Consider the following 110,963-nt stretch of genomic DNA (forward strand, 5'->3'; position numbering starts at 1 on the left):
AGCGATAATCCACAGGCCAAGCTGTCGGCCGTGATCAACTAAACGGCAAGCTCAATGGCCAAAGCCATGATGAGTTACACCACTTCCCGGGACACGATCTTGGGCCGCTTTATTCGGTGTTGGAGCAACTGTCTTGCACTGCCTGTACTGGCGTCATCGCTGGCAAGCCAGGCTCCCACAGGTACTGCACTAGGCTTTGGGCCGATGTATTCGGTGTGGGAGAAACTGTCTTGTACTGCCTGTACTGGCCTCATCGCTGGCAAGCCAGGCTCCCACAGGTACTGCACTAGGCTTTGGGCCGATGTATTCGGTGTGGGAGAAACTGTCTGGTACTGCCTGTACTGGCCTCATCGCTGGCAAGCCAGGCTCCCACAGGTACTGCACTAGGCTTTGGGCCGATGTACTCGGTGTGGGAGAAACTGTCTGGTACTGCCTGTACTGGCCTCATCGCTGGAAGCCAGGCTCCCACAGATACTGCGCTAGGCTTTGGGCCGATGTATTCGGTGTGGGAGAAACAGTCTTGCACTGCCTGTACTGGCCTCATCGCTGGCAAGCCAGGCTCCTACAGGGACTGCGCATGGCTTGAGGCCGATGCGGTCGGGGTGGGAGCTGGCTTGCCGGCGATGGGCTGCAAGGCAGCCCCGGCAATCTAACTGCTCCCCGGCCGGTACTGCAGGGCCTCGGCCAGATGCGCCCGACCAATTGCCTGGCTACCTTCCAGATCCGCCAGGGTCCGCGCCACCTTCAGCAACCGGTGTGCCGCGCGCAACGACAGGGTCAGCCGTTCACAGGCGCCCTCCAGCCAGGCCTGGTCCGCCGCTGCCAAGCCACAATGGCGGCGCAACCCCTCAAGGTCGAGAAATGCATTCGCACACCCTTGCCGCCGCTGTTGCAGTTCACGTGCCTCGGCTACCTTGGCCGCCACATCGGCACTGGTCTCGCCGCAGGGCTGGTTGTTCAGCGTGGTGCTCTCCCGGGCCACGGTCAGGTGCAGGTCGATACGGTCCAGCAATGGCCCGGACAGCTTGTTGCGATACCGCGCGATCTGCTCGGTGCTACAGCGGCAGCGGCCAGTGGGGTCGCCCAGGTAGCCGCAAGGGCAGGGGTTCATTGCCGCCACCAGCTGGAAACGTGCGGGGAAGCGCACCTTGTCGCGGGCCCGGGCAATCACGATCTCGCCCGACTCCAGCGGTTCGCGCAACACTTCCAGCACGCGACGCTCGAATTCAGGGAGTTCATCCAGAAACAGCACGCCATGGTGGGCGAGGGTGATTTCACCCGGTTGCGGCCGGCTGCTGCCGCCGACCAGTGCCGGGCCGGAGGCGGAGTGGTGCGGATGGCGGAAGGGCCGCTGCGGCCAGCTGCTCAGTGGCGTATGGCCGCTGACCGACTGTATCGCCGCCACTTCCAGTGCTTCGTGCTCGTCCAGTGGTGGCAGCAGCCCCGGCAAGCGGCTGGCAAGCAAGGTTTTGCCGGTACCGGGAGGCCCGGTGAACAAAAGGTTGTGCGCCCCGGCCGCCGCTAGCAGCAGCGCACGCTTGGCCGCCAGTTGGCCCTGCACCTCGCTCAGGTCCGGGTACGGACGTTGCTGCAGGATCAGGCCGTTGGCGGCATACGGTGGCAACGGCACCTGGCCGTTCAGGTGGGCGACCAGTTCCAACAGGTGCCCCACTGCATACACCACCAGCCCGCCTGCCAGGCTGGCTTCCTCGGCATTCTCCCGCGGCACCACCAGCGCCCGGCCTGCTTCGCGTGCCGCCAGTGCTGCGGGCAGCACGCCCTGCACCGGGCGCAACTTGCCAGACAGCGCCAGTTCGCCCAGGCATTCGACCTCGGCAAGGGTGGCCGTTGGTACCTGGCCATCGGCGGCGAGGATGCCCAGGGCAATGGCCAGGTCATAGCGCCCGCCATCCTTGGGCAGGTCGGCGGGGGCGAGGTTCTGGGTGATGCGCCGTTGCGGATAGTTCAACCCGGAGTTGACGATGGCGCTGCGTACCCGGTCCTTGCTCTCTTTGACCGTGGTTTCCGGTAGACCGACCAGAGTGAGATGGGGCAAGCCGTTGGCCAGGTGGGTTTCGACGCTGACCGCCGGTGCCTGCACGCCCACCTGGGCGCGGCTGTGGACGAGGGCTAGGGACATGGACGCTCCGTTGTCGCTGAAGAGGGCCGCTTCCTGCGGCTTTGCAAGAATAGCGAGCACGGCCCGGGCCGGCGAAAGAAGTGTGCGTCCTGGTTTTTCAGGCAGGGGGGTTCCCCTGCATTGTCACCCCGTCGGGTTCGTGCCTGCTGTGCGCCGGAAGGGCTCAGGCGCGTACATAAACCCAGGCGGTCAGGCCCGATGCGAGCGTTACGGCCACGCGCTTGTAGTCTGCGACTTCATAGCGATCCGCCGCTGCCAGCTCTTCTTCGCTGATCTGGAAGACCATGCCGGCCACGCTGTCGTCTGCCTGGCTGCTGGGAGCGACGATAGGGTGATGGGACTTGCCGCTGGCTGCCAGCACGGCCGGGTCGGTGATCTCGACCCAGTCCTGGCGGTAGCCCAGCATACAGTCGGCTTGGCCGCTCAGTTCGCGGCCGAAGTTGGCGAGCTGCACGGCCTTGTCCTGCAAGGTGCCGTAGGAAAACAACAGTACCGGGTATGCGCTGGAGGGTTGCATTCACTCATCCTGTGGGGTCGGGTTCAGCCGGGCTTCCAGCTCGGCCACTTGTTTTTCCAAAGCCTCCAGGCGTGCGCGGGTGCGCGCCAGTACGACCATCTGGCTGTCGAATTCTTCGCGGCTGACCAGGTCCAGCTTGCTGAAGGCACCTTGCATCAGCACCTTGAACTGGCTTTCCAGTTCGACGCGGGGCTGGGCGGTATCGCTGCTGAACAGGCGCGATGCCTGGTCGCTCAGGGCATCGAGAAGGGCTTTGGGCGCGAGCATGGGGCTGTCCACTGATACTGGGAAATGGCCGGCAGTGTAGCACGGGCGAACCTGGCCCTTGATTGCACATTGGTCCTTGTGGGAGCGGCCTTGTGTCGCGAAAGGGCTGCGCAGCAGCCCCGGGATATCGGTTGCGCAGCATGCATTGCCGGGGCCGCTGTGCGGCCCTTTCGCGACACAAGGCCGCTCCCACAAAAATCATTCGCCCTCGCCACGCGGTTGCACATTTTTCGAGCAACGCGCCAGGTCGGGATGCACCGAAATTGTGCATGTTACGCATGCTGGCGACTGGCCAATCCCGACTGATTCACATAACTCACTGTTTTCCCGTGCTTTGACGGAACTGGCAAGGTTTCTGCAAAGACCTCTGCGAGCCATGCACTGATGCAGTTCCTTGTGACCAGGCAGTGCGCACGCGGAGCCGGATGCCGACGACGCGTTACAAAGCCAAGCGCTGCGCTTAGACTTGAGACGGGTTTGTTTTCCTGGGGCAAGTCCACCAAATCGGGAGAGAGTTTCATGAAGCTAGTCACAGCCATCATCAAGCCGTTCAAGCTGGACGACGTGCGCGAGTCGCTGTCGGAAATCGGCGTGCAGGGCATCACCGTCACCGAAGTCAAAGGCTTCGGTCGGCAGAAGGGCCATACCGAGCTGTATCGCGGTGCTGAATACGTGGTCGATTTCCTGCCCAAGGTGAAGATCGATGTCGCCATCGATGACAAGGACCTTGATCGGGTAATCGAAGCCATCACCAAGGCAGCCAACACCGGCAAGATCGGTGACGGCAAGATTTTCGTGGTGAATCTGGAGCAGGCGATCCGTATCCGTACCGGCGAAACCGATACCGACGCGATCTAAGCAGCAACAAAGCCTCACCAAACCCAACGCCCCAGGAGAAAACAACATGACTCTGCGTAAGATCGCAGGGCTAGGAGCCCTATTGTCCCTCGTAATGCCCGGGCTTGCCCTGGCCGAGGAAGCTGCCCCAGCGCTGAACTCCGGCGACACCGCCTGGATGCTGACCGCAACGGCGCTGGTGCTGTTCATGACCATTCCGGGCCTGGCCCTGTTCTATGGCGGCATGGTGCGTTCCAAGAACGTGCTGTCGGTGATGATGCAGTGCTTTGCAATCACTGGCCTGATGAGCATTCTCTGGGTCGTCTACGGCTACAGCATGGCCTTCGATACCACTGGTATGGAAAAGGGCGTGCTCAACTTCAATTCCTTCGTCGGCGGCTTCTCCAAGGCGTTCCTCAGCGGCGTCACGCCCTCGAACCTGACCTCGGCTGCCGCGCTGTTCCCTGAGGCGGTATTCATCACCTTCCAGATGACCTTCGCCATCATCACCCCGGCGCTGATCGTCGGTGCCTTCGCCGAGCGCATGAAGTTCTCCGCGATGCTGGTGTTCATGGGCATCTGGTTCACCCTGGTCTACGCGCCGATCGCGCACATGGTCTGGAGCGGTGACGGTGCTCTGATGTGGGACTGGGGCGTGCTGGACTTCGCCGGCGGCACCGTGGTGCACATCAACGCCGGTATCGCGGGCCTGGTCTGCTGCCTGGTGCTGGGCAAGCGCAAGGGCTACCCGACCACCCCGATGGCCCCGCACAACCTGGGCTACACCCTGATGGGCGCGGCCATGCTGTGGATCGGCTGGTTCGGCTTCAACGCAGGCTCTGCCGCTGCCGCCAACGGCACCGCCGGCATGGCCATGCTGGTGACCCAGATTGCCACCGCCGCCGCGGCCCTGGGCTGGATGTTCGCCGAGTGGATCGGCCACGGTAAGCCGAGCGCCCTGGGCATCGCATCGGGCGTGGTCGCCGGCCTGGTCGCCATCACCCCGGCTGCCGGTACCGTAGGCCCGATGGGTGCCCTGGTGATCGGCCTGGTCTCGGGTGTGGTCTGCTACTTCTGCGCCACCAGCCTCAAGCGCAAGCTGGGCTATGACGACTCGCTGGATGCCTTCGGCGTGCACGGCATCGGCGGTATCATCGGCGCCATCCTCACCGGCGTGTTCGCAGCCCCGGCGCTGGGCGGCTTCGGTGCCGTCACCGACATCGGCATGCAGGTCTGGATCCAGGCCAAGGGCGTGATTTTCACCGTGGTCTACACCGCCATCGTCACCTACGTGATCCTCAAGGTGCTGGATGTGGTGATGGGCCTGCGGGTCAGCGAAGAAGAAGAGTCGGTCGGCCTCGACCTGGCTCAGCACAACGAGCGCGGCTACAACCTGTAACTGCGACGCGGTAAAAACTTGCCCGGCTTGCCGGGCATTTTTTTGCCAGATTTTTAGCATTTCCCGCACGGCAAACGGTTTATCCGACACGTTCGCGACGTAGGCGGAAATCTTACAAAACGCAGAGCATTCATGGTGCTTTGCTTTTTCTGCTGGCGCGCTAGAATGCGCGCCGAAGGGTGTTTGACGAGTAGTCCACACGCTTCGCCAGCCTTTGCTAGGCTTGCCAATAGCGTGTGGCCAGCAGGGGCTAAAGGATTTGTCAGGTCCTGCCAGGAGCAGGGCCTGCTGGGTGCCGCCTCCCATCAGGAGCGCCGACCCTAGGGCAGTGGCCTAACCCACGGCCAGTTGAATTTTCACTGGTGGCTGCCGGTCTACGGCTGCACTGGTCTATAACTAACCTGCTTTTCGCAAGTCATGAGGTAGAACATGAGCGACGACGATCTGGAAAATGATGACCTCGAAGTAGGCGACGAAGACGAGGGCGATGAAGGCCTCGAAGCGGCAGCTGATGACGGCGCCGAAGACGCTGGCGATGACGACAGCAGCCCGGCACCCGCTGCCAAGGGCAAATCCAAGGCCGCGGTCTCGGTAGACGAGATGCCGAGCATGGAAGCCAAGCAGAAGGAGCGTGACGCCCTGGCCAAGGCCATGGAAGAGTTCCTCGCTCGCGGCGGCAAGGTTCAGGAAGTCGAGGCCAATGTGGTCGCCGACCCGCCCAAGAAGCCGGACAACAAGTACGGCAGCCGCCCTATCTGAGTGGCTGATCGAAAAAAGCCCGCCGTCGCTGCGGGCTTTTTTGTGCCTGCGGGTTATGGGTTGCCTGTGCCGGCCTCTTCGCGGGCACGCCCGTTCCCACAGGGACCTGAGGGCGGTGGTGAAGCTGTGGGAGCGGGCGTGCCCGCGAATGGGCCGCGAAGCGGCCCCTGTCAGCGCCAGCGCGCGAGGATGTCGGGTAACTGCGACAGGCGCTGGATCTCGGCGTCCGGCGCCTGTTCGCCTACCCACGCCTTGCCCTGCGGGTTGAACCACACCGCACGCAGCCCGGCGCGCTGGGCGCCGGCGATATCATCGCCCGGGTGGTCACCGATGTGCACCGCCGCGCTGGCCTCCACGTCGCCGCGGCGCAGGGCTTCGAGGAACGGCGCCGGGTCCGGCTTGCCGATGCCGAGGTCCTCGGCACACAGGGCAAAGCGGAAATAGTCCGCCAGCCCCAGCCGGCTCACGTCGGCATTGCCGTTGGTGACCACGCCCAAGGTGTAGTGATGGCGCAGGATCTCCAGCACCGGCTGCACCTCCGGGAAAATCTCCACCTGGTGGCGGGCATGCAGAAATACTTCGAAACCTTCGTTGGCCAGCTCCTGCGCATGCTTTTCGCTGTAGCCGACTTCTTCCAGGGCATGGAACAGCACCCGTCGGCGCAGGGCGCTGATGCGGTGCTTCAGGCCGGGTTCGGCCTGCACCAGGCGCTCGCGAATGGCGAACAGGTGCTCCACCGGCACGCCGCCAAGGATTGGGGCGTTGGCTTCGAGCCAGTCGCGCAGCACGACTTCCGCGCTGGCAATCACCGGCGCGGTATCCCACAGGGTGTCGTCGAGGTCGAAGGTGATCAGCTTGATGCTCATGAGTCTGTGCCTTTGCTGCGTTTGGCCCGAGGGTGGGCGCTGTCGTACACCGCGGCCAGGTGCTGGAAGTCCAGGTGGGTATAGATCTGCGTGGTGCCGATGTCGGCATGGCCGAGCATCTCTTGCACTGCGCGCAGGTCCTGGGACGATTCCAGCACGTGGCTGGCGAAGGAATGGCGAAGCATGTGTGGGTGCAGGTGCTGGCCCAGCTCGCGCTCACCGGCCGCCTTCACCCGTTGCTGAACGGCCCGTGGGCTGATGCGGTTGCCCTGGCGGGTGATGAACACCGCGCGGTCGCGCGGGTTGCCGATGCCGCGCAGGCGGTACCAGGCCTGCAAGGCTTCGCGGGCCTTGCGGCCGACCGGCAGCACGCGAGCCTTGCCGCCCTTGCCCAGCACCTGCACCAGGCCGGCGGCGAGGTCCAGGTGATCGAGGTCGAGGTTGGTCAACTCGGACAGGCGCAGGCCCGACGAATAGAACAGTTCGAGGATGGCCTGGTCGCGACGGGCGATGAAGTCATCGTCGACACCGCCATCGAGCAGTTGCAGGGCGCGGTCGGTGTCCAGCACCTTGGGCAGCCGGCGTTCGCCCTTGGGCGCGCTCAGGCCGCTGGCCGGGTCGTGCTGGCACAGGCCTTCGCGGTTGAGATAGCGGTACAGGCCACGCACCGCCGACAGTAGCCGGGCCAGGCTGCGCGAGGACTGGCCGTGGTGGTGCTGGCGGGCGATCAGCTGGCGCAGCTGCTGGATCTGCAGCGCCTGCCAATCGGCAATGCCGTGCTCCTTGCAGTAGGCGACCACCTTGTCCAGGTCGCGACGGTAGCCCAGCAGGGTGTGCTCGGACACCTGGCGCTCGTTGCGCAGGTGTGCGCAATAAGCCTCCAGCTGGCGTTCCATCAGCGTACCGGGCGCAGGGTCTGGGTAACGCGTGGCACAACGCGGCCAAGCACCTCGGCAATGTAGCCAAGGAACAAGGTGCCGACGCTGCTCTTGTAGTGTTGCGGGTCGCGGCTGCCGATCGCCAGCACCCCGTGCAGGCCCTGGTATTCCAGGGCAGCCACGGCGCTGGAGCCCACTTCCCGGCGCTGTTCTTCACCGAACAGGAAGGCCAGCTCGTGTTCGCGCAGGTTGCCGCTGACCGTCTTGCCGCCGCCCAGCAGGGCACCGATGGCCTGCTGTGCTTCGGCGTTGCTGACCCAGCGCCCGACCGGCGCGACGTTTTCGCCGAACAGGATCAGGCTGACGAAGGGCACCTGGAATTCCTGGCGCAGGCTGTCTTCGACCGCCATCACCACTTCTTCCAGGCTGCCGGCGTCGAGCAGGTCAAGGATCAACCGGCGGGTCTTGTCGAACAGCCGGTCGTTGTCGCGGGCCACATCCATCAGTTGCGACAGGCGGTGGCGCATCTCGATGTTGCGGTCGCGCAGCAGCTTGAGCTGGCGCTCCACCAGCGACACGCTGTCGCCACGCTGGTGCGGGATGCGCTGTTCGATCAGCAGCTCGTCGTGCTCGGCGAAGAAGGTGGGGTGGGCGCGCAGGTACGCGACCACCGCTTCGGCATCGAGCTCGGCGGACTGCTGGGGTACAACCTGGGGCTGATCGGTCATGGCGGTTACTCGCTTAGAGACGAACCTGTCCTTCGTAGACGCGTACGGCCGGGCCGGTCATCAGCACGGGCTTGCCGGGGCCGGCCCATTCGATGTGCAGGCGGCCACCAGGCAGGTCGAGGGATACCGGGGAGTCCATCCAGCCCTGGCTGATCGCCGCCACGGCGGCGGCGCAGGCGCCGGTGCCGCAGGCCTGGGTTTCGCCCGCACCACGTTCCCACACGCGCAGGTTGGCGCGGTGGCGGTCGATGACCTGGAGGAAGCCGGCATTCACCCGCTGCGGGAAGCGTGGGTGGTTTTCGATCTTCGGGCCCAGCTGGTGCACAGGGGCGGTACGCACATCGTCGACACGCAGCACGGCATGCGGGTTACCCATGGACACGGCGGCAATCGAATGCACCTGGCCGTCGACTTCCAGTGGGTAGTTCAGCGCCTGCTCGTCGGCGACGAAGGGGATTTCGGCAGGGATGAAGCGCGGTGGGCCCATGTCGACACTGATCTGGCCGTCGTTCTGCACGTCCAGCTCGATGATGCCGCTCTTGGTTTCCACGCGGATGCGCTTTTTCGCGGTCAGGCGCTTGTCCAGCACGAAGCGGGCGAAGCAGCGCGCACCGTTGCCGCACTGCTCGACCTCGGAGCCGTCGGCATTAAAGATGCGGTAGCGGAAGTCCACTTCCGGGTTGTTCGGCGCCTCGACGATCAGCAACTGGTCGAAGCCGATGCCGGTGTGGCGGTCACCCCATTGCTTGGCGTGCTTGGGCTGGATGTGCGCGTGCTGGCTGACCAGGTCGAGGACCATGAAGTCGTTGCCCAGCCCATGCATCTTGGTAAAACGCAGCAGCATGGGCTTACTCCGGCAGCAGGCTTTCGCCAGCGTACAATTCGGCGATGGTCTCGCGGCGGCGTACTTCGAAGGCCTGGTCGCCGTCGACCAGGATTTCAGCGCAACGGCCACGGGTGTTGTAGTTGGAGCTCATGACAAAACCATAGGCGCCCGCGGACTGTACGGCCAGCAGGTCACCTTCGGCCAGGTTCAGCACGCGGTCCTTGCCGAGGAAGTCGCCAGTCTCGCAGATCGGGCCGACCAGGTCGTAGGCACGGCCTTCGCCTGCGCGTGGCTTGACCGCGCTGACACCCATCCAGGCCTGGTACAGGGCCGGGCGGATCAGGTCGTTCATCGCCGCATCGATGATGGCGAAGTCCTTGTGCTCGGTGTGCTTGAGGTATTCCACGCGGGTCAGCAGGACGCCGGCGTTGGCCACGATGTAGCGGCCCGGCTCGAACACCAGGGCCAGGTCGCGGTCGCCGACGCGCTCGCGGATCGCCTTGATGTAGTCGGCCACCAGCGGCGGCTCCTCATCGCGGTAACGCACGCCGACACCGCCACCCAGGTCCAGGTGGCGCAGGTGGATGCCGCACTCGGCCAGGCGGTCGACCAGCACCAGCAGGCGGTCGAGGGCATCGAGGAAAGGCTCGACGGTGGTCAGTTGCGAACCGATGTGGCAGTCGACACCGACCACTTCCAGGTTCGGCAGCTGCGCGGCGCGCACGTAGATGGCCTCGGCGTCGGCGATGGCGATGCCGAACTTGTTCTCTTTCAGGCCGGTGGAGATGTACGGGTGGGTGCCGGCGTCGACGTCCGGGTTGACCCGCAGCGAGACCGGGGCAACCTTGCCCATCTCGGCGGCCACCACTTGCAGGCGCTCCAGTTCGTCGGTGGATTCGACGTTGAAGCAGTGCACGCCGACTTCCAGGGCACGGCGCATGTCGTCGCGGGTCTTGCCGACACCGGAGAACACCACGCGGTCGGCACGGCCGCCAGCGGCCAGCACGCGCTCCAGCTCACCGCCGGAGACGATGTCGAAGCCTGCGCCCAGGCGCGCCAGCACGTTCAGCACGCCGAGGTTGGAGTTGGCCTTGACCGCGAAGCACACCAGGTGCTCGGTGCCTTGCAGGGCGTCGGCGTAGCTACGGTACTGGGCCTCGATGTGGGCGCGCGAGTACACGTAGGTCGGGGTGCCGTAGCGTTCGGCGATGGCCGACAGGCCCACGCCTTCCGCGAACAGCTCGCCGTCGCGGTAGTTGAAAGCGTTCATCTGGTTTCCTTACTGCGCTGGCGACTGCTCGGGCTCGAGCTCCGGCTCTGGCTGCTGCTCTTGTACCGGGGCCGGCTTGGCTTTTGGCTGGTGCTGGTGCGACTTGTGCGCTTTGCCGTTATCGCCGTCTTCTGGCAGATACAGCGGGCCTTTCTGGCCGCAGGCCGAAACGAGGCAGGCAACAGCGACCAGCGCCGCGAGGGAGGAAATCAGGCGCTTCATGGGTGAAATCCTTAGAAATATGCAGTATTGCGCCCGAGTATACCGAGCGACCGACGGCTTGCCTATGCAAGGGCCGGCCCGCCTGGCGGGCTATTCTTACCGCCTGCAAGGGCCCCTGTGGGAGCGGGCTTGCCCGCGAACACCGGCAAAGCCGGTGCCACACACCGCGGCGTCTGCTTCGCGGGCATGCCCGCTCCCACAGGCTTTGAGTTTATGCCAGTGAAGGTAGCGGCTAAACCTTTGCATTCGGCGGCAAGCGCCCGTATCTTGCCGGGCTTGCCTGTAACGCAGCCAATTTCGAGGTTCCTGCAATGAGTTTGAGTGAAGCGCGTTTCCATGATCTGGTCGACGCGACCCAACAGGCCCTGGAAGACCTGTTCGACGAGAGCGGCCTGGACCTGGACATGGAGAACTCCGCTGGCGTCCTCACCGTCAAGTTCGAAGGCGGCGCCCAGCTGATCTTCAGCCGCCAGGAGCCGCTGCGCCAGCTGTGGCTGGCCGACCGTTCCGGCGGTTTCCACTTCGACTACGACGAAGACAGCGGCAAGTGGGTGTGCGAGAAGAGCGAGGAGCTGCTGGGCGAAATGCTCGAGCGCATCGTCTGGGAGCGGGCCGGCGAGAAGCTGGACTTCGACGAGATCTGACATGAGCAGCACCCAGGCCCGGCCGCCCAAGCCGCTCTACAGCAACGTCAGCCCCGCAGTACCGTCGCCCTGCATCAGCGTTTGCCGGCTGGACGAACAGCGGGTCTGCACGGGTTGCCACCGGCATGTCGAGCACATCCGCGAATGGCGTTCGGCTGATGACGAACGGCGCCGGCAGATCTGCCGCGAGGCCCAGGCCCTGCGCGACCAGGCTAAGGCACACTGATCGCAGGGGCTTGAGTATTTACCCGGCTGTGGTAACGTCGGGTTCTGCGTCGGTGACGCCAAAGCCTTCACAAACCCCGCCCTTGGGCGGGGTTTTGCTTTATCTGCACGATGAAAACCGCCTGTTCAAAGGAGTCTGACTGGATCATGAGCACCAAGCCTTCCCTCATCCTCACCCGATTGGACGTACAACGTCTGGAGCGTCTGATCGACAGCCTCGACGAGAGTACGCCGGGTGTGCTCGCCCTGCAGGACGAGCTGGACCGCGCCGAGCAGGTGGTCGGTCACGAGGAAGTCCCGGCTGGCGTGGTGACCATGAACTCGCGCGTGCACTGCCGTGAGGAAGCCAGCGGCAAGGACTACCACCTGACCCTGGTGTACCCGAAGGATGCCGGGCCGGAAGGCAAGGTCTCGATCCTGGCGCCGATCGGTTGCGCCTTGCTGGGGTTGTCGGTGGGCGCGCAGATCGACTGGCCGGCCCCGGGGGGCAAGACCCTCAAGCTGAAGCTGCTGGAAGTGGAATACCAGCCGGAAGCGGCGGGCGATTTCGACCTGTAAGGGCCAGGGGGCCGCTTCGCGGCCCATCGCGACACAAGGCCGCTCCTACAGGATTACGCATTCCCCTGTAGGAGCGGCCTTGTGTCGCGAAAGGGGCGCAACGCGCCCCCGGCAATTCAAGCCTCTTGCGCCAAAACCTGCTCCAACCCCTCATTCAAAGCCTGCTCCAGCTCCCGCTTGTAGCGCAGGTACAGCTGCGTCGACCCCAGCTGGTCATCCAGCAACTCGGACAAATCCAGGTCAGTGATGTAGCAGCGGTACTGCCCTGCACCATGTCGCTGCCCGATGATCTGCCGGGCCGCTACCGCATACAGCTGTTCACCATGCTCCAGTTCGGAAAACTCCTGCTGATCGCAATACAGCGTCACGTGCGCCGCACCCGCCACCCCGGCCTGGATGATCGCCTGCACCTCATAGTAAGGCTGGTCGCTACCCTCGAGCGGGGCCTGGCGCGGCTCGACGCTGCGCGCCTTGCCTGGCCCGGAAGGCAACAGTTGCGCGTAGTGGATGTCCAGTGAGGCCGCGCGCTGGGTGTCCAGCGGCAGCCGGGCATCACGGCGCATCACCACCGAGCGCAGAAAGCGCTGCAGCGGCAACAGCAGGTGGGCTTCGTCGTGCAGGGGCAGGCGTTGCTGCCACAGGGCATTGTATTCATCCAGCACGTACAGCTCGGCCCAGCCACCCTGCAGGCGGTAGAACACCTGGGTGCAGGCCGGCCGGCCCTGCTCCAGCACCAGGTGCAGGTCATGGTCCTGCAGGGCGTTGGCGTCCAGGTACAGCGGGCTGTAGGCGCTACGCTCTTCGCCCAGGTGGTCCAGCAGTGCCTCGTGCTCGGCCAGGGTGGTGAGGTTGACATGCCCGGCCAGCAGCTCCAGCACATGGGTGTGCTGGGCCACCTGCAGCAGGTAGCGGTGGCTCAGGCCCTGGTCCAGCAGCAGCTGCACGGTGTCGAAGATTTCCTCCACGCGTTGGCCGATGGCCTGGGCGCGGCTCTGGCAGAAGCAGCGCACCCGCACCCTCGGCCGGTGGCCGCGCAGCACGGGGCTGTTGAGGAAGTCGCGCAGGCAGCGCACCAGCGCGTGCTCGCCGTCATAGCGCTGGACCAATACCTCGTTCCAGCTGTTGAGGGTGACCTGGTCCAGGGTCAGGACCAGGTTTTCGCGCACGCCTGCATAGCTCAGCGAGTCGGTACGCTCGGTGGTCATCAGGATGTTCAGGTCGCGGTGGTGGCGCAGCGGGTCGATGGCGACGTTGACCAGCAGCAGCACCTCGTCGGCAACGCTGGGTTGCAGCAGGCGCACTTCGCTGACGGTCGGCAAGGGCAGGGGGATGCTCTGCTGCAGGCAGCCGACCAGGTTGAACAGCTCGAATTCGCTGAGGTCGCTGACACCCGGGTGCAGCGCCAGACGCGTGCTGCTGTCGATCACCCCGTTGCGATGGGCCCAGGTCAGCAGCTCGAGCAGTTCACGGCAACGCTTGAGCGGGCTGAAGTGGTCCACCTCATGGGGGCTCAGGTTGCCGGTATACAGCTCCCAGTGGTGGCTGCCGGGCTCTTTGCGGTTAGGCGCCTGGACCAGGGTCAGGGTGCCTTCGGCCAGGTCCGGGGCGATACCGGGGTTGATCACTTCGACCTTGCCGGCGCGGCGCTCGAAGGCCGCGTAAAGGCGCCGGCCCAGCACATTGAGATCGCGCTGGTCGGCGCGGCTGCTGGCGTTCTGGGTGCGGGCGAACTGGCTGAGAAAGCGGTAGCTGTGGTTCAGTTCGGCCACCAGCTCGCGGCGCTCGACGGCAACCTGCTGCACTTTCCATTGGTTGCGACTGTCCAGCAGGGCCAGCTGGCGCTCGTCCCAGCCCCACTCGTCGGCCAGGCGCTGCAACAGCCGGCGTTGCCAGCCATTGGCCCGGGCCGGGTCGCTGAGCTTCTTGTTCACCTTCAGGTACAGGCTGCGCCGCACCAACTCCAGGCGCGCGTGTTCGCCACGCTGCAGCAGGTAGCGCTCGATGCGCCGGTACACCATCACGTAGGGGTCCAGCTCGTCGAGGTCGAGCTGGTTGGCGAACACTGCCTGCTTGTAGTCCAGGCTCAGGCAGCGTACTGCGGGGTGTTCGCTGGCATAGGCCTCGGTCAGCAGCAGCTTGAGCAGCGACTTGTAGGGCGAGTCGATGCCTTTGAACAGTTGCCACAAGCCGGCGCCGACGAACTCGCCGGGCGGAATGTGCGCCAGGTGGCCGAGGTCGAGGGCGTCCTGGCTGCGGATGAAACGCTTGGACAGCAGGGTCTGGGTATAGGTGTGGTAATCGTGTTCCTGGTAGACCGGCACCAGCCACCACAGTGGCGTGCGCCCGGCCAGCCAGATAGTAGTGCGGTAGAACTCGTCCAGCAGCAGGTAGTGCTGGGTGGTGCCGCAATCGTCGGAACCGAGCTGGCCCTCGCGTTGGCCCTGGGCGAAACCTTGCGTGTCGATCAGGAAGAAGTGTGCCTCGGCACCCAGGCTTTCCGCCCATGCCTCCAGCAGTTGGCATTTGCGGCGCAACTCGCCCAGCAGCTCGTCGGCCAGACCGGGTGCATGGCACACCCACATGTCCATGTCGCTGTGCTCGGCCTGGGCCAGCGAGCCCAGGCTGCCCATCAGGAACAGGCCGTGGATCGGCCGCGGCGGGTTGCCATGGCGGGCCTTGTAGGTGAACGAGCGGGCCAGGCGCTGGGCCTCGACTACCAGGTCGGCGCTTGGCTCGTAGCCCGATACGCCGGCGGGGGTGCTGCCGGAGACATAGCCCGGCAGCAACGGGTGGTTCACATGAAACAGCAGCGGCAGCAGCGTCAGCACCTGTTGCTGGCGCGTCGACAGGCCTTCCAGGGCCCGCTGCAGCCGGCCCTGGTTGAGCCGCAGGAAGCGCGCACGCAATGTCGCCAGGACCTTGCGGTCGATGCCTTCGTCCAGGTCGGGGCGGATTTCGTGGGGGTGGTTCATTGCGCACTCGGGCAGGCCAGCGGAGCTGTGGCGAGTGTAGCCTGAGTGGCGGGGTCGGATAAGCGGCAATTGAAATATTGGCGCCATTTTCCCAGCGCGCGTGGGCGGCGGCTGCAGCTTTCGTTGCGCTTGAGGCATGATGGGGGCCTCAAGCTGATTGCGAGGTTTTCCGATGCGTGTGTGGATCGATGCCGACGCCTGCCCCAAGGCGGCCAAGGATCTGATCGTCAAGTTCGCCCTCAAGCGCAAGTTCGAGGTAGTGATGGTGGCGGGCCAGGCTGTGGCCAAGCCGGCGTTCGCGATCGTGCGCCTGATCGTGGTGCCCAGCGGCATGGACGCGGCCGATGATTACCTGGTGGAGCACGCCGTGCCTGGCGAGCTGGTGATCTGCAGTGACGTGCCGTTGGCCGACCGCCTGGTGAAAAAGGGCGTGGCGGCACTGGACCCGCGCGGGCGCGAGTTCGACGAGCGCAACATGGGTGATCGGCTGGCGGCGCGCAACCTGTTCACCGAGCTGCGCGAGCAGGGCCAGGTGGGGGGAGGGCAGGCGCCTTATGGCGAGCGCGAGAAGCAGGCGTTTGCCAATGCGCTGGACCGGATCATTGCCCGACTGAGTAAAACCTGATGCGGGGGCTGCTTTGCAGCCCATCGCCGGCAAGCCAGCTCCCACCTCGATCGCGTTGGCCTCAAGCCATGCGCTATTCCTGTGGGAGCTGGCTTGCCGGCGATGGCCTGCGCAGCGGGCCCAAGGATTTACTGGTTACCCTCGTGCGTCAGCTCCAGCACCCGGTCCACCAGCTTGTAGATCCCGCCAGCCGCTTCACTGATCGACTTGGCCTCCATGTACGCCGGGGTGGTCACCAGCTTGCGCTGGGTGTCCTCGACAATATCATGTACATCGCACTCTTCATGGGTGCCACCCATCTTCGTCACGGCCGCCGCAGTGCCGGCGTCGGTACCGATGGTGCAGACCACGCCTGGTCCGTAGATCTTCGCCGCCAGCGCCGGCGAGATGCAGATCAGGCCGACCGGCTTGCAGGCGTCGGCAAAGGCTTCGGCCAGGGCCAGCACATCCGGGTGGACGCTGCAGTTGGCGCCTTCCACGGCAAAGTTGGACAGGTTCTTCGCCGCCCCGAAACCGCCCGGTACGATCAGCGCATCGAAGTCTTCGGCCTTGGCCTCGCGGATGTCCTTGACCTCGCCGCGGGCAATGCGCGCCGATTCCACCAGCACATTGCGCGATTCGGGCATTTCCTCGCCGGTCAGGTGGTTGATCACATGCATCTGCGCGATGTTCGGCGCGAAGCACTGCACCTGCGCACCACGCTGGTCGAGGCGCAGCAGGGTGATCACGCTTTCGTGGATTTCGGCGCCGTCATAAACGCCACAGCCGGAAAGAATCACCGCTACTTTTTTTGTCATGCTTTTTACTCCAGTGTCGAGGCGCTAAATGTCCTCTAGTTTGGCAGATGTAGCCATAGGGATTCCTGCAAGCGCGGCCTAATCTTGGCGGATAACGTCTGAGGTCGTACCCATGGACCTGATCCTGCTGGCCGTGCCGTTCTTCTTCGTGCTGATCGCCGTCGAACTGCTGGCCGACCGTGTGCGCGGCCAGCGCAACTTCACCCTGGCCGACTCGATCAACAGCCTCAGCACCGGCGCGCTGTCGACCAGTACCGGATTGCTGACCAAAGGGGTGGGGCTGGTGACCTATGCCCTGGCGTTCGAGCACATGGCGTTGCTGCGCCTGCCGCCGCAGGCCTGGTGGGTGTGGCTGCTGGCCTTTGTCCTGTACGACTTCTGCTACTACTGGCTGCATCGTCTTGGCCACGAGCGCAACGTGCTGTGGGCTGCGCACTCGGTGCATCACCAGAGCGAGGAATACAACCTCACCACGGCGCTGCGCCAGACCAGCAGCGGGTTCATCTTCTCGTGGCTGTTCTACCTGCCGCTGGCGTTGCTCGGTGTGCCGCCGCTGGTGTTCATCACGGTGGCGTCGCTCAACCTGCTGTACCAGTTCTGGGTGCATACCCGGCACATTCCCAAGCTGGGCTGGCTCGAGTGGGTGTTGATCACGCCATCCAACCATCGCGTCCACCATGCGCAAAATCCTGCTTACTTGGATCGCAATTACGGCGGCGTGTTCATTCTCTGGGATCGTCTGTTCGGCACCTTCAAAGAGGAAGACCCGGCCGAGCCGGTGGTGTTCGGGGTGACCACGCCGCTGGCCAGCTGGAACCCGCTGTGGGCCAATCTGCAGTTCTATGCCCAGCTCTGGCACGACGCCCGTCGCGCCGGCAGCCTGTGGGACAAACTGCGCATCTGGTTCATGCCCACCGGCTGGCGCCCGGCCGATGTGGCCGCACGCTATCCGCAGGCCAAGCAGGACCTGGCGTTGTTTCGCAAGTTCGAGGTTGCCCTGGGCCGTGCGCAGCAGGCCTATGTGGCGGCGCAATTCGTGGGTTACGTGGCGCTGGGCAGCTATCTGATGGAGGTGGCCGAACGCGTGCCAACCGCCGCCCTGGTACTCGGCTGGGCGCTGATGGCGTTTGGCTTGTTCGTGCTGGGCGCGTTGCTGGAGAACCGGCCATGGGCCGTGCGCCTGGAGCTGTTACGGCTGCTGGCGAATGCGCCGGCGCTGTACCTGGCCGGCGCGCTGGGCCTAGCGGTGGTCGTGCCGCTGGCCTGGTTGCTGCTCGTGGCTTACAGCCTGCTCAGCCTCTGGGGCCTGGGCCTTGCCCGCCGCCTTGCGCTCCGCGCGCAACGTGCGGAAGCGCCGGCGCAGCCACAGCAGGCCGCCCAGCGCCAACAGGCCACCGAGCACCCATAGCTCGTAGCGCTTCACGTTGCCCAGCAGGCCTTCGAGGATGGCGCCGAAGTGATACGCGGCCGCGCCCAGGGCCACTGCCCAGATGGCAGCGCCAAGACCATTCAGCAGCAGATAGCGGCGTGGCGGGTAGCCGGACAGGCCAATGGCCACCGGCATGACCGTGCGCAGGCCATAGACGAAGCGGAAACTCAGTACCCAGATGTCGGGGTGGCGACGGATGTGGTCCAGCGCCCGGTCCCCCATCGCCTGCCAGCGCGGTTTGCGTGCCAGGATCCTGCGCCCGTGGCGACGGCCCATGAAGTACCACAGCTGGTCGCCGGCATAGCTGCCGAAAAACGCCACCAGGCACACCAGGTTGATGTCCATGTAACCGCGGAACGCAAGGAATCCCGCAAGCACCAGAATGGTCTCGCCTTCGAAGAAGGTGCCTAGAAAAAGGGCGAAGTAGCCGAAATCCTGCAGGAATTGTTGAAGCATTTTCTGAGGTGCTGGCGAAATGAACGCGAAGCCTACCCCTTCGCGCGCGTTCGTGAAAGTGTCCAAATGTGTCTCGACATGAACAATTCCTGCTCGGAGAATGCCAGAAGCCACGCGCCATGGCTTGCCCTGGCATGTAACACAGGCGTCATAATGGGCGCTTATCTTGCCGCTCAATAGATGATAGGGCGTTAACGTCCTCAGGAACGCCAGATGAATAATGAAGTGCTAACCCCTGTCGCGATCAAGGATGCCCAGGAGCTCCCCGAAGAGATGGTGCAGACCCCGCCAGACCTGCCGCCGGCGCCTCTGCCAGCCGCGGAACCGGTGGCAGAGCCTGCGGCTCCGGCACCCGCGCCGGCCCCTGCAATCATCATCCCAGGCCTGGACGACAGCAGCCTGTACATTCATCGCGAACTCTCGCAGCTGCAGTTCAATATCCGTGTGCTGGAACAGGCGCTGGACGAGAGCTACCCACTGCTCGAACGCCTCAAGTTCCTGTTGATCTTCTCCAGCAACCTCGACGAGTTCTTCGAGATCCGTGTCGCCGGCCTGAAGAAGCAGATCAACTTCGCCCGTGAACAGGCCGGTGCCGACGGCCTGCAGCCGCACCAGGCGCTGGCTCGCATCAGCGACCTGGTGCACAGCGAAGTGGAGCGCCAGTACGCGATCCTCAACGACGTGCTGCTGCCAGAGCTGGAAAAGCACCATATCCGCTTCATCCGCCGGCGTTACTGGACACCCAAGCTCAAGACCTGGGTGCGCCGCTACTTCCGCGACGAAATCGCCCCGATCATCACCCCGATCGGCCTCGACCCGACCCACCCGTTCCCGCTGCTGGTGAACAAGAGCCTCAACTTCATCGTCGAACTCGAGGGTGTCGACGCCTTCGGCCGCGATTCGGGCCTGGCGATCATCCCGGCCCCGCGCCTGCTGCCGCGGGTCATCCGGGTGCCGGAAGAGGTGGGTGGCCCGGGCGCCAACTATGTGTTCCTGTCGTCGATGATTCATGCGCACGCCGACGACCTGTTCCAGGGCATGAAGGTGAAGGGCTGCTATCAGTTCCGCCTGACCCGTAACGCCGACCTGGCGCTGGACTCCGAAGAGGTCGACGACCTGGCCCGCGCCCTGCGCGGCGAGCTGTTCTCGCGCCGCTACGGTGACGCTGTGCGCCTGGAGGTGGCCGACACCTGCCCGAAACACCTGTCGGACTACCTGCTCAAGCAGTTCAGCCTCAGCGAAAGCGAGCTGTACCAGGTCAACGGCCCGGTCAACCTTACCCGCCTGTTCAGCATCACCGGCCTGGACAGCCACCCCGAGCTGCAGTACACGCCGTTCACCCCGGCGATCCCCAAGCTGCTGCAGAACGCCGACAACATCTTCAGCGTGATCGGCAAGCAGGACATCCTGCTGATGCACCCGTTCGAGTCCTTCACCCCGGTGATCGACCTGCTGCGCCAGGCCGCCAAGGACCCGCACGTGCTTGCCGTGCGCCAGACCCTGTACCGCTCCGGGGCCAACTCGGAAATCGTCGACGCGCTGGTGGACGCAGCACGTAACGGCAAGGAGGTCACTGCGGTGATCGAGTTGCGGGCGCGCTTCGACGAAGAGTCCAACCTGCAGATGGCCAGCCGCCTGCAAGCGGCCGGTGCGGTGGTGATCTACGGCGTGGTCGGCTTCAAGACCCACGCCAAGATGATGCTGATCCTGCGCCGCGAGCAGGGCGAGATCGTGCGTTATGCGCACCTGGGCACTGGTAACTACCACGCCGGCAACGCCCGCCTGTACACCGACTACAGCCTGCTGACCTCCGACGACGCCCTCACCGAGGACGTCGGCAAGCTGTTCAGCCAGCTGATCGGCATGGGCAAGACCCTGCGCATGAAGAAACTGCTGCACGCGCCGTTCACCCTGAAGAAGGGCATGCTCGACATGATCGCGCGGGAAACCCAGTTCGCCCTCGAAGGCAAGCCGGCGCATATCATCGCCAAGTTCAACTCGCTGACCGACGCCAAGGTCATCAAGGCGCTGTACAAGGCCAGCCAGTCGGGCGTGAAGATCGACCTGGTGGTGCGTGGCATGTGCTGCCTGCGCCCAGGCATTCCGGGGGTTTCGCACAACATTCAGGTGCGCTCGATCATCGGCCGCTTCCTCGAGCACACGCGGGTGTTCTACTTCCTCAATGGCGGCGAAGAGCAGATCTACCTGTCCAGTGCCGACTGGATGGAGCGCAACCTCGACAAGCGTGTCGAGACCTGCTTCCCGGTGGAAGGCAAGAAGCTGTTGCTGCGGGTGAAGAAGGAGCTGGAAGGCTACCTGACCGACAACACCCACGCCTGGACCCTGCAGCCGGACGGGCGCTACGTGCGCAGCACGCCGACCGGCAACCAGAACCCGCGCAGTGCCCAGGCGACCCTGCTGGAGCGCCTGAGCAACCCGGTCCTCAACGTACGCTGAGGACGAAGCCGACCCGGGCCAGCCACTCCGCCTCGTTGGCGAAGTCGGCCTGGGTCAGCTGGTTCTGTTCCAGCCAGCCCTCGGGGAAGGCCACATCGAGGCTGCTGTCGGCAGCCTTGAGTTCGACCTTCGGCATCTGCTGGTTGCCACGGATGTGGTGGAACAGGATGGCGAAGCGCAGCAGCACGCACAGGCGCAGCAGCTTGACCCCTTCCTCACCCAGCTCGGCGATCTTGTCCTTGGGGATGTTGCGGCGGTGGCCGCGCACCAGCAAGGCCATCATCTGCTGGTCCTCGCGGGAAAAACCCGACAGGTCGGAGTGTTCGATCAGGTAGGCGCCGTGCTTGTGGTAGTGGTAGTGGGCGATATCCAGGCCGATTTCGTGCACTTTCGCCGCCCAGCCCAGCAGATCGCGCCAATTCCCGTCTTTGAGGTCCCACGCTTCGGCCACTTGGTCGAAGGCGTGCAATGCCTTGCGCTCGACGCGCGCAGCCTGGCCCTGGTCCACGTGGTAGCGTTCCATCAGCGAGTTCAGAGTGCGTTCGCGCACGTCTTCGTGGTGGTGGCGGCCCAGCAGGTCGAACAGCACGCCTTCGCGCAGGGCGCCGTCGCAGTGGTCCATGCGCTGCAGTTCCAGGGCATCGAAGATCGCTTCGAGAATCGCCAGGCCCGCCGGGAAGATAGTGCGGCGGTCCGGCTTGACGCCTTCGAAGTCGATCTTGTCGACCTCACCCAGCTTGAACAGCTTGCGCTTGACCCAGGCCAGCCCCTCGGCGTTGACCTCGCCATTGCCCAGGCCACCTGCCTTGATGGCGGCGCCGATGGCACGAATGGTACCGGACGAGCCGATGGCCTCGTCCCAGGTCAGGCGGTGCAGGGCATTCTCGATGCTCATCAGCTCGAGGCGCGCGGCGGTGTAGGCCTGGGCGTAGCGGGCCGGGGTGATCTTGCCGTCGCGGAAGTAGCGCTGGGTGAAGCTGACGCAGCCCATCTGCAGGCTTTCGCGCAGCAGCGGCTCGAAGCGCTGGCCGATGATGAACTCGGTACTGCCGCCGCCGATATCGGCCACCAGGCGCTTGCCGGGTGTATCGGCCAGGGTGTGCGACACACCCAGGTAGATCAGGCGCGCTTCTTCACGGCCGGAGATCACTTCGACCGGGTGGCCAAGGATGGCTTCGGCGCGCTGGATGAATTCGTTGCGGTTGCGCGCTTCGCGCAAGGCGTTGGTACCCACGATGCGCACCGAGCCTGCCGGCATGCCGTTGATCAGTTGGGAAAAGCGCTTGAGGCAATCCAGGCCTCGTTCCATTGCCTCTTCACTGAGCTTGCGTTCTTCGTCGATGCCAGCGGCCAGCTGAACCTTCTCGCCGAGCCGCTCGAGAATGCGGATTTCGGTATGGTGGGCCTTGGCCACGACCATGTGAAAGCTGTTGGAGCCAAGGTCGATGGCGGCGATCAGGGACAGGTTCTTCGCGATGGTTTGCGGCATGATCTGGTTGTTCTCGGTCGTTAACCCGGCAATCGTGCCACGATAGCAGGCTGTCGCCAACGCGTGGTACATAGCCGTTGAGCTGGCCTTGATGCAAGGCAATGTGCCATTCGATGCTATGACGTTTGTATGACAGTTTCGATTCGTGGCGTCTTGCACAACTATAGTTACACTCAATCGTCCGCGGCTTCCTGTAGGAGACGGGTGCGGCTATGATGGGCAACGTTTTTTATTGCTTACGACCTTGGAGATTTCCATGAGCGACAAAATCAAACACGTCACCGACGCCAGCTTCGAAGCCGACGTACTGCAGGCTCAAGGCCCGGTGCTGGTCGACTACTGGGCTGAATGGTGCGGCCCATGCAAGATGATCGCTCCGGTTCTGGACGACATCGCTGCTACCTACGAGGGCAAACTGACCGTCGCCAAGCTGAACATCGACGAGAACCAGGAAACCCCGGCCAAGCACGGCGTGCGTGGTATCCCGACGCTGATGCTGTTCAAGAACGGCAACGTCGAAGCCACCAAGGTCGGCGCCCTGTCCAAATCGCAGCTGGCCGCGTTCCTCGACGCCCACCTGTGATATGAAAAAGCCCCGCAGATGCGGGGTTTTTTTTGCCTCTGCAAAGGCAGTCTTGCCCATGTAGGAGCAGCCTTGTGCTGCGAAAGGGCCGGTAAGGCTGACGTTGTCGCTGCGGCTGATGGCCTCTTCGCAGCACAAGGCTGCTCCTACTGACAGGTGTGTTGCAGCAGAAAATGGCAGGGCAAAACCACTAGACGTCGAAAAAAGCAAGTGTTACATTCGGCCTCGCACTGCTTCTCCAGTGCCCTCTACACGCCGTCGCCGAAGCATCCCTAATTCGAATCAGTACGCGATCCTGTCGCCATCTAGCGGCGCGGCCTCATTAAGCCAGAAGCTTAATTCTCCCTTCTTACATGATTACGTCACTCCCCTTATGAACCTGACTGAACTCAAGCAAAAGCCGATTACCGATCTTTTGGAAATGGCCGAACAGATGGGCATCGAAAACATGGCCCGTTCGCGCAAACAGGACGTGATTTTCGCCCTGCTGAAGAAGCACGCGAAAAGCGGCGAAGAGATCTCGGGTGACGGCGTGCTGGAGATTCTCCAGGATGGTTTCGGTTTCCTGCGTTCGGCTGATGCGTCCTACCTGGCCGGCCCTGACGATATCTACGTCTCGCCCAGCCAGATCCGCCGCTTCAACCTGCGTACCGGTGACACCATCGTCGGCAAGATCCGCCCGCCGAAGGAAGGGGAGCGTTACTTCGCCCTGCTGAAGGTCGACACCATCAACTTCGACCGCCCGGAAAACGCGAAGAACAAGATCCTGTTCGAAAACCTGACGCCGCTGTTCCCGAACAAGCGCCTGAAGATGGAAGCCGGTAACGGCTCCACCGAAGACCTGACCGGCCGCGTCATTGACCTGTGCGCCCCGATCGGCAAAGGCCAGCGTGGCCTGATCGTTGCTCCGCCGAAAGCGGGCAAGACGATCATGCTGCAGAACATCGCGGCCAACATCACCCGTAACAACCCCGAGTGCCACCTGATCGTCCTGCTGATCGACGAGCGCCCGGAAGAAGTGACCGAAATGCAGCGCACCGTGCGCGGCGAAGTGGTTGCCTCCACCTTCGACGAGCCGCCAACCCGCCACGTGCAGGTTGCCGAAATGGTGATCGAGAAGGCCAAGCGCCTGGTCGAGCACAAGAAGGATGTGGTCATCCTGCTGGACTCCATCACCCGTCTGGCGCGTGCCTACAACACCGTGATCCCGAGCTCCGGCAAGGTACTGACCGGTGGTGTCGACGCCCACGCCCTGGAGAAGCCAAAGCGCTTCTTCGGTGCCGCGCGTAACATCGAGGAAGGCGGTTCGCTGACCATCATCGCCACCGCGCTGGTCGAAACCGGCTCGAAGATGGACGAAGTGATCTACGAAGAGTTCAAGGGCACCGGCAACATGGAGCTGCCGCTGGACCGCCGCATCGCCGAGAAGCGCGTGTTCCCGGCCATCAACATCAACCGTTCCGGTACCCGCCGCGAAGAGCTGCTGACCGCCGACGACGAACTGCAGCGCATGTGGATCCTGCGCAAGCTGCTGCACCCGATGGACGAAATCGCCGCCATCGAGTTCCTGGTCGACAAGCTCAAGCAGACCAAGACCAACGACGAGTTCTTCCTGTCGATGAAGCGCAAGTAAGCGTTTCAGGCCAGGCAGTAATTGGGGCCGCTTTGCGGCCCTTCGCGGGCACGCCCGCTCCCACAGGCTCAGTGTGATCCTTGTGGGAGCGGGCGTGCCCGCGAAGGGGCGCGAAGCGGCCCCAATGCATTTTTGCCCCCAAACAAAGCCCGAACGGCGCTACACTCTGCACCCCCGACCGATACGGCCAACACGAGGCTCCTGCATGCAGTATCGCGACTTGCGCGACTTCATCCGTGGCCTGGAACAGCGCGGCGAGCTCAAGCGCATCCAGGTTCCGATCTCCCCCGTCCTGGAAATGACCGAGGTCTGCGACCGCACCCTGCGTGCCAAGGGCCCTGCATTGCTGTTCGAAAAGCCCACCGGCTTCGACATCCCGGTGCTGGGCAACCTGTTCGGCACCCCGGAGCGCGTTGCCATGGGCATGGGCGCCGAGTCGGTCGATGAACTGCGGGAAATCGGCAAGCTGCTGGCCTTCCTCAAGGAGCCTGAGCCGCCGAAGGGCCTGAAGGATGCCTGGTCCAAGCTGCCGATCTTCAAGAAAGTCGTGTCGATGGCGCCGAAAGTGGTCAAGGACGCGGTGTGTCAGGAAGTGGTGGTCGAGGGGGACGATGTCGACCTCGGCGCTCTGCCGATACAGCACTGCTGGCCGGGCGACGTGGCGCCGCTGATCACCTGGGGCCTCACCGTCACCCGCGGCCCGAACAAGGACCGCCAGAACCTGGGCATCTACCGCCAGCAGGTGATCGGCCGCAACAAGGTCATCATGCGCTGGCTCAGCCACCGTGGCGGGGCCCTGGACTACCGCGAATGGTGCGAGAAGAACCCTGGCCAGCCGTTCCCGGTCGCCGTGGCCCTGGGCGCTGACCCGGCCACCATCCTCGGCGCCGTGACCCCGGTGCCGGACACCCTCTCCGAGTACGCCTTCGCCGGCCTGCTGCGCGGCAACCGCACCGAACTGGTCAAGTGCCGGGGTAGCAACCTGCAGGTACCAGCCACCGCCGAAATCATCCTGGAAGGTGTGATCCACCCGGGCGAAATGGCCCCGGAAGGCCCGTACGGCGACCACACCGGCTACTACAACGAAGTGGACAGCTTCCCGGTGTTCACCGTCGAGCGCATCACCCACCGGCAGAAACCGATCTACCACAGCACCTACACCGGCCGCCCGCCAGATGAGCCGGCGATCCTCGGCGTGGCGCTGAACGAAGTGTTCGTGCCGATCCTGCAGAAGCAGTTCCCGGAAATCGTCGATTTCTACCTGCCGCCGGAAGGCTGCTCGTACCGCATGGCGGTGGTGACCATGAAGAAGCAGTACCCGGGCCACGCCAAGCGCGTGATGCTGGGTGTGTGGTCGTTCCTGCGACAGTTCATGTACACCAAGTTCGTTATTGTCACCGATGACGATATCAATGCCCGCGACTGGAACGATGTGATCTGGGCCATCACCACACGCATGGACCCCAAGCGTGATACGGTGATGATCGACAACACCCCGATCGACTACCTGGACTTCGCGTCGCCGGTATCCGGGTTGGGGTCGAAGATGGGCCTGGACGCCACGCACAAGTGGCCGGGCGAGACTACACGCGAATGGGGACGGGTCATCGTCAAGGACGAAGCCGTCACCCGCCGTATCGATGAGCTGTGGGATCAGTTGGGAATAGATTGATGCAGGTAACGTTGCAGCCGTCCGGGGCGGTGCTGGCGCTCGAACCCGGGGAACGGATCCTGGATGGAGCGCGGCGGCTGGGCTATGACTGCCCGAACAGCTGCCGCAATGGCAATTGCCATGTCTGCGCCGCGTTGTTGGTCGAAGGCCGGGTACGCCAGGACGGTGAAGTCCGCGACCATGGCGAGCTGTTCACCTGCATTGCCGAACCGCTGGAGGACTGCGTGTTGCTCTGGGATGGTGTGCTCGCCCTGGGCGAGTTGCCGGTGCGCAAACTGGCGTGCAGTGTCAGTGAGTGCGTCGAGGTCGGTGGCGACGTCTGGCGCGTGCGATTGCGCGCGCCGGCTGGCAGGCCGCCGCGCTACCACGCGGGGCAGTACCTGATGATCGAGCGCGAAGGCGGCAAGCAGGCGGCGTTTTCGCTGGCTTCCGCACCCCATGCCGGGCGCGAGCTGGAGCTGCATGTGCTGGCGCGCGAGCCCAGTGCGGTGCAACTTATCGAGCAGCTCAAGCGCGACGGCCTGGCGCGCATCGAAATGCCGTTCGGCGACACCCACCTGGCCGAGTTGCCCGACGGGCCGCTGGTGCTGATAGCTGCTGGCACCGGCATGGGCCAGATGCACAGCCTGGTCGAGCATTGCCGGGCTCAGGGTTTCAAGCACCCGGTGCACCTGTACTGGGGCGTGCGCCGGCCCGAGGACTTCTACCAGATCGAGCACTGGGACGAATGGCAGCGCCTGCCCAACCTGTTCCTGCATCAGGTGGTCAGCGACCTGTGCGGCTGGGAAGGCCGTTGCGGCATGCTGCATGAGGCGGTCTGCGAGGACATCGCCGACCTCAACAGCGTGCATGTATATGCCAGCGGCTCGCCGAACATGATCTATGCCACTCTCGACGCCCTGGTCGAAGCCGGCATGGATGCGCACCGCATGCGCGCCGATGTGTTTGCCTACGCACCACGCGGCTAATAACCGAAGTTTGAAAGTATGGGTATAAGGCGGTAATTGTTACCGCCTTGGCTAATAACTTTCACAGTTGCCGAAACAGTACTTTCCAGTCGTCGGGAGCGCGGATGAAACTCTGGCGCAAGGGCTTGAGTATTCCTGCATTTCTGTCCTATGGTTACTGCAAGCGCCCTTGGTACAGAGGCTGGGGGCGCATCGTAATCGAATCTCGCTACATCCGTAGTTCACAGGGATAATGGCGGCAGCTTATGTCGGCACTTGAAAGTATGTCCTGGGAAGTTTCATATCCACCGACACTCGACTTCGGTCAGCAACATACTCGCGAACAGTTGTTCAATTCCATGAAGACAACCATGTCTCGCCATCAGGGTGGGCCGGTGTGGCTGTTCGCCTATGGTTCGTTGATCTGGCGACCGGAGTGCAACTCGGTGGAGCGCCAACGCGCGCGGGTACATGGTTACCACCGTGGTTTGTACCTGTGGTCGCACGAACACCGCGGCACCCCGGAAACCCCTGGGCTGGTGTTCGGCCTGGACCGTGGGGGCTCCTGCAGTGGTTTTGCCTACCGGCTGGATGAAAGCAGCCTGGACGAGTCGCTGATGGCCCTGTGGCAGCGCGAGATGCCGTACCCGGCGTACCGGCCGCACTGGCTCAGTTGCCGGTTGGGTGATGGCAGCAAGGTGCAGGCCCTGGGCTTCGTGCTGGAGCGGCATCTGCCGTGCTATGCCGGGAACCTGCCGGACACCCTGCTCAGCCAGATCCTGGCCAGTGCCAAGGGGCGCTATGGCACCACGCGTGATTATGTCGAACAGACCTTGAATGCCCTGCGCAGCCACCAGATGCCCGATCGCAACCTGGAGGCGCGGTTCAGGCGCTGCCATAACCTGCGCGAAGTTTGATTAGTCTGTCAGGGCCCTATCGCCGGCAAGCCGGCTCCCACAGGTACTCCACTGGCCTTGGAAACTGTGGAGATCCTGTGGGAGCTGGCTTGCCGGCGATAGGGCCCTGACAGGCAACAGATTTCTCAATCCTTACCTGACCAGCACCACCAACTTACCCACAGCCTGACGCTGCCCCAACTTTTCAATGGCAGCCCCTGCCTCAGCCAGTGGATAAGTCTGCGACACCAGCGGCTTCAACTTGCCTTCGGCATGCCATGCAAACAGCTGCCGGAAGTTGGCCGCATTGTCCTCCGGCTGACGCTGGGCAAACGCCCCCCAGAATACCCCGAGCACCGCCGCGCCCTTGAGGAGCACCAGGTTGGCCGCCAGCTGCGGGATGGTCCCGCTGGCAAAACCCACCACCAGCAACCGGCCATTCCAGGCCAGCCCGCGCACTGCCTGCTCGAACAACTCGCCACCCACCGGGTCGTAGATCACATCCACGCCCTGGCCGCCGGTCAGGCGCTTGATCTCGTCACGCAGGCTGGCCTGGCTGTAGTCGATCAGTTCATCCGCGCCGGCTGCCTTGGCCACGGCCAGTTTTTCCGCACTGCTGGCGGCCGCGATCACCCGCGCGCCCATGGCCTTGCCGATCTCCACCGCCGCCAGGCCGACGCCGCCGGACGCGCCCAGCACCAGCAGGGTCTCGCCCGCCTGCAACTGGCCGCGCTGGCGCAGGGCGTGCATGGAGGTGCCGTAGGTCATGCCGAATGCCGCTGCGGTGGTGAAGTCCATGCTCGGCGGGATCGGCAGCACATTGTAGAACGGCACCGCCACCTGCTCGGCGAATGCACCCCAGCCGGTCAGCGCCATGACCCGGTCGCCGACCTTGAACGCGCCGGCCTTTTCCCCGACGGCGGCCACCACGCCCGCTGCCTCGCCGCCGGGGGAGAACGGCAACGGTGGCTGGAACTGGTACTTGCCTTCGATGATCAGGGTGTCGGGGAAGTTGACCCCGGCGGCCTGCACATCCAGCAGGATCTCGTTTTTCTTCGGCACCGGGCTGGCCACCTCTTCCAGCACCAGGTCGCGCGCCGGGCCCAGGGTTTTGCACAACACAGCTTTCATCGGGGCTATTCCTTTGCGGGTCGTGGCCGATAAGTGTAGGAGTGCCGCCTGCCCGGTCAACGAGCATGGGGCGCCCTGATGTGCAGGCATAAGTGGCGGCACAAGCCCGGGCTTGGGTTTGAGCGGCATGCTGGGTAAGCTGGCGCCAACTGTATTGAGGAGCAAATTCGTGAAAGCGTGGATCTTGATGGTGCTGGCGCTGCTGCTGCCGGCTGCGGCCATGGCCGAGGAAGCCAAGGAAGGGGCGCCGAAAGTCGCCTACATCAGCCTGAGCCCGCCCTTTGTCGGCAACTACGCCCTCGACGGCAGCCCGCGGCTGCGCGTGTACAAGGCCGACGTGGCACTGCGCGTGACCGGCGACGAAGCCGCCAAGGCGGTGAAGCACCACGAGCCGCTGATCCGCAACCAGCTGGTGGCGCTGTTCACCCAACAGTCGGTGGACAGCATGAGCAACGTCGAAGCCAAGGAGCACCTTCGCCAGGAAGCGCTGAAACAGGTGCAGCAGGTGATGGAAGCCGAAGAGGGCAAGCCGATCGTTGAAGACCTGCTGTTCAACAACCTGATCGTGCAGTGACCTGAAGCACTGTGAGGTCGATTGCTGGTGAGCTGGATTGAAGTCAGGCTTACCACGGTTGTAGGACCTTTCCGTCTTTCCTGTAAGCCCGCCAGTTTTCGGTTTCTGAAGCCAAGGCGAAGCTAAAATGAGCCTGTTCCCGTAAGGGGCTTGCAAGACTCTGCGGATCCTGGTTCAACCAGCAATTACAGAGCCGGGCAGGTGTATGGCGATGACAAGCCGACCTGTCTGTGAGTAGGGCGCCGAAAGGCGCCCTTTGTCTTTGTGCTAGATCCCAATTGGATCAGGACGCCAGGCTTCGGCGAAACCGCGCCAGCGCCACGCCGAAGAACACCAGCCCGATCACGGCCAGCGCCAGGATGTCCGGCCACACCACCGTCCAGCCGGCATCACGGAACAGGATTGCGGCGCCAAGGCTGACAAAGTGCGTCGACGGCGACCCTTGCATCACCCACTGCAGCCACTGCGGCATGCTGTCCAGCGGTGTGCTGCCGCCGGACAGCAACAGCATCGGGATGATCACCGGGATTGCCAGCAGGCCGAATTGTGGCGTCGAGCGCGCCAGGGTGGCGAGGAAGATGCCCAGTGCGGTGCTGGCGAACAGGTACAGCGCGGTCACGGCCAGGAACAGGCCCATCGAACCGGAGAGCGGCACGCCAAGCGCGCCCTTGACCACCACCACCAGCGAAATCCAGGTGCAGATCACCACCACCAGCGCGTTGCTGGCGATTTTCGCCAGCATGATTTCCAGCGCGGTCAGCGGCAGCACCAGCAGGTGGTCGAGGGTGCCGTGCTCGCGCTCGCGCAGCAACGCGGTGCCGGTGAGGATGATCGCCAGGATGGTGATGTTGTTGACGATCTGGATTACCGCCAGGAACCAGCCACCCTCCAGGTTGGGGTTGAACAGGGCCTTGGCGTTGATTAGCACCGGGCTCTGCGTGTTGTTGCGCTGGCTGTAGTCGAGCAACTCGCGTTCGAAGATGCGGCCGATATAGCCGGCCCCCATGAACGCCTGGCTCATGGCCGTGGCGTCGACATTGATCTGCAGTTCCGGCGAGCGCCCGGCCAGCAGGTCGCTTTGGAAATTCACCGGCACGTTGATCACGAAGGTGTACTGGCCGCTGTCCATGGCCTGGTCCAGGCGCCCCGGGGCCAGCGGCACGGCGGGCTGGAATTCGGGTGGTTGCAGGGCTTCGCCGAGCTTGCGTGACAGCAGGCTGTGGTCTTCGTCCACCACCGCGACGCTGGCGTTGTGCACGCCGATCACCGAGCCGGCTGCGGGCATGTAGATGGCCACGCTGAAGGCATACAGCAGGAACAACAGCAGCACGCTGTCATGGCGCAGGCTGGTCAGCTCTTTCAGGCCCAGGCGCAGGGTGTGGTTCAGGCGCGACATCTCAGGCCTCCTGCTTCTTCAGCATGGCCAGGCTCAGGCCGGTGAACACAACAAAGAAACTGAGCAGGATCAGGCACTGCGGCCACAGTTCGCGCAGGCCCAGCGCCTTGGTGAAGGTGCCGACCGCGATATCGAGGAAGTAGCCCGCCGGGAACAGCTGGCCCATCACCGCCGCCGCGCCGTCCAGCGAGGAGCGTGGCACGATCAGCCCGGAAAACTGGATGGTCGGCAGGCTGGTGATGATCATGGTGCCCAGGATGGCGGCGATTTGTGTGCGGGTGAAGGCCGAGATCAGCAGGCCCAGGCTGGTGGTCGCCAGCAGGTAAGCGACGCCACCACAGGCCAGGGCCAGCACGCTGCCCTTGAGCGGCACGGCGAACAGCCAGCGGTTCATCGCCACCAGCAGCGCCAGGTTGACCAGGCTCACGGCCAGATAGGGCATCTGCTTGCCGAGCAGAAACTCCAGGCGGGTGAGGGGTGTGGCGTAGAAGTTGGTGATGGAGCCGAGCTCTTTCTCGCGGACGATACCCAGCGCGGTGAGCATGGCCGGGATGAAGGCCAGGATCAGCGCCATTACTCCCGGGCCGATGGCGTTCACGCTGACCACATCCTGGTTGTAGCGAAAACGGGTTTCCAGACGCACCAGGTCCTGGCGCGGCTGCGGCTGTGGGTTGGCCTTGGCCAGTTGCTCAAGGTTGGCCTGATGCACGGCTTCCACGTAGTTGCGGCTGGTTTCCGCGCGGAACGGCATGCCGCCATCGAGCCAGGCAGCCACCACCGGTTGACGCCCGGCGTACAGGTCGCGGCCAAAGCCGGGGGGGATTTCCAGCGCCAGTTTGATTTCCGAGCGCTGCAGGCGCTGGTGCATTTCGCGGGTATCGCGGATGGGCGCCTGTTCGGCGAAATAGCGTGAACCACGGAAAGCTTCCAGATAGGCCCGGCTTTGTGGGCTCTGGTCCTGGTCGTGTACGGCGAAGGCGAGGTTTTCCACATCCAGCGAAATGCCATAGCCGAAGATCACCATCATGAACACTGCCCCCAGCAGGGCGAAGGCCAGGCGTACCTTGTCGCGCAGCAGCTCCTTGCCCTCACGGCTGGCCACCGCCAGCAGGCGACGCAGGCTGAAACCCTGGCGCAGCGCCGGCGCAGGCGTGGCGGCCTGTTCCAGCACGGCGTTGTCGGTGGCTTGCGGCGCCAGTTCCTGGGCCTGTTCCAGGCACCGTACGAACGCGTCTTCCAGGGTGTTGCCTTGGTACTGGCGTTGCAGGGTACCCGGCGTGTCGCAGGCCAGTACCCGGCCTGCATGCATCAGCGAGATGCGGTCGCAGCGTTGGGCTTCGTTCATGAAGTGGGTGGAAAGGAAAATGGTCACGCCCTGCTCGCGTGACAGCTCCACCAGCAGGCGCCAGAAGTCGTCACGGGCAGCCGGGTCGACGCCGGAGGTGGGTTCGTCGAGGATCAGCACTTCCGGGCGGTGCAGCACCGCCACCGCCAGTGACAGGCGCTGGCGCAGGCCGAGGGGCAGGGCGCCGGATGGCTGGTCGGCGATGGCACCCAGGTCGAAGCGCTCGATCAGTTCGTCGATACGCTGGGCGCTCTCGGCCTTGGGCAGGTCGAACAGGCGGGCATGCAGGGTCAGGTTCTGCCGGGTGCTGAGCTCCCCATACAGCGAAAAACTCTGCGACATGAAACCGACCCGCTTGCGCGTGGCCAGGTCGCTGGCATCCACCGGGCGGCCGAGCAAGCTGGCGCTGCCTTCGCTGGCCGGCATCAGGCCGGTGAGCACTTTCATGGTGGTGGTCTTGCCGCAGCCGTTGGAGCCCAGGAAGCCAAAGATCTCCCCGCGGCCAATGGCGAAGCTGACCTTGTTCACTGCCGTGAAATCGCCAAAGCGCAGGGTCAGGTCGTGGGCCTCGATGGCGACCGAGGTGTCAGTGGCCGAGCACGGTGGAATGATGAGCGGAGGGTGTTGTGCCTTGCCCGCACCTTGGTAATGGGTGAAGGCGTCGTCCAGCTTGCCACTGGGGGTGACTGCGGCAAGCTCATGGCTGGGGCCGGCGGCCAGCAGGCGGCCGCCATCGAGCATCAGGCAATGCTCGAATTGTTCGGCCTCCTCCATGTAGGCGGTGGCCACCAGCAAGGTCAGTTGCGGGCGTTGCGCGCGCACCTGTTCGACCAGCTCCCAGAAACGCCGCCGTGACAGTGGGTCGACGCCGGTGGTCGGTTCGTCGAGGATCAGCAGGTCCGGCTCGTGGATCAGCGCGCAGCACAGGCCCAGCTTCTGTTTCATGCCGCCCGACAGCTTGCCCGCCGGGCGCTGGGCAAAGCGCTGCAGGTCGGTGGCCTGCAGCAGGTTGGCCATGCGCTGTTCGCATTCGCGGCGGCCGAGACCGAACAGGGTGGCGAAAAAGCGGATGTTCTCGCTGATCGACAGCTCCGGATACAGGTTGTTGCCCAGCCCCTGCGGCATGAACGCCACTTTCGGGTACAGCGCCGCGCGATGGCGCCGCTGGCGGATCGAGCCACCCAGCACCTGCAGTTCGCCCTGTTGCAGGCGCTTGACGCCGGCGATCAGCCCCAGCAGGGTCGATTTGCCAGCCCCGTCAGGGCCGATCAGCGCGCAACGGGTGCCCGCCGGCAGGCTGAACCCGAGGGGATTCAGGGCCACCAGATCGCCGTAGCGATGGCTGATACCTTCGGCCAGCAGTGCCGGGGCGTTCATTGCAGGTTGGCCGGCCAGTCCACCTCAGCCGTGCGGACATAGCCGGCGCCTGGCATGCCCGGCTTGGCCTGCGGTACGGCGCCCGGGTCGGTCAGGCGCAACTTGACCCGGAACACCAGCTTCTGCCGCTCGTCGCGGGTTTCCACCTGCTTGGGGGTGAACTGGGCCTTGGCCGCGACAAAGGCCACCTTCGCTGGCAGCGCCCGCTCGGGCAGGGCGTCGAGCACGATCCGCGCCTGGTCGCCGACGGTCAGCCGGCCGCTGGTGGAGGCGGGCAGGTAGAGGTTCATGTACTGGTCGCTGGGGTCGATCAGCATCAGTACGCGGCCGCCGGCACCCAGCACTTCACCGGGCTCGGCCAGGCGCAGCTGGATGATGCCGTCGATCGGTGCGCGCAGGCTGCTGTCGTCGATCTCGCTGGTGAGCTGCGCCACCTGGGCCTCGGCGGCGGCGATGGCAGCCTTGATCGCCGCCAGTTGGGCGCGGGCGGCGACCACGGCGGCGTTGGCCGTGTCGAAGCGAGCCTGCTGTTGGTCGAGCAACTGCTGGCTGGCGTATTTGCGCTGGAAGATCTCGCGCACGCGCTTGAGCTCCTGGCTGGCCAGCAGCAGTTCGCTCTGGCGCAGCTGCACGCTGGCCTGGGCGGCGGCGTAGTTTTCCCGAGCGCGCAGCACTTCGGCTTCGGCCTGGCTGCGCTGGGCTTCCATGGTACGGGTGTCGATGCGCGCCAGCAGCTGGCCGCGAGTTACCTTGTCACCTTCGTCGACCAGCACTTCGGCCAGGCGGCCGGGGATTTTGCTGGCGATCTGCACTTCGGTGGCTTCCAGGCGGCCGTTGCCCATGCTCAGGCCTTCGGGCAGCTGGTCGTGGAGCGACTTCCAGTACCCCAGCCCACCGGCTGTTGCGAGTAGGGCGATCAGCGCGGTGGCGAAGATCCTTGGGGCGTATCGGTTCATCGGTCTGCATCCTTGCGGTCATGCACACTGCATCATGGCTTGCGGCCACGCGCGGCGTGTTGATATCAGTCAAATCCATGACTGGGTCTGCTACGCAGCCCATCGCCGGCAAGCCAGCTCCCACAGGGGCAGCGCATGGCTTGAGGTCAATGCGGTCGGGGTGGGAGCTGGCTTGCCGGCGATGGGCCGCAGGGCGGCCCCATTGGTTTATGACCTTAGCCGCAGTTTCAACGCAAAGCGACAATCACCGCCCATTGCTCTGGCGTCACCGGCATCACCGACAGGCGGCTGCCCTTCTGCACCAGCGGCAGTTCGGCCAGGCCTGCCTGCTGTTTCAGCCAGCCCAGCTCCAGCACCCGTGGCAGGGTTTGCACATGGGCCACATCCACCGCGCTCCACGGGTTCTTGTCGGCCGTGGCCTTGGCATCGTAGTAGTGGCTTTGCGGGTCCAGCGCGGTCGGGTCGGGGTAGGCGGCGCGGGTGATCCTGGCAATGCCGGCGATGCCCGGCTGCGGGCAGCTGGAGTGATAGAAGAAGAACTCGTCGCCAACGCTCATGGCCCGCAGGAAATTGCGCGCCTGGTAGTTGCGCACGCCGTCCCAGCGCGCTTCGCCGAGGCGGCCGAGGGCTTCGATGGAGAGCTCGTCGGGCTCGGATTTCATCAGCCAGTAGGCCATGGGTGCTGCTCCTGAAAAGGTTTGAAATAACCTGTTGCATGAAACCGACAGTCGGTTGGCGTCAAGGTTTGCGTGCAGACGCAGGTTGTCGGAAAATGCGCCCCGTTTAAAGCGCGATGCTCCGGCGATACCCAGAAAATTGCCGAGCCTGAACAGTTTGCCTGGGGGGCAATCTTCGATGAATCAACGTAAAAAGCCGGATCTGCTGTGGATCCTGGTGTTCATTTTCGGCCTGGGTGTGGTCACTACCGGTTATGCGCAAGGGATCTGGGAGCGCAAGCTGGACAACGCCTATCAGATGCCGGTCGACGCCAGCCAGCCGCAACGTTGATGCCCCCGCCGGCGCCGCTCAACGCGGCGCCAGGTACCAGCCACGGTCCGAGACCGTCCCCTGCAGCGGTACATCCCAACTGGCCTGAGCCAGCCGCTCGACCTTCTGGCATTCATGTGCCAGCCCCAACAGCAACGGCTTTTTCCAGGTCTGGCGACGCGCCTGGTAGGCCAGGCTGCGATCATAGAAACCACCGCCCATTCCCAGGCGACCGCCCACTTCGTCGAAACCGACCAACGGTAGCAGGATCAGGTCCAGCGACCAGATCGGGCGCTGGCGCTTGCGCTCGGTGACCGGCTCGGGAATGCGAAAGCGGTTGGGCTTGAGCTTCTCGCCCTGCTCGAAGCGCTGGAACACCATGCGCGTACGCGGCCAGGCGTGCAGCACCGGCAGGTAGGTGCGCTTGCCGCGGCGCTGGGCTTCGCGCAGCAGCAGGTAAGGGTCGATTTCGCCGTCGTTGGGCAGGTACAGGGCAATGTGCCGGGCGCGTCGGAACAGCGGGTGCTGCGCCAGCTGGCGGTACAGGCCAAGGGCGGCCTGGCGTTGCTGGGCAGGGGTAAGGGCGCGGCGGGCATTGCGGAGCAGGCGACGGAGCTGGGGGCGGGTGAGCTGCGCGGTGTCGGTCATGGCACGGGCGATCCCAGGTGCTGGCCGACATGGTCGGCCAAAACGAATTGCCCGCCGGAAGGGGCGGGCAAGAGAATTCAGGCTCCCCGATAAGACCGCTATCGGTGTAGCCCTTGAACCCGAAAGTTCAAGGTGGAGATTGCAGGGGGCGTTAAGGCTTTCCGTCGGGCGGACATGCACACCGGCCCCAGCGTGCAACCCCCGTGGTTGTGCGTATCGGCTCAGGGACATAACCGACTGGCGCATCCCCCAGGGAGTGGCGCCAGTATACCAATCTCAGCCGATTTTGGTATCCGCGTCGTCGGACAGTGCCTGGTCGACCCGTTCCAGCAGGTCGCGCACCTGTTCGCGGGTGGTGCCGCCTGCCGGGGCATCGTTGCGGTCCTCTTGGCGGTGCAGCATTTCGTGGGTGATGTTCAACGCTGCCATGACCGCGATGCGGTCGGCGCCGATCACCTTGCCGCTGCTGCGGATCTCGCGCATCTTGCCGTCCAGGTAGCGCGCGGCGCTGACCAGGTTGTTGCGCTCTTCCGGCGGGCAGATGATCGAATATTCCTTGTCGAGGATCTGCACGGTGACGCTATTGCTTGAACTCATGAGTCTTGCTCCAGAGCCTTGAGGCGTAAAATCATCGACTCGACCTTGCGCTTGGCGATCTCGTTCTTTTCGATGAGGTGGGCGCGCTCTTCGCGCCAGGATTTTTCCTGAGCTACTAGGAGTGCATTTTGCCGTTTTAGTTGCTCGACACGTTCGATCAGCAACTCGAATCGGCTCATCAGTGCCTGCAGGTCGTTCTCTTGCGTGGGTTGCACTCGATTCGCTCCGTCGTTGAGTCACCTGGCGATGATGCCTCTCCCTGGGCGGCGACGGCCAGTGCCGATGGTCTTGGCGCGCCTGCCGGTGCTAGGATACAAGGTCTCCATTCTAGTCATTGCGCCGTCTGGCGCCTAGCTGCCCATGCCCAATACCCAATCGCCCTACATCGCCTTCGCCATGCTGCTGTCCAGCAATGGTCATCCTGTCACCCCGGCCGAACTGCACGGCCTGCTGATCGGCCGCAGCTGCGCCGGTGCCGGCTTCGACGCCGACGGCTGGCTGGCCGATGCCGCCCAGCTGCTGGAAACCGAGCCCGGTGACACCGTGCGCAACGCCCTGGTCGGCCTGCAGGAAATGGTCAAGGGCGAGCTGACCAGCGACGACATGGCCATCGTCCTGCTGCTGCCTTCCGACGACGCCGCCCTGAGCGACCGCGCCACCGCGCTGGGCCAGTGGTGCCAAGGCTTCATCACCGGTTTCGGCCTGAATGCCGGTGGCAAGGACCTGTCCGACGAGGCCAAGGAAGTGCTGCAGGACCTGGTGGCGATTTCCCAGGTCCAGGAAGCCCTCGAGGAGTCCGAGGACGGCGAGAGCGACTACATGGAAGTCATGGAATACCTGCGCGTGGCGCCGTTGCTGCTGTTCTCCGAGCTGGCCAAGCCGGCCGCCCCCGCACCCAAGCCATCGCTGCACTGATCAACCGGGGGTAGTCTGCCCATGAGCCACATTCCCAAGGCCGAGTATGCCCGTCGGCGCAAGGCGCTGATGGCGCAGATGGTCCCCAACAGCATCGCCATCCTGCCCGCCGCCGCGGTTGCCATCCGCAACCGCGACGTCGAGCACGTTTACCGCCAGGACAGCGACTTCCAGTACCTCAGCGGTTTCCCCGAGCCGGAAGCGGTGATTGCGCTGATCCCGGGGCGCGAGCATGGCGAATACGTGCTGTTCTGCCGTGAACGCAACCCCGAGCGCGAGCTGTGGGATGGTCTGCGGGCCGGCCAGGAAGGTGCAGTGCGCGATTTTGGCGCAGACGATGCCTTCCCCATCACCGACATCGACGAGATCCTGCCGGGCCTGATCGAAGGCCGTGAGCGGGTGTACAGCGCCATGGGCAGCAACCCCGAGTTCGACCGCCGGCTGATGGACTGGATCAACGTGATCCGCTCCAAGGCCCGCCTGGGCGCCCAGCCGCCGAACGAGTTCGTTGCGCTGGATCATCTGCTGCACGACATGCGCCTGTATAAATCGGCAGCGGAAGTGAAGGTGATGCGCGCTGCCGCAGACATCTCGGCGCGGGCCCACGTGCGGGCCATGCAGGCCTGCCGGGCCGGGTTGCACGAATTCAGCCTGGAAGCCGAGCTGGACTATGAGTTCCGCAAGGGCGGGGCGAAGATGCCGGCCTACGGCTCGATCGTCGCGGCCGGGCGCAATGGCTGCATCTTGCACTATCAGCAGAACGACGCCCCGCTCAAGGATGGCGACCTGGTGCTGATCGACGCCGGCTGCGAGATCGACTGCTACGCCAGCGACATCACCCGTACCTTCCCGGTCAGCGGGCGCTTTTCGCCCGAGCAGAAGGCCATCTACGAGCTGGTGCTCAAGGCCCAGGCAGCGGCGTTTGCCGAAATCGCCCCCGGCAAGCACTGGAACCACGCCCATGAGGCGACCGTGCGGGTCATCACCGAGGGCCTGGTGCAACTGGGCCTGCTGACGGGCGAGGTGCAGGCGCTGATCGACAGCGAGGCCTATCGTGCCTTCTACATGCACCGCGCCGGGCATTGGCTGGGCATGGATGTGCACGATGTGGGCGAGTACAAGGTGGGCGGCGAGTGGCGGGTGCTTGAACCCGGCATGGCGCTGACCGTCGAGCCGGGCATCTACATAGGCGCCGACAATCAGGCCGTGGCCAAGAAATGGCGCGGCATTGGTGTAAGGATCGAGGACGACGTGGTAGTGACCAGGCAAGGCTGTGAAATCCTGACTTCGGGCGTGCCACGCACGGTCGCCGAGATCGAGGCGCTGATGCAGGCCGCCCGCAAGGACGCGGCATGAATCGGGTAAACCTGGCGATCATCGGTGGCGGCCTGGTGGGCGCGAGCCTGGCCCTGGCCCTGCAGGCGGGGGCCAAGGCGCGAGGCTGGAAGATCCTGCTGATCGAGCCGTTCGCCCCCGGTGACAGCTTCCAGCCCAGCTACGACGCGCGTTCGTCGGCACTGTCGTTCGGTACCCAGCAGATCTACCAGCAGCTGGGCCTGTGGCAGGCCATCGGCCATCGCGCCGAGCCGATCCGGCAGATTCACGTATCCGACCGCGGCCGCTTCGGCGCCACCCGCCTGGATGCCCTGGAAGAGGGCGTGCCGGCGCTTGGCTACGTGGTGGAAAACGCCTGGCTGGGCCAGTGCCTGTGGCAAGGGCTGGACAGCGAGGTGGTGAGCTGGCGCTGCCCGGCGGAGGTGACCGCGATGCAGGCCATCGAAGGTGGCTACCGCCTGCTGTTGAACGACGACACCCAGCTGGAGTGCGACCTGGCGGTACTGGCCGATGGTGGCCGCTCCGGCCTGCGCGAACAGCTGGGCATCCATGTGCGCCACACGCCCTACCAACAGAGCGCGTTGATCGCCAATATCACCCCGGGCGAGGCCCACGGTGGCCAGGCCTTCGAGCGTTTCACCGAAGAAGGCCCCATGGCCCTGCTGCCGCTGCCGGATAACCGTTGCGCGCTGGTCTGGACCCGCCAGGGCATGGACGCGCGACGCCTGGCCGACATCGACGAGCGCAGTTTCCTGCGCGAGCTTCAGGGCGTGTTCGGCTATCGCCTGGGCGCCTTGCGCCAGGTCGGCGCGCGGCACCTCTACCCACTGTCGCTGATCGAGGCCCAGGAGCAGGTGCGGCCGCATCTGGTGGTGCTGGGCAACGCCGCGCACAGTCTGCACCCCATTGCCGGCCAGGGCTTCAACCTGTCGCTGCGTGACGTGCAGGCGCTGGCCGAGGCGCTGCTGGCCGGGCCGCAGCAGCCTGGCGACCTGACCACGTTGCAGGGCTACCACCAGCGCCAGCGCCTGGACCAGGCCATGACCATCGGTTTTTCCGACCAGGTCACCCGCCTGTTCGGCAGCAGCCAGCCATTGCTGGCTGCCGGGCGCAACCTTGGCCTGCTCGGGCTCGACCTGCTGCCCCCGGCCAAAAGCTGGTTCGCCCGCCAGGCCATGGGCCTGGGCACCCGCCCCGATCCGCGAGGTCAGGCATGAGTGACGACACGCGCAGGCTGGCGCGCCGGGCGTGCCTGTTGCGCTGGCGGCTTAACCTGTTCCCGCCGCACCTCGGGGCTGGTATCCGCGTGCAGCACATCAGCCCGGACCTGCGCAGCGTCAAGGTGGCGATGAAACTGACCCGCTGGAACCGCAACTACGTCGGCACCCAGTGCGGCGGCAGCCTGTACGGGATGGTCGACCCGTTCTACATGCTGCTGTTGATCGAGCAGCTGGGGCGTGACTACATCGTCTGGGACAAGGCTGCCAGCATCGATTTCATTTCGCCGGGCAAAGGCCCGGTGTATGCCGAACTCCACGTCGATGACGCGCTGCTGGACGAAATCCGCCAGCAGACCGCCACCGGCAAGAAGTGCCTGCCGCGTTTGCAGGTCGATATCCGCGACGGCGCCGGCGAGCTGGTGGCGCGGGTCGATAAAACCCTATATGTGCGGCTCAAGCCGCAAGCGAGGCTGGCGTAAGGCATGGAAATGCGCGCAGATCTGTTGATTGTCGGTGCCGGTATGGTCGGCAGCGCCCTGGCCCTGGCGTTGCGCCACAGTGGCTTGCAAATCCTCTTGCTCGACGGCGGCCCGCTGACGGTCAAGCCGTTCGATGCCCAGGCCCCGTTCGAGCCGCGTGTCAGCGCACTGTCGGCAGCCAGCCAGCGCATCCTCGAGCGCCTTGGCGCCTGGGATGGCATTGCCAAGCGGCGTGCCACGCCATACTCGGACATGCATGTGTGGGATGGCAGCGGCACCGGGCAGATTCACTTCTCGGCTGCCAGCGTGCATGCCCAGGTGCTCGGCCACATCGTCGAGAACCGGGTGGTGCAGGATGGCCTGCTGGAGCGCCTGCATGACAGCGACATCGGCCTGCTGCCCAACGCGCGGCTCGAACAGCTGCGCCGCTCCGGCGACGAGTGGCTGCTGACCCTCGCCGATGGCCGCCAGTTGCGTGCGCCGCTGGTGATCGCGGCCGACGGTGCCAACTCGGCAGTGCGGCGCCTGGCCGGCTGCGAAACCCGCGAGTGGGATTACCTGCACCACGCCATCGTCACCAGCGTGCGTTGCAGCGTCGGGCACCAGGCCACGGCCTGGCAGCGCTTCACCGATGAAGGGCCACTGGCGTTCCTGCCGTTGACCCGCGATGGCCAGCAGGACTGGTGCTCGATCGTGTGGTCGACCACTCCGGAGCATGCCGAGCAGTTGATGGCGCTGGATGAAGCGGCCTTCCTGAAGGCCCTGGAGCGGGGTTTCGAGGGGCGCCTGGGTGATGTGCTGCAGGCCGACCCGCGGGTGTGCGTGCCGCTGCGCCAGCGCCACGCCAAGTGCTATGTGGACGAAGGCCTGGCATTGATCGGCGATGCCGCGCACACCATTCACCCGCTGGCCGGGCAGGGCGTCAACCTGGGCTTCCTTGATGCTGCGGTGCTGGCCGAGGTGCTGGTCAACGCCTGCGAGCGTGGCGAGCGGCTGGCGGATGTGAAGGTACTGAGCCGTTACGAGCGACGGCGCATGCCGCACAACCTGGCGCTGATGGCGGCGATGGAAGGGTTCGAGCGGTTGTTCCAGGCCAACCCGTTGCCGTTGCGCTGGTTGCGTAACAGCGGGTTGAAGCTGGTGGAGCAGATGCCGGAGGCCAAGGCGATGTTCGTGCGGCAGGCGCTGGGTTTGAGCGGTGACCTGCCGGATCTGGCCAAAGCCTGAGCTTGCTGGAGTCCTGTGGGAGCGGGCATGCCCGCGAAACAGGCAACGCGGTGTATGGCACCGGCTTTGCCGGTGTTCGCGGGCTTGCCCGCTCCCACAGGAACCTTGCAACTGTTATCCCTCTGCAACATCCGGTAACGCCTATGTAGATGAGTCGGAAAATGGGATTCACTACCATTTGCGCCTCTCATACGATCCGAGGAGTGCTTTCCATGTTGCCACGCAAGCCCCTACTGGCCGCCCTGGCCCTGACCCTGTTCGGCGGCACCGCCCACGCAGCGGACGAAGTGGTGGTGTACTCCTCGCGCATCGACGAGCTGATCAAGCCGGTGTTCGATGCCTATACCGCCAAGACCGGGGTAAAGATCAAGTTCATCACCGACAAGGAAGCCCCGCTGATGCAGCGCATCAAGGCCGAGGGCGAAAACGGCGTGGCCGACCTGCTGCTGACCGTCGATGCCGGCAACCTGTGGCAGGCCGAGCAGATGGGCATCCTGCAGCCGATCAAGTCCGACATCATCGACCAGAACATCCCGCCGCAGTACCGAGCCTCGTCCCACGACTGGACCGGCCTGAGCCTGCGCGCCCGCACCATCATCTATTCCACCGAGCGGGTCAAGCCGCAGGAGCTGAGCACCTACGAAGCCCTGGCCGACAAGCAGTGGGAAGGCCGCCTGTGCCTGCGCACGGCGAAGAAGGTGTACAACCAGTCGCTGACCGCCACCCTGATCGAGACCCACGGCGAGGCGAAGACTGAGCAGATCGTCAAAGGCTGGGTCAACAACCTGTCCACCGACGTGTTCTCCGACGACAACGCAGTGATCCAGGCCATCGAGGCCGGCCAGTGCGACGTGGGTGTGGTCAACACCTATTACTACGGCCGCCTGCACAACCAGAACCCGAAACTGCCGGTGAAGATCTTCTGGCCCAACCAGGGTGACCGTGGCGTGCACGTGAACCTGTCGGGCATCGGCCTGACCAAGCATGCGCCACACCCGGAGGCGGCGAAGAAGCTGGTGGAATGGATGACCGGTGAGGAGGCGCAGAAGCTGTTCGCCGACATCAACCAGGAGTTCCCGGCCAACCCGAAGGTCAAACCATCGGACGAAGTGGCAGCGTGGGGCAGCTTCAAGGCTGACAGCATTCCGGTGGAAATCGCCGGCAAGCGCCAGGCTGAAGCGATTCGCTTGATGGATCGGGCTGGCTGGAACTAAGCGCCAGGCTTTATCCTTCCGGGGCCTTTCAGGGCCTCTTCGCGGGCATGCCCGCTCCCACAGGATTACTCGATCCCTGTGGGAGCGGGCGTGCCCGCGAACGACCGCATAGCGGTCGCAAACCAGCCACAGAGACATTCAACTTGCCCCACGCCCCCCAACGCCGCTGGTACCTCCCGGTCACCATGGTCGCCGCCCTGGTGCTCCTGCCCCTGAGCGTCCTGCTGCTGTCCTGGCAGTCGATCGACCTGCAGATCTGGTCGCACCTGCTCGACACCCAGATGACTCGCCTGCTGGGCAATACCCTGACGCTGGTGGTGGGTGTGGGCATCGGCGTCACCGTGCTGGGCGTCAGCCTGGGCTGGCTGACCAGCCTCTGCGAGTTCCCTGGCCGGCGCTGGCTGGACTGGGCGCTGATGCTACCGTTCGCCATCCCGGCCTATGTGCTGGCGTTCGTCTTCGTCGGCCTGCTGGACTTCGCCGGCCCGGTGCAGAGTGCCCTGCGCGAGGTGTTCGGGCCGATGCGCCTGCCGCGGGTGCGCTCCACCGGCGGGGTGATCGTCGTTCTGGTGCTGGTGTTTTACCCCTATGTCTACCTGCTGGCGCGCAGCGCATTCCTGGCCCAGGGCAAGGGCCTGATGGAAGCGGCGCGGGTGCTGGGGTTGTCCCCGCTGCAAGCGTTCTGGCGTGTGGCCCTGCCCATGGCACGGCCCGCGATCGGCGCCGGTATTGCCCTGGCCCTGATGGAAACCTTGGCCGACTTCGGCGCGGTGGCGGTGTTCAACTTCGACACCTTCACCACGGCCATCTACAAGACCTGGTACGGCTTCTTCAGCCTGTCCAGCGCGGCCCAGCTGGCCAGCCTGCTGCTGCTGGCGGTGATGCTGGTGCTGTATGGCGAGCGCCGCGCAAGGGGGGCCAGCCGCAGCGGCAACGAGCGGCCGCGCGGGCAGGCGCTGTATCACCTGCGCGGGTTCAAGGCGTTGCTGGCCAGTGGCTGGTGCCTGCTGGTGTTCGCCTGCGCATTCGTCATCCCGCTGCTGCAACTGCTGGCGTGGTTCTGGCAGCGCGGCCGGCATGACCTGGACGAGCGCTATGTCGGCCTGGTGCTGCACACCCTGTACCTGGGCGGCATGGCGGCGCTGGTCACGGTGTGCGTGGCGTTGCTGCTGGCCTTTGCCCGGCGCCAGGCGCCGACGGGCGGTATCCGCGCCGGGGTAGGCCTGGCCAACCTGGGCTATGCCTTGCCCGGCTCGGTGCTGGCGGTGTCGATCATGCTGGCCTTCAGTTACCTCGACAACCACCTGGTCATCCCGCTGTCCAGCTGGCTGGGCGGTGCCGGCAAGCCGCTGCTGCTGGGCAGCCTGGCGGCGTTGCTGCTGGCCTACCTGGTGCGCTTCATCGCGGTGGCCTACGGGCCGCTGGAGAGCAGCCTGGAGCGGATCCGCCCGTCACTGCCCGAGGCATCCCGCAGCCTGGGCATCGGTGGCGCGGGATTGTTTTTCAAGGTGTATCTGCCGCTGCTGGTGCCTGGCGCGCTCAGCGCCGCCCTGCTGGTGTTCGTCGACGTGCTCAAGGAAATGCCGGCCACCTTGCTGATGCGCCCGTTCGGCTGGGACACCTTGGCGGTAAGGGTGTTCGAGATGACCAGCGAGGGTGAGTGGGCGCGTGCATCGTTGCCGGCACTGACCCTGGTGCTGGTGGGCCTGCTGCCGGTCATCGGCCTGATCCGCCGTTCGGCACGTCGACCCGGTCACAGTCACTGAGGGTGCCAGCCCGCGCCCTTGCGGCTACAATGCGCGGCATTCGCGCGGCGGGTCCTACACAAGAAGAGCTGACGACCCGACGTCATCGACCGCCGCCGCTTCGCCACGCCCGGAAGGAGAAACCCATGGGACAGCGCACGCTTTTGTATGACCTGCACCTGGCGCTTGGCGCCAAGACGGTCGATTTCGGTGGCTGGGACATGCCCCTGCACTATGGCTCGCAGGTCGAGGAGCACCATCAGGTGCGCAGCGATTGCGGGGTGTTCGATGTTTCCCACATGACCGTGATCGATGTCGATGGTAGCGACGCCACTGCCTGGTTGCAGCGTCTGCTGGCCAATGATGTGGCCCGCCTCGACGACACCGGCAAGGCGCTTTACAGCCCGCTGCTGCAGGCACAGGGCGGGGTGATCGATGATCTGATCGTCTACCGCACGGAAGATGGCTATCGCCTGGTCACCAACGCCGCCACCCGCGCCAAGGTGCTCGACTGGCTGCAGCTGCAGCGTGACGGTTTTGCCGTGGACTTCGAGGTCCGCCCAGACCTTGCCATCCTTGCCATCCAGGGCCCGCATGCCCGAGAAAAGGTTGCGGCCCTGCTCAGCTCCGCGCGTGCCGCGCTGATCCGCGAGTTGCGCCCGTTCGAAGGCGTTGCCGAAGGCGACTGGTTCATTGCCCGCACCGGTTATACCGGTGAAGACGGCCTGGAGATCATCCTCCCGGGCGAGCAGGCCGTGGCTTTCTTCAACGACCTGGTCGGTGCCGGTATCGCCCCCAGCGGCCTTGGTGCCCGCGATACCCTGCGCCTGGAAGCCGGCATGAACCTGTACGGCCAGGACATCGACGAAACCCACACCCCGCTTACCTCCAACCTGGGCTGGAGCATCGCCTGGGAGCCGGCCGAGCGCGACTTCATCGGCCGCGCCGGGCTGCTGGCGGAAATCGAGCACGGCGTGCAGGAAAAACTGGTAGGCCTGGTGCTGGAAGAGCGCGGCGTGCTGCGTGCCCACCAGGTGGTGCGTGTAGCCGGGATTGGCGAAGGGGAGATCACCAGTGGTAGTTTCTCGCCTACGCTGAGCAAGTCCATTGCCCTTGCACGCGTGCCCATGGCCACCGGCGACCGGGCCGAGGTGGAAATCCGCGGCAAGTGGTACCCGGTGCGGGTGGTCAAACCGACCTTTGTGCGCCACGGCAAGATCCTGATCTGAACAATTTTTAACCGGCGGGCGTACCGCTGAGCCAATCGAGGAATTCAAGACATGAGCAATATCCCCGCCGACCTGCGTTTTGCCGAAAGCCACGAGTGGGCTCGCCTGGAAGCCGACGGCACCGTGACCGTGGGTATCAGCGACCACGCCCAGCAAGCCCTGGGTGACGTGGTGTTCGTCGAGCTGGCTGAAGTCGGCAAGGTATTCGCCGCTGGCGACGCGGCCGGTGTGGTCGAGTCGGTCAAGGCCGCTTCGGACATCTACGCCCCGGTCGGTGGCGAAGTGATCGCGGTCAACGAAGAGCTGGCTGACAGCCCTGAGCTGCTCAACGAAGAACCTTACGAGTCGTGGATCTTCAAGCTGAAGCCAAGCAACCCGGCCGAGCTGGACAAGCTGCTGGATGCTGCTGGTTACGCAGCCGCTATCGGCGAATAAGGCTTCAGGCCTCATCGCCGGCAAGCCAGCTCCCACAGAGATAGCGCGCGCCTCAGGGCCTGTGGTTACCTGTGGGAGCTGGCTTGCCGGCGATAGGGCCGGTACTGGCAAAACAACTTTCCCCGCAGAATCGGCAATCCCTTCCTAGACTTGTAAGTCTCCATGAGAGCTGTTCCAGGAAGAGAGCGTCGTCATGTCCCAGTCGCCATCCCTGCATCAACTGCAAGAGCTCAACCCATTCCTGCGTCGCCACCTGGGCCCGGATGCCACGGAGCAGCAGGCCATGCTCAACGCGCTGGGTGTCGCCAGCCGCAGTGAGCTGATCGAGCAGACCGTACCGCCAGACATCCGCCTCAATCGCCCCCTCGATCTGCCGCCGGCACTGGACGAACAGGCCGCCCTGGCCAAGCTCGCCGGTTACGCCGGGCAGAACCAGGTCTGGACCAGCCTGATCGGCATGGGCTACCACGGCACCATCACCCCCACGGTCATCCTGCGCAACGTGCTGGAAAACCCGGGCTGGTACACCGCCTACACGCCTTATCAGCCCGAGATTGCCCAAGGCCGGCTGGAGGCGTTGCTGAACTTCCAGCAGATGGTCATCGACCTCACCGGGCTGGCCCTGGCCAACGCCTCGCTGCTCGACGAAGCCACCGCCGCCGCCGAGGCCATGGCCCTGGCCAAGCGGGTGGCGCGCAACAAGAGCAATGCCTTCTTCGCCGACGAGCACTGTCACCCGCAGACCCTGTCGGTACTCAAGACCCGTGCCGAGGGCTTCGGCTTCGAGCTGATCGTCGACTCTGTGGATAACCTTGGCAAACACGCGGTTTTCGGGGCCTTGCTGCAGTACCCGGATACCCACGGCGAGGTGCGCGACCTGCGCCCGCAAATCGACCATTTGCACAGCCAGCATGCCCTGGCCTGCGTAGCCGCCGACCTGCTCAGCCTGGTGGTGCTGGCACCGCCTGGGGAGCTGGGTGCCGATGTGGTGCTGGGCTCGACCCAGCGCTTTGGCGTACCGATGGGCTATGGCGGCCCCCACGCGGCCTATTTCGCCTGCCGCGATGACTACAAGCGAGCCATGCCGGGGCGCATCATCGGCGTGTCGCGCGATGCCCGTGGCAACACCGCGTTGCGCATGGCCCTGCAGACCCGCGAGCAGCATATCCGCCGCGAGAAGGCCAACTCCAACATCTGCACGGCCCAGGTGCTGCTGGCCAACATTGCCGGCTTCTATGCGGTATACCACGGCCCGGAAGGCCTGCAGCGCATTGCCCAGCGTGTGCACCGGCTGACCTTCATCCTGGCCGCCGGCCTCGAGGCCAAGGGCATCAAGCGCCTAAACCAGCACTTCTTCGACACCCTTACCCTGGACGTCGGCGGTGCCCAGGTGGCCATCATCGAAAGCGCCGAAGCCGCGCAGATCAACTTGCGCATCCTTGGCCGCGGGCACCTGGGCGTGAGCCTGGACGAGACCTGCTCGGAGCAGACGGTGCTGCGCCTGTTCGACATCTTCCTGGGGGTGGATCACGGCCTGGATATAGCCGCACTCGACCAGCTGGCCCTGCCCGAAGGCATCCCTGCCAGCCTGGTGCGGCGCACGCCGTTCCTCGCCCACCCGGTGTTCAACCTGCACCACAGCGAAACCGAGATGCTGCGCTACCTCAAGCAGCTCGAGAACAAGGACCTGGCGCTGAACCAGTCGATGATCCCGCTGGGTTCGTGCACCATGAAGCTCAACGCCACCAGCGAGATGATCCCCATCACCTGGCCTGGCTTTGCCCAGCTGCATCCGTTTGCCCCGGCGGCCCAGGCCACCGGCTACAAGGCGATGATCGACGAACTGGAAAGCTGGCTGTGCGCCATTACCGGCTTCGATGCCATCTGCATGCAGCCCAACTCCGGTGCCCAGGGCGAGTACGCTGGCCTGATGGCCATTACCCGCTACCACCGCAGCCGCCACCAGCCGCAACGCACGCTGTGCCTGATCCCGTCGTCGGCCCACGGCACCAACCCGGCGTCGGCGCAAATGGCCGGCATGGAGGTGGTGATCGTCGATTGCGACGACGATGGCAACGTCGACCTGGCCGACCTCAGGGCCAAGGCCCACTCGGCCGGGGATCGGTTGTCGTGCCTGATGATCACTTACCCGTCGACCCACGGCGTGTATGAAGAGGGGATTCGCGAAATCTGCGAAGTGGTCCACCAGCACGGTGGCCAGGTGTACATGGATGGCGCCAACCTCAATGCCCAGGTGGGCCTGGCGCGGCCGGCGGATATCGGCGCCGACGTTTCACACATGAACCTGCACAAGACCTTCTGCATTCCCCACGGTGGTGGCGGGCCGGGCATGGGCCCGATCGGCATTCGCGCGCACCTCAAGCCGTTCGTCGCCAGCCACCCGGTGGTGCCGGTACCCGGCCTGGACCCGAACAACAGCGCGGTCAGTGCCGCGCCCTGGGGCAGTGCGAGCATCTTGCCGATCAGCTGGATGTACATAGCCATGATGGGGCCGCAGCTGGCCGATGCCAGCGAGGTGGCGATCCTCTCGGCCAATTACCTGGCCAGCCAGCTGGGTGGCGCCTTCCCGGTACTCTACCGCGGGCGCAACCAGCGGGTGGCGCATGAGTGCATTCTCGACCTGCGGCCGCTGAAGGCGCTGACCGGCATCAGCGAAGAGGACGTGGCCAAGCGCCTGATGGACTATGGCTTCCACGCGCCGACCATGTCGTTCCCGGTGCCGGGCACGCTGATGGTCGAGCCGACCGAGAGTGAGTCGAAGGCCGAGCTGGACCGCTTCGTCGAGGCGATGCTGGCGATTCGGGCGGAAATTGGCGAAGTGCAGGAGGGCAACTGGCCGGCGGAGAACAACCCGCTCAAGCATGCGCCGCATACCCTGGCCGATGTGCTGGCGGTGTGGGACAGGCCCTACAGCCTGGAACAGGCGGTGGCGCCCAGTGCTCATGTGCGCCAGCACAAGTACTGGCCAGCGGTGAACCGGGTCGACAACGTGTATGGGGACAGGAATCTGTTCTGTGCTTGTGTGCCGGTGGAGGCTTATCGTTAGGGGTGAAGATGGGTGTTGGCTTCATCGCCGGCAAGCCGGCTCCCACAGGTACTGCACAGGCCTGGAGAATGGTGCAGTACCTGTGGGAGCTGGCTTGCCGGCGATCGGGGGCGAAGCCCCCGCCGTGGTTACTCGGCTACCGCATTCTTGGCCAGGATGGCATTGGCCAGTTCCATGTCGGAAGCCTGCATCCCCGGGTTTTCCGCGCGGGCCTGGCGAATCGCCGCTTCAAGGAACGGCCCGCGGATCGCGCCTTCGCTGGCCACGAAGCTGCCGGCGTCATCCTGCGCCGCCATCACCAGCTTGTGATCCCCGGAAGTCAGGTAGCTCGATGCCGTGGTAGCACCGGTAGTCATCACGTTACGCCAGAAGGTATCGGCCATGGCCGAGCCGATAGGCAGCGAAAGCAAGGCAGCGGCAGCGATGGCGGTTTTGAAACGCATGTTGAAACACCTCGAAGGGTGAGGGTTGAAGATGCGCGATTTGATCCTGTCACAGGGGGGCAAGTTCCTTGAATACAAAGGATTTTTGCTCAGGAACAGGCCCGTAGCACTTCCTCTTGGCGGGTCTGCCCGCAGGCTACCTTGGCTTCGCCGCAGCGGCGCAGATCGAGCAAGCCATCGGCCACGGCCTGGCGCCGCAAACTGGCCAGATCGCTGCCCGGGCCTATCAGGGCGCGCAGGCTGTCGCTGGGCACCAGCAGCTCGAACAACCCTGTGCGGCCATGGAACCCCGTGCCACGACAGGTACGGCACGGCTGGCCTTCGGGCAGCGCTGCACCATCCCGGCAATCCGCGCACAGTGTGCGCACCAACCGCTGGGCCATTACCCCTACCAGCGTTGCCTTGATCAGGTAGTCGGCCACACCCAGCTCCTGCAGGCGGGTGATCGCGCCACAGGCGTCGTTGGTATGCAGGGTCGACAGCACCAGGTGCCCGGTCAGGGCAGCCTGCACCGCCACCAGGGCGGTCTCGCGGTCACGGATTTCGCCGATCATGATGATGTCCGGGTCCTGGCGCAGCATGGCCCGCACACCGTTGGCGAAACCCAGGTCCAGGGCGGGCTGCACCTGCAACTGGTTGAAGGTGGGATCCAGGCGCTCGATCGGGTCTTCGATGGTGCACAGGTTGACCTGCGGCGTGGCCAGCAGCTTGAGGCTGGCGTACAGCGTGCTGGTCTTGCCGGACCCGGTGGGGCCGGTGAGCAGGATGATGCCCTGGCGCTGGCGCAGCAGGCCTTGCCACTGGTCCAGTTGTGGCCCATCCAGGCCCAGCCGGTCGAAGCCTTCTTGCAGCTGTTGCGGGTCGAACAGGCGCAGCACCAGTTTTTCGCCGAACGGGGTCGGCAAGGTCGACAGCCGCAGTTCCACCTCGCCGCCGCCAGGCAGGCGGCTTTGCAGCCGGCCATCCTGCGGCCGGCGTTTTTCCGCGACGTCCATGCGCCCCAGGTGTTTCAGGCGGCTGACCAGCGCCAGGGTCACCCCGGCGGGGAAGGCATAGACGTTGTGCAGCAGGCCGTCGATGCGGTAGCGCAGCTGGCCCTGCTCGCGGCGTGGTTCCAGGTGGATATCGCTGGCGCGTTGCTCGATGGCGTACTGCAGCAGCCAGTCGACGATATGCACGATGTGCGCGTCGTCCGCACTGGCCTCGGCCTGGCGCTTGCCCAGCTCCAGCAGCTGTTCGAGTTCGCCCAGGCTGGCTGACTGCTGGTGTTGCGCGCCCTTTACCGATTGGGCCAGGCGGTGGAACGACTGCCCTGCCTGGCGGACCTGCTGCGGGTTGGCCAGCACGCGACGGATCGGCCGGCCCAGGCTGCGGGTGAGGTCGGCCAGCCAGTCGTCCTGGTAGGGCTGGGCGCTGGCAACGGTGACGCTGGAAGCGTCGGCGGCGACGATAAGGATGCCGTGGCGCTGGGCGAAGGCCGGGGATATCAGGCCGGTGACCTGGGGCAGGTCCAGTTGCAGCGGGTCGATGCGCAGGTAGGGCTGGCCGACCTTGTTGGCCAGCCATTGGCAGAGGCGGTCCAGGTCCAGGGGCTGGCCAGGGTGTCGGCGGTCTTCCAGGGCGCAGGCGGCGATCTGTTCCAGCGGGTGGGCGGTGGGGTGAGTGGTGGCGTGCTCGAGTACCTGCAGGGTGTCGTTGGCGTGCAGGTGCTGGTCGGCGAGCAGGGCCTGGAGCAGGTGCTTGAGGTCGAGTGCCGGGTTGTCGGGGGTGTGCATGGTGGGCGTCCGTGCCTGATAGGGGAGTGCTGATCAAGGCTAGCCGGACGGCGGAAGGTTAACGGAAGTGAAAAGTTTCGGGAATTTACTGTGCCTGTACTGGCCCTATCGCCGGCAAGCCAGCTCCCACAGGATCACCACAGGCTCGAAGATTGCGCTGTACCTGTGGGAGCCGGCTTGCCGGCGATAGGGCCGGTAAATGCTTACACAACCGCCAGCTCCACCCGCTGCAGGTTGCTCAGGCTCACCTCACCCACACACACCAGGTTGCGCAGTTTTTGCGCAATCACCTCGGCCCGGTGCCAGCTCAGGCCGCCGATGCCGACCTCGATATCCAGCCAGTCATCCTGCTGGCTGACCTGCACGCTGTGCGGGGTCAGGAACTGCAGGGCAAACAGGTTGAGCACCCGGCACAGGCTGTCAGGCTCGGCCTCGGCCTGCAGGCGATAGTGCACGGTGCTGTGGGCGCTGCTGGCGGCCCAGGCGTCGGTACGGGGCTGTGCGTTCATGCTGGTCTCCGCAAATGTGGGAGAAATTCTTGCACGTTGGCGGCGGTATTTTTTCGCTATGATTTGATCATTTCGCTGTATTGGCGAATTGTTCTATTCATGAAGTGCTGTTCAGGAGAATTATTGATGCACAGCGAGCTGGACGCCTACGACCGCCGTATCCTCGAACTGCTGCAGGAGGACGCTTCGCTGTCCAGCGCGCAGATCGCCGAACGCGTGGGGCTGTCGCAATCGCCGTGCTGGCGGCGTATCCAGCGGTTGAAGGCGGAGGGGGTGATTCGCGGGCAGGTGACCTTGCTGGACCGCAAGAAGGTCGGCCTGAACACGCAGATATTCGCCGAGGTGAAACTGAACGCCCACGGGCGCTCCAACTTCACCGAGTTCACCGACGCAATCCGCGGGTTTCCGGAGGTGCTGGAGTGTTATGTGCTGATGGGGTCGGTGGACTTCCTGTTGCGCATCGTCACCCCGGATATCGAGGCTTATGAACGGTTCTTCTTCGAAAAGCTGTCGAACGTGCCGGGGATACAGGAGGTGAACTCGATCGTGGCGCTGTCGGAGATAAAATCCACCACCAGCCTGCCACTGTCGCGCTGAGGCATTCGCGGGTAAACCCGCTCCCACAGGGTTATCAGTGAGCCAGAGAGCAGCGCGACCCCTGTGGGAGCGGGTTTACCCGCGAAGAATGCGACGCGGTATCACGCCTTGAGCAAGTGCTTCCAGCCGCGGCTCTGGTCCACCGCACGAGCCTGTTCGATACGCGCTTCCAGCACTTCATCGCTGATCGGCTGTTCAGCCAGCTCATGCAGCTTCTTCAGGTCGCCATACAGGCGGTCCATCTGCGGCGCTTCCAGCACCTGACGGGCATGGTGCAGCCAGGCCAGCAGCTGCTCGATACGCGGCAGTTGCTCGGCCAGGTCTTCCGGACGCTGGGTATACAGCGGCAGCTTCAACGCTCGGCCTTCTTCGCCCAGCAGGTGCGCCAGCCAGCTTGCCAGCTGCGCCTTGCCCTGGCGCTCGCCACGGCCTTTGCGCTCCACGGTCCAGGCACGGGCCAGCAGCCAGCGCGAGGTTTCCAGCGAGAACTGGCCCCAGCGCACGTCCTCCAGCTCTTCGGCGAACTGCTCGGGGGCGGCGCGGCGGATATCTTCGTCTTCGTTGCCGGCCTGCACCAGCGGGCGCCAGTCTTCGAGCAGGGCGTCGAGGCTGCTGCGCAGGTCGCGGGTGGTGGCGCGCGGCGCGGCCTGGCCCAGGCTGGCGGTAATGGCACGCAGCTCGCTCAGGCACTCGACCCAGTCCTGCAGCAGGCGCCAGTGGCCGTTGTGGCGGTATTGCTCGGCCAGGCGCTGGCTGCTGCCCAGCAGTTGCCAGGCCAGTGCGGCGTAGGCGTCGTCCACGGCCATTTCGGCTTCCAGCTCGGTGTGCGGCAGGCCCAGCTCGTAGCTGTCCGGCTCCAGCAGGCGGTAACCACGCTCGGCCTTGCTGATGTCGCATGGCATCAACGGCAGGCTGGCGGCCAGCTCGGCGGCCAGTTCCAGCAGTGCCTGCGGCTCGCCTTCACGCAGTTCCAGTTCCAGCTCGCAGATTTCTTCCTTGCGCTTGCCGGCGATCACGAACCCCTGGTCCAGCGCGGCCTCGATCACCACCTTGCTCTTGCCACGGCCCCAGGCGATTTCGGCGTATTCACGGCTGAAGTCGGTGGTGAACAGCGGCTTGATGGTCTTTTTGTCCAGGTTGGCCAGTTGCGCGGGCCAGCAGCTGTCGTCGAGCTTCTTCAGGTCGAGCTTGACCTTGTCCAGCTGCCATTCGTGCTCGTTGCGCTCGGACAGGCCGGCCACGCTGGTGCCGCGGCACTTGAGGGTCTGGATGATGGCCTCGCCATCGCGGCGCAGGCGCAGGGCGACACGGGCGGCGGAGAGCTCGCGCTCGGGGGTGTCGAAGTACTGGTTGAGCAGTTCGCGGGTCTGCCAGCCGGACTTGTTGCGCTTTTTCAGCAGAGGGTGCTCGCGCAGGGCGGCAAGGGTCTCGCGGCTGGCGCGGAGCTTGAGTTCGGTTTCTTTGTGCATCACAGGCTCGAAGGAGGGGGCGTGGTTGCCCAGCAGTCTACAGGAGTCGGCTCTCGACTGTTGGATCGTGGTGGCCTTCTTCGCGGGTGAACCCGCTCCCACAGGTACTGTGTAGCCCTCAGGTGTAGCGCTTTCCCTGTGGGAGCGGGTTTACCCGCGAAGAAGCCCACACGGTTGGACGGCATTGCTATGATGGGCAACGCTTCCGAGGAGTACGCGCATGCCGTTGCCGACGCTGAAAGACCAGTTCGCCGCCCTGATCGCCGCGCCCTCGGTCAGTTGCACCCAGCCTGCGCTGGACCAGTCCAACCGCCAGGTCATCGACCTGCTGGCCGGCTGGCTGGGCGACCTGGGTTTCAAGTGCGACATCCAGCAGGTCAGCCCCGGCAAGTTCAACCTGCTGGCCAGCCGTGGCACTGGCCCGGGGGGCCTGGTGCTGGCGGGGCACAGCGACACCGTACCCTATGACGAACAGCTGTGGGCCAGCGACCCGCTGAAGCTGACCGAAACCGATGGCCGCTGGGTCGGCCTGGGCAGCTGCGACATGAAGGGCTTCTTCGCCCTGGTCATCGAGGCGGTCATCCCGCTGCTGGAGCACGATTTCAAGCAACCGCTGCTGATCCTCGCCACCTGTGACGAAGAAAGCTCCATGTCCGGCGCCCGCGCCCTGGCCGAGGCCGGCCAGCCACTCGGCCGTGCGGCGGTGATCGGCGAGCCCACCGGGCTGCGGCCGATCCGTATGCACAAGGGCATTCTCATGGACCGCATCGACATCCTCGGGCGCAGCGGCCACTCCTCGGACCCAAGCCTGGGCCGCAGCGCCATGGAGGCCATGCACGCAGTGATGGGCGAGCTGATGGGCCTGCGCCAGCAATGGCAGCAAACCTACCGCAACCCGCAATTCACCGTACCGACCCCGACCATGAACTTCGGCTGCATCCACGGCGGTGACAACCCCAACCGTATCTGCGGCCAGTGCGCCCTGGAATTCGACCTGCGCCCGCTGCCAGGCATGGACGTGGAGCAACTGCGCGCAGCCATCCGCGCCAAGCTGGTGCCGGTGGCAGAGCGCTTTGAGGTGCGCATTGACTATGCGCCGCTGTTCCCGGAGGTGCCGCCATTCGAGCAGGCAGCCGACGCCGAGCTGGTGCAAGTGGCGGAGCGCCTGACCGGCCATCGCGCCGAAGCGGTGGCGTTCGGCACCGAAGCGCCTTATCTTCAGCAACTGGGTTGCCAGACCATCGTGCTGGGGCCCGGCGACATCGCCTGTGCCCACCAGCCCGGCGAATATCTGGAAATGTCACGAATCGAGCCTACCGTGCGTCTATTGCGTGACCTGATCCGGCACTATTGCCTGGACTAAACGTCAACCGAACTGTTTCGTTCCTGCCTAGAGGAGACCGCGCGTGACCGCAAGCCTGTTCCGACGATGATCCTGAACGCCCCCTGTATCGCCGTTCTCCGTCCACTTATTCACAGGCCCTGTCATGCCCGACTACGTCAACTGGCTGCGTCATGCCTCCCCGTATATCAATGCCCATCGCGACTGCACCTTCGTGGTCATGCTCCCGGGCGATGGGGTGGAACACCCTAATTTCGGCAACATCGTCCACGACCTGGTGCTGCTGCACAGCCTGGGCGTGCGCCTGGTGCTGGTGCATGGCTCGCGCCCGCAGATCGAAAGCCGCCTGGCTGATCGCGGCCTGACCCCGCACTACCACCGTGGCCTGCGCATCACCGATGCCGCCACCCTGGATTGCGTGATCGATGCCGTCGGCGCCCTGCGCCTGGCCATCGAGGCACGCCTGTCGATGGACATCGCCGCTTCGCCCATGCAGGGCTCGCGCCTGCGCGTGGCGTCCGGCAACCTGGTCACGGCGCGGCCGATCGGCGTGCTCGAAGGCGTGGACTACCACCACACCGGCGAAGTGCGCCGGGTCGACCGCAAGGGCATCAGCCGCCTGCTCGACGAGCGCTCCATCGTGCTGTTGTCGCCGCTGGGCTACTCGCCCACGGGTGAAATCTTCAACCTGGCCTGCGAAGACGTGGCCACCCGCGCCGCCATCGAACTGGGTGCCGACAAGCTGCTGCTGTTCGGTGCCGAGCCGGGCCTGCTTGATGCCGATGGCAAGCTGGTGCGTGAGCTGCGCCCGCAGCAGGTTGCCCCGCATCTGCAGCGCCTGGGCAGCGACTACCAGGGCGAATTGCTGGATGCCGCGGCCGAAGCCTGCAAAGGCGGCGTGGCGCGCAGCCATATCGTGAGCTATGCCGAGGACGGCGCCTTGCTGACCGAGCTGTTCACCCGTGGCGGTGGCGGCACGCTGGTGTCGCAGGAGCAGTTCGAAGTGGTGCGCGAGGCGACCATCGAGGACGTGGGCGGTTTGCTGGAACTGATCAGCCCGCTGGAAGAGCAGGGCATTCTGGTGCGCCGTTCGCGTGAGGTGCTGGAGCGGGAGATCGAGCAGTTCAGCGTGGTCGAGCGCGAGGGCATGATCATCGCCTGTGCGGCGTTGTACCCGATTGCCGACTCCGACGCCGGCGAGCTGGCGTGCCTGGCGGTGAACCCGGAGTACCGCCATGGCGGGCGTGGCGACGAGCTGCTGGAGCGCATCGAAAGCCGGGCGCGGCAGTTGGGGCTGAACACCCTGTTCGTGCTGACGACGCGTACTGCGCACTGGTTCCGCGAACGCGGGTTTGCGCCGAGCGGGGTCGAGCGGCTGCCAGCGGCGCGGGCTTCGCTGTACAACTACCAGCGCAATTCGAAAATCTTCGAGAAGCCTCTGTAAGCCTGTACCGGCCTCTTCGCGGGCTCGCCCGCTCCCACAGGTACACCGCAGGCTTTAGACCTTGTGATGACCCTGTGGGAGCGGGCAAGCCCGCGAAGCAGGCGACACCAATCTCGAACAAAAACGCCGCCCTTGTGGGCGGCGTTTTTGTTTACACGGTATGCAGGTACCAGTTGTACTCGAGGTCGGAGATCGAGTGCTCGAACTCCTCCAGCTCGCTCTCCTTGCACGCGACGAAGATGTCGATGTACTTCGGATCGATGTACTTGTTCAGGATCTCGCTGTCGTCCAGCTCGCGCAGGGCATCGCGCAGGTTGTTCGGCAGGCTCTGCTCCAGCTGCTCGTACGAGTTGCCTTCGATCGGCTCACCCGGCTCGACCTTGTTGGTCAGGCCATGGTGCACGCCGGCCAGTACGGCGGCCATCATCAGGTACGGGTTGGCGTCGGCACCGGCCACGCGGTGCTCGATGCGCACGGCGTCCGGCGAGCCGGTCGGCACGCGCAGGGCCACGGTGCGGTTGTCCAGGCCCCAGCTTGGCGCGTTCGGCACATAGAACTGCGCGCCGAAGCGGCGGTACGAGTTGACGTTCGGGCAAAGGAACGCCATGGACGCGGGCAGGGTCTCGAGCACACCGCCGACAGCGTGACGTAGCGCGGCGTTCTGCTCGGGATCCTCGCTGGTGAAGATGTTGTTGCCATCTTTGTCCAGCACGGAAATGTGTACATGCAGGCCGTTGCCTGCCTGGCCCGGGTAGGGCTTGGCCATGAAGGTGGTGTCCATTTCATGGTCGTAGGCGATGTTCTTGATCAACCGCTTGAGCAGTACCGCGTAGTCGCAGGCCTTGAGCGGGTCGGCCACGTGGTGCAGGTTGACTTCGAACTGCGCCGGGGCGCTTTCCTTGACGATGGCGTCGGCCGGGATGCCTTGCTCCTTCGCGCCTTCCAGGATGTCCTGCAGGCAGTCGGCATATTCGTCGAGGTCGTCGATCAGGTACACCTGGGTCGACTGCGGGCGCTTGCCCGAAATTGGCGAGCGTGGCGGCTGCGGGCGGCCGTTCACGTTCTCCTGGTCGATCAGGTAGAACTCCAGCTCGAACGCGGCGCAGATGGTCAGGCCCATCTCGGTGAACTTGTCGACCACCTGGCGCAGCACTTCACGCGGGTCGGCAAAAAACGGCTCACCTTCGAGCTCGTGCATGGTCATCAGCAGCTGGGCGGTCGGGCGCTTCTGCCAGGGTTCGTTGGAGAGGGTGCCGGGGATCGGGTAGCAGATGCGGTCAGCATCGCCGATGTCCAGGCCCAGCCCGGTGCTTTCAACGGTGGAACCGTTGATGTCCAGGGCGAAGAGGGAGGCAGGCAGGTTGATGCCTTTCTCGTAAACCTTGTGGAGGCTGGTGCGCTCTATGCGCTTGCCACGCACCACACCATTCATATCTGCAATCAGAAGGTCAACGTAGAGAACCTCAGGATGTTCCTTAAGGAACGCGTTCGCTTCGTTAAGCTGAACGGCACGCGGGGGTACCGACATGATGCAACACCTTTGTTGTTAAAAATATCAATCAAGGGGGGCTTGCAAGACCAGTCAATCGAAAAGACAAACTGATGTCAAGCCAACCCCATGATGCCCTGAAATGGCACATCGACGGCAGATTTGCTGCATCTCGGGGCAAACCATTATCCGCTATTTCCCGCGCAAAGGGCTATCTCCGACCAACCGTGTTTTATTTTTTACGGAGGTGTTGTGTAAAAAAATGAACAAGGCTAAGCTCGGTCTCAACCCAGAACACAATAATACGAGGGTCACATGGTCCGCTTGCCGAGACCTGAAAGCACTGCCTGCGCAGTGCCATCGGGTACATCCGTCTTTTTTGCAAGCTTCGTCAATGGCGTGGCCGCCCTGGCCGCAATAATTGACGTTTGGCGCTCCCGGACCTGCCCTCGTAGCGGCTTGCCGCCCTTCGTTTCGTCTTCCTGCCCTTCGAACTCATTACGGACGCACCTGTTTTCAGTGTATCCACTGTGGCTCTGCGCGGGGGTTTTTGCTTTAGCAATGTACTCCATCCAGAATCAGTGCGCGGACCACCTTACCTCCTGAGGTATTTATGAGTAACAACCTCGACCAGCTCACCGATTGGTTGAAAGAGCACAAGATCACCGAAGTCGAATGCATGATCAGTGACCTGACCGGCATCACGCGCGGCAAGATTTCGCCTACCAACAAATTCATCGCCGAAAAAGGCATGCGCCTGCCCGAGAGCGTGCTGCTGCAGACCGTGACCGGCGACTACGTCGACGACGACATCTATTACGAACTGCTGGACCCGGCGGACATCGACATGATCTGCCGCCCCGACGAGAACGCCGTGTTCCTGGTGCCATGGGCCATCGAGCCGACCGCCCAGGTGATCCACGACACCTACGACAAGAAGGGCAACCCGGTCGAACTGTCGCCGCGCAACGTGCTGAAGAAAGTCCTCAAACTATATGCCGACAAGGGCTGGCAGCCGATCGTCGCGCCGGAGATGGAGTTCTACCTGACCAAGCGCAGCGAAGACCCGGACTTCCCGCTGCAGCCCCCGGTAGGCCGTTCGGGCCGCCCGGAAACCGGCCGCCAGTCGTTCTCGATCGAAGCCGCCAACGAATTCGACCCGCTGTTCGAAGACGTCTACGACTGGTGCGAACTGCAGCAGCTGGACCTCGACACGCTGATCCATGAAGACGGCACGGCGCAGATGGAGATCAACTTCCGTCATGGCAACGCCCTGCATCTGGCTGACCAGATCCTGGTGTTCAAGCGCACCATGCGCGAGGCCGCGCTCAAGCACAATGTGGCCGCCACCTTCATGGCCAAGCCCATGACCGGTGAGCCAGGCAGTGCCATGCACCTGCACCAGAGCGTGGTCGACGTGGCCACCGGCAAGAACATCTTCAGCAACGACGACGGCAGCATGAGCGAACTGTTCCTGCACCACATCGGTGGCCTGCAGAAGTTCATCCCCGAGGCATTGCCGCTGTTCGCCCCCAACGTCAACTCGTTCCGCCGCTTCCTGCCCGACACCTCGGCGCCGGTGAATGTGGAATGGGGCGAGGAAAACCGTACCGTCGGCCTGCGCGTGCCGGACGCCGGCCCGCAAAGCCGCCGGGTCGAGAACCGCCTGCCAGGCGCCGACGCCAACCCTTACCTGGCCATCGCCGCCAGCCTGCTGTGTGGCTACATCGGCATGGTCGAAGGCATCGACGCCAGCGCGCCGGTGCAGGGCCGTGGCTACGAACGCCGCAACCTGCGCCTGCCACTGACCATCGAAGATGCCCTGGAGCGCATGGAAAACAGCCGTGCACTGGTGCAGTACCTGGGCAAGAAGTTCATCACCGGCTACGTCGCCACCAAGCGCGCCGAGCACGAGAACTTCAAGCGAGTCATCAGTTCCTGGGAGCGTGAGTTCCTGCTGTTTGCTGTCTGATCAACTTGGTGCCGCAGGACGCGGCTGTCGAACAACGGAGAAGCACATGAGCGTCAACAACCCGCAAACCCGTGAATGGCAAACCCTGAGCGGGGAGCATCACCTCGCGCCCTTCAGCGACTACAAGCAGCTGAAGGAGAAGGGGCCGCGCATCATCACCAAGGCCCAGGGTGTGCATTTGTGGGATAGCGAGGGGCACAAGATCCTCGACGGCATGGCTGGCCTGTGGTGCGTGGCAGTGGGTTATGGCCGTGAAGAACTGGTGCAGGCAGCAGAAAAGCAGATGCGCGAGCTGCCGTACTACAACCTGTTCTTCCAGACTGCCCACCCGCCTGCGCTGGAACTGGCCAAGGCAATCTCCGATGTGGCGCCGCAAGGCATGACCCATGTGTTCTTCACCGGCTCCGGCTCCGAAGGCAACGACACCGTGCTGCGCATGGTCCGCCATTACTGGGCGCTGAAAGGCAAGCCACAGAAGCAGACCATCATCGGCCGCATCAACGGCTACCACGGCTCCACCGTGGCTGGTGCCAGCCTGGGCGGCATGAGCGGCATGCACGAGCAGGGCGGCCTGCCGATCCCGGGCATCGTGCATATCCCGCAGCCTTACTGGTTCGGCGAAGGCGGCGACATGACGCCGGATGAGTTCGGGGTGTGGGCGGCCGAGCAATTGGAGAAGAAAATCCTCGAAGTCGGCGAAGACAATGTCGCCGCCTTCATCGCCGAGCCGATCCAGGGCGCCGGCGGCGTGATCATCCCGCCGGAAACCTACTGGCCGAAGGTGAAGGAGATCCTCGCCAAGTACGACATCCTGTTCGTCGCCGACGAAGTGATCTGCGGTTTCGGCCGTACCGGCGAGTGGTTCGGTTCCGACTACTACGACCTCAAGCCTGACCTGATGACCATCGCCAAGGGCCTGACTTCCGGTTACATCCCAATGGGCGGTGTGATCGTGCGTGACACCGTGGCCCAGGTACTCAGCGAAGGCGGCGACTTCAACCACGGCTTCACCTACTCCGGCCACCCGGTAGCGGCCGCCGTGGGCCTGGTAAACCTGCGCATCCTGCGTGACGAGAAAATCGTCGAGAAGGCGCGCAGCGAAGCGGCACCGTTTTTGCAAAAGCGTTTGCGTGAACTGCAGGACCACCCTCTGGTGGGCGAGGTACGCGGCCTGGGTCTGCTCGGCGCGATCGAGCTGGTCAAGGACAAGGCCACCCGCAGCCGTTACGAAGGCAAGGGCGTGGGCATGATCTGCCGCACCTTCTGCTTCGAAAACGGCCTGATCATGCGTGCGGTGGGTGACACCATGATCATTGCGCCGCCGCTGGTGATCAGCCATGCAGAGATCGACGAACTGGTGGAAAAGGCACGCAAATGCCTGGACCTGACGCTCGAAGCGATTCGTTGACAGTTTGCTAGGCTGGAGAGGCCTGAATGGCTGTTTTGAATACTCAATTTCGGCACAAGGCTTTACTGGGCGGCGTTGGCACTCCTCGCCGTAGCTGGCTACGACTCGTCGTGCCGCCTTGCCCAGTAAACCCTTGCACTCGAACTTGAATATTCAGAACAGCCACTCAGGCCTCCGCGATGTGACATTAAGTCGTTACAAGGCCCTGCTTTCCTTGATACAGAGCCTTGTAACTTGCCAGACTAGCGACTGTTTCAGTCGCCGCGCGCTCTGCACCGTAGGTCCTGGCTGCTGAACAGATGGCTAAATAAAAAATTCTGGAGCATTACGCATGAATAAATTGGGCAAGACGTTGCTGGCCACCGCCCTGATGGGTGCCATGGCTACCGCTGTTCAGGCTGAAGACAAGGTGTTGAACGTCTACAACTGGTCGGACTACATCGCTCCGGACACCATCGCCAAGTTCGAGAAACAGTCGGGCATCAAGGTCAAGTACGACGTCTTCGACAGCAACGAAACCCTCGAAGCCAAGCTGCTGGCAGGCAAGTCGGGCTATGACATCGTCGTGCCTTCGAACAACTTCCTGGCCAAGCAGATCAAGGCTGGCGTGTACGAGGAACTGGACCGCTCCAAGCTGCCGAACTGGAAGAACCTCGACCCTGACCTGCTCAAGGCCGTTGGCGATGCCAGCGACAAGGACAACAAGCACGCCTTCCCGTACATGTGGGGCTCGATCGGCATCGGCTACAACCCGGAGAAGGTCAAGGCCGCGCTGGGCGTGGACAAGATCGACTCGTGGGACGTGGTGTTCAAGCCTGAAAACATCGCCAAGCTCAAGAGCTGCGGCGTGAGCTTCCTGGATGCCCCGACCGAAATGCTGCCAGCTGCGCTGCACTACCTGGGCTTGCCGAGCAACAGCACCAAGAAGGAAGACCTGAAGGCCGCCGAGGACCTGTTCCTCAAGATCCGTCCTTCGATCACCTACTTCCACTCGTCCAAGTACATCGGCGACATGGCCAACGGCAACATCTGCGTAGCCGTCGGTTACTCGGGTGACCTGGAGCAGTCCAAGGCTCGTGCTCACGAAGCCGGCGACAAGGTCAAGGTGGACTACGTCATTCCGAAGGAAGGTGCCGGTACCTTCTACGACATGGTCGCCATCCCCAAGGATGCCGAGCATAAAGACGCTGCCTACCAGTTCATGAACTTCCTGATGCAGCCGGAAATCATGGCCGAGATCACCAACGCCGTGCGCTTCCCGAACGGCAACGCTGCCGCCACCCAGTTCGTGGACAAGGAAATCACCAGCGATCCGAGCATCTATCCGCCAGCTGAAGTGAAGAAGCAGCTGTACGCGATCGCTGCGCCTGAAGCGTCTGCCCAGCGTGTGATCACCCGCAGCTGGACCAAGATCAAGTCGGGCAAATAAGCCCGATGCGGTACCTCTGGGCCGGGGAATCCCGGCCCAGAGCCAGTGAAAGGCAATTGATGATTGCGGCATCGAAGCTGCGAAGGTAAGTTGCGCGCCGGTTTTGCGTGTGCGGCAGCATTGTCGCTACCCAGGCACTGATTGTGAGGACCACCCACTTGTCCATTTCTGTATTCCGCAAGGCCTTGATGGCTGGAGCGGGCCTGACGCTGGCATGCAGCGTCCAAGCGGCGCCTACGGTGCACTTCTACAACTGGTCCGACTACGTCGGCCCGACCACACTCGCGGACTTCGAGAAAGCCACGGGCATCAAGCCCGTGCAAGACGTGTTCGACTCCAACGAAACTCTGGAAGGCAAGCTGCTGGCCGGCAACACCGGCTATGACGTGGTAGTGCCATCCAACCATTTCCTCGGCAAGCAGATCAAGGCGGGCGCGTTCCAGAAGCTCGACAAGAGCCTGCTGCCCAATTATTCCAACCTGGACCCGGCGCTGATGAAGCGCCTGGAAAGGAACGACCCGGGCAACCAGTACGCCGTGCCTTACCTGTGGGGCACCAACGGCATCGGTTACAACGTCGACAAGGTGAAGGCCGCGCTGGGCGTGGACACCATCGACTCCTGGGCAGTGCTGTTCGAGCCCGAGAACATGAAGAAGCTCGCCAAGTGCGGCGTGGCCTTCCTCGACTCGGCGGACGAAATGCTGCCGGCGGTGCTCAACTACATGGGGCTGGACCCCAACAGCACCAATGCCAAGGACTACCAGGCCGCCGAGAAGAAACTGCTGGCGGTACGCCCGTACGTGACCTACTTCCACTCGTCCAAGTACATCACCGACCTGGCCAACGGCGACATCTGCGTCGCGGCAGGTTTCTCGGGTGATGTGTTCCAGGCCAAGGCCCGCGCCGAAGAAGCGAAGAAGGGCGTGAACCTGGCCTACGCCATTCCCAAGGAAGGCGGCAACCTCTGGTTCGACGTGCTGGCGATCCCCAAGGACGCCAAAAACGTCAAAGAGGCGCATGCCTTCATCAACTATTTGCTGAAGCCTGAGGTTATCGCCCAGGTCAGTGATTACGTCGGTTACGCCAACCCGAACCCCAAGGCTGGCGACCTGATGGACCAGGCCGTGAGGACTGACGCCGCGGTTTACCCACCGCAGGAAGTGCTGGACAAGATGTTCGTGAACTCAGAGTTGCCACCCAAGGTGCAACGGCTGATGACCCGTAGCTGGACCAAGGTCAAGTCGGGCAAGTAAAAATCCAGGCCCGTGGCGGCACCTGTAGAACAGGGCTCGCGGGCACAAAAATCTTGTTGGGAGTTTCACTCATGGCAGTTGCCTCCGGTGCCTATAAAAAAGCCCTCGAGGGTGGCCAGCAACCCAAGCAGGTGCTGGTCAAGATCGACCGGGTCACGAAAAAGTTCGACGAAACGGTAGCCGTGGACGATGTGTCCCTGGAAATCCGCAAGGGCGAGATCTTCGCCCTGCTGGGTGGCTCCGGTTCCGGCAAGTCCACCTTGCTGCGCATGCTGGCCGGCTTCGAGCGCCCGACCGAAGGGCGGATCCTCCTCGATGGCGTCGACATCACCGACATGCCGCCCTACGAGCGGCCGATCAACATGATGTTCCAGTCCTACGCGCTGTTCCCGCACATGACCGTGGCGCAGAACATCGCCTTCGGCCTGCAGCAGGACAAGATGCCCAAGGCCGAGATCGACGCCCGCGTGGCCGAGATGCTCAAGCTGGTGCACATGACCCAGTACGCCAAGCGCAAGCCGCACCAGCTGTCCGGCGGCCAGCGCCAGCGCGTGGCCCTGGCCCGCTCGCTGGCCAAGCGCCCCAAGTTGCTGCTGCTCGACGAGCCGATGGGCGCACTGGACAAGAAACTGCGTTCGCAGATGCAGCTGGAACTGGTGGAGATCATCGAGCGCGTGGGCGTGACCTGCGTGATGGTGACCCACGACCAGGAAGAGGCCATGACCATGGCCGAGCGCATCGCCATCATGCACCTGGGCTGGATCGCCCAGATCGGATCGCCGGTGGACATCTACGAGACGCCTACCAGCCGCCTGGTGTGCGAGTTCATCGGCAACGTCAACCTGTTCGAAGGTGAAGTGGTCGACGACGCCGAAGGCCACGCGATCATTGCCAGCCCGGAGCTGGAGCGCAAGATCTATGTCGGCCACGGCATCACCACGTCGGTGGAAGACAAGCACATCACCTATGCGCTGCGCCCGGAAAAGATGCTGGTCACCACCCAGCAACCGACCTGCGAGCACAACTGGTCGCGTGGCAAGGTTCACGACATTGCCTACCTGGGTGGCCATTCGGTGTTCTACGTCGAGTTGCCGAGCGGCAAGGTCGTCCAGTCGTTCGTCGCCAACGCCGAGCGCCAGGGCACCCGCCCGACCTGGGGCGATGAAGTGTACGTGTGGTGGGAAGACGACAGCGGCGTGGTACTGCGGTCATGAAACTGCGCAAGCTCAAGCGAGCCTTCCAGCGTATTACCCCGGAGGGGCGGCACCTGGTGATCGGCGTGCCGTTCATCTGGCTGTTCCTGTTCTTCATGCTGCCGTTCTTCATCGTGCTGAAGATCAGCTTCGCCGAAGCCGACGTGGCGATCCCGCCGTATACCGAGATCTACAGCTACGTCGAAGACAAGCTGCAGCTGGTGCTCAACCTGGCCAACTATGGCCTGTTGACCGAGGATGAGCTGTATATCTCGGCCTACCTGGGCTCGCTGAAGATGGCCTTCTTCAGCACCCTGCTGTGCCTGCTGATCGGCTACCCGATGGCCTATGCCATTGCCAATGCCAAGAAGGAGACCCAGACGGTCCTGCTGTTGCTGATCATGATGCCGACCTGGACCGCGATCCTGATCCGCGTCTATGCCTGGATGGGCATTCTCAGCAACAACGGCCTGCTCAACGGCTTCCTGCTGTGGACCGGGTTGATCGACCAGCCGCTGCAGATCCTCAACACCAACCTGGCGGTGTACATCGGCGTGGTCTATTCGTATCTGCCGTTCATGATCCTGCCGCTGTTCGCCAACCTGGTGAAGCACGACCCGAGCCTGCTCGAGGCCGCTTCGGACCTGGGTTCGAGCACCTTCAACAGCTTCTGGAAGATCACCGTACCGCTGTCGAAGAACGGCATCATCGCCGGCTGCATGCTGGTGTTCATCCCGGTGGTGGGCGAGTTCGTGATTCCTGAACTGCTTGGCGGCCCGGAAACCCTGATGATCGGCAAGGTGCTGTGGCAAGAGTTCTTCAACAACCGTGACTGGCCGGTGGCCTCTGCGCTGGCGGTGGTCATGCTGGCGATCCTGATCGTGCCGATCCTGCTGTTCAACCGCAGCCAGGCCAAAGAAATGGAGGGCAGGGCATGAAGCGCTTCAGTTTCTCCAAGCTGATGCTGGTGCTCGGCTTGCTGTTCATCTACCTGCCGATGCTGATCCTGGTGATCTACTCGTTCAACGCCTCCAAGCTGGTGACGGTATGGGGTGGCTGGTCGGTGAAGTGGTACGTCGGCCTGCTCGACAACACCCAGTTGATGGGGTCGGTGATGCGTTCGCTGGAAATCGCCTGCTATACGGCGGTGGCGGCGGTGGCGCTGGGTACCTTGGCGGCGTTCGTGCTGACCCGGGTTACCCGCTTCAAGGGCCGCACGCTGTTCGGTGGCCTGGTCACCGCGCCGCTGGTAATGCCCGAGGTGATCACCGGCCTGTCGCTGTTGCTGCTGTTCGTGGCCATGGCGCAGATGATTGGTTGGCCGCAGGAGCGCGGCATCGTCACCATCTGGATCGCCCATACCACGTTCTGTGCCGCGTATGTGGCGGTGGTGGTGTCGGCACGCCTGCGTGAGCTGGACCTTTCGATCGAGGAAGCGGCGATGGACCTGGGTGCCAAGCCGTGGAAGGTGTTCTTCCTGATCACCATCCCGATGATCGCGCCGTCGCTGGCGGCGGGCGGCATGATGTCGTTTGCCCTGTCGCTGGATGACCTGGTACTGGCCAGCTTCGTGTCAGGCCCTGGTTCGACCACCTTGCCGATGGAAGTGTTCTCGGCGGTGCGCCTGGGCGTGAAGCCGGAGATCAACGCCGTGGCCAGCCTGATCCTGCTGTCGGTGTCGCTGGTGACCTTCTTCGTCTGGTACTTCAGCCGCCAGGCCGAAGAGCGCCGTCGCAAGGCGATACAGCAGGCGATCGAAGAGGGCGCTGCAGCGAATGCTTCGCAGCCACAGGTCAAGCGCCCGGCGCAGGTTGCGGCGTCGGCCTGATCCGGCCCTTTCGCGGGCACGCCCGCTCCCACAGGGACATCACAGCCTTCAGGCTTGTGGTGATCCCTGTGGGACAGGGGCACCAAAACCTTCAGGCATGTGGAAATCCCTGTGGGAGCGGGCAAGCCCGCGAAGGCCCCAACACCGACTCAAAGCCATACCGCATCCCAGTGTGGATAGTCCCTGACACTCCTGACCAATCCTGCCCTCAAGGGATTGGCAACAATGTACCGGGCTACATGCACCACACACTCTTCCCGCCGCAGCGCATGGTAATGGTAACCGGGTTGCCAGATCGGTTTGTGCCTGACACCTGCCTTGCGCAACGCAATGGCTGTGCGTGATTTGAACTTGCGCATCAACGTTCCCAATGCCACTTCCTTCAGCTCGACCAGCCAATGCAGGTGATCCGGCATCACTACCCAGGCCAGGGAATGGCAATCCTGGATGTCATTTGAAACCCGCAGATGTTTGACCACCAGGCGAGCATTGTCGAAGTCATGGAACAGTGGTTTTCGTTGGTGCGTGATGGTGGTCAGCAGGTAGAGCCTGCCTGGCTCGGAGTAGCGCCCACAACGCAGTCGGTGGGATTCGGCTAATGGCATTGTGATCTTCCTTGAAATTGAACCTCCTTTTGAAAGGTAGTGGCTGAAGCGGGGGTCACCGGGTAGCTGATGGTTTCTGAATATGGCAGAAGCTCATGCATTGCTGTGCCGGCCTCTTCACGGGCGCGCCCGCTCCCACAGGTACAGCACTGGCTTGGGGCTGGCGACTTTCCTGTGGGAGCGGGCATGCCCGCGAAGAGGCCCTGAAGGCGTACGACTTTTCATCAACTCAAACCAAAGGCTTCAGCTGGATCGGCTTGGGAATTATCCTACGAGCCGTGTGGAAGCTGCTCTGTTGTAGGGGAAATGCCCTAGGGATAACGTCGTCGGGACTGGGTGTGAGAACCCAACGATATAGTGCTTTCGTCATGGCAACCGTGCGCGGGCAGACTTACGTCTGGCTGCGTTCCTATATCCGCGGTTTCTCACCTCGCGTACGGTTGCCGCCCTGATCCGTGAGAAAGATGAAGGTGGCAACTCCTTGTCCAGATATAGGAGATCCACCATGACCAATTCTGCTCCAGGCACTTCCTATCCATCACACAGCAGCACCGTCGGCCGCGAAACCTGCATGGACCTGTTCCGCGTCCAGGCCAACATCCCCTTCAACCATGCCTTCTCCGAACTCTCCGTAATACTCGGGTGCATCAATCACCTGACGACCGAAGCCGAGATGGAAAATGACCGGCTGGCCGGTAGTGCCGCGAGAATTCTCAGTGGCTTTGCCAAAGCATTGATTGATGACTTAGAGCTGGGGTTGAACAGGGCCTCAGTTCAGGTCTGATCTGTACCGGCCTCTTCGCGGGCGCGCCCGCTCCCACAGGTACAGCGCAGGCTTGAGGCTGGCGACCATCCTGTGGGAGCGGGCGTGCCCGCGAAGGGGCCCGCGCAGGCGCCGAAAATGCCAGCTTGATCGCGGTCAGTGCCGTTTATCGAACCCTGATCTACGCTAACAGTCGCATCCCACGAATCATTTGCGCGCAAGCAAGGAGCCTGCATGACGTTGATACGTCCGCTGTTGGTCGTCTGCCTGGGGCTTGTGTCCCTGCTGTCGGGCTGTAGTAAGGAAGAAACCACCGAAACACTGCCACGCGTAGGCGTGCAACAGGTATCACCCACCGATTTCGCTGCCAGGGTCACCCTGACTGGCGATGTGCAGGCGCGGGTGCAGACCGACCTGTCGTTCCGTGTGGGCGGCAAGATCATTTCGCGCAGTGTCGATGTCGGCGACCACGTAAAGGCCAACCAGGTGTTGGCGCGGCTGGACCCGAAAGACCTGCAGAACAATGTCGACTCGGCCAAGGCCGAGGTGTTCGCCGCGCAGGCGCGGGTCACCCAGACCAGCGCTGCCTTCGTTCGCCAGCAAAAGCTGTTGCCCAAGGGCTACACCAGCCAGAGCGAATACGATTCCGCCGAAGCCGCGCTGCGCAGCAACCAGAGCGCGCTCAAGGCCGCGCAGGCGCAATTGGCCAATGCCAACGAACAACTGAGCTATACCGCGTTGGTCTCCGAGGCCGATGGGGTCATTACCGAGCGCCAGGCCGAGGTCGGCCAGGTGGTGCAGGCGACCATGCCAATCTTCAGCCTGGCCACCGATGGTGATCGTGATGCCGTGTTCAATGTCTACGAATCGCTGCTGGTGGCCCCGCCCAGCGATGCCGGCGTGATCGTCAGTCTGCTGGACGACCCCAAGGTCCAGGCCCGTGGCTTCGTGCGCGAAATCACCCCCACGGTGTCTGCGCAAAGCGGCACGGTACAGGTCAAGGTCGGGCTGAGGGATGTGCCGCCAGGGATGCAACTGGGTGCACCGGTGACGGCCACCACCAATGCCCAGGGCCGGCCTAGTATCGAGCTGCCATGGTCGGCACTGACCAAGGCCCTGCATGAGCCCGCCGTCTGGGTAGTGGGCGAGGGTGACAAGGTAGAGCTGCGCAAGGTCGAGGTCAGCCGTTACCTCACCGGCAGGATCGTGGTCGCCAGTGGCCTGAAAGGCGGCGAGACCGTGGTGGTCAATGGCGGGCAGTTGCTGCACCCCGGCATGCAGGTGCTGAAGATCGATGCCAAGGGCAACGGGGGTGAGCTATGAAGCGCCTGCTGCTGATGCTGTCGGCCGGCGTGCTGTTGGCTGGCTGCAGTAGCGAGGATGAAGTGCCGGAGCCGATTCGGCCGGTGCTGTCGGTCAAGGTCGAACCCCAGGTGCAGTCGCAGCTTGGCCGTTTCGCCGGCAGTATCCAGGCACGTTTCGAAAGCACCTTGGGCTTCCGGGTTTCCGGGCGTATTGCCCGGCGCTGGCTGGATGTGGGCGCCCAGGTGAAACCGGGCGACACCCTGGCCACCCTCGACCCGACCGACCAGCAGAACCAGTTGCGCGCCGCCGAAGGCGACCTGGCCAAGGTGCAGGCGCAGTGGATCAACGCCCAGGCCGATGCCCGCCGCCAGCAACAGCTGTACGACCGTGGCGTAGGCGCCCAGGCCCAGCTGGATATCGCCCAGACCAACCTGAAAACCACCAGCGCGGCGCTGGAGCAGGCGCGCTCTGCGCTCAGCCAGGCGCGTGACCAGCTCGACTACAGCACCCTGCGCACCGACCACGCCGCGGTAATCACTGCCTGGCAGGCCGAAGCCGGGCAAACCGTCACCGCCGGCCAGGCGGTGGTAACCCTGGCCAGGCCGGATGTGAAGGAAGCGGTGATCGACCTGCCGATCGGCCTGGCCGAGCAGTTGAGCAAAGGCCTGACCTTCACCGTTGCTTCGCAGCTGGACCCGACCATCAACACCACCGCCAGCCTGCGAGAACTGGAACCCCAGGCCGACGCCACCACTCGCACCCGCCGCGCGCGCCTGACCCTGGCCAGCACCCCGGCGGCCTTCCACCTGGGCACCGCCATCAGCGTGACCCTGAGTTCGGAGGTGTCGCCGCGCAGCGAACTGCCCTTGAGTGCCTTGCTCGAGCGCGACGGCAAGACCCAGGTATGGGTGATCGATACGCAGCAGAAGACCGTGGCCACTCGTGACGTGGCCCTGATCGGCCGCACCGCCGACAGCGTCGTCCTGAGCTCGGGCGTACAACCCGGCGAGCGGGTGGTGACTGCGGGCGTGAACAGCCTCAAGCCCGGCCAGAAGGTCACCTTCGACGAGGATGCGCAATGAAAGGAAGCTTCAACCTGTCCGACTGGGCACTCAAGCATCAATCGTTCGTCTGGTACCTGATGTTCGTTGGCCTGCTGATGGGGATCTTCTCCTACTTCAACCTGGGCCGTGAGGAAGACCCGTCGTTCACCATCAAGACCATGGTCATCCAGACCCGCTGGCCCGGCGCGACCCAGGACGAAACCCTGTACCAGGTCACCGACCGTATCGAGAAGAAGCTCGAGGAACTCGACTCCCTCGACTACACCAAAAGCTACACCCGCCCCGGTGAATCCACGGTCTACGTGTACCTGCGCGACACCACCAAGGCCAAGGACATCCCGGAAATCTGGTACCAGGTGCGCAAGAAGATCCAGGACATTCGCGGTGAATTCCCCGCGGGCATCCAGGGGCCCGGGTTCAACGATGAATTCGGCGATGTGTTCGGTTCTATCTATGCCTTCACCGCCGACGGCCTGACCCTGCGCCAGCTGCGCGACTACGTGGAACAGGCGCGGGCCGAAGTGCGCGATGTGCCCAACATCGGCAAGATCGAGCTGATCGGCACCCAGGACGAAGTGCTTTACCTGAACTTCTCCACCCGCAAGCTGGCAGCCCTGGGCATCGATCAGCGCCAGGTCATGCAGGCCCTGCAATCGCAAAACGCCGTGACCCCTGCTGGTGTGATCGAGGCCGGGCCGGAACGTATCTCGGTGCGTACCTCCGGGCAGTTCACCTCGGAAAAGGACCTGCAAACCGTCAACCTGAAGATCAACGACCGCTTCTTCCGCCTGGCCGACATCGCCGATATCGAGCGCGGCTACGTCGACCCCCCTTCGCCGATGTTCCGCTACAACGGCCAGACGGCGTTGGGCCTGGCCATCGGCATGAAGGCCGGCGGCAATATCCAGGTGTTCGGCGCGGCGCTGAAAAAGCGCATGGACAAGGTGATCGAAGACCTGCCGGTGGGCGTCGGGGTGCACACTGTTTCCGACCAGGCGGTGGTGGTCAAGCAAGCGGTGGGCGGCTTCACCAGTGCGCTGTTCGAGGCGGTGGTGATCGTGCTTGCGGTGAGCTTCGTCAGCCTCGGCGTGCGTGCCGGGCTGGTGGTGGCCTGCTCGATCCCGCTGGTGCTGGCCATGGTGTTCGTGTTCATGGAATACAGCGGCATCACCATGCAGCGGATTTCGCTGGGGGCGCTGATCATCGCCCTGGGCCTGCTGGTGGACGACGCGATGATCACCGTGGAGGTGATGGTCACACGGCTGGAGATGGGCGAAAGCAAGGAGCAGGCGGCGACTTTTGCCTATACCTCCACAGCCTTCCCCATGCTTACCGGCACCCTGGTGACGGTGGCCGGCTTCGTGCCGATCGGCCTCAACGCCAGTTCGGCGGGTGAGTACACCTACACGCTGTTTGCGGTAATTGCCGTGGCGCTGATGGTGTCGTGGGTGGTAGCGGTGTTCTTCGCCCCGGTGCTCGGCGTGCACATTCTCAGCAGTGCCAAGCTCAAGCCCCACGAAGCCGAGCCTGGCCGTGTCGGCCGGGTCTTCGAGCATGGTTTGTTGTGGTGCATGCGCAACCGCTGGCTGACCATCATCGGCACCGTGGTGCTGTTCGCCCTGGCGATCTTCTGCGAGCGCTTCGTGCAGAACCAGTTCTTCCCGTCCTCGGACCGCCCGGAAATTCTCGTCGACCTCAACCTGCCGCAAAACGCCTCGATCGAAGAGACGCGCAAGGTGGTCGACCGCTTCGAGGCGCGGATCAAGGACGACCCGGACCTGGTGCACTGGAGTACCTACATCGGCCAAGGGGCGATCCGCTTCTACCTGCCCCTCGATCAGCAGCTGCAGAACCCGTACTACGCGCAGTTGGTGATCGTCAGCAAGGGCTTCGAGGAACGCCAGGCCATGATGGACCGCCTGCAGAAGATCCTGCATGAAGAGTTCGTTGGCGTCGGCACCAACGTGCAATCGCTGGAGATGGGCCCGCCAGTGGGCCGACCGATCCAGTATCGGGTCAGCGGCGCCAATATCGATCAGGTACGCAAGCACGCCATCGAGCTGGCCACTTTGCTCGACCAGAACGAGCACATCGGCGAGATGATCTACGACTGGAACGAGCCGGGTAAGGTGCTGCGCGTGGAAATCGCCCAGGACAAGGCGCGCCAGCTGGGCCTGTCGTCGGAGGACGTGGCCAATGTGATGAACAGCATCGTCAGCGGTGTGCAGATCACCCAGGTCAACGACAACATCTACCTGGTCGACGTGGTCGCCCGTGCCGAGGACAGCGAGCGTGGCTCGCCCGATACCCTGCAGAACCTGCAGATACTGACGCCAAACGGCACCTCGATCCCGCTGCTTGCGTTCGCCACCGTGCGCTACGAGCTGGAGCAGCCGCTGGTGTGGCGCCGTGACCGCAAGCCGACCATCACCATCAAGGCCTCGGTCAACGGCGACATCCAGCCCACCGACCTGGTGGCCCAGCTGAAGCCGAAGATCGACGAGTTCGCCAGCAAGTTGCCGGTGGGCTTCGAAGTGGCCACCGGCGGTACGGTGGAGGAGAGCGCCAAGGCGCAGGGGCCGATCCGCAAGGTCATCCCGCTGATGCTGTTCCTGATGGCGACGTTCCTGATGATCCAGCTGCACAGCGTGCAGAAGCTGTTCCTGGTGGTCAGCGTGGCGCCGCTGGGGCTGATTGGCGTGATCATTGCGCTGGTGCCCACAGGTACGCCCATGGGCTTCGTGGCGATTCTCGGCATTCTCGCGCTGGCGGGCATCATCATTCGTAACTCGGTGATCCTGGTGACCCAGATCGACGAGTTCGAGGCCCAGGGCTTGTCGCCGTGGGATGCGGTGGTGGAGGCCACCAACCACCGGCGCCGGCCGATTCTGCTGACCGCGGCGGCGGCGAGCCTGGGCATGATCCCGATTGCCCGCGAGGTGTTCTGGGGGCCGATGGCCTACGCCATGATTGGCGGGATCATCGTGGCGACCCTGCTGACGCTGCTGTTCCTGCCGGCCTTGTATGTGGCCTGGTACAAGATCCGCGAGCCACAGAAAAACTCTTGAAATCTTCAGGGCCCTATCGCCGGCAAGCCAGCTCCCACAGGAATCTCACTGCTCTCGAGTATTGTGAGGCTCCTGTGGGAGCTGGCTTGCCGGCGATAGGGCCCTCACATCATAAAGACAATTCAGTTATATAAACATTCTTAAACAGTATTTTTAAGAATAACCCCGCCTCACTACTATTGCCCTCAAGCCAGGCGCAAATCCCCTTCAAACCTCAGCCCGGCACCCTCACTCCAAGGAGAACGAGCATGAGTGCATCTCTGCGTAGCATCGACGGTCAGGACGAAGCCACCATTCTGCGTGAAATCCAGAGCGCTCTGCGCGACCTGCGATTCGGTGCGGTGGAGATTACCGTGCACAACGCTCAGGTCGTGCAGATCGAGCGCAAGGAGAAGTTCCGCCTGCAGCAGCCCGGCAACAAGACCGGCTGATCGCACCACACATTCAAAACTAGAAAAATGCCAATCGGGAGCTTCACCATGTCCATCCGCCGTTATGCGCTCGCCGCCCTGGCCAGTGCTGTTTTTGCCGGTTCCGCCATCGCCAAGGACTACGAACTGCTGAACGTGTCCTACGACCCGACCCGCGAGCTGTACCAGCAGTACAACGCCGAGTTCATCAAGCACTGGCAGCAGGCCCACCCGGGCGACAAGGTGAAGATCCAGCAATCCCACGGCGGTTCGGGCAAGCAGGCCCGTGCGGTGATCGACGGCCTGCGTGCCGACGTGGTGACCCTGGCCCTGGCCGGCGACATCGATGAAGTCGCCAAGCTCGGCAAGACCCTGCCAGACAACTGGCAGACCCGCCTGCCGGATGCCAGCACCCCGTACACCTCGACCATCGTGTTCCTGGTGCGCAAGGGCAACCCGAAAGGCATCAAGGACTGGGGCGACCTGATCAAGAAGGACGTGTCGGTCATCACCCCCAACCCGAAAACCTCCGGTGGCGCCCGTTGGAACTTCCTGGCTGCCTGGGCCTATGGCCTGAAGGCCGGCGGTAGCGAAGCAAAGGCCAAGGAGTACGTGCAGGAGCTGTTCAAGCACGTACCGGTGCTGGATACCGGCGCCCGTGGCTCGACCATCACCTTCGTCAATAACGGCCAGGGCGATGTGTTGCTGGCTTGGGAAAACGAAGCCTTCCTGGCACTGAAGGAAGACGGTGGCGCCGACAAGTTCGACATCGTCGTGCCGTCGTTGTCGATCCTCGCCGAGCCGCCGGTGGCGGTGGTGGACAAGAACGCCGAGAAGAAGGGCAATACCGAGATTGCCAGCGAATACCTCAAGCACCTGTACAGCCCGGCCGGGCAGAAGATCGCCGCCGAGAACTTCTACCGCCCGCGTGACGAGAAGGTCGCTGCCGAGTTCGGCAAGCAGTTCCCGAAACTGGACCTGGTGACCATCGACAAGGACTTTGGTGGCTGGAAGACTGCACAACCGAAATTCTTCAATGATGGCGGTGTGTTCGACCAGATCTATCAGGCACAGTAAGGGCCAAGGAAAAGCGGGGCCGCCATGCGGCCCATTCGCGACGCAAGGCCGCTCCCACAAGGAACCGCAATCTCCTGTGGGAGCGGCCTTGCGTCGCGATTGGGCTGCAAAGCAGCCCCAGGATTCAGAAGCTTGCACCGGCCCGGGATCTGTCCCGGGTTTCGTGCGTTCAACCAGGGATATTTATGTCACGCCGCATTTCCCCCGTCATACCCGGCTTCGGGCTGACGCTGGGCTACACCTTGGTGTACCTCAGCCTGATCGTGCTGATACCGCTGGCCGCCATGTTTGTGCATGCCGCGCAGCTTACCTGGGAGCAGTTCTGGAACGTCATCAGTGCGCCGCGGGTGATCGCCGCGCTCAAGCTGAGTTTCGGCACTGCCCTGTTCGCCGCCATCATCAACGGAGTGATCGGCACCCTGCTGGCCTGGGTGCTGGTGCGCTACACCTTCCCCGGGCGCAAGATCATCGATGCGATGATCGACCTGCCGTTCGCCCTGCCCACGGCCGTAGCCGGTATCGCCCTGACCGCCCTGTACGCGCCCTCTGGCTGGGTCGGCCAGTTCGCCACCGACCTGGGTTTCAAGATCGCCTACACCCCGCTGGGTATCACCCTGGCGCTGACCTTCGTCACCCTGCCGTTCGTGGTGCGGACGGTGCAGCCGGTACTGGCCGACATTCCACGTGAAGTGGAGGAGGCCGCCGCCTGCCTGGGCGCCAAGCCGCTGCAGGTGTTCCGCCACGTGCTGGCGCCAGCGCTGCTGCCTGCCTGGCTGACAGGCTTTGCCCTGGCCTTCGCCCGCGGCGTGGGCGAGTATGGTTCGGTGATCTTCATTGCCGGCAACATGCCGATGAAGACCGAGATCCTGCCGCTGCTGATCATGGTCAAGCTCGACCAGTACGACTACACCGGCGCGACCGCCATCGGCGTGCTGATGCTGGTGGTTTCCTTCATCCTGCTGCTGCTGATCAACCTGCTGCAGCGCCGCATCGAAACCCCTTGAAGGAGGCCGGCATGTCCAGTTCATCCCTGAATGCAACCGCCGCCGCCAACGCCGCCCGCCGGGGCAGCGCCACTTCGCGGCGTATCCTGATCGGCCTTGGCTGGCTGGTGTTCGCGCTGTTCCTGCTGCTGCCACTGGTGATCGTGGTATCGCAGGCACTGAAGAACGGCTTTGGCACCTTCTTCGAAGCGATCTTCGAGCCTGACGCGTTGTCGGCGCTGAAGCTGACCCTGCTCGCCGTGGTCATTTCGGTACCGCTGAACCTGGTGTTTGGCGTCAGCGCCGCCTGGTGCGTGAGCAAGTACACCTTCCGTGGCAAGAGTATCCTGGTCACCCTGATCGACCTGCCGTTCTCGGTATCGCCGGTGATCGCCGGCCTGGTCTACGTGCTGATGTTCGGTGCGCAAGGCCTGTTCGGGCCGTGGCTGCAGGACCACGATATCCAGATCGTGTTCGCCCTGCCGGGCATCGTTCTGGCCACCATCTTCGTCACCGTACCGTTCGTGGCCCGTGAGCTGATCCCGCTGATGCAGGAGCAGGGCACGCAGGAAGAGGAGGCCGCGCGCCTGCTCGGCGCCAATGGCTGGCAGATGTTCTGGCACGTGACCCTGCCGAACATCAAATGGGGCCTGATCTACGGCGTGGTGCTGTGCACCGCGCGGGCCATGGGCGAGTTTGGCGCGGTGTCGGTGGTGTCCGGCCACATTCGCGGCGTGACCAACACCTTGCCGCTGCACGTGGAGATCCTCTACAACGAGTACAACCACGTCGCGGCCTTCAGCGTGGCCAGCCTGTTGCTGATCCTGGCGCTCTTCATCCTGCTGCTCAAGCAGTGGAGCGAGAACCGTATTAACCGCCTGCGCCACAGCGCCGCGGAGGAATGATTCATGTCGATCGAAGTTCGTAACGTCAGCAAGCGCTTCAACAGCTTCCAGGCCCTGGACAACATCAACCTGGACATCAACAGCGGCGAGCTGGTGGCCCTGCTCGGCCCGTCCGGCTGCGGCAAGACCACGTTGCTGCGCATCATCGCCGGCCTGGAAACCCCCGACCAGGGCAATATCGTGTTCCATGGCGAGGACGTGTCCGGCCATGACGTGCGCGACCGCAACGTCGGTTTCGTGTTCCAGCACTACGCGTTGTTCCGCCACATGAGCGTGTTCGACAACGTTGCCTTCGGCCTGCGCATGAAGCCCAAGGGCGAGCGCCCGAGCGAGAGCAAGATTGCCGAGAAGGTGCATGAACTGCTGAACATGGTGCAGCTGGACTGGCTGTCCGACCGCTACCCCGAGCAGTTGTCCGGTGGCCAGCGCCAGCGTATCGCCCTGGCCCGTGCGCTGGCGGTGGAGCCCAAGGTGCTGTTGCTGGACGAGCCGTTCGGTGCGCTGGATGCCAAGGTGCGCAAGGAGCTGCGCCGCTGGCTGGCGCGCCTGCACGAGGACATCAACCTGACGTCGGTGTTCGTCACCCACGACCAGGAAGAAGCCATGGAGGTGGCTGACCGCATCGTGGTGATGAACAAGGGCGTGATCGAGCAGATCGGCTCGCCGGGCGAGGTGTACGAGCACCCGGCCAACGATTTCGTCTACCACTTCCTCGGTGACTCCAACCGCCTGGCCTTGAGCGAAGGGCATCATGTGCTGTTCCGCCCGCACGAAGTGTCGCTGTCGCGGCACGAGACCGAAGGGCACCATGCGGCCGAGGTGCGGGATATCCGGCCGCTGGGCGCGACCACGCGGGTGACCTTGAAGGTGGAAGGGCAGAGCGAGCTGATCGAGGCCGAGGTGGTCAAGGACCATGACAGCCTGACCGGGTTGGCGCGGGGGGAGACATTGTTCTTCCGGCCGAAGGTTTGGCAGAAGGTGGCGGATATCTGAGTCGCCTTTGATGATGAAAAGCCCGGGGTTGGTCTCGGGCTTTTTTATGCCTGAGAGATTGTCGGGGCTGCTTTGCAGCCCATCGCCGGCAAGCCAGCTCCCACATCTGTGGGAGCTGGCTTGCCGGCGATCGAGGGCGCAGCCCTCGCGGCAATCTCATGCCTTACGCGAATATTTCGCATGCCGGCAATGCATGATTGAAAACCCGCCCGGCCACAGCCCACGAATTCCGCGGCTTTGCCACCATCCCTGAAAAACTATATTCAGTAAAGTTCTAATCATAATTTTAAACATTACTTTAAGAGATAAGCCCCTGGCCGCGATGATTCAGCCACACACCTGAATCGAGACCCCAGGAGTTTGATCAATGGGTAATGTCCAGTCGGCCGTCAGGGCCTACGACCAGCCATGGCGCCCGGCACCGGGCGACCTGGTCGACCTTGGACGCACGCTTCGCCTCCCGCTTGGCCAGCTGCGCCTGCAACGCACGCCTGTCAGCGGGCTCAAGCGCCGCGACAAGCTGGTGTTGGGCCTGCTGGTGCTGGCCCTGCATGGCGCTGCAGCGTACTGGGTCAGCCAGGCACCAACGCCCGAGCTGCCGGTGGTGCCACCGCAAGTACCGCCGATGACCATCGAGTTCGCCGCGCCGGCACCGCCTGTAGTCGAGCCACCGCCACCAGCCCCGGCACCGCCGGTGGTCCAGCCGCCACCTCCGCCGGTGGTCGACGAGCTGGCCGCCAAGCCCAAACCCAAGCCAAAGCCCGTGCCCAAGCCGGTGGTCAAGCAACAGCCCAAACCGCAGCCCAAGCCGGTCGAAGCGCCGCCGCCAGCGCCTGTGGCCGCTCCGGCCCCGCCAGCGCCACCCGCGCCGGCCCCGGTCACCCCGGCATCGGCCAACGCGGCGTACCTGAAGAACCCGGCGCCGGAGTACCCGCAGATGGCCCAGCGCCGCGGTTGGGAAGGCACCGTGCTGCTGCGCGTCGAGGTGCTGCCCAGCGGCAAGCCCGGGCAGATCCAGATCCAGAAGAGCAGCGGCCGTGATGCCCTCGACGCTGCCGCACTGGCCGCGGTCAAGCGCTGGAGTTTCGTGCCTGCCAAGCAGGGCGACGTGGCCCAGACCGGCTGGGTCAGCGTGCCGATCGATTTCAAGCTTCGCTAACTTTTTCGCAGAACACAGGAAGACATCATCATGAGCCTGCTGGCATCCCCCCTCGAATCCGTTGAAAGCGCAGTCATCTGGCTGCTGGTCGGTTTTTCTGTCGTCACCTGGGGCCTGGCCCTGGTCAAGGTCGTGCAGTTCGTGCGGCTGAAGAACCAGGACAAACGCTTCCACCAGCAATTCTGGGCCGCCTCGAGCCTGGACTCGGCTGCCGAGCCCAGCCACGACCTGCCTGGCCCCGCCGCCCGTGTTGCCCAGGCCGGTTATGCCGCCATCGCCGTAGGTGACAGCCAGGCCAATGACCTGAGCCACGCCATCAACCACCAGGACCGCCTGGAGCGCGCCCTGCGCCAGCAGATCGTGCGTGAGCGCCGTTCGCTGGAAACCGGCCTGGCGGTGGTCGCCAGTATTGGCAGTACCTCGCCCTTCATCGGCCTGTTCGGCACCGTCTGGGGCATCATGGAAGCACTCAAGGGCATCAGCGCGGCCGGTTCCGCCAGCCTGGAAACCGTGGCCGGGCCGATTGGCGCGGCACTGGTGGCCACCGGCGTGGGTATCGCCGTCGCGGTGCCGGCGGTGTTGGTCTACAACTACTTCCTGCGCCGCCTCAAGCTCACCGCGGCCGACCTCGATGACTTCGCCCACGACTTCTACAGCCTGGCGCAGAAGAGTGCCTTCCGCGTGCTGGTGCACCCGGCCGTGCACAGGCCCCAGGCCGGTTTCACCCAACCGGTGAAGGAGGCGTCCTGACATGGCCTTTTCGACCCAGGACAGCGACGAAGTCCTCAGTGAAATCAACGTCACGCCGTTGGTGGACGTCATGCTGGTGCTGCTGGTGGTGTTCATCGTCACTGCGCCGCTGCTGACCAATGCCATCCCCATCAACCTGCCCAAGACCGAGGCCGTGGCCCCGGTGGAGCAGAAGGACCCGCTGGTGGTCAGCATCGACGGTGACGGCAAGTTGTTCATCAACAAGGACGAGATCCAGCCCGACCTGCTGGAAACCAGCCTCAAGACCGCCAAGGACAAGGACGTGGACGTGCGCGTACAGCTGCAGGCCGATGACGGCGTGAACTACGGCGAAGTGGCGCGGGCCATGGCGGCTATCGAACGTGCGGGGATCAGCAAGCTGGCGGTGATTACCGCGCGCTGAACCCGTCAACTTTCTTCAGGCAAGTGCCTAGGGGCCATATCTCTTGGCAGGGGATGGCCCTTTTTTTTGCCGGATTTCATGGCTATCAATGCCCCCTGTGGGAGCGGGTTCACCCGCGAATGCGATGTAGGCATCACCGACGCATTCGCGGGTAAACCCGCTCCCACAAGGATTGCATTTTGGTTATTAATAAATAGCTTCTTATTCCTTTACTGATATAACTCCCTCCCTATACTTGTCTCCAAGCACGCAAACTCACTGGAGGCGTCCCCATGCGCAATGAGTCGATTCGTTACCTGATTGTGCCGGGCTGGCAAGGATCGCCAGACAACCATTGGCAAAGTCACTGGCAGCGCACCCTGCCCAACAGTGCCCGGGTCGAGCAGCACGACTGGCTGACCCCGCAACGTCAGGACTGGGTGCAGGCACTGGAGCAGGCAATTGCCGCCGAGCGCTCGCCGGTGATTCTGATTGCCCATAGCCTGGGCTGCATAACCGTCGCTCATTGGGCCGCGCAAGCCAGCCCGGCCCTGCTGCGGCGGGTACGTGGCGCGCTGCTGGTGGCACCCGCTGACGTAGAGCGGCCAACCTGTGCGCCGGCTCTGCGCAACTTCGCGCCGATCCCGACCGAAGCACTGCCATTCCCCAGCCAGGTGGTCAGCTCGGACAACGACCCGGCCGTAAGCGTGCCAAGGGCGTTGTACCTGGCCCAGGTCTGGGGCGCCGAAGCAGGGCTGCTGACCAACGCGGGGCACATCAACGTCAAGTCCGGCCATGAGCGCTGGGAACAAGGTTTCGCCTACTTGTATCGCTTGCAGAGCCGGGTCGAGCAGCGCGCACTGCGCCGCGCCTGATCGCCCTTACTGTTTACCGTTTGCCTGACGCCCGGCCATTGCAGGCCTGGGGCGGGAGTTTGTCATGACTTTTCAAAACCCTTTTGGCCAGCCGTTGCTGACCTTCCCTGAGCTGGACAAGAGCCCGCTGAGCATCCGCGCCAAGGCGCTGGTGTTCATCGACCCACGTTCGCAGCAGCTGCGCGAGGAGCTCGAGCGCCTGGCGCCGCAACCCTTGCCAGTGCTGATCCGTGGCGAAACCGGTACCGGCAAGGAACTGCTGGCTCGGCAGATCCACCGTGCCAGTGACCGCAGCGGGTTGTTCGTGTCGGTCAACTGCGCTGCCATCAGCCCCACCTACGCCGATGCCGAGCTGTTCGGCTACAGTGCCGGCAGCCAGGGCGGCACAGCCAGCAGCCGTGCCGGCTGGTTCGGCTCGGCCAACGGCGGCACGTTGTACCTGGACGAGATCGCCGACTTGCCGCTGGCCATCCAGGGCAAGCTGCTGGCCGCCCTGGAAAACCGCGAGGTTACCCGGGTGGGCGCGCAGCAGCCGCAGCCGGTGGATGTGCGCCTGGTGGCCGCTACCAGTATCGACCTGGCGCGGGTGGTGCGCGCGGGGCGCTTCAACGAGCGCCTGTACCAATACCTGCGCGAGGGGGCGCTGGAGCTACCGCCACTGCGCGAGCGGCCGGGCGATATCCTGCCGTTGGCCGAGTACTTCGTGGGCATCTACAGCGTGCGCCTGCAGCGGCCTGTGCCGCTGGTGAGCGAGGCGGCGCAGCAGGTGCTGGAAGCACACCCCTGGCCCGGCAACACCCGTGAACTGGAGAACGTCATCCACTTCGCCTTGCTGGTGAATGACGGCGAAGAGATCCTGGCTGAGGACCTCGACTTGCCAAACCCCGCGCGCTAGACACCGCTCATAAGCAAAGTGGCTGATGGCAGTTTGTTTTTGGAATAAGAAGCTAAATAAAAGATATTGTTACGGAATAAAAAATCTGGGTATTGTCCGCCTCACGCCCGCTGGTGAACCGGTTGGGCACCCGATTCGCCATCGTCGATGGCCCAGAACCAGAACAAGGACCACCATGAAGAAGACCCTGCTGACCACTGCCCTGGCTGCTGCCCTGTCGTTTGCCGGCCTGGCTGCCGCCGCCGAGAAACTGGTGGTTGCCGCCACCCCGGTACCGCACGCCGAAATCCTCGAGCTGATCAAGCCGACCCTGGCCAAGGAAGGTGTGGACCTGCAGATCAAGGTATTCACCGATTACGTGCAGCCGAACGTGCAGGTTGACCAGAAGCGCCTGGACGCCAACTACTTCCAGACCCTGCCGTACCTGCAGAACTTCAACGAAGGCAAGGGCACCCACCTGGATACCGTGGTCGGCGTGCACGTCGAACCCTTCGGTGGTTACTCGAAGAAGGTCAAGAGCCTGAGCGAACTGAAAGAAGGCGCTACCGTTGCCATCCCTAACGAGGGCAGCAACAGCGGCCGCGCCCTGCTGCTGTTGCAGAAGGCTGGCCTGATCACCCTGAAGGATCCGAAGAACGCCCTGGCCACCCCCAAGGACATTGCCGAGAACCCGAAGAAGCTGAAGTTCCGCGAGCTTGAGTCGGCCATGCTGCCGCGCGTGCTGGACCAGGTCGATCTGGACATGATCAACACCAACTACGCCCTGGAAGCCGGCTTGAACCCGGCCAAGGACGCACTGGTGATCGAAGGCAGCGACTCGCCATACGTGAACTTCCTGGTCGCCCGCCCGGACAACAAGGACAGCGAAGCCATCCAGAAACTGGCCAAGGCCCTGACCAGCCCGGAAGTGAAGGAATTCATCGCCAAGAAGTACCAAGGTGCGGTGCTGCCGGCGTTCTGATGCGCTTGCATTACCTTGCATGACCCAACGCCGACACCCTTGTGTCGGCGTTTTTGTTTGTGGCGCAGGACCCTGTGGGAGCGGGCGCGCCCGCTCCCACAGGGTCCCTGCGCGACGTCTCGGTGATATGTTTATTCTACAAAGGTATTTATCAAAAAGTTTTTAGATCATTAGAGTCTAGCTATCGTGCCCACGCGCACCCTGCAGACCTGCTTCACCATGACCCTCGACACCGCATTCATCCTCGGCACGCTGCCCGCCTTCCTCAAGGCCGTGGGCGTGACCCTGCAGGTCGGCCTGATCGCCATCGCCACCTCGCTGCTGGTCGCCCTGGTCAACGCCACACTGCTGGTATTACGCACCCCGTACCTGTGGTGCCTGGTAAAAGCCTACGTGGAGCTGGCCCGCAACACGCCGCTGCTGATCCAGCTGTTCTTCGTCTACTTCGCCTTGCCCAGCCTGGGCCTGAAGATTTCCGGCTTTGCCGCAGCGATCATCACCATGACCTTCATGGGCGGTGCCTACCTCACCGAGGTGCTGCGTGCCGGCATCGAGGCCGTGCCCCGTGCCCAGCTGGAGTCCGGGCGCTCCATCGGCCTGTCCAAAGGCCAGTTGCTGCGCCATGTGGTGTTGCCCCAGGCCGGCATCCTCAGCCTGCCGGCACTGTTCGCCAACTTCATCTTCCTGCTCAAGGAAACCACCGTAGTGTCGGCGGTGGCCGTGCCGGAAATTCTCTACACCACCAAGAACTACATCGCGCTGTACTACAAGACGTATGAAATGCTCACCGTGCTGACCCTGCTCTGTGTGCTGCTGTTCCTGCCGCTGTCCCTGCTGCTGCGCTATGTCGAAAGGAGGCTGCAACATGGCCAGTTCGGCGTCTGAACTGCTGCTGCAGGCATTGCCGCAGCTGGCTGGCGGTGCGGCGCAGACCCTGGCCATCTCTGCGCTGGGCATCCTCTTCGCGACGCTGGGCGGTGTGCTCTATGGCGTGCTGGCAACCTTGGGCAACCGGGCCCTGAACATTGCCTTGCAGGTGTACCTGGAGCTGTTCCGTGCCATCCCCGTGCTGGTCTGGCTGTACCTGGTGTTCTTCGGCCTGCCGATCTTCCTGGCCTTGAGCATCCCCAGCTTCTGGTGCGCGGTGCTGGTGCTGGGCCTGTGGGGCGCCAGCGAGGTGGGCGAGGTGGTGCGTGGCGCGCTGCGCTCGCTGCCTCGCGGCCAGCGCGAGGCGGGGTTGTCGATCGGCCTGGCCGGCTGGCAGCTGTATGGCTACGTGCTGTTGCCACAGGCGCTCAAGCGCATGACCCCGCCGACCATCAACATTTACACGCGGATCATCAAGACCAGCTCGCTGGCGGTGCTGATCGGCGTGGTCGAGGTAATCAAGGCCGGCCAGCAGATCATCGAACGCACCTACGAGTCGGTGCTGATCTACGGCGCCTTGTTCCTGTTCTTCTTCATCGTCTGCTATCCGCTGTCCGCCGCTTCACGCGTGCTGGAACGCCGCTGGGCCCACTCATGAGCGCATTGATCGAATTCCAGGGTTTCAACAAGTTCTTTGGCGAGCACCAGGTGCTCAAGGACGTTGACCTCCAGGTGGCGGCCGGCGAGGTGGTGGTCATCCTCGGCCCCAGTGGTTGTGGCAAAAGCACGCTGCTGCGCTGCCTCAACGGCCTGGAGCAGGCCCACGGCGGCCACCTGCGCCTGGCCGGGCAGGAGCTGCTCGACCCGCGCACCGATTGGCGCGAAATCCGCCAGCGGGTCGGCATGGTGTTCCAGAGCTATCACCTGTTCGGTCACATGAGCGTGATCGACAACCTGCTGCTTGGCCCGCTCAAGGTGCAAAGGCGCGAGCGCGCCGAAGCCCAGGCCCAGGCCGAGGCGCTGCTGGCGCGGGTCGGCCTGCTGGACAAGCGCGACGCCTTTCCCCGGCAGTTGTCCGGGGGCCAGCAACAGCGCATCGCCATCGTGCGTTCGCTGTGCATGAACCCCGAGGTAATGCTGTTCGACGAGGTTACCGCAGCCCTCGACCCGGAAATGGTCAAGGAGGTGCTGCAGGTGATCCAGGGCCTGGCCCGCGACGGCATGACCTTGCTCATCGTTACCCACGAAATGACCTTCGCTCGCGCGGTGGCCGACCGCATCGTGTTCATGGAGGCCGGCAGGATCCTTGAACAGGGCGACCCCGAGAGCTTCTTCACACGACCGCGGACCGCACGCGCGCAGCAGTTCCTGGAGAAATTCTCCTTCGTAGAAAGCCTGCCGAAGACACTGCACAAGGAACTGTCATGAAAACTGCCAACCTCACCAAACTGCTGGCGCCGTTGTTCGGCCTGGCCTTGCTGGCCGGCTGCAACAAGGCTGAAGAACCACCCAAGCCCGCGGCGGCCTCGCCGGCCACCAGCTACCTGGAAACCATCAAGGCCCGCGACAAGCTGATTGTCGGGGTGTTCACCGACAAGCCGCCGTTCGGTTTCGTCGATGAGCAGGGCCGCTACGTGGGCTTTGATACCGATATCGGCCGGCGCCTGGCCAAGGACCTGCTGGGTGATGAAAACAAGGTCGAGTTCGTTGCCGTGGAGCCGGCCAGCCGTATCCCGTTCCTGCAGAGCGACAAGGTCGACCTGATCCTCGCCAACATGACCGTGACCCCGGAGCGCAAGGAAGCGGTGGACTTCACCAACCCCAACCTGCGCGTTGCCGTGCAGGCCATCGTCGCGGATGGCAGCCCGGTGCAGAAGCTCGATGACCTGGCCGACAAGACCATCATCGTCACCACCGGCACTACCGCTGATATCTGGCTGACCAAGAACCACCCGGACTGGAAACTGCTCAAGTTCGAGAAGAACAGCGAGTCGCTGCAGGCGCTGGCCACCGGGCGTGGCGATGCCTATGCGCAGGACAACCTGATTCTGTTCAGCTGGGCCAAGCAGAACCCGGGGTACCGCGTGCTGCCTGAGCTGCTGGGTGACGAGGCACCGATTGCACCGGCGGTGAAAAAGGGCAACACCGAGCTGCGTGACTGGGTGAATGCCGAGCTGGCCAAGCTGGGGGAGGAGAAGTTTCTGCTGAAGCTGTATGACCAGTATGTGCGCAAGGAACTGAGCGATGACACCAAGCCGGAAAGCGTGATTGTGGAAGGGGGCAAGTGGCAGGGGTGACTGTGCCATTGGGGCTGCTTTGCAGCCCTTCGCGGGCTTGCCCGCTCCCACATTGATCGGCGTATGCAGGGCCCTGTGGGAGCGGGCGAGCCCGCGAAGGGCCGTCAGGTGGCCCCAATGACTTCAACGGTTACGCGGTAGCCAGTTCAGCAAGAATTCATTCACCACCCGCGGGTTCTCCAGGCTGGAGATATGCCCCGCAAACGGAATCTGCGCCGCCAGGCAACCAATGATCCGCGCCATTTCATTGGACTCTTCCGGCGGCCGCGGAATGTCCTGGTCGCCGCACATCAGGATGGTTCTCTCGCTCGGCAGCTGCTCGAGTTGCTCCAGCAGGTCGTGTCGTCCAAAGATTATCCGCCCCATGGGATCGAGGCTCTCGCGAATGGTTTGTGCACTGCTTGCCTTCAGCTGAGCACGAAACCGCTCACGGATTTCAGGCACGGTCTGGCCGCCTGCGTGGAAAAAAATAGGCACGATGATGTCGAGCAGCAGGTCGCTGAATTCGCCGGCTTCGCTGGCGGCATCCAGCAAGGCGAAGTACTTGAGCCGAGTCTCCTCCGGCTCGGCGCCCAGGTAAGTGTCCATGAGCACCAGGCGATCAATTCGTTCAGGGTGGGTAGCAGCCAGCGGTGCCCCCCACATACCGCCTACCGACAGCCCGACCAGGTGGCACTTGGTAATTTCCAGTTTGTCCAGCAACGTCAGGTGCTGGTGGACCAGGCTGTTCATGTCGATGGTCGTGGCAGGCGGAGCATCGGAGCCGCCGTGGCCCCACAGCTCGGGGACGATGACGCGGAAGTGTGCTGACAAGGCTTCGATTTGTGGCTGCCACATCTCGGCGGACCACAGGTAGCTGTGGCTGAGCAGGACCGGGAAACCCTGGCCCTGATCGATGTAGCTCATGCGGGCGCCGTCGATTTCGATGAAGTGTCTTTGCATGCAGTGGGTCTCGGCTGGAAGTGTTGTAGGGAATTCGAAAATGTCGGGGGCCGCTTTGCGGCCCATTCGCAGCACAAGGCTGCTCCTACAGGGGATTGCGGTCTCTTGTAGGAGCAGCCTTGTGCTGCGAATGGGCTGCATGGCAGCTCCTTTACTGAGCTGGCACCAGACGCAAGGTACTCTGCGCCGGAATCACCCCCATCTGTGCCTTCTGGTACTGCCCCTGCACATACCCTTCGGCCTGATCCGCAAAATGCCTGTCGAACGGCACGCCACTCTGCCCGACCGGGTTGGTGGTCAGCGCCTGCCCGGCGTCGGCAAAGTCGACCAGCCGCCGCGTCGACGGCCCATAGGTCACCGGCCATGGCGCCGGGCCGATCTTCGCCGAGAGGTTGTTCGGCACTTCATGGGTGCCCGGTGCGGCGAACGGGCCGACGTTGAACAGCAGGTTCAGCGGCTTTTTAACCCCCAGCGGGTGGTTGTGGGTCAGGGTATGGGCCTTGCCCCACTGCCAGCTGGCCGGGTCACTGCCCAGGGTCTCCCGCAGGTGCTTCAAGCTGTTCTGCCACGCCGTGCGCACCACGGCGGTACGGTCGGTGCGCTGGTTGGCTCCGCGGGTGTTCCACCACGGCGAATCGGCATCCGCCGCCAGGCGCGGCAGGGCTGCGTCGATGGCGCGGGTGCTGATAAGTACCGGGAACCAGGTGTCGCCCAGCTCGTCGTGCAGGGCCGCGAATGCCAGCTCGTAGAGGAACTGGTTGAACAGCGTGGCACTGGTCGAGTCGAGCGGGTAGTCGCCGCTCCAGGCTGCCAGTTGCTCGACCAGTTCCTTCTCTTCGTCACCTTCGGCCACTGCGCGCAGCGTTGCCAGCAGTGGTGCAAGGGTGCGCGGGCCATGGTCGCTGGCAGTGTCCAGCTGCAGCGCCTGGCTGTTTTGGATATCCCACTTCACCTCGGGGTTGGCCAGGTGGCGGTCGAGCTGGCGGCCTCGGTCCGGCAGGTTGTAGTAACCGGGTATCGGCACCGCCGCCGGAGGCTGGTAGTTGGCCGAGACAATGTAGCCGCGCGCCGGGTTCTCCTGCTGCGGGTTGACGCTGAAGGGATAGAAGCCGAGCTTGTCGGCCTGCGCACTGGCACCGTCAAGGATGAACGCGGGGTCGACGCCGTCGGGGCGGATCGGCAACTGCGCCGCCGCCCACCAGCCGATATCGCCACGGGCATTGGCCCACACCAGGTTCAGCCCCGGCGCATGCACCTTGGCCGCGGCCTCGCGCATCTTGCCCAGGGTATCGGCGCGGTTGAGCTGGTAGAACCCGTCCAGGATCGGGTTTTCGGTCTCCAGGAATGCCCACCACATGGCGATTGGCGTGGGCCCGGCAGTGGCGCCCAGCACGTCGTTGACGATCGGGCCATGGGGCGAGCGGCGCAGGCTGAGGGTGACCGGTGCTTCGCCTTTGACGGCAATCTGTTGCTCGGTCTTTTCCAGCGCCTGCCATTTGCCATCGACCATCACCTGGTTGGCGTCGGCCGGGTTGATGCGCTCGGCGATCAGGTCGACGTCGTCGTTCTGGAACATGGTCAGGCTCCAGCCGAAGTCGCGGTTGTGGCCGAGCAGGGCGAACGGGTTGAGCGCCTGGAAGTAGCCATACAGATTGAAGCCCGGCGCCGACAGCTCTGCCTCGTACCACACCGCCGGCACCGCAAAACCGATGTGCGGGTCGCCGGCCAGCAGCGGCCGGCCGCTGCGGGTGCGGCTGCCGGCCACGGCCCAGGCGTTGCTGCCCTCGAATTGCGGGATGCCCGCATCGCCCAGCGCGTCATGGCTGAGGCGGGCGAGGGCCTCCAGGCTTTGCCAGTCGGCAGCGGCTAGCGGTGTACTCAAGGCGCCCTCGGGCTGCCAGGCGAGATCGAAGATGTTCAGGTACTCAGGGCCCAGCTGGTCGCGGATGTAGGTCAGCGCGGGCTCGGTGCGAAACGCGGCGGCAAAGCTGTAGGCCAGGTAGCCGGCGATGCTCAGGGTGTCTTCGGCGCTGAATGGGCGCGGGGTAATGCCGAGCAGGTCGAATTCCATGGGCTTGGGGTGGCTGGCCTGCCAGCTGTTCACCCCGTCGAGGTAGGCTTGCAGGGCTTGCCAGGCGGGCGATTGCCGGTCCTGACGCTTGGCCATCAGTGCTGCCTGTTCGCGAATGCGCAGGCTGCGGAACAGGGTGTCGGTGGGCAGCAGCTTGTCGCCCAGCACCTCGGCCAGCTCACCCCGGGCCAGGCGGCGCAGGATCTCCATCTGGAACAGCCGGTCCTGGGCATGCACGTAACCGAGGGCACGGTACAGGTCCGGCTCGCTCTGCGCCTGCAGATGCGGCACGCCGCGGGCATCGTAACGCACGCTGACCGGCGCCTGCAGGCCGGCGATGGCCACCTCGCCCTCGCGTTGCGGCAGCTTTCCCTGCACGTACCAGTATCCGGCGCCAGCGGCCACGGCAACCACCACGGCCAACAGGGTCAGGCTGCGCTTCATGCAGGCTCCTTGTGCGTTCAAGCGAAAAATGTGGTCCGATGATCGGCGGATTCGCGAACAGAGCATAGCCCCAGGAAGGAGTTTCCATGTCCCTCAGCGAAAAACAGAAAATGCTTACAGGCCAGCTCTATCACGCTGGCTGCCCCGAGCTGCAGGCCGAGCAGATCGCCAACAAGCACTGGATGCACCGCTACAACAGCAGTGTCGAGTTGCTCAACGACGCACGTCATGGGCTCCTGGTAGAGCACTTTGGCCAGGTCGGCGAAGGCGCGGTGATCCGCCCGCCGTTCTATTGCGACTATGGCTACAACATCAGCGTCGGCCGCAATACCTTCATGAATTTCAACTGCGTGATCCTCGATGTGCTGCCGGTGCGTATCGGTGATGACTGCCAGATCGGCCCCAACGTGCAGATCTATACCGCCGACCACCCGCTCGACCCCGAGGTGCGCTGCACAGGGCTGGAGAGTGGCCGGCCGGTGACTATCGGCAACAACGTGTGGATCGGCGGCGCGGCGATCATCCTGCCGGGGGTGACCATTGGCGATAACGCCGTGGTAGGTGCCGGTAGTGTGGTCACCCGTGACGTGCCGGCAGGCGCGGTGGTGGTGGGCAACCCTGCGCGAGTGCGTCAGCCGGCCCAGGGGCAGTAGCAGCTTACCGCCAGGGTATTGGAGGCACTCACCTGGCGGCCGTCGAGCAGTGCCTTGAGGATCGGCTCGATGAAGCTGTTGCTGGCATTGCACACGGCGCCTTCGCTGTAGGGGCCGAAGTAGGCCAGGTGGCCTTGCCGGTCCCAGATCGCCACGGCCGGGGAGGCGGGCAGATGTTCGCTGCCGGGCACGCTGGCGAGTGGCTTGAGGGCGGTGAGGTTGGCGGGCAGCTGGCCGTGGCTGTCGGGCTTTTGCAGTACGTGGAAGGTCACGCCCTGGCTGGCGAACTGGTTGACCAGGTCGCCCAGGTGCTGCTGGTTACCGACGTTGCACGGGCAGGCCGGGTCCCAGAAGTGCACTACCCGGATCGGGCCGGGGCCGGCCAGCTCGGGCGGCAACTGCAGCTGGCTGCCGTCGAACAGCGTGGCCTGGTTGTCGAACGGGCGCAGGTAGCGGGCCTGGAAGGTGGTGTAGGCCTGCCAGACCAAAGTGGTGCAGAGCAGCAAGGCGAGGGCGATCAGGACTGGTTTGGCAAGGCGGGTCGGCATGGATGTCTGTGGGTTTCTTGTGTGGGTTCACTGGCCCTATCGCCGGCAAGCCAGCTCCCACAGGATATCACCAGGCCTGAGGCCGGTAGGCAACCTGTGGGAGCTGGCTTGCCGGCGATAGGGCCGGTACAGGTGACACATAGTCCAAGCTTGCCACGACGCCAGCCAGAGCTGAATATCCCAGATCAATACTTGCTTCACTGTGGATGTACCCGATGCCCGCTGCCTTTCACCCCGACCTACTGCGCACCAGCCTGGCGCCGTTGACCGCTCGCCAGCCGTTGTCGGCGCAGGCGCAGGACTACCAGCGCTTCTATGGCCTGAACCTGTCGGCCCACAGCTGGCTGGGCGGCTTCCAGGCCGCAGGCTTCGAGCTGGTCGGGCAGGCCTGGCTACCCGAGCAGCCGAGCGCGACGCTGTTCCTGCTGCACGGCTATTACGACCATATGGGTCTCTACCGGCATGTGATCGATTGGGCGCTCAAACAGGGTTTCGCCGTGATCAGTTGCGACCTGCCCGGCCATGGCCTGTCCAGCGGCGAGCGGGCCAGCATCAGTGATTTCGCGGTTTACCAGCAAGTGCTGGAGGCTTTGTTCGAACAGGCGCGCACGCTGCAACTGCCGCGCCCCTGGCACCTTTGCGGGCAAAGCACCGGTGGCGCCATCGCCGTGGACCACCTGTTGTACCAGGGCGCGCGCAGCCCCATCGATGGCCAGGTCATCCTGTTGGCGCCGCTGGTGCGGCCCTGTGCCTGGCGCTGGTCGAAGCTGAGCTATCGCGTGTTGCGTCACTTCGTGAATGGCATCGAGCGGCGCTTCAGCGAGAACACCAATGACCCGACCTTCCTGCCGTTCCTCGAAGCCGACCCGCTGCAACCGCGCCGTCTGCCAACGGCCTGGGTGGGTGCCTTGATTGCCTGGGTCAAACGCATCGAGGCCGCGCCGCGCAGCACGCGGCGGCCGTTGATCGTGCAAGGAGAGGCGGATGGCACAGTGGACTGGCCCTACAACCTCGAAGTGCTCAAGGCCAAGTTTGCCGAGCCGCAGATTCTGATGCTGCCCGAGGCCCGTCACCACCTGGCCAACGAGCTGCCGGGCATTCGCCAGCGCTACTTCGACTTCATCGATCAGCGCCTGGGCTGATCACTTCAGGTCGCTGCTGCTCTGGCCAACCGCCAGGCCTGCGCGAACTGCGGCCAGGGCGGCCTGGTAGTAAGCCTTGCCGTCTGGCGACTCGGCAAAGGTGGCGAACTCTTCCAGCTCGGCATCGGACAGGTCGCGATAGACATACAGCAGGGTGTTGTTGAGGTCTTCGCCGATCTGGCCCATCAGGCGCTGGCGCTGGCCGTCGAGCAGGTTCTGGGCCTGACCGCCGCCGAACAGGCCGGGGATCATCGAGCTGAGGCTGTCGGCCGCCACGCCGGCGATGGCCAGGCTCACTTCGGCGCCGGCTTCGCGCGCCGGCAGGGCCTGGGCCAGGTGGCCGATTATTAGCAGGCGGTCATCGCTGGCCTGGATCTTCGGCAAGCCCTTGGCATTCCTGGCCAGTTCGTCCTTGCGGGTGGCCTTGAGCTCCGCAGCCACCACCTTGCGCCCCAGCGGCGACCGGAAGAAGGCCAGCGCCGGTGCCGGGTTGGCCAAGGTTGCGCGCAGCTGCGCCTGGGCGCGACGGTCCACCGCCTGGGCCTGGAAGCGCTGGTTGCTGTTGTTTACCAGCGCCTGGTACACGGCGGGTGGCAAACTGTTGCGGTAGCGTTCCTGGGCGGCGGTCAGGGCATCATTGAAATGGGCGCGCTGGTCGGGCCAGCCGGCAGCCTTGTACAGTTGATCCAGGTTGTCTGCCCAGACAGGCACGGTGCAGATCATCAGCAGAATCAGGGAAAACAGACGGCGCATTCAGGACTCCTGTCGGCAGGTGGCTATTGTCCGTGGCCGGGCGCCGGTTTGTCGAGATATCCGCGTGCTTCTCGGCCAAGTGGCGCTGTGCGCCGGCATGGCTAATGGATATGATGCGCGCCATGCACATCTCCCCTGAACACCCGATGCTTGCGGCCGTCGTCGACGATCTGGTCACCCATGGCTGGTCCCAGCAGGCGCTTTTTCTGCCTGCCGACCTGGTGCGCGCGCTCGCGGCCGAGTGCCGGCGCCGTGATGCCGAAGGCGAACTCAACCCTGCAGGGGTTGGGCGCGGTGCTGCCCAGGAGGTGCGCGAGGCCATTCGCGGCGACCAGATCCAGTGGATCGACCCTGGCCAGGCCGAGGCCTGCGACCAGTACCTGAGCGCCATGGACCAGCTGCGCCAGGCCATCAACCAGGGCCTGTTCCTCGGCCTGGAAGACTTCGAATGCCATTTTGCCTTGTACCCGCCAGGGGCGTTTTATCGCCGGCACCTGGACCGCTTCCGCGATGATGACCGGCGCATGGTGTCGGCAGTCCTGTACCTGAATGAAGGCTGGCAGCCGCAGGACGGTGGCCAGTTGCGCATGTTCCTGGCGGACGGTGTCGAGCATGATGTCGAGCCGGTGGCGGGCTGCCTGGTGGTGTTCCTGTCGGGCGAGGTGCCCCATGAGGTGCTGCCGGCAGGGCGTGAGCGGCTTTCGTTGACCGGCTGGTTCCGGCGCCGTGGCAATGACCCCTTCTGACCTGCCCAAGGTGCTGGTCAGCGCCTGCCTGCTGGGGCAGCCGGTGCGCTATGACGGCCGCGCCAGTGGCCACCCCGACCTGTTGCAGCGCTGGCAGGCCGAAGGGCGCGTGGTGCCGTTGTGCCCGGAAGTGGCGGGTGGCTTGCCGACCCCACGGCCGCCTGCAGAGATACCGGGCGGGCAGGGTGGGGAGGTGCTCGACGGTGGCGCGCAGGTGCTGACGGTGACGGGCGAGGATGTCAGCGCCGAGTTCCTGGCTGGGGCGCAGCGGGCGCTGGAGCTGGTGCACCGGCATGGCATTCGTGTGGCCGTGCTGAAGGCTGGAAGCCCTTCGTGTGGCAACCGGTTGACCTATGACGGCACGTTCAGTGGTGTGAAGGTGGCCGGAGAAGGGGTGACCACGGCATTGCTGCGGCGGGCGGGGGTGCTGGTGTTCAGCGAGCTGGAGCTGGCCGAGGCACAGCAGGCTCTGATTGAGTTTTCTGCTTGAACCTGTACTGGCCTCTTCGCGGGCTCGCCCGCTCCCACAGGGATAGCACCTGCTCCCGGGCCTGTGATTAACCTGTGGGAGCGGGCGTGCCCGCGAAGAGGCCAGTACAGGCAATAAAGCGCTTACTGCCCGGACGCAGTCTCAGGCACACCCTTGAACCACTTCTGCTCAAGCTCGGCAGTCCGCCCGCTGTCCTTGAGCCGCTGCAGTGCATTGTTCACCGCGCTCTCGAACGCCGGGTTGTCCTTCTGGAACGGGATCACCAGCTGCTTCTCGCCAAACGGCAGGCTCACATCGAGCTGGCCGTCACCTTTGGGCGATTCGCTCGACGGGGTCAGTGCGATGTCGTACTTGCCACTCTCGACACCGGGCAGTACCTCTGCCGCAGGGGCTTCGATGAACTCGGCGCGCAGGTCCAGTTCCTTGGCCAGGTCCTGGCCAAACTCGATCTCGAAACCGGTCAGGTGGTCATTTTCCTTGAATGCGTACGGCGAGTTGTCGGCCTGTACGGCAATGCGCAGTTCGCCCCGGTCGGCAATTTCGTCTATCAGCTCGGCCTGAGCCAATGGCGTGATCAGTACCGCCAGCATTACTCCGATGATCGAACGCATTAAAGCCCCTTTCTCTTTGGCAGATGAATAACCTTCGCCACGGCTTTCTTCCTCGCCGTGGTCGAGCGCAGCCTATGACCTTGAAGCCTCGGCATTGTTTAACCCGGATTGAAATATTTCTGCCTGACGATGTGAACATCTGGGCAAACATATCAACTAAGGTGAACCACCGCCGCCACTGGAATACTGGCGGCGGTCAATAAGTGAATCACAGGAGAAGTGAATGAACAGCCTATTTTCGCGTGCTGCCGTTGCTGGTCTGTTGATGGGAGCGTCAATGTTCGCCGGTGCCGCAGATGCCCTGAAGAGCCAGGAGCCGCCCAAGGATGCCAAGGTCTTCATCGTTTCCCCCGCCGATGGCGCCACGGTCGACAAGACCTTCACCGTCAAGTTCGGCATCGAGGGCATGGCGCTCAAGCCTGCGGGCGACAGCACCCCGCACACCGGGCACCACCACCTGCTGGTGGATGTGGATAAAGAGCCGGTGGCCGACATGGCGCTGCCATCCAGCCTGATGCCACAGGCCGGCACCGCATTGCCGGATGGCCCGCAAGTGCTGCACTTCGGCAAGGCGCAGACCGAAACCAGCATTACCCTGACCCCGGGCAAGCACACCCTGCAGCTGGTGCTGGGTGACCAGTATCACGTGCCGTTCAAGCCGAGCGTCGTGTCGCAGAAGATTACTGTCGACGTGAAATAGGTGTTGGGTTCTTCGCGGGTAAACCCGCTCCCACAGGATCCTGCAGGCCTTGAAACTTGTGGTGATCCTGTGGGAGCGGGCAAGCCCGCGAAGCAGGCGACACCAATGTCACAGGCAAAAAAAAGGGAGGCCACCGGGGCCTCCCTTTTTCATGCCGCCAGCGAACTTAGAACAGGACGCGGGAACGGATGGTGCCCTTGACCTGTTGCAGCTTCTCTTGCGCCAGGTCGGAGTACTCGGCGTCAACGTCGATCACCACGTAACCGACTTTCTCGTTGGTCTGCAGGAACTGACCGGAGATGTTGATGCCGTTCTCGGCGAAGACCTTGTTGATCTCGCTGAGCACGCCAGGGATGTTTTCGTGGATGTGCAGCAGGCGGTGCTTGCCTGGGTGCGCCGGCAGGGCAACTTCCGGGAAGTTGACCGAGGATACCGAGGTACCGTTGTCGCTGTACTTGACCAGTTTCTCGGCCACTTCCAGGCCGATGTTGGCCTGGGCTTCGGCAGTGGAACCACCGATGTGCGGGGTCAGGATCACGTTGTCCAGGCCACGCAGCGGGCTTTCGAACTGCTCGTCGTTGGAGCGCGGCTCCACCGGGAACACGTCGATGGCGGCGCCGATCAGGTGCTGGTCCTTGATGGCGGCGGCCAGGTGGTCCAGCTCGACCACGGTGCCGCGTGCGGCGTTGATCAGGATCGCGCCCTTCTTCATCGCGCGGATTTCCTTCTCGCCGATCATCCACTGGGTGGATGGCAGCTCAGGCACGTGCAGCGAAACGATGTCGGCCAGGCCCAGCAGCTCGTGCAGGCTGGTGACCTGCACGGCGTTGCCCAGTGGCAGCTTGGTCAGCGGGTCGTAGAAATACACCTGCATGCCCATGTTCTCGGCCAGGACCGACAGCTGGGTGCCGATCGAGCCGTAACCGACGATACCCAGCTTCTTGCCGCGGATTTCGAAGGAGTTGGCCGCGCTCTTGATCCAGCCGCCACGGTGGCAGGAAGCGTTCTTCTCGGGGATGCCGCGCAGCAGCAGGATGGCTTCGGCCAGTACCAGTTCGGCTACCGAACGGGTGTTGGAGTATGGCGCGTTGAACACGGCGATACCGCGCTCGCGGGCAGCTTCCAGGTCGACCTGGTTGGTGCCGATGCAGAAGCAGCCAACGGCGACCAGTTTCTTGGCGCAGTCGAAGATCTCTTCGGTCAGCTGGGTGCGCGAACGGATGCCGATGAAGTGGGCGTCGGCGATCTTTTCCTTCAGCTCGGCTTCCGGCAGCGAACCAGTGAGGTATTCGATGTTGGTGTAGCCGGCGGCCTTGAGGGTATCGACCGCGTTCTGGTGCACACCTTCAAGAAGAAGGAACCGGATCTTGCTCTTGTCGAGAGAAGTCTTGCTCATCTGCGTAAACCTGTATCCCGGAGAAAAAATGGCGAGGGTGATGCCAGGCGCAAAGGCAGCCTTAGCATGAACAGCGGGAGGGCTATGCTAGCATACGCGACACAATCTGAGCTTATCCCGACAGGTGAAGAGTGCTCAGGGTGACTATGAATAAGTCGAGAGTTCCAGCGATGACCCACCCCGCTGTTATTGATGAACTGATGACCCTTGTCGACCCTGGCAAGGTCCTGACCGACGCAGCTTCCCTGGAAGCCTATGGCAAGGACTGGACCAAGCATTACCCACCGGCGCCCAGCGCCATCGTCTTCCCCAAGACGGTGGAGCAGGTGCAGGCGATCGTGCGCTGGGCCAATACGCACAAGGTGGCGCTGGTGCCGTCGGGCGGGCGTACCGGGCTTTCCGCAGGCGCCGTGGCGGCCAATGGCGAAGTGGTGGTCGCCTTCGATTACATGAACCAGATTCTCGGCTTCAATGCCTTCGACCGCACCGTAGTCTGCCAGCCAGGGGTGATTACCCGCCAGCTGCAGGCCTACGCCGAAGAACAGGGCCTGTATTACCCGGTGGACTTCGCCTCCAGCGGCTCCAGCCAGATTGGCGGCAATATCGGCACCAATGCCGGCGGGATCAAGGTGATTCGCTACGGCATGACCCGCAACTGGGTGGCCGGGCTGAAAGTGGTCACCGGCAAGGGTGAGCTGCTGGAGCTGAACAAGGACCTGATCAAGAACGCCACCGGCTACGACTTGCGCCAGCTGTTCATCGGTGCCGAAGGTACCCTGGGCTTTGTGGTCGAGGCCACCATGCGTCTGGACCGTGCGCCGCGCAACCTCACCGCGATGGTGCTGGGGACCCCGGATTTCGACTCGATCATGCCGGTGCTGCATGCCTTCCAGGGCAAGCTGGACCTGACCGCCTTCGAGTTCTTTTCCGACAAGGGCCTGGCCAAGATCCTGGCGCGTGGCGATGTGCCGGCGCCGTTCGAGACCGACTGCCCGTTCTATGCGCTGCTGGAATTCGAGGCCAGCACCGAGGAGGTGGCCAACGAAGCCCTGGCCACCTTCGAGCACTGCGTCGAGCAAGGCTGGGTGCTGGACGGGGTGATGAGCCAGAGCGAGACCCAGCTGAAAAACCTGTGGAAACTGCGCGAATACCTGTCGGAAACCATCTCGCACTGGACACCGTACAAGAACGACATTTCTGTCACGGTATCGAAAGTGCCAGCGTTCCTGCGCGATATCGACGCCATCGTGGCGGAACATTACCCGGATTACGAAGTGGTGTGGTACGGCCACATCGGCGACGGCAACCTGCACCTGAACATCCTCAAGCCCGAGCACATGAGCAAGGATGACTTCTTCGCTTCGTGCACCAAGGTCAACAAGTGGGTGTTCGATATCGTCAAGCGCTACAACGGCTCGATCTCGGCCGAGCACGGCGTGGGCATGACCAAGCGAGACTACCTGGGCTACAGCCGCTCGCCCGAAGAAATCGCCTGCATGAAGGCAATAAAGGCCGTGTTCGACCCTAACGGCATCATGAATCCGGGTAAGATCTTCGCACCTGAATAGAAAGCAGTATCCAGAGGAGTCGGCCATGAGTTACCAGCACCAGTACGTAGACGGCACACGCATTCACTTCCCGCTGGGCAAGGTGGTGTGCATCGGCCGTAACTATGCCGAGCATGCCAAGGAGCTGGACAACCCGATCCCCACCGAACCGCTGCTGTTCATCAAACCGGGCAGCTGCGTGGTGCCGGCCGAGGGCGGCTTCAAGATCCCGGTCGAGCGTGGCTCGGTGCACTATGAGGCGGAAATTGCCGTGCTGCTGGGCAAGCCGCTGTCGACTCATCCGAGCGAGGAAGAGGTGCTGGACGCCATTTCCGGTTACGCCCCGGCGCTGGACCTCACCCTGCGCGATGTGCAGGCCAAGCTGAAAGAGAAGGGCCTGCCATGGGAGTTGGCCAAGTGCTTCGACGGCGCCTGCGTACTGCCGCCGTTCGTGTCGGCTGCCAGCTTCGAGGATGTGACCGACATCCCGGTGCGCCTGACCGTCAACGGCGAAGTTCGCCAGGACGGTAACAGCGCGATGATGCTGAACCCGATCGTGCCGATGATTCAGTACATGGCGGCACATTTTTCGCTGCAGGCGGGGGATGTGATCCTTACCGGCACCCCGGCGGGTGTGGGGCCGTTCAATGTCGGTGATGAGCTGGTGCTTGAGCTGCCGGGTGTGAGTCGCTTCGAAAGCCGGGTGCTCTGACTCGAAACCGCGTCGCCTTCTTCGCGGGCACGCCCGCGAAGAGGCCGGTCCTGTTTACCGATTTTTCACACCTGATCCGGATAATGCGCGAACCTACGCCCATTTCCCCAGGACCCCTGCATGCCATCTCCCTCCAGCGCCCCGACAACCCCCAAGCGTCGTTTCTTCCTGCGCTGGCCCTTCGGCCTGGCCGCGGCGGCGGTAATCGGCTATGGCGTGGCTGTGGCCATGCACTGGGATGACCGCGGCGCGCTGTGGGTCAAGGAAAGCTTCGAAAGCACCGCCGAGCGCAGCGAAAGCGTATGGCTGCCGGACTACCAGGTCGACATCGATGCCAAGCCGCTGCCGGGCATGGACGACGATGAAGCTTCGGATGTGGCCTTCAACCCGCGTACCCGCACCCTGTTCGCAGTCATGGGCAAGAACCCGATCCTGGTCGAACTGAGCCTGGATGGCGATGTACTGCGCAAGATCCCCCTCAACGGCTGGAACAACCCGGAAGGCATCGCCGTGTTGGAAGACGGCTTCCTGGCAATCACCGATGAGCGCCTGCACGACCTGACCGTGGTCAAGGTGGATGCGCAGACCACCTCGTTGAACCATGATGATTTCCAGAGCCACGACCTGGGCCAGTCGGTGAAGAGCAACAAGGGCTTCGAGGCGGTGGCCTGGGACCCGCTGCGCCAGCGCCTGGTCATCGGCGAGGAGCGCCCGCCAAGGCTGTACACCTGGAACACCGATGGCCGCAGCCCGCTCACGGGCGAAAAGCAGCCGTTGCCCAACGATGAACTGGACCTGCGCAACCTCTCGGCGCTGGGCGTCGACCCGCGTACCGGCCACCTGCTGGCGCTGTCGGCTGATTCCAACATGCTGCTGGAGCTGGACGAGCAGGGTCAGCAGGTCAGTTTCATGACCTTGCTCGGCGGTTTCAACGGCCTGCAGGACACCATCCCGCGTGCCGAAGGGGTGGCCATGGACGACAAGGGCAACCTGTACATGGTCAGCGAGCCGGCCCTGTTCTATCGCTTCAGAAAGAACTGAGCCCAACATCCGACTTTTCGGATGCTGGCATTAAGCTTTACTTCAGTTGTTCATGGTTAGATTCGCCACCCCTATGTCGAGTCTGCCCTCATGCGCCGTTTTGTTCGCCTGTTCCTTGTATTGGCCGCCATCGGCCTGCTCCTGCTCGGCCTGGCCGGGCAGGAGTTCCGCCTGTTCGAGCGTGGCTGGTTCAACCTCAAGGCCTGGTGGCAGCCCGCCGAGCAGAGCATCGGCCTGGACCGCTACCGGGTGGTGGTGGAGGCGCAACCGGTCGAAGGGCTGGATGACGACATATCGGCGCTGACCTACGACCCCGACCGCAAAACCCTGTTTACCGTCACCAATGCCCGCTCGGAGCTGATCGAGCTGTCGCTGGACGGCCGCATCCTGCGCCGGGTGCCGCTGACCGGCTTCGGCGACCCGGAAGCCGTGGAGTACGTCGGGCCCAACAGCTATGTGATCACCGACGAGCGCCAGCAGCGGCTGATTCGCGTGCGCCTGGAGGACGACACGATGTTCCTCGATGCCGGCGATGCCGAGCAGCTGACCCTGGGCATTGGCCTGAACGGTAACAAGGGTTTCGAGGGGCTGGCTTACGATTCGGCGGGCAAGCGCCTGTTCGTGGCCAAGGAGCGTGACCCGATGCTGATCTACGAGGTGCATGGCTTCCCGCACGACAATCCTGAGCAGCCCTATGCGGTACATGTGGTGCAGGACCGCAAGCGCGATTCGCAGCTGTTCGTGCGGGACCTGTCGAGCTTGCAGTTCGATGAGCGCAGCGGGCACCTGCTGGCGCTGTCGGACGAGTCGCGGCTGGTGCTGGAGCTGGATGTGGAGGGCCGGCCGCTGAGTACCTTGTCGTTGCGCAAGGGGTTCCAGGGGTTGCAGGCGACGGTGCCACAGGCGGAGGGGATTGCGATGGATGAGACAGGGACCATCTATCTGGTCAGTGAGCCGAACCTGTTCTATGTGTTCAAACAGCCAGCGGAGTGAGCAGGTGGGGCTGCTTTGCAGCCCATCGCGACACAAGGCCGCTCCTACAGGAAATCGCGTACCCCTGTAGGAGCGGCCTTGTGTCGCGAAACGAGGGCGAAGCCCTCGCAGAAGGTTACTCGGCCTTGAGGCTCTTCACGCCCTCAGAGGTACCCAGCAGCAGCAAATCCGCCGGACGCGCCGCGAACAGGCCGTTGGTCACCACACCAACAATGGCGTTGATCTGTGCTTCCAGCTCCACCGGGTTGGTGATCTGCAGGTTGTGCACATCGAGGATCACGTTGCCGTTGTCGGTAACCACGCCCTCACGGTACACCGGGTCACCACCCAGCTTGACCAGTTGGCGCGCCACGTGGCTGCGGGCCATCGGGATCACTTCGACCGGCAGCGGGAAGGCGCCCAGCACCGGTACCAGCTTGCTGGCGTCGGCGATGCAGATGAAGGTCTTGGCCACGGCGGCGACGATCTTCTCGCGGGTCAGGGCTGCGCCGCCGCCCTTGATCAGGTTCAGGTGCGCGTCGCTCTCGTCGGCGCCGTCCACGTAGAACTCCAGTTCGCTGACGCTGTTCAGCTCGTAGACCGGGATGCCATGGCCCTTCAGACGCTGGGCAGTGGCTTCGGAGCTGGCGACCGCGCCGTCGAAGGCGGTCTTGTGCTGAGCCAGGGCGTCGATGAAGAAGTTGGCGGTCGAACCGGTGCCGACGCCGACGACGCTCTTTTCATCCAGCTTGGGCAGAATGAAGTCGACAGCGGCCTGGGCGACGGCCTGTTTGAGTTGGTCCTGGGTCATGCGGGCTCCGAGAGGGGCAGGGCGGTTTTGAAAAGAGCCTAGTATAACGGCTCGGGCGGCTTTGCTGTGGTCGCCCGACGTAGCGCTGGGGTAGACTCCCAGTCCTTGTCCCGCGGCCCAGTGATGCATTCCCGATGCTCGAACAGTACGTCAAGAAGATCCTCACCTCGCGCGTCTACGACGTTGCGGTCGAAACCCCGCTGCAGAGCGCCGGGCAGCTGAGCAAGCGCCTGGGCAACCAGATTCTGCTCAAGCGCGAAGACCTGCAGCCGGTGTTCTCGTTCAAGATCCGCGGGGCCTACAACAAGCTGGCCCAACTGACCCCGGAAGAACTGGCCCGTGGCGTGGTCACCGCCTCGGCCGGCAACCACGCCCAGGGCCTGGCCCTGGCTGCGCGCGAGATGGGCATCAAGGCCACTATCGTGATGCCCAAGACCACCCCGGAAATCAAGGTCGAAGGCGTGCGTTCGCGGGGCGGCAAGGTGGTGCTGCATGGCGACTCGTTCCCCGAGGCGCTGGCCTATTCGCTGAAACTGGTCGATGAAAAGGGCTTCGTCTACGTGCACCCCTACGACGACCCGCACACCATCGCCGGGCAGGGCACCGTGGCCATGGAGATCCTGCGCCAGCACCCGGGCCAGCTGGACGCGATCTTCGTGCCGGTGGGTGGCGGTGGCCTGATCGCCGGCATTGCTGCCTACGTGAAGTACCTGCGCCCGGAAATCAAGGTGATTGGCGTCGAGCCGGACGACTCCAACTGCCTGCAGGCGGCCATGGCGGCCGGCGAGCGCGTGGTGCTGCCGCAGGTCGGGCTGTTCGCCGACGGCGTGGCGGTGGCTCAGATCGGCCAGCACACCTTCGATATCTGCCGTCATCATGTGGATGAAGTGGTCACCGTCAGTACCGACGAGATCTGCGCGGCTATCAAGGATATCTACGATGATACCCGCTCGATCACCGAACCTGCCGGCGCCTTGGGCGTGGCGGGCATCAAGAAGTACGTCGAGCTGTACGGCGTGACCGGGCAGACCCTGGTGGCCATCGACTCCGGTGCCAACGTCAACTTCGACCGCCTGCGCCATGTAGCCGAGCGTGCCGAACTGGGTGAAAAGCGCGAAGCGATCATCGCCGTGACCATCCCCGAACGCCCGGGCAGCTTCAAGGCCTTCTGCGAGGCTATCGGCAAGCGCCAGATCACCGAATTCAACTACCGCAAGCACACCTCCGACGAGGCGCATATCTTCGTCGGCGTGCAGACCCACCCGGAAAACGACCCGCGTGCGGCGCTGGTACAGCAACTGACCGAGCAGGGCTTCCCGGTTACCGACCTGACCGACAACGAGCTGGCCAAGCTGCATATTCGCCACATGGTCGGTGGCCATTCGGCCGGTGCCAGTGACGAGATGGTGCTGCGCTTCGAGTTCCCCGAGCGGCCGGGGGCGCTGTTCAACTTCCTCAACAAGCTGGGCGGGCGCTGGAACATCTCGATGTTCCATTACCGCAACCATGGCGCCGCTGACGGGCGCGTGGTGGCGGGGTTGCAGGTGCCGGAGGACGAGCGCCACCTGGTGCCGGCGGCGCTGGCGAAGATCGGCTACCCGTACTGGGACGAGACTGACAACCCGGCTTACAAGCTGTTCCTGGGCTGAGCGGCTAAGCTGGGGCTGATGGCCCTTTCGCGGGCTTGCCCGCTCCCACAGGTACTGCACAGGCTTCAGGGCCTGTGATATCCCTGTGGGAGCGGGCAAGCCCGCGAAGAAGCCTGCACAAAATGGCCTGCTTAAGGACAACCGAGACATGGAACACCTGACCACCCTCAAGACCCTGCACATCCTCGCCACCGCGCTCCTGCTGCTGGGTGCTCTGGGCCTGGCGCTCTGGACCGTGCGCGCCCGCCGCCAGGGCGATGCCGAGGCCTACGCCAAGCTGCTGCGTCGGCCGCTGGTGTTCGTCTGGCTGGTGATGGGCCTGTGCCTGGTGAGCATGCCGTTCACCGGCTGGTGGCTGGTGCACCTGGTGGGCTGGCCGCTGGGGCAGACCTGGGTGCTGGCGTCCAGCGTCATCTATACGCTGGGCGCGTTTGCCGTGTGGTGGCTGCTGGTGCGGTTGAACCGGCTGCGCAAGGCCGAGGTGGTGGGGTTGCGCTTTACCCTGGCACTGGCGGTGTTCAGTGGGGTTTGCTTCCTGTCCATCGCCGGGCTGATGGGTGCCAAGCCGGTCTGATGGAGTTTGGGGCTGCTCTGCAGCCCATCGCCGGCAAGCCAGCTCCCACAAAAGCGGGCTTGCACTGTACCTGTGGGAGCTGGCTTGCCGGCGATGGGCCGCAAAGCGGCCCCAGCAATCTCAAGCCCTGAGCGAAACCACCGGCCACCCACGCATCTCGGCCTCCGCCCTCAGCTTCGGGTCGGGGTCCACCGCCACCGCATGCGTCACTCGCTGCAACAACGGCAAATCGTTCATCGAGTCGCTATAGAAATAGCTGTCCTCAAGATCGAAGCCGTTTTCCAGCATCCAGCGCTCCAGCCGCGTCACCTTGCCTTCACGGAAACACGGTATATCGGTACTACGCCCGGTATAGCGGCCATCACGCATCTCGCATTCGGTCGCCAGCAACACGCGAACCCCCAGGCGCCGGGCAATCGGTGCGGTGACGAAGCGGTTGGTGGCGGTGATGATCACCAGCTGGTCGCCGGCCTCGCGGTGCTGCTGCAGCAAGCTCAGCGCCTTGGGCAGGATGATCGGCTCGATGCAAGCGCGCATGAAGTCGCGGTGCCATTCGTCGAGCTGGGCTACCGGTGTTGCCGCAAGGATTTCCATGGAAAAGGCCAGGTAGGCCTGCAGGTCCAGGGTGCCGTTCAGGTATTCCTGATAGAAGCCATCGTTGCGTTGCTTGTAGGTAACCGGGTCGAGGATGCCGCGCTGGCAAAGGTAGTCACCCCAGGCATGGTCGCTGTCGCCACCGAGGAGGGTATTGTCCAGGTCGAATAAAGCCAGGCGCATCGCGGTCACTCGCATAAGCCACAGGGTAGGCCCGCAGAATACGGAGTTTTCACGCTGCTGCACATAAGCTTGGCGGGCGCGTTGCTGCGCTCGCAAGCTTTGTGGAACAATGCGGTGACATGCGTTTGCGAGGTTGCTGCCGTGATCGACCCGGATGGTTTTCGCCCCAATGTCGGGATCATTCTCACGAATGATGCCGGGCAGGTGCTATGGGCTCGACGGATCAACCAGGATGCCTGGCAGTTTCCCCAGGGTGGCATCAACCCTGACGAGACGCCGGAAGATGCCCTGTACCGCGAGCTGAACGAAGAAGTTGGCCTTGAACGCGATGATGTGGAAATTCTTGCCTGCACCCGTGGCTGGTTGCGTTATCGTTTACCCCAGCGACTGGTGCGTACGCATAGCCAGCCGCTGTGCATCGGCCAGAAGCAGAAATGGTTCCTGCTGCGTCTGGTCAGCAACGAACAACGGGTGCGGATGGACCTGACCGGCAAGCCGGAATTCGACGGCTGGCGCTGGGTCAGCTATTGGTACCCGCTGGGCCAGGTTGTGACATTCAAGCGCGAGGTCTACCGACGCGCCCTGAAAGAGCTAGCACCGCGTCTGCTGACGCGCGACTGACGACGGAGTTCGACCCCGAGCCATGCTCAATACGCTGCGCAAGATCGTCCAGGAAGTAAACTCCGCCAAAGATCTCAAGTCGGCGTTGGGGATCATTGTCTTGCGTGTCAAGGAGGCCATGGGCAGCCAGGTCTGCTCCGTCTACCTGCTCGACCCGGAAACCAACCGCTTCGTGCTGATGGCCACCGAAGGCCTGAACAAGCGCTCCATCGGCAAGGTCAGCATGGCCCCCAACGAAGGCCTGGTCGGCCTGGTCGGTACCCGGGAAGAGCCGCTGAACCTGGAAAACGCAGCCGACCACCCGCGTTACCGCTACTTTGCCGAAACCGGCGAGGAAAAATTCGCCTCCTTCCTCGGTGCGCCGATCATCCACCACCGCCGCGTGGTCGGGGTATTGGTCATCCAGCAAAAGGAGCGCCGCCAGTTCGACGAGGGCGAAGAAGCCTTCCTGGTCACCATGAGCGCCCAGCTCGCAGGGGTTATCGCCCACGCCGAGGCCACCGGCTCGATCCGTGGCCTGGGCCGCCAGGGCAAAGGTATCCAGGAAGCGCGCTTCGTCGGCGTACCGGGCTCGCCTGGCGCCGCCGTGGGGCGCGCAGTGGTGATGCTGCCGCCAGCCGATCTGGAAGTGGTACCGGACAAGACCGTCGATGACATCGACGCCGAGCTGAAGCTGTTCCAGAACGCCCTCGAAGGTGTGCGCGACGATATGCGCAAGCTGTCGGCCAAACTGGCCACCCAGCTGCGCCCGGAGGAGCGTGCACTGTTCGATGTGTACCTGATGATGCTCGAAGACGCGGCCCTGGGCGGTGAGGTGACCGAAGTCATCAAGACCGGCCAGTGGGCCCAGGGCGCACTGCGCCAGGTGGTGGGCGAGCACGTCAACCGCTTCGAGCTGATGGACGATGACTACCTGCGCGAGCGCGCCTCCGACGTCAAGGACCTGGGCCGGCGCCTGCTGGCCTACCTGCAGGAAGCCCGCGCGCAGTCGCTGGTGTATGCCGACAACACCATCCTGGTCAGTGAAGAGCTGACCCCGGCGATGCTCGGCGAAGTGCCGGAAGGCAAGCTGGTCGGCCTGGTCTCGGTACTGGGCTCGGGCAACTCCCACGTCGCCATCCTGGCTCGCGCCATGGGCATCCCCACGGTGATGGGCCTGGTCGACTTGCCTTATTCCAAGGTCGACGGCATCGAGATGATCGTCGACGGCTACAAGGGCGAGGTGTTCACCAACCCCAGCGAAGTGCTGCGCAAGCAGTACAGCGACGTGGTCGAGGAGGAGCGCCAGCTGGCCCAGGGCCTGGATGCCCTGCGCGAGCTGCCGTGCGTTACCCCGGACGGCCACCGCATGCCGCTGTGGGTCAACACCGGCCTGCTCGCCGACGTGGCCCGTGCCCAGCAGCGTGGCGCCGAAGGGGTGGGGCTGTACCGCACCGAAGTGCCGTTCATGATCAACCAGCGCTTCCCCAGCGAAAAAGAGCAGCTGGCCATCTACCGCGAGCAGCTGGCGGCCTTCCACCCGCTGCCGGTGACCATGCGTACCCTCGACATCGGTGGCGACAAGTCGCTGTCGTACTTCCCGATCAAGGAAGAAAACCCGTTCCTCGGCTGGCGCGGCATTCGCGTCACCCTCGACCACCCGGAAATCTTCCTGGTGCAGACCCGCGCCATGCTCAAGGCCAGCGAGGGGCTGAACAACCTGCGTATCCTGCTGCCGATGATTTCCGGCATCCATGAGCTGGAAGAGGCGCTGCACCTGATCCACCGCGCCTGGGGCGAGGTGCGTGACGAAGGCACCGATGTGCCGATGCCGCCGGTTGGCGTGATGGTGGAAATTCCTGCGGCGGTGTACCAGACCAAGGAACTGGCGCGGCAGGTGGACTTCCTGTCGGTCGGTTCCAACGACCTGACCCAGTACCTGCTGGCGGTGGACCGCAACAACCCGCGGGTCGCCGACCTGTACGACTACCTGCACCCGGCGGTGTTGCAGGCGCTGAACACGGTGGTGCGCGACGCCCATGGCGAAGGCAAGCCGGTGAGTATCTGCGGTGAGATGGCCGGTGACCCGGCAGCGGCGATCCTGTTGATGGCCATGGGCTTCGACAGCCTGTCGATGAACGCCACCAACCTGCCGAAGGTGAAGTGGATGCTGCGTCAGGTGAATATGAGCAAGGCCAAGGAGCTGCTGGTGGAGGCCTTGAGCCATGACAACCCGCAGGTTATCCACAGCTCGCTGCAACTGGCCCTGAAAAACCTTGGGTTGGCGCGGATGATCGGGCCTGGGGCCAATAAAACCCTCTGAATGTGGGGTGCCTGTTCCGGCCTCTTCGCGGGTAAACCCGCTCCCACAGGTACAGCGCAGCCTTCAGATGCGGGGCAGTACCTGTGGGAGCGGGTTTACCCGCGAAGAGGCCGGAGCAAGCAACATCAAATTATCAGACCAGCAACTCAACTTCCCCCAAGTGCCCACCAAAGGGCCCGAAACTGCGTTCAACCAGTCGCCTTTTCCCCTGATCATCCACAATCAGCACCGTGCTCGCCCGCGTCCCGTAGTTCTGGCTGGCAATGAACACACTCGACAGCAGCTTCTCGGTCGCCAACCCCACGCCCGTCTCCGGCAACTCGCCCTCCGGCGCCGGTTCGGCATCGGCCAGCAATGCCAGCAAGCGCTGTGGTTCTGGCGTCTCCAGTAACCCTTCCAGCCCACTGCGCGCCTTCACCAGCTTCGGCCAAGGTGTATCCAACCCGGCATTGGAAAGCCCGTAAACCCCGGCCTCCAGCAAGCGCGGCGCCGCGTCCCGGGCATGCAGATAGCCCAGCTGCCGCCCATCGCCCACCAGCAGGTTGAACCCTGAATATTGCCTGCTGCGGCTGGCCACCTGGTCCAGATAGGCCTCGACCCCCAACTCCCCCTGCAGATACGCCGCCACCAGCTCGCCCCGCGAGCGCGGCCCCAAAGCCTGCGCCGGGTCGCGAATATTGGTCAGCGCCGCGAACCGCCCCTGCGGGCCGACGCCCAGCCAGGTGCCGCCGGCCTCCAGGTCGCGCCCGGCATATACCCCGGGTGCATCCTCCCAGGCCGCCAGGGCCTGGGTGGGGCGGGCATAGAACTCATCACGGTTGGCCGCCACGATCAGCGGCAGGGCATGCCCCGGCCGCCAGGCGAATACGATCAGGCACATCGGTCGGGCCTCTGGGTTTTTTGCCACTGTACCCACAGCGGCGGGGAGGATCCATCCTGACACACTGTTCACTAGAGCCCCGAGCCCGGCTTCCGTTACCATGCCGCATTGTTTTCTCGGGGAAGACGAATGGAATTCGTGCTCTATCTGCTGTTGGGCGCCTGCGCCGGTGTGCTGGCCGGGCTGTTCGGCGTGGGCGGCGGTATCATCATCGTGCCGGTGCTGGTGTTCAGCTTCACCTTGCAGGGTTTCGATGCCTCGGTGCTGACCCACCTGGCTGTCGGTACGTCGCTGGCAACCATCGTCTTCACCTCGATCAACGCCGTGCTCGAGCACCATCGCAAGGGCGCGGTGCAATGGCCGATCTTCGCCTGGATGACCCTCGGCATCCTCCTTGGGGCCGGTGTCGGCGCCAAGACCGCCTCGCTGATCCAGGGGCCACTGCTGCAAAAGATCATCGGTGTGTTCGCCCTGGTCATCGCCGCGCAGATGGCCCTGGACCTCAAGCCCAAGGCCAGTCGTGGCATCCCCGGCAAGCCCGCGCTGATCGGTGCAGGTGGGGTGATCGGCTGGGCTTCGGCCATTTTCGGCATCGGCGGCGGTTCGCTGACCGTGCCGTTCCTGACCTGGCGCAGCCTGCCCATGCAGCAGGCAGTGGCCACGTCTTCGGCCTGTGGCCTGCCGATTGCCTTGGCCAGTGCCCTGAGTTTCATGCTGCTGGGTTGGCACGAGGAGCACCTGCCGGCCCACAGCCTGGGTTACGTGTACCTGCCGGCGCTGCTCGGCATTGCCGTGACCAGCATGTTTTTCGCCCGCTTCGGCGCGCGCCTGGCGCACAAGCTGTCGCCACGTTTGTTGAAACGCCTGTTCGCAGCCCTGCTGTTCTGTGTCGGCCTCAGCTTTTTGATTTGAATCGAGAGGAAGTTCCATGCTGCCTTACCCGCAGATAGACCCCGTGGCCGTGGCCATCGGGCCGCTGAAAATCCATTGGTACGGCCTGATGTACCTGGTCGGCATCGGCGGTGCCTGGCTGCTCGCCTCGCGCCGGTTGAACCGCTTCGACCCCACTTGGACGCGCGAAAAGCTCTCCGACCTGGTGTTC

Annotated in this window: 106 protein-coding genes, 1 other RNA gene and 1 pseudogene (1 of these 108 running past the window's edge); 70 read left to right on the forward strand and 38 right to left on the reverse strand. The window is 63.9% G+C overall.

Annotation, left to right across the window (positions count from 1 at the left end):
- Positions 1-649 precede the first annotated feature (649 nt).
- From CAG34_RS21825 to CAG34_RS21835, 3 genes are all read right to left on the reverse strand, one after another.
- On the reverse strand, positions 650-2,140 hold the full coding sequence (locus CAG34_RS21825; RefSeq protein ID WP_085592358.1) for a YifB family Mg chelatase-like AAA ATPase: 1,491 nt from the start codon (positions 2,138-2,140) through the stop codon (positions 650-652).
- A gap of 163 nt (positions 2,141-2,303) precedes the next feature.
- On the reverse strand, positions 2,304-2,657 hold the full coding sequence (locus CAG34_RS21830; protein ID WP_085592360.1) for a gamma-glutamylcyclotransferase family protein: 354 nt from the start codon (positions 2,655-2,657) through the stop codon (positions 2,304-2,306).
- A complete protein-coding gene (locus CAG34_RS21835; protein WP_085592362.1) occupies positions 2,658-2,924 on the reverse strand; it encodes an accessory factor UbiK family protein in 267 nt (88 codons plus the stop codon).
- A gap of 519 nt (positions 2,925-3,443) precedes the next feature.
- Here CAG34_RS21835 and glnK point away from each other — a divergent pair.
- The 3 genes from glnK to sutA all read left to right on the forward strand — a co-directional run bounded on the left by glnK (position 3,444) and on the right by sutA (position 5,919).
- Positions 3,444-3,782: a P-II family nitrogen regulator gene (glnK, locus tag CAG34_RS21845; RefSeq protein ID WP_002555808.1), complete on the forward strand. Its 339-nt coding sequence runs from the start codon at positions 3,444-3,446 to the stop codon at positions 3,780-3,782.
- A 46-nt stretch (positions 3,783-3,828) separates the two neighbouring features.
- The gene (locus tag CAG34_RS21850; protein ID WP_025341075.1) at positions 3,829-5,160 is read left to right on the forward strand and encodes an ammonium transporter; all 1,332 of its coding nucleotides are present in this window, start codon (positions 3,829-3,831) and stop codon (positions 5,158-5,160) included.
- Positions 5,161-5,589: 429 nt separating this feature from the next.
- The gene (gene sutA, locus CAG34_RS21855; protein WP_013974748.1) at positions 5,590-5,919 is read left to right on the forward strand and encodes a transcriptional regulator SutA; all 330 of its coding nucleotides are present in this window, start codon (positions 5,590-5,592) and stop codon (positions 5,917-5,919) included.
- A 170-nt stretch (positions 5,920-6,089) separates the two neighbouring features.
- Here sutA and CAG34_RS21860 read toward each other — a convergent pair whose 3' ends face one another.
- From CAG34_RS21860 to CAG34_RS21885, 6 genes are read right to left on the reverse strand one after another with little or no spacing between them, the layout of a single operon-like run.
- On the reverse strand, positions 6,090-6,785 hold the full coding sequence (locus CAG34_RS21860) for an HAD family hydrolase (protein WP_013974747.1): 696 nt from the start codon (positions 6,783-6,785) through the stop codon (positions 6,090-6,092).
- Positions 6,782-7,681, reverse strand: a complete 900-nt coding sequence (gene xerC / locus CAG34_RS21865) for a tyrosine recombinase XerC (protein ID WP_013974746.1) — start codon at positions 7,679-7,681, stop codon at positions 6,782-6,784. Before xerC ends, CAG34_RS21860 begins: the two co-directional genes overlap by 4 nt.
- The gene (locus CAG34_RS21870; protein ID WP_015272252.1) at positions 7,681-8,391 is read right to left on the reverse strand and encodes a DUF484 family protein; all 711 of its coding nucleotides are present in this window, start codon (positions 8,389-8,391) and stop codon (positions 7,681-7,683) included. The genes xerC and CAG34_RS21870 overlap by 1 nt, the downstream gene beginning before the upstream one ends.
- Positions 8,392-8,404: 13 nt before the next feature.
- The gene (gene dapF / locus CAG34_RS21875) at positions 8,405-9,235 is read right to left on the reverse strand and encodes a diaminopimelate epimerase (protein ID WP_075046727.1); all 831 of its coding nucleotides are present in this window, start codon (positions 9,233-9,235) and stop codon (positions 8,405-8,407) included.
- Between the two features lie 4 nt (positions 9,236-9,239).
- Positions 9,240-10,487 (reverse strand): diaminopimelate decarboxylase, encoded by a 1,248-nt coding sequence (gene lysA, locus CAG34_RS21880; RefSeq protein ID WP_013974743.1) that lies wholly within the window; start codon positions 10,485-10,487, stop codon positions 9,240-9,242.
- Between the two features lie 9 nt (positions 10,488-10,496).
- Complete coding sequence (locus CAG34_RS21885; protein WP_052970498.1) at positions 10,497-10,709, reverse strand: lipoprotein; 213 nt, start codon at positions 10,707-10,709, stop codon at positions 10,497-10,499.
- 311 nt (positions 10,710-11,020) lie between these two features.
- Between CAG34_RS21885 and cyaY the strand changes: the two genes are divergently transcribed.
- From cyaY to rnk, 3 genes are all read left to right on the forward strand, one after another.
- Entirely contained in the window at positions 11,021-11,353 is a 333-nt protein-coding gene (cyaY, locus tag CAG34_RS21895; protein ID WP_004575827.1) for an iron donor protein CyaY, read from the forward strand.
- 1 nt (position 11,354) lies between these two features.
- Positions 11,355-11,579: a DUF1289 domain-containing protein gene (locus CAG34_RS21900; protein ID WP_013974742.1), complete on the forward strand. Its 225-nt coding sequence runs from the start codon at positions 11,355-11,357 to the stop codon at positions 11,577-11,579.
- A 146-nt stretch (positions 11,580-11,725) separates the two neighbouring features.
- The gene (rnk, locus tag CAG34_RS21905) at positions 11,726-12,136 is read left to right on the forward strand and encodes a nucleoside diphosphate kinase regulator (protein ID WP_025341069.1); all 411 of its coding nucleotides are present in this window, start codon (positions 11,726-11,728) and stop codon (positions 12,134-12,136) included.
- Between the two features lie 116 nt (positions 12,137-12,252).
- On the opposite strand, the gene CAG34_RS21910 is transcribed toward rnk, so the two are convergent.
- Complete coding sequence (locus CAG34_RS21910; RefSeq protein WP_085592369.1) at positions 12,253-15,108, reverse strand: class I adenylate cyclase; 2,856 nt, start codon at positions 15,106-15,108, stop codon at positions 12,253-12,255.
- 172 nt (positions 15,109-15,280) lie between these two features.
- On the opposite strand from CAG34_RS21910, the gene CAG34_RS21915 reads away from it, so the two are divergent.
- The gene (locus CAG34_RS21915; RefSeq protein WP_085592371.1) at positions 15,281-15,733 is read left to right on the forward strand and encodes a YaiI/YqxD family protein; all 453 of its coding nucleotides are present in this window, start codon (positions 15,281-15,283) and stop codon (positions 15,731-15,733) included.
- Positions 15,734-15,861: 128 nt separating this feature from the next.
- Here the strand turns inward: CAG34_RS21915 and elbB are convergent, their stop codons facing one another.
- A complete protein-coding gene (gene elbB / locus CAG34_RS21920; protein ID WP_085592373.1) occupies positions 15,862-16,530 on the reverse strand; it encodes an isoprenoid biosynthesis glyoxalase ElbB in 669 nt (222 codons plus the stop codon).
- A gap of 310 nt (positions 16,531-16,840) precedes the next feature.
- On the opposite strand from elbB, the pseudogene CAG34_RS29280 reads away from it, so the two are divergent.
- Positions 16,841-17,269 (forward strand): annotated as a pseudogene (locus tag CAG34_RS29280) (sterol desaturase family protein); the annotation flags it as partial.
- A 501-nt stretch (positions 17,270-17,770) separates the two neighbouring features.
- Here the strand turns inward: CAG34_RS29280 and CAG34_RS21930 are convergent.
- Positions 17,771-18,415 (reverse strand): DedA family protein, encoded by a 645-nt coding sequence (locus CAG34_RS21930; RefSeq protein ID WP_085704029.1) that lies wholly within the window; start codon positions 18,413-18,415, stop codon positions 17,771-17,773.
- 213 nt (positions 18,416-18,628) lie between these two features.
- Here CAG34_RS21930 and ppk1 point away from each other — a divergent pair, with 213 nt between their 5' ends.
- Entirely contained in the window at positions 18,629-20,872 is a 2,244-nt protein-coding gene (ppk1, locus tag CAG34_RS21935; RefSeq protein WP_085592377.1) for a polyphosphate kinase 1, read from the forward strand.
- Here the strand turns inward: ppk1 and ppx are convergent.
- Positions 20,859-22,361 (reverse strand): exopolyphosphatase, encoded by a 1,503-nt coding sequence (gene ppx / locus CAG34_RS21940; protein WP_085592489.1) that lies wholly within the window; start codon positions 22,359-22,361, stop codon positions 20,859-20,861. The genes ppk1 and ppx overlap by 14 nt on opposite strands.
- Positions 22,362-22,617: 256 nt before the next feature.
- On the opposite strand from ppx, the gene trxA reads away from it, so the two are divergent.
- From trxA to CAG34_RS21965, 5 genes are all read left to right on the forward strand, one after another.
- Positions 22,618-22,944: a thioredoxin TrxA gene (gene trxA, locus CAG34_RS21945; RefSeq protein ID WP_012274768.1), complete on the forward strand. Its 327-nt coding sequence runs from the start codon at positions 22,618-22,620 to the stop codon at positions 22,942-22,944.
- Between the two features lie 373 nt (positions 22,945-23,317).
- Positions 23,318-24,577 carry a transcription termination factor Rho gene (gene rho, locus CAG34_RS21950; protein WP_003253661.1) on the forward strand — a complete coding sequence of 420 codons (1,260 nt, stop codon included), beginning with the start codon at positions 23,318-23,320 and terminating at the stop codon, positions 24,575-24,577.
- A gap of 205 nt (positions 24,578-24,782) precedes the next feature.
- A complete protein-coding gene (gene ubiD / locus CAG34_RS21955; RefSeq protein WP_025341062.1) occupies positions 24,783-26,249 on the forward strand; it encodes a 4-hydroxy-3-polyprenylbenzoate decarboxylase in 1,467 nt (488 codons plus the stop codon).
- On the forward strand, positions 26,249-27,217 hold the full coding sequence (locus CAG34_RS21960) for a CDP-6-deoxy-delta-3,4-glucoseen reductase (RefSeq protein ID WP_025341061.1): 969 nt from the start codon (positions 26,249-26,251) through the stop codon (positions 27,215-27,217). Before ubiD ends, CAG34_RS21960 begins: the two co-directional genes overlap by 1 nt.
- A 245-nt stretch (positions 27,218-27,462) precedes the next feature.
- Positions 27,463-28,113 (forward strand): gamma-glutamylcyclotransferase, encoded by a 651-nt coding sequence (locus CAG34_RS21965; protein ID WP_025341060.1) that lies wholly within the window; start codon positions 27,463-27,465, stop codon positions 28,111-28,113.
- A 132-nt stretch (positions 28,114-28,245) separates the two neighbouring features.
- Here CAG34_RS21965 and CAG34_RS21970 read toward each other — a convergent pair whose 3' ends face one another.
- The gene (locus CAG34_RS21970) at positions 28,246-29,223 is read right to left on the reverse strand and encodes an NADPH:quinone oxidoreductase family protein (protein ID WP_085592379.1); all 978 of its coding nucleotides are present in this window, start codon (positions 29,221-29,223) and stop codon (positions 28,246-28,248) included.
- Between the two features lie 169 nt (positions 29,224-29,392).
- On the opposite strand from CAG34_RS21970, the gene CAG34_RS21975 reads away from it, so the two are divergent.
- Entirely contained in the window at positions 29,393-29,797 is a 405-nt protein-coding gene (locus tag CAG34_RS21975; protein ID WP_025341058.1) for a flagellar basal body-associated protein FliL, read from the forward strand.
- Between the two features lie 283 nt (positions 29,798-30,080).
- On the opposite strand, the gene CAG34_RS21980 is transcribed toward CAG34_RS21975, so the two are convergent.
- From CAG34_RS21980 to CAG34_RS21995, 4 genes are all read right to left on the reverse strand, one after another.
- Positions 30,081-31,193, reverse strand: a complete 1,113-nt coding sequence (locus tag CAG34_RS21980) for an ABC transporter permease (protein ID WP_075046716.1) — start codon at positions 31,191-31,193, stop codon at positions 30,081-30,083.
- 1 nt (position 31,194) lies between these two features.
- Entirely contained in the window at positions 31,195-33,915 is a 2,721-nt protein-coding gene (gene rbbA, locus CAG34_RS21985) for a ribosome-associated ATPase/putative transporter RbbA (protein ID WP_085592381.1), read from the reverse strand.
- Positions 33,912-34,871 (reverse strand): HlyD family secretion protein, encoded by a 960-nt coding sequence (locus tag CAG34_RS21990; protein WP_085592383.1) that lies wholly within the window; start codon positions 34,869-34,871, stop codon positions 33,912-33,914. Before CAG34_RS21990 ends, rbbA begins: the two co-directional genes overlap by 4 nt.
- A 227-nt stretch (positions 34,872-35,098) precedes the next feature.
- Complete coding sequence (locus CAG34_RS21995) at positions 35,099-35,548, reverse strand: EVE domain-containing protein (RefSeq protein ID WP_025341054.1); 450 nt, start codon at positions 35,546-35,548, stop codon at positions 35,099-35,101.
- 178 nt (positions 35,549-35,726) lie between these two features.
- Here CAG34_RS21995 and CAG34_RS29050 point away from each other — a divergent pair, with 178 nt between their 5' ends.
- Positions 35,727-35,879 carry a hypothetical protein gene (locus CAG34_RS29050; RefSeq protein WP_178080894.1) on the forward strand — a complete coding sequence of 51 codons (153 nt, stop codon included), beginning with the start codon at positions 35,727-35,729 and terminating at the stop codon, positions 35,877-35,879.
- 18 nt (positions 35,880-35,897) lie between these two features.
- On the opposite strand, the gene CAG34_RS22000 is transcribed toward CAG34_RS29050, so the two are convergent.
- The 4 genes from CAG34_RS22000 to CAG34_RS22015 all read right to left on the reverse strand — a co-directional run bounded on the left by CAG34_RS22000 (position 35,898) and on the right by CAG34_RS22015 (position 37,282).
- Entirely contained in the window at positions 35,898-36,506 is a 609-nt protein-coding gene (locus CAG34_RS22000) for a 5-formyltetrahydrofolate cyclo-ligase (RefSeq protein ID WP_003259369.1), read from the reverse strand.
- Positions 36,507-36,585: 79 nt separating this feature from the next.
- A non-coding RNA gene (gene ssrS, locus CAG34_RS22005) (6S RNA) lies at positions 36,586-36,765 on the reverse strand.
- A gap of 17 nt (positions 36,766-36,782) precedes the next feature.
- Positions 36,783-37,103, reverse strand: a complete 321-nt coding sequence (locus CAG34_RS22010) for a cell division protein ZapA (protein WP_003259368.1) — start codon at positions 37,101-37,103, stop codon at positions 36,783-36,785.
- Positions 37,100-37,282, reverse strand: coding sequence for a TIGR02449 family protein (locus tag CAG34_RS22015; RefSeq protein WP_029886233.1), 183 nt, complete (start codon positions 37,280-37,282; stop codon positions 37,100-37,102). Before CAG34_RS22015 ends, CAG34_RS22010 begins: the two co-directional genes overlap by 4 nt.
- A 181-nt stretch (positions 37,283-37,463) precedes the next feature.
- Here CAG34_RS22015 and CAG34_RS22020 point away from each other — a divergent pair, with 181 nt between their 5' ends.
- The 10 genes from CAG34_RS22020 (at position 37,464) to gcvP (ending at position 49,969) form a co-directional block, all read left to right on the forward strand.
- Positions 37,464-38,018, forward strand: coding sequence for a YecA family protein (locus CAG34_RS22020; RefSeq protein ID WP_003259367.1), 555 nt, complete (start codon positions 37,464-37,466; stop codon positions 38,016-38,018).
- A 21-nt stretch (positions 38,019-38,039) separates the two neighbouring features.
- A complete protein-coding gene (pepP, locus tag CAG34_RS22025; protein ID WP_085592385.1) occupies positions 38,040-39,374 on the forward strand; it encodes a Xaa-Pro aminopeptidase in 1,335 nt (444 codons plus the stop codon).
- Positions 39,371-40,570: a 2-octaprenyl-6-methoxyphenyl hydroxylase gene (ubiH, locus tag CAG34_RS22030; RefSeq protein WP_025341051.1), complete on the forward strand. Its 1,200-nt coding sequence runs from the start codon at positions 39,371-39,373 to the stop codon at positions 40,568-40,570. The genes pepP and ubiH overlap by 4 nt, the downstream gene beginning before the upstream one ends.
- Positions 40,567-41,052, forward strand: a complete 486-nt coding sequence (locus tag CAG34_RS22035) for a DUF4442 domain-containing protein (RefSeq protein ID WP_025341050.1) — start codon at positions 40,567-40,569, stop codon at positions 41,050-41,052. The genes ubiH and CAG34_RS22035 overlap by 4 nt, the downstream gene beginning before the upstream one ends.
- 9 nt (positions 41,053-41,061) lie before the next feature.
- The gene (locus tag CAG34_RS22040) at positions 41,062-42,279 is read left to right on the forward strand and encodes a 2-octaprenyl-3-methyl-6-methoxy-1,4-benzoquinol hydroxylase (protein WP_178080895.1); all 1,218 of its coding nucleotides are present in this window, start codon (positions 41,062-41,064) and stop codon (positions 42,277-42,279) included.
- A gap of 212 nt (positions 42,280-42,491) precedes the next feature.
- Positions 42,492-43,493, forward strand: coding sequence for an extracellular solute-binding protein (locus CAG34_RS22050; protein ID WP_085592390.1), 1,002 nt, complete (start codon positions 42,492-42,494; stop codon positions 43,491-43,493).
- 185 nt (positions 43,494-43,678) lie between these two features.
- Positions 43,679-45,259: an iron ABC transporter permease gene (locus CAG34_RS22055; RefSeq protein ID WP_178080897.1), complete on the forward strand. Its 1,581-nt coding sequence runs from the start codon at positions 43,679-43,681 to the stop codon at positions 45,257-45,259.
- A gap of 125 nt (positions 45,260-45,384) precedes the next feature.
- On the forward strand, positions 45,385-46,467 hold the full coding sequence (gene gcvT, locus CAG34_RS22060) for a glycine cleavage system aminomethyltransferase GcvT (protein WP_085592394.1): 1,083 nt from the start codon (positions 45,385-45,387) through the stop codon (positions 46,465-46,467).
- A gap of 51 nt (positions 46,468-46,518) precedes the next feature.
- The gene (gene gcvH, locus CAG34_RS22065; protein WP_046613622.1) at positions 46,519-46,902 is read left to right on the forward strand and encodes a glycine cleavage system protein GcvH; all 384 of its coding nucleotides are present in this window, start codon (positions 46,519-46,521) and stop codon (positions 46,900-46,902) included.
- A gap of 193 nt (positions 46,903-47,095) precedes the next feature.
- Positions 47,096-49,969 carry an aminomethyl-transferring glycine dehydrogenase gene (gcvP, locus tag CAG34_RS22070; protein WP_085592396.1) on the forward strand — a complete coding sequence of 958 codons (2,874 nt, stop codon included), beginning with the start codon at positions 47,096-47,098 and terminating at the stop codon, positions 49,967-49,969.
- Between the two features lie 128 nt (positions 49,970-50,097).
- On the opposite strand, the gene CAG34_RS22075 is transcribed toward gcvP, so the two are convergent.
- From CAG34_RS22075 to CAG34_RS22085, 3 genes are all read right to left on the reverse strand, one after another.
- Entirely contained in the window at positions 50,098-50,412 is a 315-nt protein-coding gene (locus tag CAG34_RS22075) for a DUF2388 domain-containing protein (protein WP_003259356.1), read from the reverse strand.
- An 89-nt stretch (positions 50,413-50,501) separates the two neighbouring features.
- Positions 50,502-52,187 carry a GspE/PulE family protein gene (locus tag CAG34_RS22080; protein WP_085592398.1) on the reverse strand — a complete coding sequence of 562 codons (1,686 nt, stop codon included), beginning with the start codon at positions 52,185-52,187 and terminating at the stop codon, positions 50,502-50,504.
- 203 nt (positions 52,188-52,390) lie between these two features.
- Positions 52,391-52,696 carry a hypothetical protein gene (locus CAG34_RS22085; protein ID WP_003259353.1) on the reverse strand — a complete coding sequence of 102 codons (306 nt, stop codon included), beginning with the start codon at positions 52,694-52,696 and terminating at the stop codon, positions 52,391-52,393.
- Positions 52,697-52,822: 126 nt separating this feature from the next.
- Here CAG34_RS22085 and CAG34_RS22090 point away from each other — a divergent pair, with 126 nt between their 5' ends.
- Positions 52,823-53,293, forward strand: coding sequence for an Lrp/AsnC family transcriptional regulator (locus tag CAG34_RS22090; protein ID WP_085592400.1), 471 nt, complete (start codon positions 52,823-52,825; stop codon positions 53,291-53,293).
- A 101-nt stretch (positions 53,294-53,394) separates the two neighbouring features.
- On the opposite strand, the gene CAG34_RS22095 is transcribed toward CAG34_RS22090, so the two are convergent.
- Positions 53,395-54,762 carry a CYTH domain-containing protein gene (locus tag CAG34_RS22095; protein ID WP_003259352.1) on the reverse strand — a complete coding sequence of 456 codons (1,368 nt, stop codon included), beginning with the start codon at positions 54,760-54,762 and terminating at the stop codon, positions 53,395-53,397.
- Between the two features lie 220 nt (positions 54,763-54,982).
- Here CAG34_RS22095 and argE point away from each other — a divergent pair, with 220 nt between their 5' ends.
- The gene (gene argE, locus CAG34_RS22100) at positions 54,983-56,125 is read left to right on the forward strand and encodes an acetylornithine deacetylase (protein WP_085592402.1); all 1,143 of its coding nucleotides are present in this window, start codon (positions 54,983-54,985) and stop codon (positions 56,123-56,125) included.
- A gap of 124 nt (positions 56,126-56,249) precedes the next feature.
- The gene (argA, locus tag CAG34_RS22105; RefSeq protein WP_013974710.1) at positions 56,250-57,548 is read left to right on the forward strand and encodes an amino-acid N-acetyltransferase; all 1,299 of its coding nucleotides are present in this window, start codon (positions 56,250-56,252) and stop codon (positions 57,546-57,548) included.
- A 151-nt stretch (positions 57,549-57,699) separates the two neighbouring features.
- Here argA and CAG34_RS22110 read toward each other — a convergent pair whose 3' ends face one another.
- Positions 57,700-59,076, reverse strand: coding sequence for a glutamine synthetase family protein (locus tag CAG34_RS22110; RefSeq protein WP_015272222.1), 1,377 nt, complete (start codon positions 59,074-59,076; stop codon positions 57,700-57,702).
- A 272-nt stretch (positions 59,077-59,348) separates the two neighbouring features.
- Positions 59,349-59,609: a hypothetical protein gene (locus tag CAG34_RS22115; RefSeq protein ID WP_085592404.1), complete on the reverse strand. Its 261-nt coding sequence runs from the start codon at positions 59,607-59,609 to the stop codon at positions 59,349-59,351.
- Positions 59,610-59,650: 41 nt separating this feature from the next.
- Here CAG34_RS22115 and CAG34_RS22120 point away from each other — a divergent pair, with 41 nt between their 5' ends.
- From CAG34_RS22120 to CAG34_RS22150, 7 genes are all read left to right on the forward strand, one after another.
- Positions 59,651-61,009: a glutamine synthetase family protein gene (locus CAG34_RS22120; protein ID WP_013974708.1), complete on the forward strand. Its 1,359-nt coding sequence runs from the start codon at positions 59,651-59,653 to the stop codon at positions 61,007-61,009.
- A gap of 46 nt (positions 61,010-61,055) precedes the next feature.
- Positions 61,056-62,417, forward strand: coding sequence for an aspartate aminotransferase family protein (locus CAG34_RS22125; protein ID WP_085592406.1), 1,362 nt, complete (start codon positions 61,056-61,058; stop codon positions 62,415-62,417).
- Positions 62,418-62,748: 331 nt separating this feature from the next.
- Positions 62,749-63,846: a polyamine ABC transporter substrate-binding protein gene (locus tag CAG34_RS22130; protein WP_023660780.1), complete on the forward strand. Its 1,098-nt coding sequence runs from the start codon at positions 62,749-62,751 to the stop codon at positions 63,844-63,846.
- Between the two features lie 158 nt (positions 63,847-64,004).
- Complete coding sequence (locus tag CAG34_RS22135; protein WP_025341035.1) at positions 64,005-65,099, forward strand: polyamine ABC transporter substrate-binding protein; 1,095 nt, start codon at positions 64,005-64,007, stop codon at positions 65,097-65,099.
- Between the two features lie 71 nt (positions 65,100-65,170).
- Entirely contained in the window at positions 65,171-66,313 is a 1,143-nt protein-coding gene (potA, locus tag CAG34_RS22140; RefSeq protein WP_085592408.1) for a polyamine ABC transporter ATP-binding protein, read from the forward strand.
- Positions 66,310-67,230, forward strand: a complete 921-nt coding sequence (locus tag CAG34_RS22145; protein WP_013974703.1) for an ABC transporter permease subunit — start codon at positions 66,310-66,312, stop codon at positions 67,228-67,230. The genes potA and CAG34_RS22145 overlap by 4 nt, the downstream gene beginning before the upstream one ends.
- Positions 67,227-68,120, forward strand: a complete 894-nt coding sequence (locus CAG34_RS22150; protein WP_003258560.1) for an ABC transporter permease subunit — start codon at positions 67,227-67,229, stop codon at positions 68,118-68,120. The genes CAG34_RS22145 and CAG34_RS22150 overlap by 4 nt, the downstream gene beginning before the upstream one ends.
- A gap of 149 nt (positions 68,121-68,269) precedes the next feature.
- Here CAG34_RS22150 and CAG34_RS22155 read toward each other — a convergent pair whose 3' ends face one another.
- Complete coding sequence (locus CAG34_RS22155) at positions 68,270-68,725, reverse strand: transposase (protein WP_085592410.1); 456 nt, start codon at positions 68,723-68,725, stop codon at positions 68,270-68,272.
- A 505-nt stretch (positions 68,726-69,230) separates the two neighbouring features.
- Between CAG34_RS22155 and CAG34_RS22160 the strand changes: the two genes are divergently transcribed.
- The 19 genes from CAG34_RS22160 (at position 69,231) to CAG34_RS22255 (ending at position 87,479) form a co-directional block, all read left to right on the forward strand.
- Complete coding sequence (locus CAG34_RS22160; protein WP_256573573.1) at positions 69,231-69,509, forward strand: DUF3077 domain-containing protein; 279 nt, start codon at positions 69,231-69,233, stop codon at positions 69,507-69,509.
- A 213-nt stretch (positions 69,510-69,722) separates the two neighbouring features.
- The gene (locus CAG34_RS22165) at positions 69,723-70,811 is read left to right on the forward strand and encodes an efflux RND transporter periplasmic adaptor subunit (RefSeq protein ID WP_075046698.1); all 1,089 of its coding nucleotides are present in this window, start codon (positions 69,723-69,725) and stop codon (positions 70,809-70,811) included.
- Positions 70,808-71,875, forward strand: coding sequence for an efflux RND transporter periplasmic adaptor subunit (locus tag CAG34_RS22170; protein WP_025341031.1), 1,068 nt, complete (start codon positions 70,808-70,810; stop codon positions 71,873-71,875). The genes CAG34_RS22165 and CAG34_RS22170 overlap by 4 nt, the downstream gene beginning before the upstream one ends.
- Positions 71,872-74,925, forward strand: coding sequence for an efflux RND transporter permease subunit (locus CAG34_RS22175; protein WP_085592414.1), 3,054 nt, complete (start codon positions 71,872-71,874; stop codon positions 74,923-74,925). Before CAG34_RS22170 ends, CAG34_RS22175 begins: the two co-directional genes overlap by 4 nt.
- 248 nt (positions 74,926-75,173) lie before the next feature.
- The gene (oscA, locus tag CAG34_RS22180; RefSeq protein WP_003258557.1) at positions 75,174-75,356 is read left to right on the forward strand and encodes a sulfur starvation response protein OscA; all 183 of its coding nucleotides are present in this window, start codon (positions 75,174-75,176) and stop codon (positions 75,354-75,356) included.
- Between the two features lie 48 nt (positions 75,357-75,404).
- Positions 75,405-76,412 (forward strand): sulfate ABC transporter substrate-binding protein, encoded by a 1,008-nt coding sequence (locus CAG34_RS22185; protein ID WP_085592416.1) that lies wholly within the window; start codon positions 75,405-75,407, stop codon positions 76,410-76,412.
- A gap of 185 nt (positions 76,413-76,597) precedes the next feature.
- Complete coding sequence (gene cysT, locus CAG34_RS22195; RefSeq protein WP_046613605.1) at positions 76,598-77,416, forward strand: sulfate ABC transporter permease subunit CysT; 819 nt, start codon at positions 76,598-76,600, stop codon at positions 77,414-77,416.
- An 11-nt stretch (positions 77,417-77,427) separates the two neighbouring features.
- A complete protein-coding gene (gene cysW, locus CAG34_RS22200) occupies positions 77,428-78,300 on the forward strand; it encodes a sulfate ABC transporter permease subunit CysW (protein WP_025341027.1) in 873 nt (290 codons plus the stop codon).
- Positions 78,301-78,303: 3 nt separating this feature from the next.
- The gene (locus CAG34_RS22205) at positions 78,304-79,293 is read left to right on the forward strand and encodes a sulfate/molybdate ABC transporter ATP-binding protein (RefSeq protein ID WP_013974693.1); all 990 of its coding nucleotides are present in this window, start codon (positions 78,304-78,306) and stop codon (positions 79,291-79,293) included.
- Between the two features lie 367 nt (positions 79,294-79,660).
- The gene (locus tag CAG34_RS22210) at positions 79,661-80,452 is read left to right on the forward strand and encodes an energy transducer TonB (protein ID WP_025341026.1); all 792 of its coding nucleotides are present in this window, start codon (positions 79,661-79,663) and stop codon (positions 80,450-80,452) included.
- 30 nt (positions 80,453-80,482) lie between these two features.
- Complete coding sequence (locus tag CAG34_RS22215) at positions 80,483-81,202, forward strand: MotA/TolQ/ExbB proton channel family protein (RefSeq protein WP_085592420.1); 720 nt, start codon at positions 80,483-80,485, stop codon at positions 81,200-81,202.
- Between the two features lies 1 nt (position 81,203).
- Positions 81,204-81,605, forward strand: a complete 402-nt coding sequence (locus CAG34_RS22220) for a biopolymer transporter ExbD (protein WP_085592422.1) — start codon at positions 81,204-81,206, stop codon at positions 81,603-81,605.
- A gap of 272 nt (positions 81,606-81,877) precedes the next feature.
- A complete protein-coding gene (locus CAG34_RS22225) occupies positions 81,878-82,459 on the forward strand; it encodes an alpha/beta hydrolase (protein WP_013974692.1) in 582 nt (193 codons plus the stop codon).
- A 64-nt stretch (positions 82,460-82,523) separates the two neighbouring features.
- The gene (locus CAG34_RS22230; RefSeq protein ID WP_085592424.1) at positions 82,524-83,354 is read left to right on the forward strand and encodes a sigma 54-interacting transcriptional regulator; all 831 of its coding nucleotides are present in this window, start codon (positions 82,524-82,526) and stop codon (positions 83,352-83,354) included.
- Positions 83,355-83,529: 175 nt separating this feature from the next.
- Positions 83,530-84,315, forward strand: a complete 786-nt coding sequence (locus CAG34_RS22235; protein ID WP_085592426.1) for a MetQ/NlpA family ABC transporter substrate-binding protein — start codon at positions 83,530-83,532, stop codon at positions 84,313-84,315.
- A gap of 219 nt (positions 84,316-84,534) precedes the next feature.
- Positions 84,535-85,200, forward strand: coding sequence for an amino acid ABC transporter permease (locus tag CAG34_RS22240; protein WP_085592491.1), 666 nt, complete (start codon positions 84,535-84,537; stop codon positions 85,198-85,200).
- Positions 85,181-85,840, forward strand: a complete 660-nt coding sequence (locus tag CAG34_RS22245; RefSeq protein WP_025341019.1) for an amino acid ABC transporter permease — start codon at positions 85,181-85,183, stop codon at positions 85,838-85,840. Before CAG34_RS22240 ends, CAG34_RS22245 begins: the two co-directional genes overlap by 20 nt.
- Positions 85,837-86,610: an amino acid ABC transporter ATP-binding protein gene (locus tag CAG34_RS22250; RefSeq protein WP_085592428.1), complete on the forward strand. Its 774-nt coding sequence runs from the start codon at positions 85,837-85,839 to the stop codon at positions 86,608-86,610. The genes CAG34_RS22245 and CAG34_RS22250 overlap by 4 nt, the downstream gene beginning before the upstream one ends.
- Complete coding sequence (locus CAG34_RS22255) at positions 86,607-87,479, forward strand: transporter substrate-binding domain-containing protein (RefSeq protein ID WP_015272203.1); 873 nt, start codon at positions 86,607-86,609, stop codon at positions 87,477-87,479. The genes CAG34_RS22250 and CAG34_RS22255 overlap by 4 nt, the downstream gene beginning before the upstream one ends.
- 123 nt (positions 87,480-87,602) lie before the next feature.
- On the opposite strand, the gene CAG34_RS22260 is transcribed toward CAG34_RS22255, so the two are convergent.
- Together CAG34_RS22260 and CAG34_RS22265 are read right to left on the reverse strand one after the other, a co-directional pair.
- Positions 87,603-88,421: an alpha/beta fold hydrolase gene (locus CAG34_RS22260; protein ID WP_085592493.1), complete on the reverse strand. Its 819-nt coding sequence runs from the start codon at positions 88,419-88,421 to the stop codon at positions 87,603-87,605.
- Between the two features lie 151 nt (positions 88,422-88,572).
- Positions 88,573-90,936: a penicillin acylase family protein gene (locus CAG34_RS22265; RefSeq protein WP_085592430.1), complete on the reverse strand. Its 2,364-nt coding sequence runs from the start codon at positions 90,934-90,936 to the stop codon at positions 88,573-88,575.
- Positions 90,937-91,022: 86 nt separating this feature from the next.
- Here CAG34_RS22265 and CAG34_RS22270 point away from each other — a divergent pair, with 86 nt between their 5' ends.
- On the forward strand, positions 91,023-91,589 hold the full coding sequence (locus CAG34_RS22270) for a sugar O-acetyltransferase (protein WP_085592432.1): 567 nt from the start codon (positions 91,023-91,025) through the stop codon (positions 91,587-91,589).
- Here CAG34_RS22270 and CAG34_RS22275 read toward each other — a convergent pair.
- A complete protein-coding gene (locus CAG34_RS22275) occupies positions 91,568-92,137 on the reverse strand; it encodes a DUF6436 domain-containing protein (RefSeq protein WP_085592434.1) in 570 nt (189 codons plus the stop codon). The two genes, CAG34_RS22270 and CAG34_RS22275, sit on opposite strands and share 22 nt — an antisense overlap.
- Positions 92,138-92,352: 215 nt before the next feature.
- On the opposite strand from CAG34_RS22275, the gene CAG34_RS22280 reads away from it, so the two are divergent.
- Positions 92,353-93,279 (forward strand): alpha/beta hydrolase, encoded by a 927-nt coding sequence (locus tag CAG34_RS22280; RefSeq protein ID WP_031325369.1) that lies wholly within the window; start codon positions 92,353-92,355, stop codon positions 93,277-93,279.
- Here the strand turns inward: CAG34_RS22280 and CAG34_RS22285 are convergent, their stop codons facing one another.
- A complete protein-coding gene (locus CAG34_RS22285) occupies positions 93,280-94,032 on the reverse strand; it encodes a DUF2059 domain-containing protein (RefSeq protein WP_003258544.1) in 753 nt (250 codons plus the stop codon).
- Between the two features lie 113 nt (positions 94,033-94,145).
- Here CAG34_RS22285 and CAG34_RS22290 point away from each other — a divergent pair, with 113 nt between their 5' ends.
- Positions 94,146-94,778, forward strand: a complete 633-nt coding sequence (locus CAG34_RS22290; protein WP_084785356.1) for a 2OG-Fe(II) oxygenase — start codon at positions 94,146-94,148, stop codon at positions 94,776-94,778.
- Positions 94,765-95,268, forward strand: coding sequence for a DUF523 domain-containing protein (locus tag CAG34_RS22295; RefSeq protein ID WP_085592436.1), 504 nt, complete (start codon positions 94,765-94,767; stop codon positions 95,266-95,268). The genes CAG34_RS22290 and CAG34_RS22295 overlap by 14 nt, the downstream gene beginning before the upstream one ends.
- A 122-nt stretch (positions 95,269-95,390) precedes the next feature.
- On the opposite strand, the gene CAG34_RS22300 is transcribed toward CAG34_RS22295, so the two are convergent.
- Positions 95,391-95,879, reverse strand: a complete 489-nt coding sequence (locus CAG34_RS22300) for an ABC transporter substrate-binding protein (RefSeq protein ID WP_085592439.1) — start codon at positions 95,877-95,879, stop codon at positions 95,391-95,393.
- A gap of 223 nt (positions 95,880-96,102) precedes the next feature.
- Between CAG34_RS22300 and CAG34_RS22305 the strand changes: the two genes are divergently transcribed.
- Entirely contained in the window at positions 96,103-96,579 is a 477-nt protein-coding gene (locus tag CAG34_RS22305; protein WP_085592441.1) for a DUF4399 domain-containing protein, read from the forward strand.
- 166 nt (positions 96,580-96,745) lie between these two features.
- On the opposite strand, the gene serA is transcribed toward CAG34_RS22305, so the two are convergent.
- The gene (gene serA, locus CAG34_RS22310; RefSeq protein ID WP_003258542.1) at positions 96,746-97,975 is read right to left on the reverse strand and encodes a phosphoglycerate dehydrogenase; all 1,230 of its coding nucleotides are present in this window, start codon (positions 97,973-97,975) and stop codon (positions 96,746-96,748) included.
- A 170-nt stretch (positions 97,976-98,145) separates the two neighbouring features.
- On the opposite strand from serA, the gene CAG34_RS22315 reads away from it, so the two are divergent.
- The 4 genes from CAG34_RS22315 (at position 98,146) to CAG34_RS22330 (ending at position 102,268) form a co-directional block, all read left to right on the forward strand.
- Positions 98,146-99,543, forward strand: a complete 1,398-nt coding sequence (locus tag CAG34_RS22315; RefSeq protein ID WP_085592443.1) for an FAD-binding oxidoreductase — start codon at positions 98,146-98,148, stop codon at positions 99,541-99,543.
- 25 nt (positions 99,544-99,568) lie between these two features.
- Positions 99,569-100,234 (forward strand): fumarylacetoacetate hydrolase family protein, encoded by a 666-nt coding sequence (locus tag CAG34_RS22320; protein WP_019472496.1) that lies wholly within the window; start codon positions 99,569-99,571, stop codon positions 100,232-100,234.
- A 120-nt stretch (positions 100,235-100,354) separates the two neighbouring features.
- The gene (locus CAG34_RS22325) at positions 100,355-101,275 is read left to right on the forward strand and encodes an SdiA-regulated domain-containing protein (protein ID WP_085592445.1); all 921 of its coding nucleotides are present in this window, start codon (positions 100,355-100,357) and stop codon (positions 101,273-101,275) included.
- A gap of 90 nt (positions 101,276-101,365) precedes the next feature.
- Positions 101,366-102,268: an SdiA-regulated domain-containing protein gene (locus CAG34_RS22330; protein WP_085592447.1), complete on the forward strand. Its 903-nt coding sequence runs from the start codon at positions 101,366-101,368 to the stop codon at positions 102,266-102,268.
- A 115-nt stretch (positions 102,269-102,383) separates the two neighbouring features.
- Here CAG34_RS22330 and rpiA read toward each other — a convergent pair whose 3' ends face one another.
- The gene (gene rpiA, locus CAG34_RS22335; protein WP_013974672.1) at positions 102,384-103,058 is read right to left on the reverse strand and encodes a ribose-5-phosphate isomerase RpiA; all 675 of its coding nucleotides are present in this window, start codon (positions 103,056-103,058) and stop codon (positions 102,384-102,386) included.
- Positions 103,059-103,192: 134 nt separating this feature from the next.
- Here rpiA and ilvA point away from each other — a divergent pair, with 134 nt between their 5' ends.
- A complete protein-coding gene (gene ilvA / locus CAG34_RS22340) occupies positions 103,193-104,707 on the forward strand; it encodes a threonine ammonia-lyase, biosynthetic (protein WP_013974671.1) in 1,515 nt (504 codons plus the stop codon).
- Positions 104,708-104,855: 148 nt separating this feature from the next.
- On the forward strand, positions 104,856-105,281 hold the full coding sequence (locus tag CAG34_RS22345; RefSeq protein WP_085592449.1) for a DUF2269 domain-containing protein: 426 nt from the start codon (positions 104,856-104,858) through the stop codon (positions 105,279-105,281).
- A gap of 120 nt (positions 105,282-105,401) precedes the next feature.
- Here the strand turns inward: CAG34_RS22345 and CAG34_RS22350 are convergent, their stop codons facing one another.
- Positions 105,402-106,058, reverse strand: a complete 657-nt coding sequence (locus tag CAG34_RS22350; protein ID WP_085592451.1) for an HAD family phosphatase — start codon at positions 106,056-106,058, stop codon at positions 105,402-105,404.
- A 141-nt stretch (positions 106,059-106,199) separates the two neighbouring features.
- Between CAG34_RS22350 and CAG34_RS22355 the strand changes: the two genes are divergently transcribed.
- Entirely contained in the window at positions 106,200-106,679 is a 480-nt protein-coding gene (locus CAG34_RS22355) for an RNA pyrophosphohydrolase (protein WP_003249017.1), read from the forward strand.
- Positions 106,680-106,701: 22 nt separating this feature from the next.
- A complete protein-coding gene (ptsP, locus tag CAG34_RS22360; RefSeq protein ID WP_013974668.1) occupies positions 106,702-108,981 on the forward strand; it encodes a phosphoenolpyruvate--protein phosphotransferase in 2,280 nt (759 codons plus the stop codon).
- A gap of 133 nt (positions 108,982-109,114) precedes the next feature.
- Here the strand turns inward: ptsP and CAG34_RS22365 are convergent, their stop codons facing one another.
- Positions 109,115-109,861, reverse strand: a complete 747-nt coding sequence (locus tag CAG34_RS22365; protein WP_085592453.1) for an NRDE family protein — start codon at positions 109,859-109,861, stop codon at positions 109,115-109,117.
- A 129-nt stretch (positions 109,862-109,990) separates the two neighbouring features.
- Between CAG34_RS22365 and CAG34_RS22370 the strand changes: the two genes are divergently transcribed.
- Complete coding sequence (locus tag CAG34_RS22370) at positions 109,991-110,773, forward strand: sulfite exporter TauE/SafE family protein (protein WP_024087873.1); 783 nt, start codon at positions 109,991-109,993, stop codon at positions 110,771-110,773.
- Between the two features lie 16 nt (positions 110,774-110,789).
- Positions 110,790-110,963 carry the beginning of a prolipoprotein diacylglyceryl transferase gene (gene lgt, locus CAG34_RS22375; RefSeq protein ID WP_013974665.1) on the forward strand. It continues 633 nt past the right edge of the window, so 174 of the gene's 807 nt are visible here — the first part of the coding sequence; the start codon lies at positions 110,790-110,792; the stop codon falls past the right edge of the window.

The sequence above is a fragment of the Pseudomonas sp. B14(2017) genome (assembly GCF_002113255.1).
In the GTDB taxonomy this organism is placed as follows: domain Bacteria; phylum Pseudomonadota; class Gammaproteobacteria; order Pseudomonadales; family Pseudomonadaceae; genus Aquipseudomonas; species Aquipseudomonas putida_Z.

What these genes read in the sequence shown, in the direction of transcription:
- CAG34_RS22175 (WP_085592414.1), top strand. Translation starts at nt 71,872, where the DNA reads ATGAAAGGAAGCTTCAACCTGTCCGACTGGGCACTCAAGCATCAATCG.
- CAG34_RS21930 (WP_085704029.1), bottom strand. Translation starts at nt 18,415, where the DNA reads ATGCTTCAACAATTCCTGCAGGATTTCGGCTACTTCGCCCTTTTTCTA.
- CAG34_RS21970 (WP_085592379.1), bottom strand. Translation starts at nt 29,223, where the DNA reads ATGAAAGCTGTGTTGTGCAAAACCCTGGGCCCGGCGCGCGACCTGGTG.
- cysT (WP_046613605.1), top strand. Translation starts at nt 76,598, where the DNA reads ATGTCACGCCGCATTTCCCCCGTCATACCCGGCTTCGGGCTGACGCTG.
- CAG34_RS21835 (WP_085592362.1), bottom strand. Translation starts at nt 2,924, where the DNA reads ATGCTCGCGCCCAAAGCCCTTCTCGATGCCCTGAGCGACCAGGCATCG.
- CAG34_RS22055 (WP_178080897.1), top strand. Translation starts at nt 43,679, where the DNA reads ATGGTCGCCGCCCTGGTGCTCCTGCCCCTGAGCGTCCTGCTGCTGTCC.
- cyaY (WP_004575827.1), top strand. Translation starts at nt 11,021, where the DNA reads ATGAGTTTGAGTGAAGCGCGTTTCCATGATCTGGTCGACGCGACCCAA.
- argE (WP_085592402.1), top strand. Translation starts at nt 54,983, where the DNA reads ATGCCGTTGCCGACGCTGAAAGACCAGTTCGCCGCCCTGATCGCCGCG.
- CAG34_RS21885 (WP_052970498.1), bottom strand. Translation starts at nt 10,709, where the DNA reads ATGAAGCGCCTGATTTCCTCCCTCGCGGCGCTGGTCGCTGTTGCCTGC.
- CAG34_RS22270 (WP_085592432.1), top strand. Translation starts at nt 91,023, where the DNA reads ATGTCCCTCAGCGAAAAACAGAAAATGCTTACAGGCCAGCTCTATCAC.
- CAG34_RS22235 (WP_085592426.1), top strand. Translation starts at nt 83,530, where the DNA reads ATGAAGAAGACCCTGCTGACCACTGCCCTGGCTGCTGCCCTGTCGTTT.
- lysA (WP_013974743.1), bottom strand. Translation starts at nt 10,487, where the DNA reads ATGAACGCTTTCAACTACCGCGACGGCGAGCTGTTCGCGGAAGGCGTG.
- CAG34_RS22145 (WP_013974703.1), top strand. Translation starts at nt 66,310, where the DNA reads ATGAAACTGCGCAAGCTCAAGCGAGCCTTCCAGCGTATTACCCCGGAG.
- CAG34_RS22250 (WP_085592428.1), top strand. Translation starts at nt 85,837, where the DNA reads ATGAGCGCATTGATCGAATTCCAGGGTTTCAACAAGTTCTTTGGCGAG.
- CAG34_RS22035 (WP_025341050.1), top strand. Translation starts at nt 40,567, where the DNA reads ATGAGTGACGACACGCGCAGGCTGGCGCGCCGGGCGTGCCTGTTGCGC.
- dapF (WP_075046727.1), bottom strand. Translation starts at nt 9,235, where the DNA reads ATGCTGCTGCGTTTTACCAAGATGCATGGGCTGGGCAACGACTTCATG.
- CAG34_RS21995 (WP_025341054.1), bottom strand. Translation starts at nt 35,548, where the DNA reads ATGGCCTACTGGCTGATGAAATCCGAGCCCGACGAGCTCTCCATCGAA.
- CAG34_RS22280 (WP_031325369.1), top strand. Translation starts at nt 92,353, where the DNA reads ATGCCCGCTGCCTTTCACCCCGACCTACTGCGCACCAGCCTGGCGCCG.
- CAG34_RS22275 (WP_085592434.1), bottom strand. Translation starts at nt 92,137, where the DNA reads ATGCCGACCCGCCTTGCCAAACCAGTCCTGATCGCCCTCGCCTTGCTG.
- sutA (WP_013974748.1), top strand. Translation starts at nt 5,590, where the DNA reads ATGAGCGACGACGATCTGGAAAATGATGACCTCGAAGTAGGCGACGAA.
- CAG34_RS22205 (WP_013974693.1), top strand. Translation starts at nt 78,304, where the DNA reads ATGTCGATCGAAGTTCGTAACGTCAGCAAGCGCTTCAACAGCTTCCAG.
- ptsP (WP_013974668.1), top strand. Translation starts at nt 106,702, where the DNA reads ATGCTCAATACGCTGCGCAAGATCGTCCAGGAAGTAAACTCCGCCAAA.
- CAG34_RS22240 (WP_085592491.1), top strand. Translation starts at nt 84,535, where the DNA reads ATGACCCTCGACACCGCATTCATCCTCGGCACGCTGCCCGCCTTCCTC.
- rpiA (WP_013974672.1), bottom strand. Translation starts at nt 103,058, where the DNA reads ATGACCCAGGACCAACTCAAACAGGCCGTCGCCCAGGCCGCTGTCGAC.
- CAG34_RS21990 (WP_085592383.1), bottom strand. Translation starts at nt 34,871, where the DNA reads ATGAACCGATACGCCCCAAGGATCTTCGCCACCGCGCTGATCGCCCTA.
- CAG34_RS22255 (WP_015272203.1), top strand. Translation starts at nt 86,607, where the DNA reads ATGAAAACTGCCAACCTCACCAAACTGCTGGCGCCGTTGTTCGGCCTG.
- CAG34_RS22210 (WP_025341026.1), top strand. Translation starts at nt 79,661, where the DNA reads ATGGGTAATGTCCAGTCGGCCGTCAGGGCCTACGACCAGCCATGGCGC.
- CAG34_RS22170 (WP_025341031.1), top strand. Translation starts at nt 70,808, where the DNA reads ATGAAGCGCCTGCTGCTGATGCTGTCGGCCGGCGTGCTGTTGGCTGGC.
- ppx (WP_085592489.1), bottom strand. Translation starts at nt 22,361, where the DNA reads ATGCCGCAAACCATCGCGAAGAACCTGTCCCTGATCGCCGCCATCGAC.
- CAG34_RS22155 (WP_085592410.1), bottom strand. Translation starts at nt 68,725, where the DNA reads ATGCCATTAGCCGAATCCCACCGACTGCGTTGTGGGCGCTACTCCGAG.
- gcvP (WP_085592396.1), top strand. Translation starts at nt 47,096, where the DNA reads ATGTCCCAGTCGCCATCCCTGCATCAACTGCAAGAGCTCAACCCATTC.
- gcvH (WP_046613622.1), top strand. Translation starts at nt 46,519, where the DNA reads ATGAGCAATATCCCCGCCGACCTGCGTTTTGCCGAAAGCCACGAGTGG.
- ubiH (WP_025341051.1), top strand. Translation starts at nt 39,371, where the DNA reads ATGAATCGGGTAAACCTGGCGATCATCGGTGGCGGCCTGGTGGGCGCG.
- CAG34_RS22325 (WP_085592445.1), top strand. Translation starts at nt 100,355, where the DNA reads ATGCCATCTCCCTCCAGCGCCCCGACAACCCCCAAGCGTCGTTTCTTC.
- CAG34_RS22115 (WP_085592404.1), bottom strand. Translation starts at nt 59,609, where the DNA reads ATGGAGTACATTGCTAAAGCAAAAACCCCCGCGCAGAGCCACAGTGGA.
- CAG34_RS22305 (WP_085592441.1), top strand. Translation starts at nt 96,103, where the DNA reads ATGAACAGCCTATTTTCGCGTGCTGCCGTTGCTGGTCTGTTGATGGGA.
- CAG34_RS22130 (WP_023660780.1), top strand. Translation starts at nt 62,749, where the DNA reads ATGAATAAATTGGGCAAGACGTTGCTGGCCACCGCCCTGATGGGTGCC.
- CAG34_RS22125 (WP_085592406.1), top strand. Translation starts at nt 61,056, where the DNA reads ATGAGCGTCAACAACCCGCAAACCCGTGAATGGCAAACCCTGAGCGGG.
- CAG34_RS22050 (WP_085592390.1), top strand. Translation starts at nt 42,492, where the DNA reads ATGTTGCCACGCAAGCCCCTACTGGCCGCCCTGGCCCTGACCCTGTTC.
- potA (WP_085592408.1), top strand. Translation starts at nt 65,171, where the DNA reads ATGGCAGTTGCCTCCGGTGCCTATAAAAAAGCCCTCGAGGGTGGCCAG.
- rho (WP_003253661.1), top strand. Translation starts at nt 23,318, where the DNA reads ATGAACCTGACTGAACTCAAGCAAAAGCCGATTACCGATCTTTTGGAA.
- ppk1 (WP_085592377.1), top strand. Translation starts at nt 18,629, where the DNA reads ATGAATAATGAAGTGCTAACCCCTGTCGCGATCAAGGATGCCCAGGAG.
- xerC (WP_013974746.1), bottom strand. Translation starts at nt 7,681, where the DNA reads ATGGAACGCCAGCTGGAGGCTTATTGCGCACACCTGCGCAACGAGCGC.
- CAG34_RS22215 (WP_085592420.1), top strand. Translation starts at nt 80,483, where the DNA reads ATGAGCCTGCTGGCATCCCCCCTCGAATCCGTTGAAAGCGCAGTCATC.
- rbbA (WP_085592381.1), bottom strand. Translation starts at nt 33,915, where the DNA reads ATGAACGCCCCGGCACTGCTGGCCGAAGGTATCAGCCATCGCTACGGC.
- CAG34_RS22120 (WP_013974708.1), top strand. Translation starts at nt 59,651, where the DNA reads ATGAGTAACAACCTCGACCAGCTCACCGATTGGTTGAAAGAGCACAAG.
- CAG34_RS22010 (WP_003259368.1), bottom strand. Translation starts at nt 37,103, where the DNA reads ATGAGTTCAAGCAATAGCGTCACCGTGCAGATCCTCGACAAGGAATAT.
- ubiD (WP_025341062.1), top strand. Translation starts at nt 24,783, where the DNA reads ATGCAGTATCGCGACTTGCGCGACTTCATCCGTGGCCTGGAACAGCGC.
- CAG34_RS22320 (WP_019472496.1), top strand. Translation starts at nt 99,569, where the DNA reads ATGAGTTACCAGCACCAGTACGTAGACGGCACACGCATTCACTTCCCG.
- ilvA (WP_013974671.1), top strand. Translation starts at nt 103,193, where the DNA reads ATGCTCGAACAGTACGTCAAGAAGATCCTCACCTCGCGCGTCTACGAC.
- CAG34_RS22160 (WP_256573573.1), top strand. Translation starts at nt 69,231, where the DNA reads ATGACCAATTCTGCTCCAGGCACTTCCTATCCATCACACAGCAGCACC.
- CAG34_RS22260 (WP_085592493.1), bottom strand. Translation starts at nt 88,421, where the DNA reads ATGCAAAGACACTTCATCGAAATCGACGGCGCCCGCATGAGCTACATC.
- CAG34_RS21960 (WP_025341061.1), top strand. Translation starts at nt 26,249, where the DNA reads ATGCAGGTAACGTTGCAGCCGTCCGGGGCGGTGCTGGCGCTCGAACCC.
- serA (WP_003258542.1), bottom strand. Translation starts at nt 97,975, where the DNA reads ATGAGCAAGACTTCTCTCGACAAGAGCAAGATCCGGTTCCTTCTTCTT.
- CAG34_RS22075 (WP_003259356.1), bottom strand. Translation starts at nt 50,412, where the DNA reads ATGCGTTTCAAAACCGCCATCGCTGCCGCTGCCTTGCTTTCGCTGCCT.
- oscA (WP_003258557.1), top strand. Translation starts at nt 75,174, where the DNA reads ATGAGTGCATCTCTGCGTAGCATCGACGGTCAGGACGAAGCCACCATT.
- CAG34_RS22300 (WP_085592439.1), bottom strand. Translation starts at nt 95,879, where the DNA reads ATGCGTTCGATCATCGGAGTAATGCTGGCGGTACTGATCACGCCATTG.
- CAG34_RS21860 (WP_013974747.1), bottom strand. Translation starts at nt 6,785, where the DNA reads ATGAGCATCAAGCTGATCACCTTCGACCTCGACGACACCCTGTGGGAT.
- CAG34_RS21965 (WP_025341060.1), top strand. Translation starts at nt 27,463, where the DNA reads ATGTCGGCACTTGAAAGTATGTCCTGGGAAGTTTCATATCCACCGACA.
- CAG34_RS22245 (WP_025341019.1), top strand. Translation starts at nt 85,181, where the DNA reads ATGGCCAGTTCGGCGTCTGAACTGCTGCTGCAGGCATTGCCGCAGCTG.
- CAG34_RS22080 (WP_085592398.1), bottom strand. Translation starts at nt 52,187, where the DNA reads ATGCACACCCCCGACAACCCGGCACTCGACCTCAAGCACCTGCTCCAG.
- CAG34_RS22315 (WP_085592443.1), top strand. Translation starts at nt 98,146, where the DNA reads ATGACCCACCCCGCTGTTATTGATGAACTGATGACCCTTGTCGACCCT.
- CAG34_RS22295 (WP_085592436.1), top strand. Translation starts at nt 94,765, where the DNA reads ATGACCCCTTCTGACCTGCCCAAGGTGCTGGTCAGCGCCTGCCTGCTG.
- CAG34_RS22285 (WP_003258544.1), bottom strand. Translation starts at nt 94,032, where the DNA reads ATGCGCCGTCTGTTTTCCCTGATTCTGCTGATGATCTGCACCGTGCCT.
- CAG34_RS22020 (WP_003259367.1), top strand. Translation starts at nt 37,464, where the DNA reads ATGCCCAATACCCAATCGCCCTACATCGCCTTCGCCATGCTGCTGTCC.
- CAG34_RS22095 (WP_003259352.1), bottom strand. Translation starts at nt 54,762, where the DNA reads ATGCACAAAGAAACCGAACTCAAGCTCCGCGCCAGCCGCGAGACCCTT.
- CAG34_RS22350 (WP_085592451.1), bottom strand. Translation starts at nt 106,058, where the DNA reads ATGCGCCTGGCTTTATTCGACCTGGACAATACCCTCCTCGGTGGCGAC.
- CAG34_RS29050 (WP_178080894.1), top strand. Translation starts at nt 35,727, where the DNA reads ATGAATCAACGTAAAAAGCCGGATCTGCTGTGGATCCTGGTGTTCATT.
- CAG34_RS22150 (WP_003258560.1), top strand. Translation starts at nt 67,227, where the DNA reads ATGAAGCGCTTCAGTTTCTCCAAGCTGATGCTGGTGCTCGGCTTGCTG.
- pepP (WP_085592385.1), top strand. Translation starts at nt 38,040, where the DNA reads ATGAGCCACATTCCCAAGGCCGAGTATGCCCGTCGGCGCAAGGCGCTG.
- CAG34_RS21825 (WP_085592358.1), bottom strand. Translation starts at nt 2,140, where the DNA reads ATGTCCCTAGCCCTCGTCCACAGCCGCGCCCAGGTGGGCGTGCAGGCA.
- cysW (WP_025341027.1), top strand. Translation starts at nt 77,428, where the DNA reads ATGTCCAGTTCATCCCTGAATGCAACCGCCGCCGCCAACGCCGCCCGC.
- CAG34_RS22000 (WP_003259369.1), bottom strand. Translation starts at nt 36,506, where the DNA reads ATGACCGACACCGCGCAGCTCACCCGCCCCCAGCTCCGTCGCCTGCTC.
- CAG34_RS21915 (WP_085592371.1), top strand. Translation starts at nt 15,281, where the DNA reads ATGCGTGTGTGGATCGATGCCGACGCCTGCCCCAAGGCGGCCAAGGAT.
- gcvT (WP_085592394.1), top strand. Translation starts at nt 45,385, where the DNA reads ATGGGACAGCGCACGCTTTTGTATGACCTGCACCTGGCGCTTGGCGCC.
- CAG34_RS22265 (WP_085592430.1), bottom strand. Translation starts at nt 90,936, where the DNA reads ATGAAGCGCAGCCTGACCCTGTTGGCCGTGGTGGTTGCCGTGGCCGCT.
- argA (WP_013974710.1), top strand. Translation starts at nt 56,250, where the DNA reads ATGCCCGACTACGTCAACTGGCTGCGTCATGCCTCCCCGTATATCAAT.
- CAG34_RS21870 (WP_015272252.1), bottom strand. Translation starts at nt 8,391, where the DNA reads ATGACCGATCAGCCCCAGGTTGTACCCCAGCAGTCCGCCGAGCTCGAT.
- CAG34_RS22365 (WP_085592453.1), bottom strand. Translation starts at nt 109,861, where the DNA reads ATGTGCCTGATCGTATTCGCCTGGCGGCCGGGGCATGCCCTGCCGCTG.
- CAG34_RS22090 (WP_085592400.1), top strand. Translation starts at nt 52,823, where the DNA reads ATGCACAGCGAGCTGGACGCCTACGACCGCCGTATCCTCGAACTGCTG.
- CAG34_RS22040 (WP_178080895.1), top strand. Translation starts at nt 41,062, where the DNA reads ATGCGCGCAGATCTGTTGATTGTCGGTGCCGGTATGGTCGGCAGCGCC.
- CAG34_RS22225 (WP_013974692.1), top strand. Translation starts at nt 81,878, where the DNA reads ATGCGCAATGAGTCGATTCGTTACCTGATTGTGCCGGGCTGGCAAGGA.
- glnK (WP_002555808.1), top strand. Translation starts at nt 3,444, where the DNA reads ATGAAGCTAGTCACAGCCATCATCAAGCCGTTCAAGCTGGACGACGTG.
- CAG34_RS21830 (WP_085592360.1), bottom strand. Translation starts at nt 2,657, where the DNA reads ATGCAACCCTCCAGCGCATACCCGGTACTGTTGTTTTCCTACGGCACC.
- CAG34_RS21900 (WP_013974742.1), top strand. Translation starts at nt 11,355, where the DNA reads ATGAGCAGCACCCAGGCCCGGCCGCCCAAGCCGCTCTACAGCAACGTC.
- trxA (WP_012274768.1), top strand. Translation starts at nt 22,618, where the DNA reads ATGAGCGACAAAATCAAACACGTCACCGACGCCAGCTTCGAAGCCGAC.
- CAG34_RS21910 (WP_085592369.1), bottom strand. Translation starts at nt 15,108, where the DNA reads ATGAACCACCCCCACGAAATCCGCCCCGACCTGGACGAAGGCATCGAC.
- CAG34_RS22370 (WP_024087873.1), top strand. Translation starts at nt 109,991, where the DNA reads ATGGAATTCGTGCTCTATCTGCTGTTGGGCGCCTGCGCCGGTGTGCTG.
- CAG34_RS21980 (WP_075046716.1), bottom strand. Translation starts at nt 31,193, where the DNA reads ATGTCGCGCCTGAACCACACCCTGCGCCTGGGCCTGAAAGAGCTGACC.
- CAG34_RS22015 (WP_029886233.1), bottom strand. Translation starts at nt 37,282, where the DNA reads ATGAGCCGATTCGAGTTGCTGATCGAACGTGTCGAGCAACTAAAACGG.
- CAG34_RS22185 (WP_085592416.1), top strand. Translation starts at nt 75,405, where the DNA reads ATGTCCATCCGCCGTTATGCGCTCGCCGCCCTGGCCAGTGCTGTTTTT.
- CAG34_RS22230 (WP_085592424.1), top strand. Translation starts at nt 82,524, where the DNA reads ATGACTTTTCAAAACCCTTTTGGCCAGCCGTTGCTGACCTTCCCTGAG.
- CAG34_RS22330 (WP_085592447.1), top strand. Translation starts at nt 101,366, where the DNA reads ATGCGCCGTTTTGTTCGCCTGTTCCTTGTATTGGCCGCCATCGGCCTG.
- CAG34_RS22165 (WP_075046698.1), top strand. Translation starts at nt 69,723, where the DNA reads ATGACGTTGATACGTCCGCTGTTGGTCGTCTGCCTGGGGCTTGTGTCC.
- CAG34_RS22345 (WP_085592449.1), top strand. Translation starts at nt 104,856, where the DNA reads ATGGAACACCTGACCACCCTCAAGACCCTGCACATCCTCGCCACCGCG.
- CAG34_RS21850 (WP_025341075.1), top strand. Translation starts at nt 3,829, where the DNA reads ATGACTCTGCGTAAGATCGCAGGGCTAGGAGCCCTATTGTCCCTCGTA.
- CAG34_RS22110 (WP_015272222.1), bottom strand. Translation starts at nt 59,076, where the DNA reads ATGTCGGTACCCCCGCGTGCCGTTCAGCTTAACGAAGCGAACGCGTTC.
- CAG34_RS22290 (WP_084785356.1), top strand. Translation starts at nt 94,146, where the DNA reads ATGCGCGCCATGCACATCTCCCCTGAACACCCGATGCTTGCGGCCGTC.
- CAG34_RS22220 (WP_085592422.1), top strand. Translation starts at nt 81,204, where the DNA reads ATGGCCTTTTCGACCCAGGACAGCGACGAAGTCCTCAGTGAAATCAAC.
- rnk (WP_025341069.1), top strand. Translation starts at nt 11,726, where the DNA reads ATGAGCACCAAGCCTTCCCTCATCCTCACCCGATTGGACGTACAACGT.
- elbB (WP_085592373.1), bottom strand. Translation starts at nt 16,530, where the DNA reads ATGACAAAAAAAGTAGCGGTGATTCTTTCCGGCTGTGGCGTTTATGAC.
- CAG34_RS22085 (WP_003259353.1), bottom strand. Translation starts at nt 52,696, where the DNA reads ATGAACGCACAGCCCCGTACCGACGCCTGGGCCGCCAGCAGCGCCCAC.